Annotated in this window: 104 protein-coding genes, 1 pseudogene and 1 riboswitch; of the genes and pseudogenes, 47 read left to right on the top strand and 58 right to left on the bottom strand. The window is 64.1% G+C overall.

The features are described 5' to 3' along the window. Window positions 1-177: 177 nt before the first annotated feature. On the top strand, window positions 178-840 hold the full coding sequence (locus ACFULT_RS10440; RefSeq protein ID WP_378481417.1) for a DUF998 domain-containing protein: 663 nt from the start codon (window positions 178-180) through the stop codon (window positions 838-840). A gap of 9 nt (window positions 841-849) precedes the next feature. After that, the gene (locus ACFULT_RS10435; RefSeq protein WP_037108082.1) at window positions 850-1335 is read left to right on the top strand and encodes a GAF domain-containing protein; all 486 of its coding nucleotides are present in this window, start codon (window positions 850-852) and stop codon (window positions 1333-1335) included. 94 nt (window positions 1336-1429) lie between these two features. On the opposite strand, the gene ACFULT_RS10430 is transcribed toward ACFULT_RS10435, so the two are convergent. Genes ACFULT_RS10430 through ACFULT_RS10415 form a run of 4 tightly spaced genes read right to left on the bottom strand, consistent with a single transcriptional unit; the run spans window position 1430 to window position 5423 of the window. Further along, window positions 1430-3091 (bottom strand): dihydroxyacetone kinase family protein, encoded by a 1662-nt coding sequence (locus tag ACFULT_RS10430; RefSeq protein ID WP_378481416.1) that lies wholly within the window; start codon window positions 3089-3091, stop codon window positions 1430-1432. A gap of 20 nt (window positions 3092-3111) precedes the next feature. Continuing rightward, window positions 3112-3987, bottom strand: coding sequence for a dioxygenase (locus ACFULT_RS10425; protein WP_094720418.1), 876 nt, complete (start codon window positions 3985-3987; stop codon window positions 3112-3114). Window positions 3988-4035: 48 nt separating this feature from the next. Then, window positions 4036-4665, bottom strand: a complete 630-nt coding sequence (locus tag ACFULT_RS10420) for a 3-oxoacid CoA-transferase subunit B (protein ID WP_037108075.1) — start codon at window positions 4663-4665, stop codon at window positions 4036-4038. After that, window positions 4662-5423, bottom strand: coding sequence for a CoA transferase subunit A (locus ACFULT_RS10415; RefSeq protein ID WP_176459991.1), 762 nt, complete (start codon window positions 5421-5423; stop codon window positions 4662-4664). The genes ACFULT_RS10420 and ACFULT_RS10415 overlap by 4 nt, the downstream gene beginning before the upstream one ends. A gap of 150 nt (window positions 5424-5573) precedes the next feature. On the opposite strand from ACFULT_RS10415, the gene ACFULT_RS10410 reads away from it, so the two are divergent. Next, window positions 5574-6323, top strand: a complete 750-nt coding sequence (locus tag ACFULT_RS10410) for an IclR family transcriptional regulator (RefSeq protein WP_037108072.1) — start codon at window positions 5574-5576, stop codon at window positions 6321-6323. On the opposite strand, the gene ACFULT_RS10405 is transcribed toward ACFULT_RS10410, so the two are convergent. Together ACFULT_RS10405 and ACFULT_RS10400 are read right to left on the bottom strand one after the other, a co-directional pair. After that, window positions 6316-6843, bottom strand: a complete 528-nt coding sequence (locus ACFULT_RS10405; protein WP_037108731.1) for a gamma carbonic anhydrase family protein — start codon at window positions 6841-6843, stop codon at window positions 6316-6318. The genes ACFULT_RS10410 and ACFULT_RS10405 overlap by 8 nt on opposite strands. Before the next feature lie 64 nt (window positions 6844-6907). Next, complete coding sequence (locus tag ACFULT_RS10400) at window positions 6908-8029, bottom strand: GAF domain-containing protein (RefSeq protein WP_378481415.1); 1122 nt, start codon at window positions 8027-8029, stop codon at window positions 6908-6910. A 52-nt stretch (window positions 8030-8081) separates the two neighbouring features. On the opposite strand from ACFULT_RS10400, the gene ACFULT_RS10395 reads away from it, so the two are divergent. Next, window positions 8082-8690, top strand: coding sequence for an N-acetyltransferase (locus tag ACFULT_RS10395; RefSeq protein WP_378481414.1), 609 nt, complete (start codon window positions 8082-8084; stop codon window positions 8688-8690). A 49-nt stretch (window positions 8691-8739) separates the two neighbouring features. Here the strand turns inward: ACFULT_RS10395 and ACFULT_RS10390 are convergent, their stop codons facing one another. Further along, window positions 8740-9204, bottom strand: a complete 465-nt coding sequence (locus tag ACFULT_RS10390) for an Lrp/AsnC family transcriptional regulator (RefSeq protein WP_052059218.1) — start codon at window positions 9202-9204, stop codon at window positions 8740-8742. 248 nt (window positions 9205-9452) lie between these two features. On the opposite strand from ACFULT_RS10390, the gene ACFULT_RS10385 reads away from it, so the two are divergent. The 4 genes from ACFULT_RS10385 to lpdA (ACFULT_RS10370) are packed head-to-tail and all read left to right on the top strand — an operon-like array spanning window position 9453 to window position 14131. Further along, window positions 9453-10523: a thiamine pyrophosphate-dependent dehydrogenase E1 component subunit alpha gene (locus tag ACFULT_RS10385; RefSeq protein ID WP_052059217.1), complete on the top strand. Its 1071-nt coding sequence runs from the start codon at window positions 9453-9455 to the stop codon at window positions 10521-10523. A gap of 1 nt (window position 10524) precedes the next feature. Beyond that, the gene (locus tag ACFULT_RS10380) at window positions 10525-11529 is read left to right on the top strand and encodes an alpha-ketoacid dehydrogenase subunit beta (RefSeq protein WP_378481413.1); all 1005 of its coding nucleotides are present in this window, start codon (window positions 10525-10527) and stop codon (window positions 11527-11529) included. Continuing rightward, on the top strand, window positions 11526-12773 hold the full coding sequence (locus tag ACFULT_RS10375) for a dihydrolipoamide acetyltransferase family protein (RefSeq protein WP_378481412.1): 1248 nt from the start codon (window positions 11526-11528) through the stop codon (window positions 12771-12773). The genes ACFULT_RS10380 and ACFULT_RS10375 overlap by 4 nt, the downstream gene beginning before the upstream one ends. Then, entirely contained in the window at window positions 12770-14131 is a 1362-nt protein-coding gene (gene lpdA, locus ACFULT_RS10370; RefSeq protein WP_378481411.1) for a dihydrolipoyl dehydrogenase, read from the top strand. The genes ACFULT_RS10375 and lpdA (ACFULT_RS10370) overlap by 4 nt, the downstream gene beginning before the upstream one ends. A gap of 77 nt (window positions 14132-14208) precedes the next feature. On the opposite strand, the gene ACFULT_RS10365 is transcribed toward lpdA (ACFULT_RS10370), so the two are convergent. Further along, on the bottom strand, window positions 14209-15510 hold the full coding sequence (locus tag ACFULT_RS10365; RefSeq protein WP_037108057.1) for an MFS transporter: 1302 nt from the start codon (window positions 15508-15510) through the stop codon (window positions 14209-14211). Window positions 15511-15873: 363 nt separating this feature from the next. Between ACFULT_RS10365 and ACFULT_RS10360 the strand changes: the two genes are divergently transcribed. Then, window positions 15874-17265 (top strand): FAD-binding oxidoreductase, encoded by a 1392-nt coding sequence (locus tag ACFULT_RS10360; protein WP_037108054.1) that lies wholly within the window; start codon window positions 15874-15876, stop codon window positions 17263-17265. On the opposite strand, the gene ACFULT_RS10355 is transcribed toward ACFULT_RS10360, so the two are convergent. The 5 genes from ACFULT_RS10355 to ACFULT_RS10335 all read right to left on the bottom strand — a co-directional run bounded on the left by ACFULT_RS10355 (window position 17262) and on the right by ACFULT_RS10335 (window position 21800). After that, entirely contained in the window at window positions 17262-18365 is a 1104-nt protein-coding gene (locus tag ACFULT_RS10355) for a PucR family transcriptional regulator (RefSeq protein ID WP_378481410.1), read from the bottom strand. The two genes, ACFULT_RS10360 and ACFULT_RS10355, sit on opposite strands and share 4 nt — an antisense overlap. Further along, window positions 18362-18757: a hydroxyphenylacetyl-CoA thioesterase PaaI gene (paaI, locus tag ACFULT_RS10350; protein ID WP_037108049.1), complete on the bottom strand. Its 396-nt coding sequence runs from the start codon at window positions 18755-18757 to the stop codon at window positions 18362-18364. The genes ACFULT_RS10355 and paaI overlap by 4 nt, the downstream gene beginning before the upstream one ends. A 2-nt stretch (window positions 18758-18759) precedes the next feature. Next, window positions 18760-19083 carry an EthD family reductase gene (locus ACFULT_RS10345; RefSeq protein WP_037108047.1) on the bottom strand — a complete coding sequence of 108 codons (324 nt, stop codon included), beginning with the start codon at window positions 19081-19083 and terminating at the stop codon, window positions 18760-18762. Next, complete coding sequence (gene paaZ, locus ACFULT_RS10340; RefSeq protein WP_378481409.1) at window positions 19080-21107, bottom strand: phenylacetic acid degradation bifunctional protein PaaZ; 2028 nt, start codon at window positions 21105-21107, stop codon at window positions 19080-19082. Before paaZ ends, ACFULT_RS10345 begins: the two co-directional genes overlap by 4 nt. Window positions 21108-21182: 75 nt before the next feature. Next, window positions 21183-21800, bottom strand: a complete 618-nt coding sequence (locus ACFULT_RS10335) for a TetR/AcrR family transcriptional regulator (RefSeq protein ID WP_037108723.1) — start codon at window positions 21798-21800, stop codon at window positions 21183-21185. 111 nt (window positions 21801-21911) lie between these two features. Between ACFULT_RS10335 and ACFULT_RS10330 the strand changes: the two genes are divergently transcribed. The 11 genes from ACFULT_RS10330 (at window position 21912) to ACFULT_RS10280 (ending at window position 31563) form a co-directional block, all read left to right on the top strand. Further along, the gene (locus ACFULT_RS10330; protein WP_378481408.1) at window positions 21912-23090 is read left to right on the top strand and encodes a thiolase family protein; all 1179 of its coding nucleotides are present in this window, start codon (window positions 21912-21914) and stop codon (window positions 23088-23090) included. Further along, window positions 23087-23806, top strand: a complete 720-nt coding sequence (locus ACFULT_RS10325) for an enoyl-CoA hydratase/isomerase family protein (protein WP_378481407.1) — start codon at window positions 23087-23089, stop codon at window positions 23804-23806. Before ACFULT_RS10330 ends, ACFULT_RS10325 begins: the two co-directional genes overlap by 4 nt. After that, entirely contained in the window at window positions 23803-24654 is an 852-nt protein-coding gene (locus ACFULT_RS10320; RefSeq protein WP_037108037.1) for a 3-hydroxyacyl-CoA dehydrogenase family protein, read from the top strand. Before ACFULT_RS10325 ends, ACFULT_RS10320 begins: the two co-directional genes overlap by 4 nt. Then, entirely contained in the window at window positions 24651-25409 is a 759-nt protein-coding gene (locus ACFULT_RS10315; protein WP_378481406.1) for an enoyl-CoA hydratase-related protein, read from the top strand. Before ACFULT_RS10320 ends, ACFULT_RS10315 begins: the two co-directional genes overlap by 4 nt. 91 nt (window positions 25410-25500) lie before the next feature. Beyond that, window positions 25501-26445, top strand: a complete 945-nt coding sequence (gene paaA, locus ACFULT_RS10310; RefSeq protein WP_037108032.1) for a 1,2-phenylacetyl-CoA epoxidase subunit PaaA — start codon at window positions 25501-25503, stop codon at window positions 26443-26445. Further along, window positions 26442-26804: a 1,2-phenylacetyl-CoA epoxidase subunit PaaB gene (paaB, locus tag ACFULT_RS10305; protein WP_037108029.1), complete on the top strand. Its 363-nt coding sequence runs from the start codon at window positions 26442-26444 to the stop codon at window positions 26802-26804. Before paaA ends, paaB begins: the two co-directional genes overlap by 4 nt. Window positions 26805-26812: 8 nt before the next feature. Then, a complete protein-coding gene (gene paaC / locus ACFULT_RS10300) occupies window positions 26813-27730 on the top strand; it encodes a 1,2-phenylacetyl-CoA epoxidase subunit PaaC (RefSeq protein WP_094653376.1) in 918 nt (305 codons plus the stop codon). Between the two features lie 5 nt (window positions 27731-27735). Further along, a complete protein-coding gene (gene paaD / locus ACFULT_RS10295) occupies window positions 27736-28233 on the top strand; it encodes a 1,2-phenylacetyl-CoA epoxidase subunit PaaD (RefSeq protein ID WP_037110971.1) in 498 nt (165 codons plus the stop codon). Further along, on the top strand, window positions 28233-29327 hold the full coding sequence (gene paaE, locus ACFULT_RS10290) for a 1,2-phenylacetyl-CoA epoxidase subunit PaaE (protein WP_094720408.1): 1095 nt from the start codon (window positions 28233-28235) through the stop codon (window positions 29325-29327). Before paaD ends, paaE begins: the two co-directional genes overlap by 1 nt. 17 nt (window positions 29328-29344) lie before the next feature. Further along, complete coding sequence (gene paaK / locus ACFULT_RS10285; protein ID WP_378481405.1) at window positions 29345-30649, top strand: phenylacetate--CoA ligase PaaK; 1305 nt, start codon at window positions 29345-29347, stop codon at window positions 30647-30649. Between the two features lie 11 nt (window positions 30650-30660). Continuing rightward, window positions 30661-31563 (top strand): helix-turn-helix domain-containing protein, encoded by a 903-nt coding sequence (locus tag ACFULT_RS10280; RefSeq protein WP_378481404.1) that lies wholly within the window; start codon window positions 30661-30663, stop codon window positions 31561-31563. 43 nt (window positions 31564-31606) lie between these two features. Here ACFULT_RS10280 and styD read toward each other — a convergent pair whose 3' ends face one another. Then, window positions 31607-33079, bottom strand: coding sequence for a phenylacetaldehyde dehydrogenase StyD (gene styD / locus ACFULT_RS10275; RefSeq protein ID WP_378481403.1), 1473 nt, complete (start codon window positions 33077-33079; stop codon window positions 31607-31609). 13 nt (window positions 33080-33092) lie between these two features. Further along, on the bottom strand, window positions 33093-34205 hold the full coding sequence (locus ACFULT_RS10270) for an NDMA-dependent alcohol dehydrogenase (RefSeq protein WP_037108000.1): 1113 nt from the start codon (window positions 34203-34205) through the stop codon (window positions 33093-33095). 282 nt (window positions 34206-34487) lie between these two features. Between ACFULT_RS10270 and ACFULT_RS10265 the strand changes: the two genes are divergently transcribed. The 4 genes from ACFULT_RS10265 to ACFULT_RS10250 all read left to right on the top strand — a co-directional run bounded on the left by ACFULT_RS10265 (window position 34488) and on the right by ACFULT_RS10250 (window position 38502). Beyond that, a complete protein-coding gene (locus ACFULT_RS10265) occupies window positions 34488-35546 on the top strand; it encodes a carbon-nitrogen hydrolase family protein (protein WP_378481402.1) in 1059 nt (352 codons plus the stop codon). Then, window positions 35539-36543, top strand: a complete 1005-nt coding sequence (locus tag ACFULT_RS10260) for a phenylacetaldoxime dehydratase family protein (RefSeq protein ID WP_378481401.1) — start codon at window positions 35539-35541, stop codon at window positions 36541-36543. Before ACFULT_RS10265 ends, ACFULT_RS10260 begins: the two co-directional genes overlap by 8 nt. A gap of 17 nt (window positions 36544-36560) precedes the next feature. Beyond that, a complete protein-coding gene (locus ACFULT_RS10255) occupies window positions 36561-37517 on the top strand; it encodes a helix-turn-helix domain-containing protein (RefSeq protein ID WP_037108712.1) in 957 nt (318 codons plus the stop codon). Between the two features lie 172 nt (window positions 37518-37689). Continuing rightward, window positions 37690-38502, top strand: a complete 813-nt coding sequence (locus ACFULT_RS10250; RefSeq protein WP_378481400.1) for an alpha/beta fold hydrolase — start codon at window positions 37690-37692, stop codon at window positions 38500-38502. On the opposite strand, the gene ACFULT_RS10245 is transcribed toward ACFULT_RS10250, so the two are convergent. Then, entirely contained in the window at window positions 38488-40236 is a 1749-nt protein-coding gene (locus tag ACFULT_RS10245) for a helix-turn-helix domain-containing protein (protein ID WP_378481676.1), read from the bottom strand. The two genes, ACFULT_RS10250 and ACFULT_RS10245, sit on opposite strands and share 15 nt — an antisense overlap. A 70-nt stretch (window positions 40237-40306) precedes the next feature. Between ACFULT_RS10245 and ACFULT_RS10240 the strand changes: the two genes are divergently transcribed. Continuing rightward, window positions 40307-41680, top strand: a complete 1374-nt coding sequence (locus tag ACFULT_RS10240) for an FAD-binding oxidoreductase (protein WP_378481399.1) — start codon at window positions 40307-40309, stop codon at window positions 41678-41680. On the opposite strand, the gene ACFULT_RS10235 is transcribed toward ACFULT_RS10240, so the two are convergent. From ACFULT_RS10235 to ACFULT_RS10165, 15 genes are all read right to left on the bottom strand, one after another. Continuing rightward, complete coding sequence (locus tag ACFULT_RS10235; RefSeq protein ID WP_378481398.1) at window positions 41670-43430, bottom strand: ABC transporter substrate-binding protein; 1761 nt, start codon at window positions 43428-43430, stop codon at window positions 41670-41672. The two genes, ACFULT_RS10240 and ACFULT_RS10235, sit on opposite strands and share 11 nt — an antisense overlap. A gap of 46 nt (window positions 43431-43476) precedes the next feature. Beyond that, window positions 43477-44307: an ethanolamine ammonia-lyase subunit EutC gene (eutC, locus tag ACFULT_RS10230; RefSeq protein ID WP_080732915.1), complete on the bottom strand. Its 831-nt coding sequence runs from the start codon at window positions 44305-44307 to the stop codon at window positions 43477-43479. After that, on the bottom strand, window positions 44307-45704 hold the full coding sequence (eutB, locus tag ACFULT_RS10225) for an ethanolamine ammonia-lyase subunit EutB (protein ID WP_037143119.1): 1398 nt from the start codon (window positions 45702-45704) through the stop codon (window positions 44307-44309). The genes eutC and eutB overlap by 1 nt, the downstream gene beginning before the upstream one ends. A gap of 8 nt (window positions 45705-45712) precedes the next feature. After that, window positions 45713-46714, bottom strand: coding sequence for an ABC transporter permease (locus ACFULT_RS10220; protein ID WP_037107980.1), 1002 nt, complete (start codon window positions 46712-46714; stop codon window positions 45713-45715). Continuing rightward, complete coding sequence (locus ACFULT_RS10215) at window positions 46711-48219, bottom strand: sugar ABC transporter ATP-binding protein (RefSeq protein ID WP_094720400.1); 1509 nt, start codon at window positions 48217-48219, stop codon at window positions 46711-46713. The genes ACFULT_RS10220 and ACFULT_RS10215 overlap by 4 nt, the downstream gene beginning before the upstream one ends. 9 nt (window positions 48220-48228) lie before the next feature. Continuing rightward, entirely contained in the window at window positions 48229-49257 is a 1029-nt protein-coding gene (locus ACFULT_RS10210) for a sugar ABC transporter substrate-binding protein (RefSeq protein ID WP_037107975.1), read from the bottom strand. Between the two features lie 28 nt (window positions 49258-49285). Next, window positions 49286-50128 carry a polysaccharide deacetylase gene (locus ACFULT_RS10205; RefSeq protein WP_037107973.1) on the bottom strand — a complete coding sequence of 281 codons (843 nt, stop codon included), beginning with the start codon at window positions 50126-50128 and terminating at the stop codon, window positions 49286-49288. A 16-nt stretch (window positions 50129-50144) separates the two neighbouring features. After that, entirely contained in the window at window positions 50145-51023 is an 879-nt protein-coding gene (locus ACFULT_RS10200; protein WP_094655218.1) for a carbon-nitrogen hydrolase family protein, read from the bottom strand. Between the two features lie 25 nt (window positions 51024-51048). Further along, complete coding sequence (locus ACFULT_RS10195) at window positions 51049-51804, bottom strand: SDR family NAD(P)-dependent oxidoreductase (protein WP_230594342.1); 756 nt, start codon at window positions 51802-51804, stop codon at window positions 51049-51051. Then, window positions 51801-52520, bottom strand: a complete 720-nt coding sequence (locus tag ACFULT_RS10190; RefSeq protein ID WP_230594343.1) for an SDR family NAD(P)-dependent oxidoreductase — start codon at window positions 52518-52520, stop codon at window positions 51801-51803. Before ACFULT_RS10190 ends, ACFULT_RS10195 begins: the two co-directional genes overlap by 4 nt. A gap of 153 nt (window positions 52521-52673) precedes the next feature. Next, window positions 52674-54014 carry a dihydrolipoyl dehydrogenase gene (lpdA, locus tag ACFULT_RS10185; protein ID WP_037107970.1) on the bottom strand — a complete coding sequence of 447 codons (1341 nt, stop codon included), beginning with the start codon at window positions 54012-54014 and terminating at the stop codon, window positions 52674-52676. Further along, window positions 54011-55246, bottom strand: a complete 1236-nt coding sequence (locus tag ACFULT_RS10180; protein ID WP_378481397.1) for a dihydrolipoamide acetyltransferase family protein — start codon at window positions 55244-55246, stop codon at window positions 54011-54013. The genes lpdA (ACFULT_RS10185) and ACFULT_RS10180 overlap by 4 nt, the downstream gene beginning before the upstream one ends. Beyond that, window positions 55243-56244, bottom strand: a complete 1002-nt coding sequence (locus ACFULT_RS10175; RefSeq protein WP_037107967.1) for an alpha-ketoacid dehydrogenase subunit beta — start codon at window positions 56242-56244, stop codon at window positions 55243-55245. The genes ACFULT_RS10180 and ACFULT_RS10175 overlap by 4 nt, the downstream gene beginning before the upstream one ends. Then, window positions 56241-57344, bottom strand: a complete 1104-nt coding sequence (gene pdhA, locus ACFULT_RS10170) for a pyruvate dehydrogenase (acetyl-transferring) E1 component subunit alpha (protein WP_094720544.1) — start codon at window positions 57342-57344, stop codon at window positions 56241-56243. Before pdhA ends, ACFULT_RS10175 begins: the two co-directional genes overlap by 4 nt. A gap of 115 nt (window positions 57345-57459) precedes the next feature. Then, window positions 57460-58815: an MFS transporter gene (locus ACFULT_RS10165; protein ID WP_378481396.1), complete on the bottom strand. Its 1356-nt coding sequence runs from the start codon at window positions 58813-58815 to the stop codon at window positions 57460-57462. Window positions 58816-58983: 168 nt separating this feature from the next. On the opposite strand from ACFULT_RS10165, the gene pnuC reads away from it, so the two are divergent. Genes pnuC through ACFULT_RS10150 form a run of 3 tightly spaced genes read left to right on the top strand, consistent with a single transcriptional unit; the run spans window position 58984 to window position 61407 of the window. Continuing rightward, complete coding sequence (gene pnuC / locus ACFULT_RS10160; protein ID WP_037107964.1) at window positions 58984-59613, top strand: nicotinamide riboside transporter PnuC; 630 nt, start codon at window positions 58984-58986, stop codon at window positions 59611-59613. A gap of 1 nt (window position 59614) precedes the next feature. Then, on the top strand, window positions 59615-60721 hold the full coding sequence (locus ACFULT_RS10155; RefSeq protein ID WP_378481395.1) for an AAA family ATPase: 1107 nt from the start codon (window positions 59615-59617) through the stop codon (window positions 60719-60721). 32 nt (window positions 60722-60753) lie between these two features. Beyond that, a complete protein-coding gene (locus tag ACFULT_RS10150; protein WP_378481394.1) occupies window positions 60754-61407 on the top strand; it encodes an NUDIX domain-containing protein in 654 nt (217 codons plus the stop codon). A 168-nt stretch (window positions 61408-61575) separates the two neighbouring features. Here the strand turns inward: ACFULT_RS10150 and ACFULT_RS10145 are convergent, their stop codons facing one another. From ACFULT_RS10145 to ACFULT_RS10125, 5 genes are all read right to left on the bottom strand, one after another. Continuing rightward, the gene (locus ACFULT_RS10145; RefSeq protein ID WP_378481393.1) at window positions 61576-62550 is read right to left on the bottom strand and encodes an alpha/beta hydrolase; all 975 of its coding nucleotides are present in this window, start codon (window positions 62548-62550) and stop codon (window positions 61576-61578) included. Between the two features lie 177 nt (window positions 62551-62727). Beyond that, entirely contained in the window at window positions 62728-63459 is a 732-nt protein-coding gene (locus tag ACFULT_RS10140; RefSeq protein WP_037107957.1) for an SDR family oxidoreductase, read from the bottom strand. Next, window positions 63456-64478: a phosphotransferase family protein gene (locus tag ACFULT_RS10135; RefSeq protein WP_378481392.1), complete on the bottom strand. Its 1023-nt coding sequence runs from the start codon at window positions 64476-64478 to the stop codon at window positions 63456-63458. Before ACFULT_RS10135 ends, ACFULT_RS10140 begins: the two co-directional genes overlap by 4 nt. Then, window positions 64475-65689, bottom strand: coding sequence for an acyl-CoA dehydrogenase family protein (locus tag ACFULT_RS10130; protein ID WP_378481391.1), 1215 nt, complete (start codon window positions 65687-65689; stop codon window positions 64475-64477). Before ACFULT_RS10130 ends, ACFULT_RS10135 begins: the two co-directional genes overlap by 4 nt. Before the next feature lie 73 nt (window positions 65690-65762). Then, on the bottom strand, window positions 65763-67190 hold the full coding sequence (locus tag ACFULT_RS10125; RefSeq protein ID WP_378481390.1) for a diguanylate cyclase domain-containing protein: 1428 nt from the start codon (window positions 67188-67190) through the stop codon (window positions 65763-65765). A 79-nt stretch (window positions 67191-67269) separates the two neighbouring features. On the opposite strand from ACFULT_RS10125, the gene ACFULT_RS10120 reads away from it, so the two are divergent. The 4 genes from ACFULT_RS10120 to ACFULT_RS10105 all read left to right on the top strand — a co-directional run bounded on the left by ACFULT_RS10120 (window position 67270) and on the right by ACFULT_RS10105 (window position 71542). After that, window positions 67270-67767: a hypothetical protein gene (locus tag ACFULT_RS10120; protein ID WP_037107950.1), complete on the top strand. Its 498-nt coding sequence runs from the start codon at window positions 67270-67272 to the stop codon at window positions 67765-67767. Between the two features lie 10 nt (window positions 67768-67777). Further along, a complete protein-coding gene (locus tag ACFULT_RS10115) occupies window positions 67778-68119 on the top strand; it encodes a DUF1801 domain-containing protein (RefSeq protein ID WP_037107947.1) in 342 nt (113 codons plus the stop codon). Window positions 68120-68273: 154 nt separating this feature from the next. Beyond that, the gene (locus tag ACFULT_RS10110; RefSeq protein WP_020111081.1) at window positions 68274-69515 is read left to right on the top strand and encodes an acetyl-CoA carboxylase biotin carboxylase subunit family protein; all 1242 of its coding nucleotides are present in this window, start codon (window positions 68274-68276) and stop codon (window positions 69513-69515) included. A gap of 41 nt (window positions 69516-69556) precedes the next feature. Beyond that, window positions 69557-71542 carry a hypothetical protein gene (locus ACFULT_RS10105; protein WP_037107944.1) on the top strand — a complete coding sequence of 662 codons (1986 nt, stop codon included), beginning with the start codon at window positions 69557-69559 and terminating at the stop codon, window positions 71540-71542. A gap of 68 nt (window positions 71543-71610) precedes the next feature. Here ACFULT_RS10105 and ACFULT_RS10100 read toward each other — a convergent pair whose 3' ends face one another. From ACFULT_RS10100 to ACFULT_RS10085, 4 genes are all read right to left on the bottom strand, one after another. Further along, the gene (locus ACFULT_RS10100; RefSeq protein ID WP_037107942.1) at window positions 71611-72015 is read right to left on the bottom strand and encodes a MarR family winged helix-turn-helix transcriptional regulator; all 405 of its coding nucleotides are present in this window, start codon (window positions 72013-72015) and stop codon (window positions 71611-71613) included. After that, the gene (locus ACFULT_RS10095; protein WP_378481389.1) at window positions 72012-73436 is read right to left on the bottom strand and encodes an MFS transporter; all 1425 of its coding nucleotides are present in this window, start codon (window positions 73434-73436) and stop codon (window positions 72012-72014) included. The genes ACFULT_RS10100 and ACFULT_RS10095 overlap by 4 nt, the downstream gene beginning before the upstream one ends. A 68-nt stretch (window positions 73437-73504) precedes the next feature. Then, the gene (locus ACFULT_RS10090; RefSeq protein WP_378481388.1) at window positions 73505-74101 is read right to left on the bottom strand and encodes a YoaK family protein; all 597 of its coding nucleotides are present in this window, start codon (window positions 74099-74101) and stop codon (window positions 73505-73507) included. A 53-nt stretch (window positions 74102-74154) separates the two neighbouring features. Then, window positions 74155-75459, bottom strand: coding sequence for a lipase family protein (locus ACFULT_RS10085; protein ID WP_037107936.1), 1305 nt, complete (start codon window positions 75457-75459; stop codon window positions 74155-74157). Between the two features lie 133 nt (window positions 75460-75592). On the opposite strand from ACFULT_RS10085, the gene ACFULT_RS10080 reads away from it, so the two are divergent. Further along, window positions 75593-75787 (top strand): hypothetical protein, encoded by a 195-nt coding sequence (locus ACFULT_RS10080; protein ID WP_141216828.1) that lies wholly within the window; start codon window positions 75593-75595, stop codon window positions 75785-75787. 8 nt (window positions 75788-75795) lie between these two features. On the opposite strand, the gene dapA is transcribed toward ACFULT_RS10080, so the two are convergent. Next, on the bottom strand, window positions 75796-76677 hold the full coding sequence (dapA, locus tag ACFULT_RS10075; protein ID WP_378481387.1) for a 4-hydroxy-tetrahydrodipicolinate synthase: 882 nt from the start codon (window positions 76675-76677) through the stop codon (window positions 75796-75798). A gap of 73 nt (window positions 76678-76750) precedes the next feature. On the opposite strand from dapA, the gene ACFULT_RS10070 reads away from it, so the two are divergent. Further along, entirely contained in the window at window positions 76751-77638 is an 888-nt protein-coding gene (locus ACFULT_RS10070; protein WP_378481386.1) for a LysR family transcriptional regulator, read from the top strand. Between the two features lie 18 nt (window positions 77639-77656). Here ACFULT_RS10070 and ACFULT_RS10065 read toward each other — a convergent pair whose 3' ends face one another. Next, on the bottom strand, window positions 77657-79543 hold the full coding sequence (locus ACFULT_RS10065) for an alpha/beta fold hydrolase (protein ID WP_378481675.1): 1887 nt from the start codon (window positions 79541-79543) through the stop codon (window positions 77657-77659). Window positions 79544-79576: 33 nt separating this feature from the next. Beyond that, a complete protein-coding gene (locus ACFULT_RS10060; protein WP_037107928.1) occupies window positions 79577-79861 on the bottom strand; it encodes a hypothetical protein in 285 nt (94 codons plus the stop codon). A gap of 206 nt (window positions 79862-80067) precedes the next feature. Between ACFULT_RS10060 and ACFULT_RS10055 the strand changes: the two genes are divergently transcribed. Beyond that, window positions 80068-81378 (top strand): aspartate aminotransferase family protein, encoded by a 1311-nt coding sequence (locus tag ACFULT_RS10055; RefSeq protein WP_378481385.1) that lies wholly within the window; start codon window positions 80068-80070, stop codon window positions 81376-81378. 22 nt (window positions 81379-81400) lie between these two features. Here ACFULT_RS10055 and ACFULT_RS10050 read toward each other — a convergent pair whose 3' ends face one another. After that, complete coding sequence (locus tag ACFULT_RS10050) at window positions 81401-82456, bottom strand: aldo/keto reductase (protein ID WP_378481384.1); 1056 nt, start codon at window positions 82454-82456, stop codon at window positions 81401-81403. A gap of 124 nt (window positions 82457-82580) precedes the next feature. Between ACFULT_RS10050 and ACFULT_RS10045 the strand changes: the two genes are divergently transcribed. Beyond that, window positions 82581-83450: a helix-turn-helix transcriptional regulator gene (locus ACFULT_RS10045; RefSeq protein WP_378481383.1), complete on the top strand. Its 870-nt coding sequence runs from the start codon at window positions 82581-82583 to the stop codon at window positions 83448-83450. 117 nt (window positions 83451-83567) lie between these two features. On the opposite strand, the gene ACFULT_RS10040 is transcribed toward ACFULT_RS10045, so the two are convergent. Further along, on the bottom strand, window positions 83568-83726 hold the full coding sequence (locus ACFULT_RS10040; protein WP_378481382.1) for a hypothetical protein: 159 nt from the start codon (window positions 83724-83726) through the stop codon (window positions 83568-83570). Between the two features lie 629 nt (window positions 83727-84355). After that, window positions 84356-84841, bottom strand: coding sequence for a hypothetical protein (locus ACFULT_RS10035; protein ID WP_378481381.1), 486 nt, complete (start codon window positions 84839-84841; stop codon window positions 84356-84358). A 100-nt stretch (window positions 84842-84941) separates the two neighbouring features. On the opposite strand from ACFULT_RS10035, the gene ACFULT_RS10030 reads away from it, so the two are divergent. Then, a complete protein-coding gene (locus ACFULT_RS10030; protein WP_378481380.1) occupies window positions 84942-85526 on the top strand; it encodes a phosphotransferase family protein in 585 nt (194 codons plus the stop codon). A gap of 190 nt (window positions 85527-85716) precedes the next feature. On the opposite strand, the gene ACFULT_RS10025 is transcribed toward ACFULT_RS10030, so the two are convergent. Together ACFULT_RS10025 and ACFULT_RS10020 are read right to left on the bottom strand one after the other, a co-directional pair. Further along, a complete protein-coding gene (locus ACFULT_RS10025) occupies window positions 85717-87075 on the bottom strand; it encodes an FAD-binding oxidoreductase (RefSeq protein WP_378481379.1) in 1359 nt (452 codons plus the stop codon). Between the two features lie 48 nt (window positions 87076-87123). Continuing rightward, a complete protein-coding gene (locus ACFULT_RS10020; RefSeq protein ID WP_378481378.1) occupies window positions 87124-87627 on the bottom strand; it encodes a GNAT family N-acetyltransferase in 504 nt (167 codons plus the stop codon). 41 nt (window positions 87628-87668) lie between these two features. Beyond that, window positions 87669-87749, top strand: a riboswitch (ZMP/ZTP riboswitch). A 24-nt stretch (window positions 87750-87773) separates the two neighbouring features. Here ACFULT_RS10020 and ACFULT_RS10015 point away from each other — a divergent pair. Next, the gene (locus ACFULT_RS10015; RefSeq protein ID WP_378481377.1) at window positions 87774-88280 is read left to right on the top strand and encodes a GNAT family N-acetyltransferase; all 507 of its coding nucleotides are present in this window, start codon (window positions 87774-87776) and stop codon (window positions 88278-88280) included. A gap of 2 nt (window positions 88281-88282) precedes the next feature. Here the strand turns inward: ACFULT_RS10015 and ACFULT_RS10010 are convergent, their stop codons facing one another. Further along, the gene (locus ACFULT_RS10010; RefSeq protein ID WP_378481376.1) at window positions 88283-89224 is read right to left on the bottom strand and encodes a DMT family transporter; all 942 of its coding nucleotides are present in this window, start codon (window positions 89222-89224) and stop codon (window positions 88283-88285) included. Between ACFULT_RS10010 and ACFULT_RS10005 the strand changes: the two genes are divergently transcribed. After that, entirely contained in the window at window positions 89223-90647 is a 1425-nt protein-coding gene (locus ACFULT_RS10005; RefSeq protein WP_378481375.1) for a PLP-dependent aminotransferase family protein, read from the top strand. The genes ACFULT_RS10010 and ACFULT_RS10005 overlap by 2 nt on opposite strands. Window positions 90648-90765: 118 nt before the next feature. On the opposite strand, the gene ACFULT_RS10000 is transcribed toward ACFULT_RS10005, so the two are convergent. Beyond that, a complete protein-coding gene (locus ACFULT_RS10000) occupies window positions 90766-91413 on the bottom strand; it encodes a response regulator transcription factor (protein WP_037107895.1) in 648 nt (215 codons plus the stop codon). After that, window positions 91398-92621 (bottom strand): sensor domain-containing protein, encoded by a 1224-nt coding sequence (locus ACFULT_RS09995; RefSeq protein WP_378481374.1) that lies wholly within the window; start codon window positions 92619-92621, stop codon window positions 91398-91400. The genes ACFULT_RS10000 and ACFULT_RS09995 overlap by 16 nt, the downstream gene beginning before the upstream one ends. Before the next feature lie 108 nt (window positions 92622-92729). On the opposite strand from ACFULT_RS09995, the gene ACFULT_RS09990 reads away from it, so the two are divergent. Continuing rightward, complete coding sequence (locus ACFULT_RS09990) at window positions 92730-93488, top strand: ABC transporter ATP-binding protein (RefSeq protein WP_378481373.1); 759 nt, start codon at window positions 92730-92732, stop codon at window positions 93486-93488. Continuing rightward, complete coding sequence (locus ACFULT_RS09985) at window positions 93488-95893, top strand: FtsX-like permease family protein (RefSeq protein WP_378481372.1); 2406 nt, start codon at window positions 93488-93490, stop codon at window positions 95891-95893. The genes ACFULT_RS09990 and ACFULT_RS09985 overlap by 1 nt, the downstream gene beginning before the upstream one ends. Before the next feature lie 24 nt (window positions 95894-95917). Here the strand turns inward: ACFULT_RS09985 and ACFULT_RS09980 are convergent, their stop codons facing one another. Next, a complete protein-coding gene (locus tag ACFULT_RS09980; protein WP_378481674.1) occupies window positions 95918-96406 on the bottom strand; it encodes a MarR family winged helix-turn-helix transcriptional regulator in 489 nt (162 codons plus the stop codon). 51 nt (window positions 96407-96457) lie between these two features. Between ACFULT_RS09980 and ACFULT_RS09975 the strand changes: the two genes are divergently transcribed. Continuing rightward, window positions 96458-97405, top strand: coding sequence for an NAD(P)/FAD-dependent oxidoreductase (locus ACFULT_RS09975; RefSeq protein WP_378481371.1), 948 nt, complete (start codon window positions 96458-96460; stop codon window positions 97403-97405). A gap of 504 nt (window positions 97406-97909) precedes the next feature. Then, a pseudogene (locus tag ACFULT_RS09970) lies at window positions 97910-98185 on the top strand (MarR family winged helix-turn-helix transcriptional regulator); the annotation flags it as partial. A gap of 1 nt (window position 98186) precedes the next feature. Here ACFULT_RS09970 and ACFULT_RS09965 read toward each other — a convergent pair. The 5 genes from ACFULT_RS09965 to ACFULT_RS09945 all read right to left on the bottom strand — a co-directional run bounded on the left by ACFULT_RS09965 (window position 98187) and on the right by ACFULT_RS09945 (window position 101161). After that, on the bottom strand, window positions 98187-98756 hold the full coding sequence (locus ACFULT_RS09965; protein ID WP_037107888.1) for a hypothetical protein: 570 nt from the start codon (window positions 98754-98756) through the stop codon (window positions 98187-98189). A gap of 111 nt (window positions 98757-98867) precedes the next feature. Next, entirely contained in the window at window positions 98868-99479 is a 612-nt protein-coding gene (locus ACFULT_RS09960) for an FKBP-type peptidyl-prolyl cis-trans isomerase (RefSeq protein ID WP_378481370.1), read from the bottom strand. Between the two features lie 19 nt (window positions 99480-99498). Continuing rightward, on the bottom strand, window positions 99499-99840 hold the full coding sequence (locus ACFULT_RS09955) for a DUF2200 domain-containing protein (RefSeq protein ID WP_037108681.1): 342 nt from the start codon (window positions 99838-99840) through the stop codon (window positions 99499-99501). A gap of 26 nt (window positions 99841-99866) precedes the next feature. Next, the gene (locus ACFULT_RS09950; protein ID WP_037108678.1) at window positions 99867-100760 is read right to left on the bottom strand and encodes an NYN domain-containing protein; all 894 of its coding nucleotides are present in this window, start codon (window positions 100758-100760) and stop codon (window positions 99867-99869) included. Between the two features lie 128 nt (window positions 100761-100888). Then, window positions 100889-101161 carry a hypothetical protein gene (locus ACFULT_RS09945; protein ID WP_255122830.1) on the bottom strand — a complete coding sequence of 91 codons (273 nt, stop codon included), beginning with the start codon at window positions 101159-101161 and terminating at the stop codon, window positions 100889-100891. Between the two features lie 256 nt (window positions 101162-101417). Here ACFULT_RS09945 and ACFULT_RS09940 point away from each other — a divergent pair, with 256 nt between their 5' ends. After that, the gene (locus ACFULT_RS09940) at window positions 101418-103772 is read left to right on the top strand and encodes a pyruvate dehydrogenase (protein ID WP_378481369.1); all 2355 of its coding nucleotides are present in this window, start codon (window positions 101418-101420) and stop codon (window positions 103770-103772) included. A 245-nt stretch (window positions 103773-104017) separates the two neighbouring features. Then, window positions 104018-104899, top strand: a complete 882-nt coding sequence (locus tag ACFULT_RS09935) for an alpha/beta fold hydrolase (RefSeq protein ID WP_037107866.1) — start codon at window positions 104018-104020, stop codon at window positions 104897-104899. Between the two features lie 7 nt (window positions 104900-104906). Here the strand turns inward: ACFULT_RS09935 and ACFULT_RS09930 are convergent, their stop codons facing one another. Next, window positions 104907-105788, bottom strand: a complete 882-nt coding sequence (locus tag ACFULT_RS09930) for an alpha/beta fold hydrolase (RefSeq protein WP_378481368.1) — start codon at window positions 105786-105788, stop codon at window positions 104907-104909. Between the two features lie 119 nt (window positions 105789-105907). On the opposite strand from ACFULT_RS09930, the gene ACFULT_RS09925 reads away from it, so the two are divergent. Both ACFULT_RS09925 and ACFULT_RS09920 read left to right on the top strand, forming a co-directional pair. Further along, complete coding sequence (locus ACFULT_RS09925; RefSeq protein ID WP_378481367.1) at window positions 105908-106504, top strand: TetR/AcrR family transcriptional regulator; 597 nt, start codon at window positions 105908-105910, stop codon at window positions 106502-106504. 96 nt (window positions 106505-106600) lie between these two features. After that, window positions 106601-108276, top strand: a 1676-nt coding sequence (locus ACFULT_RS09920; protein WP_378481366.1) for an HNH endonuclease, incomplete at its 3' end; no start/stop codon positions are given.

Below are 108276 nucleotides of genomic sequence, written 5' to 3'. Positions count from 1 at the left end.
TTTTGGTTGGTGGGGGGGGGGGGGGGGGGGGGGGGCGCGTTTGCCCCGGCCGCCCGGCGGGGCCCCGGGGGGGCGGCCGGGGGGGGCGGGCCCCGTGGGCCCCCCCCCCCCCCCACGTTCGGTCCGGGAAAAGGTGCACCCACCACAACGGGTGAGCCTGGAACTACTGTCGATCGAGTGGAACGACGAAGGATCGCTGCGCTGACGGTGTTACTGGTGCTGGCGGGGGTGTTGTATTCGGCGTGGGTGGCGGAGTTCTTTCTCGATACGGGCTTGGACCCTGCGCATTCGTTTCTCAGTGAACTCGATGCGGCTGATCAGCCGTATCGACATTTCTTCAGCACGGCGGATCTGGTTACCGGGGTTCTGCTGATCGTGGCGGGTGCGGCGGGGTTGACGTTGCCGCGTCGTCGGTTGACGAATGTCGGGTGGAGTGCGCTGGTCGTTTTCGGTGCAGCGACGATTGCCGATTCACAGTTGCCGATCGAGTGTGTTGCGGAGAACGATCCGTCCTGCCCGGTGGAACCGAGTGGATTGTTTCCTCAGTTGCATCACGTCCACGCGTTGACGAGCACCGTTGCAGTGTTCGCGGTGTTCACTGCCATGGTTGCGTTCACTGTTGCAGCGTTCCGGTACCGCACTCTTCCGCTGCTGCGCACGGTTGGACTCGTCTTGCTGATCGTGACGTCGCTCGCGACAGCGTGGTTGATGATCGCCGACAATCTTCCGGGCTCGTACGGCCTCGGTATCGCCCAGCGGCTGCAGGTAACCGGTATGTCGCTCTACCTGGTTGCGCTCGGTTTCGCACTCCGCGCGAAGCTCCGGGGCGTCGAAACCTAGAATCGGGCCATGTCGTTCACCGCAACCGCACTCGAGGGTACGAAATCCGAGCAGTACGCACAGCTGACGCAGCAGGCGCGCGCACTGGTCGACGGCGAGTCGAATCGGATTGCCAACGCCGCCAACATTTCAGCCCTGGTTTTCAACTCCATCCCGGACGTCAACTGGGTCGGGTTCTATCTGTTCGACGGCACAGAGCTGGTCGTCGGACCGTTCCAGGGTCTGCCTGCATGTGTGCGGATCGCGCTCGGCAAGGGAGTGTGCGGTACTGCGGCGTCCTCGCGACAGACCCAGCGTGTCGAGGATGTCCACGCTTTCCCCGGTCACATCGCGTGCGACGGTGCCACCCGATCCGAACTGGTGGTGCCGCTGTACGACGGGGACACACTCGTCGGAGTGTTCGACCTGGACAGTCCCCTGCTCGCCCGCTTCGACGCCGACGACCAGGCCGGTCTCGAACAGATCGCCGCGGTCTTCGTCGGATCCCTCGCCTGACCGGGCGTGGTGTGACAATCGCGCCTCTGACGGGCGGGATCCCGCCTGTGGAATGCGCAACTGCTACGCCACACCCAATCGCTACACCCAATCGCTACGCCCGAACAGCGTCCGCGGCCGCTTCGAAGAACCACGCAATGACCAGCGCACCCGGGTCTACGACGCCTCGGGCGGCGTCACCCACGTAGGACGCTCGCCCCCTGTTGGCGGTGAAGTCCTCGGTCGACTGCGCGCCATCGGCCGCCGCGCGAGCTGCGTCGGTCAGACCGGCGCGCAATTCCGTCGCATTGTCGAGGGCGTCGACTGCGGGGGCGATGGCATCGACCATCGTCTTGTCGCCGACACGGGCGCCCCCGAGTTCGGTGATTCTCTCCAGTCCGCTGCGTGCGGCGGTGGTGATCGCGGCGAGGTCTTCCGCGTGCAGTGCCAGGTAGAACTGACGGAACCAGATACCGAACAGCGCTCCGGAGGTACCGCCCGCGTGGCCGAGGTAAGCAGCGGACACGGCTTCGAAGATTGTCTGCGCAGAATAGGTTTCGCGGATCTGCGCCAGATCCACCTGTTCGAGCGCGGACACCATGTTGGTCCCGAAGTCTCCGTCACCCGCGCGGCGGTCGAGATCGGTCAGTGCGGGTTCTTCGGTGAGCACTCGCTGCACCCAGGACGCCATCCAGTCCGACACCCACTCGCTTCGCGGCGAATCGTTTTCGCTCGGGGTGAAGGTCGGGCCGAATCCCGTTCGCTCCCCCAGCACTGTGTTCTGCACCGGAGTGGGCCATGCCGGGGCGTCGGTCGGGGCGTCGAAAAGTTCGAGAACGGAGTCGTCGACGCGGACGAGCGTGATCGATGCGCCGGCCATGTTCAAGGCGGTGACCAGGCTACCGACGAGTGGACGCGCCACCTTGATTCCTTTGTCGGACAGGTACTCCGCCAGTTCGCCGTAGAGAAGGTGCAGCTCCATCGGGTGGGTTGCCCCGAGCCCGTTGACGAAGGCGATGACGGATTCGCCGCGTTCCAAGCCCAACGAATCGATCACCGGTTGCGTCAAGGCAGCAACGATGTCCTGAGCAGGCATGTCGGGTACGCGTGAGGTGCCCCGTTCGCCGTGGATTCCGATGCCGAGTTCGATTTTGCCGTCGGGCAGGTCGAAGGAGGGTTCGTTCGAGCCGGGCGCTGTGCACGCCCGAAGCGCCACCGCCATGCTTCGTGAATTGGCCGCGACTCGGCGTCCGAGTGCCACGACGTCAGCGAGGGCGTCTCCGCGTTCCGCCGCCGCGCCGCAGATCTTCTCCACGATCACCGTCGCTGCGGTTCCGCGTCTGCCCGGACCGTCGCCATCGGCCCTCTCGGTCGCGACATCGTCGTCGATCAGTACGTAGTCGGATTCGATGTCGTCCTCGCGCAACAGCTCTCGGGCGATCGAGAAGTTCATGACGTCGCCGGTGTAGTTCTTGACGATGTGCACCACGCCGCCTCCGACGCTCACGGCCTTCGATGCCTCGTGCACTTGGAGTGCGTTGGGTGAGGTGAACACCAAGCCGGGGCAGACACCGGTGAGCATGCCGGCTCCGATGAATCCGGCGTGCATCGGTTCGTGGCCGCTACCGCCACCGGACAGGAGGGCGACCTGTCCCGCTGCGAGTGGTTCTTCGCGGGTCAGGAAGCCTGGATCGGGATGCCAGGAGATGTCTGCGGTGGAAGCGACGAGCCCTCGGATGGCGTCGGCGACGAACGTTCGGGCGGAGTTGACGAACATTCCTCCACCCTAACGATCCGTCAGGAGACCGCGAAGGAGCGCTTCGCCAAACCGAATTGGAAACCGGTGATCTCGGTGTGCACAGGCGCTTCCGGGTCCGATGCCGCTCCGAGCGTGACGAAGAGCGGAGTGAAGTGCTCGACGGTGGGGTGCGCGTACGGCATTCCTGGCGCGCGGGTACGGAAGTTCGCCAACGCATCGACGTCACCTCTGCCCAGCGCTTCGGCCGACCACTGATCGAAGTCACGTGACCAGGTCGGAACGGTGTTGGTGAAGAAGTTCTCGCGAGAGAGGAACGGCAACCCGTGGGTCATGAATCCGGAGCCGACCACGAGTACGCCTTCTGCGCGAAGCGCTTTCAGCCGTCGCCCGATGTCCAGCAGGGCGTCGGGTGAATCCGTGGGCAGGCTCAGCTGGAGGACCGGCACGTCGCCGTACGGGTACATGACCTTCAGTGGAACCCACGCACCGTGGTCGAGTCCGCGCGACGAATGCCGATGCAGGTTGGCCGAGGCCGGAATCATCGCGGCCACTCGGTCGGCCAGCGCGGTGGCGTCGGGCGTTGCGTAGGTCATCGAGAAGTACCGCTCCGCGAATCCCCCGAAGTCGTACACCAGCGGTGCGTCGATGGCGGACAGGCTCAGCGGCGCCTCTTCCCAGTGCGCGCTGACGATGAGAATGGCCCTGGGTTTCGGCATGGACTGCGACCAGGTGAAGAGCTGGTCGATCCACAGCGGGTCGTCGAACACCGGCGGTGCACCGTGGCTGATGTACAGGGCGGGCAGCGGTCCGTCGGCGGCTGTCCACAGCTTCTGGCCGCGACTCGCAGGGGCCGCGTCGGCGAAAAACGCATCGAACGCGCCGCCGGCGACCGGCGGATTCATCACAGACGTCATGGGCTTTCCTTCGACTACTTAGGTTGAAGGTTCAACCTTAGCACGACATCATGCGAGCGGCACTCCCGTGGCGTCCTCCACCTGAGTACGCGTGACGTCGGGCGCCAACTCGACGAGAGACAGTGTTCCGTCGCCCACGACGTCGAGGACTGCGAGGTCGGTGATGATGCGGTTCACGACGGCTTGCCCGGTCAGCGGGAGAGTGCAGGTGTCGACAATCTTGGGGTTGCCCTCGCGGTCGGTGTGTTCCATCACGACGATGACCCGGCGCGCACCGTGCACCAGGTCCATGGCGCCGCCCATACCCTTGACCATTTTTCCGGGCACCATCCAGTTGGCGAGATCGCCGGTGCGGGAAACCTGCATGCCCCCGAGAACGGCTGTATCGATGTGACCGCCGCGGATCATGCCGAAGGACAACGACGAATCGAAGTATGCGGCACCAGGGTTGACCGTCACGGTCTCCTTGCCCGCATTGATGAGGTTGGCGTCGATGTTCTCCTCGGTCGGGTAGGGGCCGGTGCCGAGAATGCCGTTCTCCGAGTGCAGGACCACCTTGACTCCGTCGGTCAGGTACGCGGGAATCAAGGTGGGCAGGCCGATTCCGAGGTTGACGTATTCGCCGTCGACCATCTCTGCTGCCGCGCGTTCGGCCATCTGATTCCGTGTCCAGCTCATGCCTGTCCTCCTGCACTGACGGTGCGCTTCTCGATGCGTTTGTTCTGCGGTCCCGTGTGGACGATGCGCTGGACGAACACGCCGGGCAGATGTACTGCGCCCGGGTCGATGTCACCGGGTTCGACGAGTGTCTCCACCTGGGCGATGGTGATCTTTCCCGCCATCGCGGCGAGCGGGTTGAAGTTCATGGCCGTCTTGTCGAACACGAGATTGCCTTCGGTGTCGCCGATCTCGGCGTGCACGAGTGCGTAGTCCGCATCGATGGCCTCTTCGAGAACGTAACGCTTGTTCCCGAACACCCTGGTTTCCTTCGGTGTCGACGCCACGGCAATACCGCCGTCCGCGTCGTAGCGCCACGGCATACCGCCATCGGCGATGGGGGTTCCGACGCCCGCAGGTGTGAAGAATGCCGGGATACCCGTGCCTCCGGCGCGCAGCCGCTCCGCAAGAGTGCCCTGGGGAGTCAGTTCGACTTCGAGCTCACCCGCGAGGTACTGCCGCGCGAACTCCTTGTTCTCGCCGACATACGACGCAGTCACCCGGGCGATGCGCCCCTTCGACAACAGAATTCCCAGGCCGTGATCGTCGACGCCGCAGTTGTTGGAGAAGACCTCGAGCTCCGAGGCGTCCGTCTCGGCGATCGCTTCGATCAGAGCGTCCGGGATGCCGCACAAGCCGAATCCTCCGACCGCGATCCGCGCGCCTGTGCCGATGTCGGCCACGGCAGCCGCGGCCGACCGATACACCTTCCCTGCCATGGACAAACTCCTCACGTGTTCATTCAGTAAACGCACCTCCAGTAGACCCTGACGTGGTGATTCTGCATAGAAGTCGGCAAACACTGCTCGTTCAGCGAAAAACGCTGCTGTTTGCGTTCACTGAGCGAACGCCCGGGTAGAGTTGCCCCTATGCAACCCAACGTCGTCGCTCGCTCGGCTGCGCTTCTCAGAGCCGCCGGCGCTGCGGAACCGACTGGGGCGTCGACCACGGAACTGGCACGCGCGACCGACCTCGCCCGACCGACTGCGCACAGGTTGCTCACCTCGCTCGCCCACGAGGGGTTTCTCGACCGCGACTCCGCCACCGGTTCGTGGACCCTCGGACCAGAGATGTACCTCCTCGGCGCTGCGGCCGCGAGCAGATACGACATCACCGACCCAGCGCGCGGCGTCGTTCATGCTCTGGCTGCGGCCAGCGGTGAGAGTGCATTCCTGTCTGCTCGGCGTGGAGACGAGACGGTCTGCCTTCTGCGCGAGGACGGTAGCTTTCCCCTGCGGTCACACGTGTTGTACGAGGGGATTCGGCTGCCGCTCGGAGTGGCGTCGGCGGGCCTGGTGATCCTGTCGCATCTACCGGATCGAGAGATCGATCAGTACCTGGCCGGCGCCGACCTGGAGCCGACGTGGGGCCCGCAACACGCGACCACCGAAATCCGGCGGCGAATCGTCGCGACACGAACGACGGGTTATGCAGTCAACCCCGCGCTGCTCGTCGAAGGCAGCTGGGGCATCGGTGCCGCGGTGTTCGACCGATCGGGAAAGCCCGCATGGGCCCTGAGTCTCACCGGAGTCGAGACCCGCTTTCGCGCGGATCGGCACCACGAACTGGGCACCCTCCTGCTGGAACATGCCCACGCACTGACCGGGCGCCTCAGGTGAGTGGACGGGCTGCGCGGTGCTGTTTCAGTAATTCGCGGTAGACGGCGGCGTTGAGTCCGTTGTGGTTGACTTCGTCGTCGGAAAGTTCGCGCCGGATTTTCGCCGGGACGCCTGCGACGAGCGAACGCGGCGGAACCTGAGTTCCTTCGAGCACCAGCGCACCGGCTGCCACCAGGCTGCCTTCGCCGATGACGGCGCCGTTCATGACGATCGCACCCATTCCGACGAGGCTGCCGTCGCCGATGGTGCATCCGTGGAGCACCGCGTTGTGTCCGACGCTGACGTTCTCACCGACCGTGAGGGGAAAGCCGGGGTCGACGTGCGCGGCGACGCCGTCCTGCAGGTTGCTGCCCGCGCCGATGGTGATGTCCTCGAATTCGGCGCGCAGTACCGCGCCGTACCAGATTCCCGACGTCGGGCCGACCTTCACGCGGCCTACCACGGTAGCCGTCGGCGCGATCCACGCTTCCTGGTCGATGTCCGGGCTTCCCCCGTCGAGTGCCCACAGCTGTCCTGCCATCGTCACATCCTTCTCTCGTACACCGTTGTGTCGACCACTCTGCACCATGACCATTCCCTCGGGTTCAGTCGAGCAGACTGGGATGCCCGGTGTCGTCGACGGGGACGGGATCGGGGTCGTCGGTGTGCCCGACGACGGTCATCTGCACCAGCATCAATCGCGGCCCACCCTTCTCTCTCGGCAACAGCGCGGCGCGCGCGTCGACGACGGTCCATCCGCCGCCGATGCGCCGGAGGCGGATGCCGTCGACGGAGGTACTGGTTTCCGTGCCCGCGTACATCCCCGACGCGGCGGCGAAGATGCGTGTGACGTCGTCCGGGTGCGGAGTATCCCTGTCGTCGACGATGCCCTTCCACTGAATCTCCGGCACCGGATCGGTCAGCCACCGAATCAGCCGATTGTGCGTGACGTCCATCAGGACCAGCGCCATCTGCGGAGACACCTGACCCAACGCCGCGAACGCCGCCGTCTCGAGCCTCGGCGTCACCACCGACTCGGATTCGACGGCATGGACCACACCTCTCCACGTCGATCCGTCGTCGACGGCAGTGAACACGATGCCGAGGCGGGAAACGCCGGGAAGGTGCGGTGTCGAGGCCAGGCCGGTCCACGTGGCCCCGTCCTCGGGAGAGGGTTGCAGGAGCGCGCCGATGGCGCCGACAGCGTCGTCGACGTCGATCTTTCGGAACACTTCGGGTGAGGTGAATCTGGTTCGGATGTCGGGGGGAAGGTCCGCGGCGATCGCGCGGAGGCAGTCTGCGTCGACGACGAACGCGCGCCGCTCGGAGTCGAAGGTCACGGCGAGCGCGTCGTCGGGTCGCTCGGGGACGGCGGAATCTGCGTCGCCGACCCACAACGCGATGCCGTGGACGGCACCTGACGGACCCACAACCGGATGCAGGACGACGCGGGTGCGTCCGTTACCGGTCGGGATCGTGACGTCGCGGGAGGTTGCGTGTTCGCGGACGACGTCGATCGACCGAGCGACCTCCGCCCAGACCTGTGCGGAGGATCGTCCGCCGACCATGGATCTGACTGCGCGCGGCAGGGACGACATCTCGCGTAGCCGTCCGCCGAGGGAGACCAGAGTCGCCCTGTCCTGATGTAGCGTCTCCACCAGCATCCATGGCTGTGCCCCCGCGTCGACGTTGCGCTGCGGCGCCGCGGCATCCGGTTTCGAATTCACACAGCCACCCTAGTGCGAACCGACTGTTCCGAATGATTTCTCCGGGGGGCTCTTGACTGGCCGAATCGTCGCCGCAACCATCGCCGACGCCACCACCTGCGCCTCGGTTCTGGCCGACGCCTTCCGCGACGATCCGCTGATGGCGTCCATCTGGCCCGGCCGCGCGCGACGGCACGCGGCTCTGACCGGCTACTTCACTGCGTCACTGCGGCACTTTCACATCGCCGGAGGCGGGGTGCGGTTCGTCGAGGAGGACGGGGCAGCCGTTGCCGTCGAGGTGTGGGATCCGCCCGGTCGTCAGCACTCGTCGCTGCTGCGCACCGCGCGGGCGCTGCCGTCGCTGCTTCCGGCACTGCGGACCCGCGTCGGCGCAGCGGTACGAGTCAGGTCGACGCTCGATGCCCACCACCCTTCCGAACCAGCGTGGTATCTGGCGAATCTGGGTAGTACCCAGTCGGCTCGGGGCCGGGGTTTCGTCTCGACGCTCCTGCACGACCGGCTCGCGCGCTGCGACGTGGGCGGCGCCGACGCCTCTCTCGTCTGCACGTCGACCGACAACGTCACTTTCTACGAGAAATTCGGGTTCGAGGTCACGGGGACGTTCGCGTTGGCGTCGGGCGCGGTGATGACCTCGATGTGGCGGCGAGCAGCTGGGAGCTGACGACAGTCGGAGGACTCGTCACGCCCACGCCGGCCGACGCGAGTGTCCGCTAACCGTGCAATCCACCGCGAGCTTCGTCGAAGATCAGCCACGTCCTCGTCGACCGAACCCCGTCGAGACTTTGCAGACCCTCCAGCACCACGTGACGGAGCGTCTCGTTGTCCGGTGTCCGAACGAGGACCAGCACGTCGAAGTCGCCACCCAGAAGACTGAAATGGTCGACGAAGGACATCGTCTTCAGCTCTGCCGCGACGCTCCGCCATGAATCCTGGCGGATCGACAGTGCAATGAACGCCGACGTGGCCAGGCCGGCCGCGGTCGGATCCACGCGAACGGTGAACTGCTCCACGACGCCTGCGCTTACCAGTCGCTCGACCCGTGTGTAGGCGTGCGCGCGTGAGATATGGACACGGTCCGCGAGGACGCGCATCGACATTCTGCTGTCGGCTGTCAGTTCACGCAGGATGCCGCGATCGACATCGTCCAATTCGACCCGTCCGCGAGCGTCTGCCATCCGTCCACCATCCTTCGATCCACCACGACGTCGATTGGACATTATGCCGAGATTTCGCCCGCCTGCCGACCATATGTCTCCGATCTGCGGCAGCCCAGCGAAAGACTGAGCATCGAGGGCCACAATCACCTTACAAGTCGAGCTCGAAAGAGGTGCCCGTGACAACCCCCGTGACGTCAACACAACCGTCAACACAACCGCAGTCGACCCATCCGGCAGATGCTTCGGCTTCGTCCTATCAGCAATTCATGCCTGCCGACCATCCGGTGCAATACCTCGCTCCGGACGGTACGAGCGTCGACAGCGCCGCCAGGTATGCACGGCCGTCGAACGCGCGTCTTCTGGACATGTATCGGTCCATGGTGCACGGACGTCGGTTCGATCAGCAGGCAACCGCATTGACCAAGCAAGGCCGCCTTGCGGTGTACCCGTCCTCGCGAGGCCAGGACGCATGTCAGATCGCGGCCGCCATGTGTCTCGGCGAGCAGGACTGGATGTTCCCCACGTACCGCGACTCCATGTCTCTGGCTGCGCGCGGTGTCGACCAGGTCGAACTGTTGGGGATGCTTGCCGGTTACTGGCATTGTGGCTACGACCCGACGCAGTACCGCGTGGCGCCTCAATGCACGCCGCTGGCAACACAATTGCTGCACGCGACCGGATTCGCGTACGCCGAGGCGAAGCAGGGACGCGACACCGTCGCCCTCGCGTTCTGTGGCGACGGCGCGACCAGTGAAGGCGACTTCCACGAGGCACTCAACTTCGCTGCCGTGTTCCGGGCGCCGGTCATCTTTCTGGTGCAGAACAACGGCTTCGCGATCAGCGTTCCACTGGCACGCCAGAGCGCGGCACCGTCGTTGGCGCACAAAGGTGTCGGCTACGGCGTCGGCAGCGAGCAGGTCGACGGCAACGACCCGGTGGCGATGATGGCCGTCATGGATGCAGCCGTCGAACATGTTCGGTCCGGCAAAGGGCCCGTCGTCGTCGAGGCACACACCTACCGAATGGATGCGCACACCAACGCGGACGACGCCACTCGGTACCGCAAGGCCGACGAAGTCGAAGGATGGCTCGCTCGCGATCCGCTCACGCGATTGGATGCCTACCTCGGCGCGGCCGGGATCCTGACCGACGAGGTGCGCGAGGAGATCACTGTGTCCGCCGACGCGGATGCCGCAGCACTTCGCGCAGGTATGAACACCGATCGGGATGTCGATCCCCATGATCTGTTCGAGTTCGTCTACGCGGTGCCCACCCCGTCCTTGATCGAGCAACGCGACCAGGTGACCGCCGAAACCGCAGCAGCACAGGAGAACTGATATGCCCACGTTGACCATGGCAGGAGCTCTCAACGCAGCACTGCGCGACTCGCTCACCGAGGACGAGAAAGTCGTCGTGTTCGGCGAGGACGTTGGAACCCTCGGTGGCGTCTTCCGTGTCACCGACGGCTTGACAAGAGACTTCGGCGAGGACCGATGCTTCGACACCCCGCTCGCCGAGTCGGGCATCGTCGGCTTCGCGATCGGAATGGCGATGTCCGGCTACAAGCCCGTCGTCGAAATGCAGTTCGACGCCTTCGCCTACCCGGCCTTCGAGCAGATCGTCTCGCACGTCGCAAAACTCCGGAACCGCACTCGTGGTTCCTTGACGGCACCGATGGTGATCCGAATTCCGTTCGCGGGAGGTATCGGTGGCGTCGAACACCACTGCGATTCGTCAGAGGCCTACTACGCGCACACCCCTGGCCTGAAAGTGGTCTCGCCGTCCACCGTCGCCGACGCGTACTCGCTGATGCGCGACGCCATCGCCGATCCGGATCCGGTGATCTTCCTCGAGCCGAAGCGGCTGTACTTCTCCAAGGACGACATCGAATTGACACGGACCGAACCCATCGGCACCGCCGTGGTTCGTCGCCCGGGCACCGATGTCACCTTGCTCGCCTACGGGCCGACGGTGTCGGTGGCCATGGAGGCCGCCGAGTTCTCCGCCGAGGACGGCCGCAGCGTCGAGGTGGTCGACCTGCGTTCGCTCAATCCTTTCGACGACCAGACTGTCGCGGCATCGGTCCGCAAGACCGGCCGCTGCGTCGTCGTGCAGGAAGCACAGGGATTCGCAGGCGTCGGTGCCGAAATCGCATCCCGCGTGTCCGAGCGGTGCTTCCACCACCTGCACGCACCTGTCCTTCGTGTCAGCGGCCTCGATATCCCCTATCCTGCACCGAAATTGGAGCACTTTCACCTTCCCTCCGCCGACCGGGTGCTCGACGCGATCGACCGTCTTCAGTGGAACGACGTCCCGGATCTGAGCAAGGCGGTGTCGGTATGACTGCACAGGTGTTCATGCTCCCGGACCTCGGCGAAGGTCTCACCGACGCAGTCGTGCTCGAGTGGAAAGTGAAGCCGGGTGACACCGTGACCATCGACCAGGTCGTCGTCGAGGTCGAAACCGCGAAGGCCTCGGTCGAGGTCCCGTGCCCGTTCGAAGGCGTCGTCGCCGAACTGCACGGCGCGGAAGGTGATGTGCTTGCGGTGGGAACGCCGTTGATCACCGTCAGCGGCGGCACCGTGGCCGACGTGTCCACCGCCCACGAGCAATACCGCCAGGAGGAACGCGCAGGTTCGGGAAATGTGCTGATCGGCTACGGGACGGGCCACGGTCCGACCGGGCGCAGGCGTCGAGTGCAGCCCGCATCCCGCCCCACGGCGGCACCTCATCGGTCGGCCGGCCCGAAGGTCCTGTCCCCGATAGTCCGACAACTCGCGTTGTCCGCTGGACTGGAACTCGACACCATTCCCGCCGAAGGTAGCCACGGGGTGATCACCCGCGCCGACGTCGAGCGTGCGCTCGACGTCAAGTCCGTGTCACCGGCGAGCGGGGTCACCCGCATCCCGATCACGGGCATGCGCAAGGTCATCGCCGACAAGCTCTCGCGCAGTCGGGCAGAAATTCCCGAGGCAACCGTATGGGTCGACGTCGATGCCACGGCGCTTCTGCAAGCCCGACGGGACCTCGACGCCTCCGTCGACGGAGTCAAGGTGACCCTGCTCGCAGTGCTGGCCAAGCTGACGGTGATCGCGTTGTCGAAGTACCCGGAACTCAACAGCACTGTCGATACGGCCGCGGAAGAAATTCATCGGTACGAGGACGTCCACCTCGGCATTGCCGCTCAGACCGACCGTGGACTCATGGTTCCCGTTCTGTCGCAGGCGAACCGAGCTGATCTACGCGAGCTCTCCGAGCGGCTCGCCGAGACGACGGAGATGGCACGCACGGGGTCCATTCCGCCGGCACGGCTGTCGGGTGGGACGTTCACGCTCAACAACTACGGTGTTTTCGGAGTCGATGGTTCCGCAGCGATCATCAACCATCCCGAAGCTGCAATTCTGGGAATCGGGCGCATCATCGATCGCCCCTGGGTCGTCGATGGGGTGGTCACAGCGCGCAAGGTCGCTCAGCTTTCGCTCGCGTTCGATCACCGCGTGTGCGACGGCGGTGTGGCGGGAGGGTTTCTTCGTACGATCGCCGACTACATCGAGAACCCCGTGGTGGCACTGGCGGGAGTGCGATGACCGACATCGTGATCCTCGGCGGCGGCTCAGGCGGTTACTCGTGTGCCATCCGCGCCGAGCAACTCGGTCTGTCCGTCGTCCTGATCGAGGAAGACAAGCTCGGCGGAACGTGCCTGCACCGCGGATGCATTCCTACCAAAGCCTTACTGCACACGGCCGAGATCGCGGATGCGGTTCGCGGTGCCGGGCACGTCGGTGTGACGGCCTCTCTCGGAGGCGTCGACGCCGGTGCTGCAGTGAAGTATCAGCAGAGTGTGGTCGCAGCGTTGTACACCGGCCTGCAGGGGCTGCTGAAGCGCCCGAACATCGAGATCGTCTTCGGTAGAGGACGTCTCGTCGACAAGAACACCGTGGAGGTCGACGGGCGTCGCATCACGGGGAAGTCGGTTGTGCTCGCCACCGGTTCCTACTCACGCACCATCCCTGGCATCGAGGTCGGTGACCGCGTGATGACGAGCGAGCAGGCACTGACCCTCGATCGGGTGCCCGAATCCGTGGTCGTCCTCGGCGGCGGTGTCATCGGAATCGAATTCGCCAGCATCTGGGCGTCGTTCGGATCGAAGGTGACCGTGGTGGAGGCGCTCGATCGCATCCTTCCCGGCGAGGACGAGTGGTCCTCGAAACAAATGCTGCGCGCTCTGAGGAAGCGCGGCATGGCCATTCGCGTCGGCACCAAGGTCGACGCAGTGCAGGAGACCGAGAAAGACGTGACGGTGACGCTCTCCAGCGGCGACACCATCGACGCCGACGTAGTGCTCGTCGCCGTCGGAAGGGGTCCGCGCACCGATGGGCTCGGTCTCGCCGAGATCGGCATCGCCACCGAACGGGGATTCGTCACTGTCGACGACAATCTGACGACATCGGTACCGGGCGTCTACGCCGTCGGCGACATCGTTCCCGGATACCAATTGGCACACCGTGGGTTTCAGCACGGGATGTTCGTCGCCGAGCACGTCGCCGGCATGGAACCGGTTCGAGTCGACGGCGACATCGTTCCGCGGGTGACGTACTCGCATCCCGAGGTCGCATCGGTCGGAAAGACCGAGAACGCCGCTCGCGACGAGTTCGGTACCGCAACCTCAGCGGTGTACGACCTGGGCGGCAACGGAAAGAGCCGGATCCTGGGCACCGCAGGCGGAGTCAAGGTGATTCGCGCTCGGGAGGATGGACCGGTGGTCGGCGTGCACATCGTCGGGGATCGGGCGGGCGAGCTCATCGGTGAGGCGCAACTCGCCGTGGCGTGGGAGGCGCTGCCGTCGGAGGTGGGGGCGTTCGTTCATGCTCACCCCACTCAGAACGAAGCTCTCGGTGAGGCGATGATGGCATTGTCCGGCCGGCCGTTGCATGCACACAGCTGAGCAACCGACCCCACGACAGACGAACCCCACGACGGAGGCCCCCGAAGCTCCTTGCTTCGGGGGCCTTCTCCGCTGCGTCAGACGTTCAGATCCTGATCGCGGCGGTTCTTGATACGAGAGGTCGCGATGAACGAGATCGCGGCCAACAGCATCAGGTAGATCGAGATCGACATCGATGTTCCTGTTCCCTTGAACAGCGCCTCGGAAATGGTCGGTACGAAAGCGCCGCCCAGAACGGTGCCGATCGCGTAACCGATGGACGCACCGCTGAATCGTACTGCGGCGGGAAACATTTCTGCGTACAGAGCCGGCTGTGGGCCGTACGACAGACCGAGACCGACGGCGAACAGAACCAGCGCCAGATAGACCCACTTCAACTCGCCGGTGTCGACCAGGAGGAAGAACGGAACGGCACACAACATCATGGCCGCGTTTCCGATGTTCATGACCGTGGTCCGCGGCATTCGATCGGAGGCGTAGGCACCGACGAGCGTGAACAGTCCCCACACCATGGCGCTGACGAGACTCGCGACCAGTACGTCGACGCGAGCAAGTCCGTGCTCGCGCGTCGAGTAAGCGACGATGAACCCGCCGACGATGATGTATCCGTTGCCGTTCGTTCCGATGAACGACAGAGCGGCCAGCATGACCTGCTTCTTGTTGGTCTTCCACAGCGACCGCACCGGAGTGTGGTTGCGCTCCTTGCGCTCCGAAAGTTCCTTGAACACCGGAGTTTCCTCGACACGGCGACGAATGTAGAAGCCGACGAGGATCAACACGAAGCTGATGAGGAACGGGATCCGCCAACCCCAGGATTCGAACTGCTCCTCGGTCAGCAGACCGGTGCACAGCGCCAACGTGCCGACGGCGATGAGCATGCCCAGCGGAACACCCATCTGTGTCGCGGCGCCGTAGATTCCGCGCTTCCCCTTGGGGGCGTGTTCGACGGCCATCAACGCCGCACCGCCCCACTCACCACCCGTCGAGAAGCCCTGCAGGATCCGCAGAACGATCAGAATGATCGGCGCCCAGATGCCGATCGTCGCGTAGGTCGGCAACAAACCCATCCCGACGGTCGCGGCCCCCATGAGAGTCAGCGTCAGAATCAGGACCTTCTTACGGCCGATCTTGTCGCCGAAGTAACCGGCCACCACGGCGCCGAGGGGCCGGAAGACGAAACTGATGCCGATGGTCACGTAGGCCACCAACTGTCCCGACGAACCCATGGGCGCAAAGAACAAACTGGCGAAGATCAACGACGCTGCCTGGGCGTAGATGAAGAAGTCGTACCACTCCACCGTCGTACCGACCATGCTCGCCAGTGCAGCGCGACGATGTTCCCGTGTCGCCACGGTGCGCGACGAGGTCTGTGTTGCCATCGACTGTCTCGTTTCGTTTCGGTTCCTCACCGCGACGGGGGTTCGTCGCGGCAGAAGTCTTCTCGGAGGGCGGACTCGGATCCGATGTCCTACCGCAGCGGTCGAGATCGACAGCCGGAGTCCGACGGACCCACACCACCGTCCGTTCGGTCGGTAATACCATGACTGGAGCCGGGGATGTTGTCAAGATCTCATCCACGAAAACTTCTGCATCCAGTCATCGCACTGTAAAGAACTCGGTTGTGGCGGCGACGCAGAACAGCAACACACATCCATGAATCGTTCGAAACTACGGATCGGCCCGGACTTCTTCGTAGTTCTCGACGCAGACATCGCTTGTGAGACCGGCCATACTCGATTCTCATGACATCGCCGAACTCTGTTCTCGATCTGGACGAGTTGATCGCAGTACTCGGCGACGGTGCCGTCGTGACCGACCCCGACATACTCCGTAGCTTCACCCACGACGCTGCCGCTCTCTGCGATTCCACTCCACCTCTCGCAGTGGTTTTTCCGAGCTCCGAAGCGGACGTCCAAGCGATCATGCGATTCTCGGCGAAGCATCTCGTGCCCGTCGTGCCCCAAGGCGCACTGACCGGCCTGTCCGGGGCAGCGAACGGAACTCCGGGGTGCATTGCCCTCAACACCAGGCGCATGAACGCGATAGTCGAACTCGACGTCGCCAATCGGGTGGCCGTCGTCCAGCCGGGGGTGACCAACAAGCAGCTCAAGGTTGCCGCAGCCGAACAAGGTCTGACCTATCTGCCGGATCCGTCGAGCTGGGAGTCGTCGACGATCGGGGGAAACATCGCAACCAACGCGGGCGGCTTGTGCTGCGTGAAGTACGGTGTGACAGCTCGGTTCGTCAGGGGGCTCCGCGTCGTTCTCGCCGACGGGCGTGCGATGTTCGTCGGGAGGCGCACAGTCAAGGGCGTCGCAGGATTGTCACTCGCCGAGCTGTTCGTCGGTTCGGAGGGCACACTCGGCGTCGTCACCGAAGCCACCGTCGGCCTCGACTTTCCCGCCTCCGCTCCGCTGACCATGGCCGCCACGTTCCCCTCGACCGCAGCTGCAGGTGTGGCCGTCGCACGAACCCTCGCGCAGGGGATCACGCCGAGTCTCTTCGAACTCCTGGACCGCACCACGATTCGGGCGATCGACGCCTACGCCAAGATGGGATTCGGCTCCGATGCAGCCGCTGTACTGATCGCTCAATCCGACACCGGCGTCGGCGCGTCGGCTCAGTTGGACGCCATCGCGTCGATCTGTACCGCAGCGGGCGCATCCGAGGTGGTGGTCGCCGAGAACGCCGCCGAATCCGATCAACTCGTGCAGGCACGCAGGCTCGCGTACCCGGCGCTGGAAAGCCTCGGTGCCCCTCTCGTCGACGACGTCTCGGTCCCACTGTCCGCGCTGGCGACCATGATCGACGAGTCCGAGCGCATCGCCGAGCGTATCGGGATCGTCATCGGCGTCGTCGGGCATGCCGGTGACGGCAACCTCCACCCGACGGTCATCGTCGACCCCGAGGATCCGGCTTCTCTCGATGCGGCCAACCGAGCGTTCGACGCAATCGCCGACGTCGCACTGAGACTCGGTGGCACCATCACCGGTGAGCACGGTGTGGGACTGCTCAAGCGCGATCTGCTCGAGAAAGAACTCGATCCTGTCGCGGCCACTCTTCAGCGTGGCATCAAGGAGTTGCTCGACCCGCAGTATCTTCTCAACCCAGGCAAGGTTCTCAGGGCGCGCTAGCCGGTGAATCGCAGCGCCATCCACACCAGAAGTCGGGTGTCGGCGTTGTCGAGATCGAGACCGAACAGCTCCTTGGTCCGTCGAATTCGGTAGCGAAACGTGTTGGCGTGCAAGTACAACGACGCCGACGCCACCGCCACGTTTGACTCGTTCTCCAGCAGTGCGAGCACAGTCGCGCCGTAGGCGGTCCCCTCCCGCGAATCGTGCACGAGCATCTCCTCGACGGCAGGAATGGCAAGAGGTACGTTCACCAGCGCCGATCGTGCATCGGACAGTAAGAGTTTCACCTCGACCTGCTCGAAGGTCGCCGTCCGGCCCTCTCCCGCAACCACGTCCAGAACTCTTCTCGCACGGACGCGTGCGTCGACCGGTCGCGAACGTACGTCGCTTATCCCCATCGCGATCGAGATCCCCACAGTGGCGCACGCGCGCTGACGCACTTCCTCCGCCTCCGCGACCAGGGCTTCGGTGGACGCGTGCAGGCCGTCGACAGTACGCAGCACATAGACGACCCCATCGATCACCGCGCATCCCGAGTGAGGACCGCGAGTCATCGTCAGGTCGAGCAACCCGATCAGCGACTCCACCGTATGGTGTGCGCTCTCCACAGCGACCACGACGAACCCACGGTCCGACGGCGTCAACGTATCGTCCGTCAGAAGTTTCCGTACTTCGTCCGAACCGTCCCGCCGGGGCGACACACGCGCACGAAGCAGGGGTGCCGCCGCGGCGGCGGCACGCGCCATCGCCGCGACAGCCGAGCGATCGGGTGGGTCGATCGACTGCCTGGCCATGATCACCCAGATGGAACCGAGGTGACCGGACGTATCGCCCACAGCCACCGCCAGCCGCGGAAGTGTCCCCTCGAGATCGACGACATGCACCGCAGAACTGGCACGAAACGCGGGATCCTGGTGATGCACCAGGTACTTGTCCGGTACGCGTTTGCCGAGAATGCCGTCACGCCGCACTTCGTCTGTCTGTTGACCCGGTAACGACGAGTATGCGACGACATAACCGTGCGGATCCATCACTGCGACCGCACCGCCTGTGGCGGCCGCGGTCGCATCGGCGAGAGCCGACAGATCGCCCGAGTTCACCGACTCACGATACGACTGTCGCCTCGAAACTCCGCAACTACTCGGTCACCGCTGGTGACGGTGACGTCGTAGATCCCGTTCTTACCGAAGCGTGCACGCTCGACGGCGTCGGCGACGAGAACGTCTCCGGCCTTCGTCGGCCGCAGATAGCGAATATCGCAACGCGCCGCCACTGCGGCATCGTCGTAACTGTTGCACGCCATCGCGAATGTCGTGTCGGCAAGGATGAACACGTATCCTCCGTGCGTGATGGCGTGACCGTTGACCATGTCCTCGGTGACGACCATCGACATCCTGGCGTGGCCGTCCCTCAGCTCGAGCAACTCGATTCCGAGTTTGCGGGATGCGGCGTCGGCGGCGAACATCTCGTGAGCGATCCTGTTCTGTCCCATCACTACCGATCCACCGATGAGACCCGCACGTCCTCCTGCGTGAACATCGTCGCTCCACCGGTGGCGAAGTTGCGGACGTCCTTGCCTGCGGCCTTCATCTCGGCTGATCCCAGACCGACCTTCAGGGACGCCTCGTCCGCGAAGACCAGGTACGCGATCATGTAGTACGGCGGCTCGGATCCGTCCATCGAACTGGCTTTGCCGTAGGTGAATTCGACCAATCCCGGCACCGCGGCAGCAAGCGGGACATGCACCGAGGTGTAGTGCTCGTCGAATGCGGCCGGATCTTCTGGTGTGCCGTAACACACGACTACACGGGCAGTCACTTGTCTCCCTCCGGCTTCGCGACGAGTGTGAGCACGTCGTATGTCGCGACGGGGTCACCTTCCTGATTCACTACCACTGCATCCCAACGCACTTCACCGTAGTCCGCACTCTGACGAGGTGTTATCAGTTTGGCCGTGAGCGTCACGGTGAGCGAGTCCTCGGCTTTCACCGGTGTCAGGAAGCGCAGGTTGTCGACGCCGAAGTTCGCGAGAACGGGGCCGGGCGCGGGGTCGACGAACAGTCCGGCCGCCAGCGAGACGACGAGGTACCCGTGCGCGACGATGCCGCCGAACAGTGGATTGGCTGCTGCCGCTTCGGGATCGGTGTGGGCATAGAACGTGTCGCCGGTGAACTCGGCGAAATGATCGATGTCCGCGCGGGTGACCTGACGAGGACCTCCGACAATGGTGTCGCCGAGCTGCAGCTCACCGAGGTCTTTGCGGAAGGGATGGATGTCACCGGTGATCCGAGCCGAACCAGCCACCCACTTGTTGCCGACGGCTGTCAACACATCCGGTGTGCCCTGAATCGCTGTGCGCTGCATGTGATGCAGCACGCCTCGCATGCCGCCGAGTTCTTCACCGCCACCCGCTCGACCAGGTCCGCCGTGCACCAGAACCGGCAGGGGGGATCCGTGGCCGGTGGACTCTCGGGCGTCTTCACTGTTGAGCACCAGGATGCGACCGTGGTACGGCGCTGATCCCAGCACGATCTCGCGGGCGAGCGCCGAATCCTTGGTGACGAGCGAGGCGACGAGAGAGCCCTTGCCGCGGGCAACGAGGTCCAGGAGATCCGCGGTGTCGTCGTATCCGATCACCGTGGACACGGGGCCGAATGCTTCGATTTCGTGCGGCTCGGGTGCAGACGCGTCTGCGGCCTTCAACAGGACCGGCGCCATGAATGCGCCCGGGCGCGGGTCGACGGCCTCGGGGTCACCGAAGACAACCGAGGCCGATTTGGTCAGGCCACGAATCGATTTGAGGACTTCGTCGCGCTGATCGATGCTGGCGAGCGCACCCATCGTGACGCCGTCGTCGCGGGGATCGCCGACGACGACCTTCCCCAGCTTGGCCGCCAGCGCGTCGATGACCGGGTCGACCTGCGCCTGTGGGACCAGGACGCGCCGAATGGCGGTGCATTTCTGTCCGGCCTTGACCGTCATCTCGGTGAAGACACCCTTGACGAAGAGGTCGAATTCCGGATCCTGCTGCGTCACATCGGTGCCGAGAATCGACGCATTGAGCGAATCGGCTTCGGCGGTGAAGTGCACACCCTCGCCGACAACGTTCGGGTGCGCACGCAGCTGTGCCGCTGTGTCGGCAGAACCGGTGAACGCGACGGAATCCTGCCCGCCCAGGTGATCGATGATCCCCCTGGCGCTGCCGGCCAGCAGTTGTACGGATCCCTCGGGGAGAATTCCGCTCTCGATGATGCGTCGGAAGACGAGTTCTGTCAGATAGGCGCTCTGGCTCGCCGGCTTCACGATGGACGGCACGCCCGCGATGAACGCAGGCGCCAATTTCTCGAGGAACCCCCACACCGGGAAGTTGAACGCGTTGATCTGCACGGCCACGCCGCGACGGGACGTGTAGATGTGCTGGCCGAGGAACGTGCCCTTCTTGCCGAGCTGCTCGACGGCGCCGTCGAGGTAGACGGTGTCGTTGGGAAGTTCACGCCGAGCCTTGCTCGCGTAACTCAGCACGGTCCCGAATCCTCCGTCGATGTCGACGCCGGAATCGCGCTGGGTGGCGCCCGTCAGGGTCGACACCTCGTAGAACTCGTCCTTGCCCGCCATCAACGTCAGACCGAGCTGTTTGAGCAGGCCGGCGCGTTCGTGGAACGTCAGCGCGGCGAGCGCCGGGCCACCTACCGTGCGGGCGTAGTCCACCATGCCGGCGACATCGAGGCCGGTGGACGAAATACGAGCGACCTCGGTTCCGTCGATCGCGCTGAGCAGCGGAGTGCCCTCGTCACTCGCGGCGAACCAACGACCTTGTGCGTAGCTTTCCAACAATCTGCTCACAGCATCTCTCCGTCTCACCGTACGTTCGGTCGGTAATTACCATCGCGCTCCGGTGCGGAGATGTCAAGGAACGTCTCACTCGGGGCGGTGACGCAAACCGTCGAAGGTCAGGGCGACGACGGCGTCGGCCAGGGCGTCGGCGGAACCGCCGGTCCGGGGCTTGTACCACTCGATCAGCGAGTTGACCGTGCCGAAGAGCAAGCGCGACACCAGAGCGGGATCGATGTCGGCACGCAGGTCCCCCTCCTCGGCGGCCGCGACCACGAGGCCACTGACGAAGGCGTCGAACTCGCGGCGCCTGGCCAGGGCACGACGCTCCACCTCGGTATTCCCGCGCACCCGCAGCAACAGCGTGACGTACGGCAACTCGGCGACGAGGATCTCGACGCTACGCCGGACCAGGTATTCGAGCCGATCGATGTATCGACCGGTAGTGGCCCGCTCCTCCGTGGTGACGGCGAACAGGGCGTTGAGCGCACGCGACAGGGCCAGCTCGAGAAGCTCGGACTTGCCGGACACGTGGTGATAGATGGACGACTTCGTGATACCGAGCCGTCCGGCCAAGACCTCCATCGACGTGCCGTCGTACCCCTTGTCGTTGAAGACCTTGACTGCGACGGCCAACAACGAGTCGAGGTCGTAACCCGGGCGTCCCGGCAGACCGGTGCGGCGCGGAGTCCGTGCAGTTGTCATGTCGGACATCTTCCCAGGCGCTGCCCGATTTCACAGCACCGAGGCCTCCCACCCTTGCGTGTCGACCGAATGTTCGGTTATTAATAAGAGGAACCGGAGAAGGAGTGAACAGTGGGCGAAGTATTTCTCGTGGCGGGCGCACGTACACCGCATGGTCGATACGGGGGTGCGCTCGCGACGGTCCGTCCGGACGACCTCGCCGGGATCGTCGTCGCCGAGGCAGTGCGCCGCGCGGGCGTCCCCGCGGACAGCATCGACGAGGTCATCCTCGGCGCAGCCAACCAGGCCGGCGAGGACAACCGCGACGTCGCACGCATGGCGGTGCTTCTCGCGGGCCTGCCGAACACCGTGCCCGGCTACACCGTCAACCGGTTGTGCGCGAGCGGGCTCACCGCGGTCGCGAGTGCCGCGTCCACCATCCGCAGCGGAGAAGCAGACGTCATCGTCGCGGGCGGTGTCGAATCGATGACTCGTGCCCCATGGGTGATGGCCAAGCCCGGCACGCCGTGGGCCAAGCCCGGCCAGATCTTCGACACGGCCCTCGGGTGGCGTTTCACGAATCCTCGCTTCGACGACAAGACGACGTTGTCCATGGGCGAGACCGCGGAGGAGGTGGCCCGCCAGGAGGGCATCACCCGCGAGGAGTCCGACGCTTTCGCCTTCCGCAGCCAAAAGCGCGCTGTCGCCGCGCAGGATGCGGGACGATTCGTCGACGAGATCGTGGCGGTATCCGCGAAGACCGGGGACGTCACCGAGGACGAAACACCACGGCGTCGAACAACTCTGGACAAGCTCGGCGCACTGAAGACAGTGTTTCGGCAGGACGGCATCGTCACCGCCGGAACCTCGTCGCCGTTCACCGACGGCGCCACAGCGCTGGTCGTCGCATCCGAAGAGGCAGTGAACAACTACGGCCTCGAAGTGCGGGGCCGCATCGTCACCAGCGCGAGCGCAGGCGTCGCACCCCACGTCATGGGCCTCGGACCCGTGCCCTCGACACACAAAGCACTCGCACGTGCGGGGTGGTCGATCGACGACCTCGGTGCCGTCGAACTCAACGAGGCCTTCGCCGCGCAATCTCTCGGCGTCATCCGGCAGTTGAAGCTCGACGAGACGATCGTCAACGCCGACGGCGGTGCCATCGCACTCGGACATCCACTCGGGGCATCGGGAGCGCGCATCCTGTTGACTCTCCTGGGCCGAATGGAACGCGAGAAGGCGTCGCGGGGACTGGCGACGCTGTGTGTCGGCGTCGGGCAGGGTGTGTCGATGTTGATCGAGGCGCCGTGAACACCGTCGTCGTCGAAGAACGTGCGGATCGCGTCGTCGTCACGCTGGCACGAGAGAAGCAGCGCAACGCGATCGACTCCGACATGATCTCGGAGCTGCACGACGTGTGCGCGCTGATCGAGCGGGATCCTCGTGTACTGATCCTGACCGGGCGCGGTGAGCACTTCGCCGGCGGCGCTGACATCAACCAGCTCCGTCGACGCACGCGCGACGACGCTCTGCGCGGCATCAACCGAAACCTGTTCGACCGCATCGCTTCCCTTCCGCTGCCGACGATCGCCGCCATCCGCGGTTATGCCTTGGGCGGCGGCGCCGAACTGTCGTATGCCTGCGACATCAGAATCGCCTCCGCTACGGCTGTTTTCGGCAATCCCGAGCCGGGCCTCGGAATCATGGCGGCCGCGGGAGGGAGCTACCGGCTGCCGACGTTGGTGGGGGTGTCCGTCGCCAAACAGGTCCTCCTGGGAGGCCGCTTGCTCGACGCCGACGCAGCGTCGAAATCGGGGTTGGTGATGGAGATCGTGGACGATCCGCTGGCTTCGGCACACACGCTCGCCGATCGCATCGTTAAGCAAGCACCATTGGCCCTGAAACTGACCAAGACGATCCTCGATGCACCCGGTTCGCACCCGTGGGCCGACGACATCGCTCAAGCCGTTCTGTTCGAGACCGAGGACAAACAACGCCGCATGACGGCATTTTTGGAGAAGAAATGACAGTTCCCGTAAGCGTCGGTGTAGTCGGTGGTGGCAGGATGGGCGCGGGAATCGCCCAGGTCTTCGCCGCTCTCGGCGCCGCCGTGACCATTGCCGAAGCGGCAGACCAGGCAGCGGCGCTCGGCCGCGTCGAGACCGGGTTGGCCCGGGCTCACGAGCGCGGAAAGCTGGACGAGGATCCCGCCGCGATCCTTGCGCGTGTCACCACCGTCGCGGGCCCGACCGATCTGCCCGCCGATCTCGAACTCGTCGTCGAGGCCGTACCGGAAATCCCGTCGCTCAAGGTCGAGGTACTTGCGCTGATCGACAAGACGGTGTCGGCGAGCACTGTGATCGCCTCCAACACCAGCTCGATTTCGATCGCCGAGCTCGGTGCTGCGCTGAGCGATCCTTCGCGATTCATCGGCATGCACTTCTTCAATCCGGTTCCGGCGTCGACGTTGGTGGAGATCGTCCGAGCGCCGGCCACGTCGGCGGCCGTCGTGGAGCACGTCCGCGAATGGGTGTCGTTGCTCGGCAAGACCGAGGTCCTCGTCAACGACTCCCCCGGATTCGCGACGTCCCGGCTCGGAGTGTGCCTGGGACTCGAAGCGATCCGCATGCTCGAGGAAGGCGTCGCCGATGCCGAGTCCATCGACCGAGCAATGGAACTCGGATACAAGCACCCGATGGGGCCGCTACGTTCGACGGACCTCGTCGGCCTCGACGTCCGGCTGGCGATCGCCGAACACCTCGCGTCGACTCTGGGCGACCGTTTCACTCCACCTCGGTTGCTGCGGGACAAGGTGGCGCGTGGTGAGCTCGGACGTAAGTCAGGTAAGGGATTCCACGACTGGGAGAAGAAATGACCGTACGACTGGACATATCCGACGGGTTGGCGACAATCACCCTGGAGCGGTCCTCGCTGAACGTCGAGACCAAGGTGGCGTTCCAGCAGGCTGTCGACGGGGTGGCGGGCGCTCGCGCCGTGCTCGTCACCGCCGAGGGAAAGAACTTCTGCGTCGGCCAGGACTTGGCTGAGCACGTCGAAGCCTTGCAGGCAGATCCCAAGACCGCGATGGACACCGTCGGAATTCACTACAACCCTCTGATCAGGTCGCTGAAGAGTCTCGACGTTCCCGTCGTCGTCGCCATCCCCGGAGCATGCGTCGGCGCCGGTCTCGGCATCGCGTTGGCCGGGGACGTTCGAGTTGCCGGCTCAGGATCGTCGTTCGCGACCGCCTTCACGGGAATCGGGTTGGCCAGCGATTCCGGGCTCAGCTATTCCTTGGTGGAGTCGCTCGGCAGCTCACGGGCCGGCGCGTTGATGCTGCTCGGTGACAAGATCACCGCCGAGCAGGCTCTCGACTGGGGCCTGGTGCACCGCGTGGTTCCCGACGAGGAGGTGCGGGACGCGGCCGCGCAGATCGCCGGCAGGCTGGCGACAGGGCCCACCGAGGCATATCGGCACGTGAAATCTCTCGTGCGTGCCTCTGCTTCCGGCCTGTTCGACGCCCTGGATCGCGAGGCTCGGGCGCAGACCGCCCTCGGCCAGACCGTCGACCACAAGGCCGCTGTGGACGCGTTCCTCGCCAAGGCGAAGCCGGTGTTTCAGGGCCGCTGATACGGGTTTCGGACCGAGCGGGCCTTGTAATCCAGGCCACTTCGTTGCATACTAGTTTTCGACCGATCATTCGGTAATGAAAGTAGGACTTATGACCACGTCAGAGACCCTGCAAGCCGACGCGCTTCAGGGCGGTTTCGACGAGACCATCGCCCGCGAGCAGCGCGTAGAGCCCCGCGATTGGATGCCCGACGGCTACCGCAAGTCGCTCATCCGCCAGATCGCCCAGCACGCGCACTCCGAGATCATCGGGATGCAGCCGGAGGGCAACTGGCTCACCCGCGCGCCGTCGCTGCGCCGCAAGGCCATCCTGATGGCCAAGGTGCAGGACGAGGCAGGACACGGCCTGTACCTGTACTCGGCCGCGGAGACGCTCGGAGCCGACCGCGCAGACCTGACGGTCAAGCTCATCGAGGGCAAGCAGAAGTACTCGTCGATCTTCAATTACCCCACCCTGACGTACGCGGACGTCGGCACCATCGGCTGGCTCGTCGACGGCGCCGCGATCTGCAATCAGGTTCCTCTGTGCCGCAGCAGCTTCGGGCCGTATGCGCGCGCGATGATCCGCGTCTGCAAGGAGGAGTCGTTCCATCAGCGCCAGGGGTACGAGCTACTCGCGACGATGATGCGTGGCACCGACGAGCAGCGTGCCATGGTTCAGGAGTCGGTGAACCGCTGGTGGTGGCCTGCTCTGATGATGTTCGGCCCCCCGGACGACGAGAGCCCCAACACCGAGCAGTCGATGAAGTGGGGCATCAAACGCCACACCAACGACGAGCTACGTCAGCGTTTCGTCGACATGTCGATTCCTCAGGCGGAGGCGCTAGGCGTCACGTTCCCGGACCCGGACCTGAAGTGGAACGACGAGCGGCAGTCGCACGATTTCGGCGAACCCGACTGGAGCGAGTTCATGCAGGTCATCAAAGGCAACGGCGCTTCCAACGTCGAGCGCATCGCGAACCGTCGCGCAGCCCACTTCGGCGGTGCCTGGGTTCGCGAGGCAGCGACGGCTTTTGCAGCAAGGAATGCATCATGACTGAATTCACCGCCGAAGGCGGACACGGCGCGGTCCCGACGGAGAATGTGCCAGTAGAGCCGAAAGCATCTCAGGTCAAAGCAGATTGGCCCCTGTACGAAGTGTTTCTCCGTGGCAAGCGGGGGCTCAATCATGTGCACGTCGGATCCCTGCACGCCGCCGACGACCACATGGCGCTGCGTCATGCACGGGACGTCTACACCCGTCGCAACGAAGGCGTCAGCATCTGGGTGGTGCCGTCCAACTCGATCGTCGCATCGTCTCCGTCGGAGAAGGATCCGTTCTTCGCCCCCAGCGGAGACAAGGTGTACCGGCACCCGACGTTCTACGAGATTCCCGACAACGTTCCCCACATGTGAGGCCTGCAATGACAGATCATGACAACGCCTACGAGGGCCTCGTCGACGAGGATTCACACGGGCAGTGGGCATTCGGTACCAGTTTCGACGACCCGCTCGCCGGCGTCGACACCACGGTTCCGGACGACGTCGACCTCGAAGCTCTGGCCGCGTACTGCCTCATGCTCGGGGACGATGCGCTGATCAGCTCACAGCGCCTGGCTCAGTGGAGCACACGCGCACCGGAACTCGAAGAAGAAGTGGCGCTGGCCAACGTCGGACTGGACTTGCTCGGGCAGGCACGTCTCCTGCTCGCTCGCGCCGCGAAGGCCGATTCGGCCGTGGTCCCGTTCGTCTCCGAGAGCTCCCCCGCGCCCGCGGAAGACGCTCTGGCGTTCTTCCGTGACGAAGCAGACTTCCGTAACGTCCGGCTCACCGAGCTCGACAACGGCGACTTCGCGAAGTCCCTCGTTCGTCTGCTCGTGTTCTCGACATGGCGCCTCGCTGTGTTCTCGCGTCTGAAGGACTCACGGGATCCGGTTCTCGCGGCCGTCGCCGAGAAGGGCGTCAAAGAGCTCACCTACCACCGCGACTACGCAGCACGCTGGGTCGTGACCCTCGGGTGCGGGACCGACGAATCCAAGCGTCGAGTCCGTGAGGCCATCACCCGCATCTGGCCGTATGTCTCCGAGCTGTTCGTCCCCACCGACCAAGAGATCGCCCTCGCGTCGGTCGGCGTCGCAGTGGATCCGCGAGATGTGCGCGAGGAATTCGACTCCGTGATCGCGCAGGTCCTGCACGCGGCAGAATTGGAAGCGCCGGAAGGCAAGTCAGTCGGCACCATCGGCGGCCGCGGCGGCCGACGCGGAATCCACACCGAGGCATTCGGCCCGTTGATCGCGGAGATGCAGGTCGTCGCCCGTGCACATCCGGAGGGAGTCTGGTGACGACAATGGAACTTTCTGCTCGCGACATCGCGGCGACCGTCCTGGACCCCGAGATGCCGCTTCTGACCCTCGACGATCTCGGCGTCCTACGCGATGTCGAGGTACGCGACAACGGCAGCGTGCTCGTCACCATCACTCCGACGTACTCGGGATGCCCAGCGATGGCAACGATGCGTGACGACATCACACACAAGCTGGTCGATCACGGCTACACCGACGTCGAGATCGTCACCAGCCTGACCCCGCCCTGGAGCACGGACTGGATTTCCGCCGAGGGCCTGCGAAAGCTCCGCGAGACCGGTTACTCGACGCCGGGGCCTGCGCCCGCGCGGACGTCGGGTCCGGTGCCCCTTACCCTCACCGTCAAACCACGCCAGCTCGCGTGTCCTCGGTGTGGGTCGACGAACACGCGGCTGACCTCCGAGTTCGGCGCAACCCTGTGCAAAGCCCAGTACCGATGCGACGACTGCCTCGAACCCTTCGACCACGTGAAGGAGATCTGATGACTGTGACCGCCGAGCCCGTCGTCACCCCCAATCGCAACAGGCCCTTCCACACGCTGACCGTTGCCGACGTCGAATCACTGTGCGACGACGCCGTTGCCGTGACGTTCGACGTACCAGAAGACCTGCGCGACGAATTCGATTTCCGCCCAGGCCAGTCCCTGATGCTCTCGCGCACGGTGGACGGTGTCGAACATCGGCGTTCCTACTCCATCTGCGCTCCGGCGGGTGCACGCCCCCGCGTCGGCGTTCGTGAGGTGACCGACGGACTGTTCTCGTCGTGGCTCGTGCACGAGGTCAAGGCAGGCGACCGCATCGAGGTCCAGGGACCGACCGGAAACTTCCATGCCGACCCCGCCGCCGGTGGCAGGCACGTACTCATCGCGGCAGGCTCCGGGATCACCCCCATGCTGTCGATTGCCGCATCCGTTCTGGCCAACCCCGACGCCGAAGTGGTTCTGCTGTACGGCAACCGGCGCACCAGATCGGTGATGTTCGCCGAGGAGATCGCCGATCTGAAAGATCAGTACGGCAGTCGGTTCGACGTCATCCATGTTCTGTCCAGGGAACCTCGCGAGGTCGAACTGTTCAGCGGCAGGCTCGACGCCGACAGACTCCGCGCCATCCTAGACTCGGTCGTCGCGACACCCGAGATAGATCATTTCTGGCTGTGCGGTCCGTTCGGGATGGTGACCGACGCGCAAGCCGTTCTCGGTGAACTCGGCGTCGCCAAATCCAACGTGCACGCCGAACTCTTCTACGTCGACGACGTTCCCCCACCACAGGAGAAGCACCGCGAGCCCGGCGTGACCGGACCCAGCAGCGAGGTCACCATCACCCTCGACGGCCGAAGCGTCACGGGCACTCTCCCGCAGGACGAGTCGATCCTCGATTCCGCGGAACTGCTGCGATCGGACCTCCCCTTCGCCTGCAAGGGCGGCGTCTGCGGCACGTGCCGCGCCAAGGTGACCTGCGGTGACGTCGACATGCGCCGCAACTACGCCTTGGAGGAGAACGAGGTCGCCGCCGGCTTCGTACTCACCTGCCAGACATTCCCCCTCAGCGACACCGTGACCGTCGACTTCGACGCCTGATACCTCCGGAGACCGCAATGACCAGCGTATTGTCCACCCCGACCGACACCCCCGACATCGAGTTCGCGTCGCGCGATCGCATCGAGTCCTTGCAGCTCGAGCGGCTTCGGTGGTCATTGCAGCACGCGTACGACAACGTCGCGCACTACAAGAAGGCCTTCGACGATGCGGGAGTTCATCCGACCGATCTGAAGGACCTGTCGGATCTTGCGAAGTTTCCGTTCACCGCGAAGAACGACCTTCGTGAGAACTACCCGTTCGGGATGTTCGCGGTTCCCCAGGACAAGGTCTCGCGGATACACGCGTCATCGGGAACAACCGGCAAAGCCACGGTGGTCGGCTACACCGCGAACGACATCAGCAACTGGGCCGACCTCATCGCTCGCAGCCTACGCGCGGGTGGCGTCAAGCCGTCGGACAAAGTTCACGTAGCCTACGGTTACGGCCTGTTCACCGGCGGTCTCGGCGCCCATTACGGCGCAGAGCGGCTGGGCTGCACCGTCATTCCGATGTCGGGCGGAATGACCGATCGTCAGATCCAGCTCATCGAGGACTTCGAACCCGACGCGATCATGGTCACGCCGTCGTACATGCTCACGATCGTCGACGCAATGATCAAGAAGGGCATCGACCCGGCCAAGACATCCCTGAAGACCGGAGTCTTCGGCGCCGAGCCGTGGACCGAGGAGATGCGCAAGGAGATCGAGAAGACCCTCGACATGGACGCCGTCGACATCTACGGTCTGTCCGAGGTCATGGGACCGGGTGTTGCGATGGAATGTGTCGAAACCAAGGACGGACTCCATATTTGGGAGGATCATTTCTACCCGGAGGTCATCGACCCGGTGACCGGCGAAGTCCTGCCCGACGGCGAGGAGGGTGAGTTGGTGTTCACGTCGCTGTCCAAGGAAGCGATGCCGATCATCCGCTACCGCACCCGCGACCTGACGCGCCTGCTGCCGGGCACCGCCCGCACCATGCGCCGGATGCAGAAGGTCACCGGCCGCACCGACGACATGATCATCCTGCGCGGGGTGAACCTGTTCCCGACTCAGATCGAGGAGCTCATCCTGACGGTTCCCGCGCTGGCGCCGCAGTTCCAGTGCGTGTTGGAGCGTGCGGGTCGCATGGACTCGCTGACCGTTCTCGTCGAGTCACGTCCGGGTGCCACCGCGGAAGATCACGGCACTGCGGGTGCAACCCTCCGTAAGCTCGTCAAGGACCGAATCGGTGTCAGCGTCCAGGTAGACGTGGTTGCGCCGGCGGCTCTGGAGCGTTCGATCGGTAAAGCTCGTCGTCTGATCGACAACCGGCCCAGCTAGAGGTGGAGTGAGTGCAGTTCGACAGGTGGCGTGAGGAGGTGTCGGCGGCGTTCGTGCCGCTCGACGCCTCCTCTTCCGCGTCCGAGGGCTGCTTCGACGGCGGGTTGCACTCCGGTTCGATGGGTGTCCTGCACATCAGCGAGGTGTCCGGGCGGTGCGTCGACGTCCGCAGAACGCCCGCAGTGATCCGACGCAGCGATCCAGGCCTGGTCAAGGTCGGTGTCCAACTGCGCGGCCGAGGGGTCGTGGTCCAACGCGATCGTGAAGCGGTGCTGGAACCGGGCGATTTCGCGGTGTACGACACCAGCGAGCCCTACGCCCTGCACTTCGCGGACGACTTCGCCATGTTCGTGCTGATGTTTCCGCGCGAGTCGCTCAAGATCAGGCCCAACGATCTCGCGCACGTCTCGGCGCTGAGGATCAAGGGCAACGACGGCGTCGGGTCACTCGTCTCACCGTTCCTCGCGGGGCTGCGAAAGGGCCTGTCCGACGGCTTCTCCCCGTCGTCACGGTTGTTCGAGGATGCGGTCCTCGACCTCGTCAGTGCGGCACTGGACGAACGAGCTCCGCACGAGAACACCTCCCCGGGCGCCGCGATTCTCGCCGGCGCACAGTCGTTCGTCGAGAGCAACCTGCACGACCCGGGGTTGAACACTGCGATGGTGGCCTCGTCGCAGCACATTTCTCCGCGCTACCTGCAGAAGCTGTTCGAATCGGACGGCGGAGTCGCAGCATGGATCAGGTCTCGCCGGCTGGAGTGTTGTCGACGAGACCTGGAGGATCCGAGATTGTCCGGCGACAGCATCGGGACCATCTGTGCACGGTACGGTCTGGTGGACTCGGCTCATTTTTCGAGAGTGTTCAAAGAGGCCTACGGAATGTCACCACGGCAGGCGCGCCTCGCCAGTCTGTGAAATGGAAATGCGCCCTGTAGGACGCATTTCCACTCACAGCGGGTCACAACACGATCGTGACGACCTTTTCCTCGGTGTTGGCTTCGATGCCGGCCCAACCCAATTCGCGACCGGTGCCACTGCTCTTCATACCGCCCCACGGGAGCGCGGGATCGATTGCAGCCCAACCGTTCACCCACACTGCGCCGGAGCGAACCTGCGCCGCCAGCGAATGCGCACGCGAGACGTCGCGCGTCCAGATCGACGCGGCCAGACCGTAATCCGTCGCATTGGCGATGCTGATGGCCTCCTCGGGGGTGTCGAACGGAATCACCGTTCCGACGGGACCGAAGATTTCCTCCTGAGCGATCTTCATGTCATTGTTCGCGTCCGCGAAAATCGTCGGCTCGACGAAGAATCCGTCACGCTCCGGACTCCCACCACCGGCGGCAACCCTGGCCCCACCGTCGCGGCCGGCCTGGATGTATCCCATCACCGAGTCGCGTTGCTTGGCGTTGACGAGCGCGCCCATCGTGGTGGCGGGGTCGAACGGATCTCCGAGCACCTGCGCCGACGCTGCCGCGGAGAGGCCGTCGACCACCTGCGAGTACAGCGAACGGTGCACCAACACACGGGTACCCGCGGCACAGACCTGACCTTGATTGAAGAACAGTCCCATCGCGGTGCCGTTGATGGCAGCGTCGAGGTCGGCGTCCTCCAGAATGATCTGCGGCGACTTACCACCGAGCTCGAGTGTGGTTCTCTTGAACGTATCGGCGGCCTTCTTGGCGATGATCCGGCCTACGCGCGGGCTTCCGGTGAAGCTGATCTTGTCGACGCCGGGATGTCCGACGAGCGCGTCGCCGGTCACCTCGCCCAGGCCTGGAACGACATTCACGACGCCCGCAGGCACTCCTGCCTCGTCGATCAGTCGCGCCAGGTGCAGGATCGAGAGCGGTGCGTCCTCCGGTGGCTTCACGACCAGCGTGTTGCCGGCCGCCAACGCAGGAGCCAACTTCCAGGCCGCGATCATCAGTGGGGTGTTCCACGGGACGATCGCACCGATCACTCCGACGGGCTCACGCACGGTGTAAGAATGCGTCGGCTGTCCGAAGTAGCCGGCCGTCGGGATCGTGGTGCCCTGGATCTTGTCGGCCCAGCCCGCGAAGTGACGGAATGTGGCTGCCGCGTTGGGGATGTCCAGCATCGCGGGCTGTCCGACGGGCTTGCCGACGTCGTGGGCTTCGAGCCGGGCGAGCAGGTCACCGTCGCGCTCGATCAAGTCGGCGATCTTGTTCAGCAGCTTTCCGCGAACCACGCCCGGGGTCGAGCCCCATTCTCCGCCGAGCTGCGCGCGGGCAGCTCGTACCGCGGCGTCGACGTCCTGAGCCGTTGCGGAGGCAATGTCGACGAGCAGCTGACCCGTAGTGGGATTCAGGTCCGCGAAGGTTCCACCGTCGGACGCGTCGTGCCAGGTGCCGGCAACGAACAGCTGCGTGGCGGTGTTGTCGGGAAGAGTCGTGAGTACTGCAGTCATGTGTCGAGCCTTCCTAGTACAGGATGAGTCCGCGGACGTTTTCGGCGTTGCGCATGGCCTCGTACCCGTCGTTGACCTGGTCGAGTGTGTAGGTGCGTGTGATCATCTCGTCGAGCTTGAGCTGGCCCTCCATATACAGGCGCAGCAGGTGCGGGATGTCGAAGCGGATGTTCGCGTTGCCGAACCATGCGCCCTTGAGCGTCTTGCGCATGGCCGTCAGGTCGAACAGGCTGAGCGAGGTCTCGGTCTGGGTTACGTCTCCGACCGAGACGTTCACGCAGGTTCCACCCTTGGCCACCAGGCTCATGGCAGGTGCGATGATCGCGCCGCTCGCCACGTCGATGGTGATGAGTACCTTGTCCGCGAGCGCTCCCCAGGTCAGGTCGTTCACGAGAGGCAGCGCCTCGTCGATGCTGGCTGCGGTATGCGTGGCACCGAAGATCTTGGCCTGTTCACGCTTGAACGGCGACGGGTCGACCACGACCACGTGGCGTGCTCCCGCCAAAGCAGCACCCTGAACAGCGCCACAGCCGACGCCACCCATACCCAGGATCACGACGGTCTCGCCCGCGGAGACTCCCGCGGCGTAGACAGCGGAACCCCAGCCGGTGGTGACGCCGCAGCCGACGAGCGCGGCCTTGTCGAGTGGGATGTCGTTGGTGATCTTGACGCACGACGCTTCGTTGACCACGGTCTGCGGCGCGAACGTGCCGAGGAGGCACTGGATGCCTGCGTCCTGGCCGCGCACATGATGACGGGCCGTGCCGTCGCTGACCTGGTAGCCCTCGAGCAGGTGAGCGCCGAGGTCGCAGATGCTGGACTGGCCGTTCGCGCAGGCCCTGCATCGACCACAGGCGGGGATGAAGCCGAGTGCGACGTGGTCTCCTACCTCGACCGAGGTGACGCCCGGTCCGATTTCGGTGACGATCCCTGCGCCCTCGTGTCCGCCGATGAACGGAAGCAGTCCGACGGGCACGCTGCCGTCACGCACGTGTTCGTCCGAGTGGCACAGCCCCGATGCCGCCAACTCGACCTTCACTTCGCCGTATTTCGGAGCATCGAGAACCAGGTCCTCGATCTTCCAGTCCTGACCGGCTTCCCAGAGAACTGCTGCTTGCAATGTCATTGCTGACCTTCTTTCCGAGTGTGTCCTAGGTCATAGCTTCGTCTCGGACACCCCGGAAAGACTTGTCGCTCCGCGCACAGATGTTGTCGTTATGCGCACTCGGTTATGCATCGGGCGGAGCTGTCCACCTCAGCCGAGTTGTTTCCCTGGATCTACCCCGATGATTACCGCCCTGTTTCGGCGCGGACCACTGCAACGCAGAGTCAAATTTCTCGACATTCTCGGGCCATCCGAGACCCTGTCCGCAGGCAAAACTAGGGCACTCCCAATGAAAGGCCCACCATGACGCACCATCAGTTCCGCGCCGCAGCCGTTCAGGCAGCACCTGTTTTCCTCGATCTGGACGCCTCCATCGACAAGGCCATCGGACTCATCGAGGACGCCGCGCGCGCAGGCGCAGAGCTCGTCGCTTTCCCCGAGACCTACCTGCCCGGCTACCCCTGGTACATCTGGCTCGACGCCCCCGCCTGGGGCTTCCAGTTCACGCAGCGCTACTTCGACAATTCGCTCGAGTACGGAACACCGCAGGCAGACCGAATTGCGCAGGCCGCCAAGGACAACCACATCATGGTCGTGATGGGCCTCAGCGAACGCTACAAGGCCAGCCTCTACATCGCGCAATGGATCATCGACGCCGAGGGCAAGACCGTCGCGATGCGTCGCAAGCTCAAGCCGACCCACGTCGAGCGGACCGTCTACGGCGAGGGCGACGGTTCCGACCTCTCGGTGTACGACACCGATCTAGGACGCGTCGGCGCACTGTGCTGCTGGGAGCACCTGCAGCCACTGTCGAAGTACGCGATGTACGCGCAGAACGAGCAAGTCCACGTCGGCGCCTGGCCCAGCTTCTCGTTGTACACCGGCGCCGCGTACGCCCTCGGACCGGAGGTCAACACCGCGGCGAGCCGCATCTACGCCGTCGAAGGTGGTTGTTTCGTCATCAGCCCGTGCGCGACGGTCTCCCCCGAGATGATCGAGATCATGTGCACCGACGACGCCAAACGCGCAATGCTCACCGCAGGCGGAGGACACGCCAGGATCTTCGCGCCCGACGGCCAGCTGATGCACGAACCTCTCGCACACGACGAAGAGGGACTCGTCTTCGCCGACATCGACACCAGCCTCATCTCGATCGCCAAGGCAGCGGCCGATCCGGCCGGACATTACTCCCGGCCGGACGTTACTAGACTGTGGCTCAACAAGACTGCCGGTGATCGAGTCGTCTCCGGCGCTCAGCAGACCACCGCCACCCGCTACGACTTCACCGAGGAAACAGCCGCCGAGGTGCGCCTGGAAATCACCGAGCAACTTGCCCGTGACGAGGCCCCTGCACATGTCTGATCTGGAATCCGCAATACCGGAGCATTTGGCCAGAGAACGCACCTGCCCCCGCCGGACACCCGAGTCCTACCAACCGCCGTTCCCGTCGTACGTCGCTCGATTCCCGGTCTCGACGACGCGAGTGGTCATGGCGTACTTCGGTATACAAGGCATGCCAGATGACAGCCCATGGGGAGTCGACGGGCCGCCGCGCAGCGATCGTGCACGGTACGTCGACGAGGAAGGCATCGACACGACGGTGTTCATCGGCTATTGGGACGACACCCTGGCCTTCGACCGGTGGTATCTGTCGACGGGCATCACGTGGACCGAGACGCCAGGACGGTTCGTCGAGGTCATCCGTCCGACAGTCGACCGCTACGAGACGCTGTTCTCGTCGACCGGCCGCTTGGAAGGTGTTGCTACGCTCACTGATTCCCTCAGCGGGCAGATCGAGGAACATGCATACTGGGGCGGCGTTCGCGATCGAATTCCCCGATCGCAGCACGATGCTCTGAAACCGTCCGGTATGCCGGAAATCGTCCGCGACGGCAACAAGGTTCGGATCGTTCCGCACGACAACATCTGCCTCATCAGGTCCGGACAGGACTGGGCGGACACCGCGGGCACCGAACGTGAAATGTACCTGCGGGACGTCGAACCGGTCCTGCGGGACGGGATGGACTTCCTGCGCGACGACGGCCTGAGCATCGGATGCTTCGCCAACCGGTACATGACCGTCGTCGACGAGCACGGATACGATCTCGACAAGTCGTTCGGCATGAGTTGGTGGCGCTCGTTGGCCGAGTTGGAGGCCTGGGCGGAGTCCCATCCGACGCACGTCGCCATCTTCGGCGCGGCACTGAAGTACTTGTCCACGATGGGGCCGGCCGCGCAGCTACGGCTCTACCACGAGGTCACGGTCGCGTCCGCCGACGAGCAGTTCTTCGAATACGTCGGCTGCCATGATCGCACCGGTCTCCTGCGTACGGCGTCGGCGCGATCTACGCTGGGATGAGACTGGAGGTACCCCACATGGCTGACGCTCTGCGCACGGATTCCGTCGACCAGGCAGACAGCATCGATTTCTGGACGGCGGCGGTGAGCCGCACCTACGTCGACCTGGACTGCACGGTGCCCCGGGATGCGTCGGCGATATCCGGGAAGATCGAGTCGACGGATCTGGCGACGCTCGGTCTGTCCAGAGTGGCGGCGACGGCGCAGAACGTGCTGCGTACCCCAGCCGGTATCTCCCGCACGAGCGCCGACTACTTCCTGGTGAGCGTGCAGACGTCGGGAACGGGGATCATTGCGCAGGACGATCGGACGGCGATTCTCGAACCCGGCGACTTCGCCCTCTACGACAGCACCCGGCCCTACAGCCTGCACTTCGACGACCCGTTCGCGCAGTACGTCCTCATGCTTCCCGGGGCCACGCTGCGCACCCTCGTGCGGGACACCAACGAGCTGACCGCGAGAGCGGTGTCCGGTCGTCACGGTGCCGGCAAACTTCTGGTCAGCATGATCTCCTCGATCATGGACGATGTCGACATGAGCGCGGCCTCCGCCGAGGCCGTCTCGCAGAGTGTCGAGTACATCCTCGTCGCCGGTCTCGTCGGGCTCACCGGTGTCGAGAAGCCCGCGCCGTACGCGGCATCGCAACGTCTCGACGAGATCAAGCGTGCGATGACGGCCGGTCTGCGTGATCCCGACCTGACAGTGGCCAAAGTAGCTGCCGCACTGCATCTGTCGCTCAGCACAGTGCACCGCGCCTTCGCCGGTGAGCCGTGCACCGCAAGCGAATGGATCTGGATGCAGCGACTCGACGGCGTCAAGCGTGCGTTGTGCGAACCTCAGAACGCTCACACGACCATCGGTGCTCTCGCAGCGTCGTGGGGATTCACCGATCCAGCCCACTTCTCCCGTGCGTTCCGCAGCCGATTCGGCTGCACACCAAGAGAATTCCGCGAGCGCTCTATGCCGGAGCGATAGGACGACCGGGCAAGGTGCTCGAGTAGACGACACTGGTGGTGATGCTGCCGAGGGTGGCCAGACGCCCGATCGATGACCTGACCGCGCCGGTGTAATGCGCTCGGTAGAGGAATTCTCCATGTCGTAATCGCGGGATCCGTGGTTGCATCGTGAGCGACCCGAAGGAGTGCCCATGCCCACCGTCGTCACCAACGACAATGTGACCCTGAGCTACATCGACGAGGGCGTCGGGCCCGTGATCGTTCTGATCGCAGGTTTCTGCGCTCCTGCGACGACGTGGGTGATGCAGCAGGACGCACTGGTGAAAGCCGGTTATCGAGTTCTTGCTCTGGACCGCCGAGGGCATGGAGATTCGGAGACTCCCGAGCACGGTGCCACGATGGCCAGGCACGGTCAGGACGTCGAGAATGTCCTCGCGTCGCTGGGCGTCGACGATGCTGTGCTGTGTGGTGGCTCCATGGGCGCCAGCACCATCTGGTCGTACGTCTCGCAGTTCGGGACCGGCCGCGTGAAGGCCGTCGTGTCGGTGGATCAGACCCCGAAGATGATCAACGATGCCGAATGGTCCAACGGTTTCTACGGATTGACCGACTCCAACAAGGACACGTTCTTCGCCGACGGGGTACCGGACACGGGCAAGGGCCTGCCGAAGTGGAAGTCCGCGTTGCCGATCCTGAAGCTCGTCGCGAAGCTCCGCGCGATGCCGAAGATGGTCTCACCCGATACGCCACCGATGAAAGCGCTTCTGCACGATCACGCAGTCGCGGACTGGCGCGAGGTCGTTGCCACAGTCGACGTTCCGGTGCTGATGGTTGCCGGCAGGGAGAGCCAGTTCTGGCCGTGTACGCACGCAGCGGACGCCGTTGCCGACAATCCGCTCGGACGCTCCGTGGTGCTCGAGAACTGCGGTCACGCGTCCAACATGGACCGCCCACAGGACTTCAACGCTGCGCTGCTGGACTTTCTCGGTTCACTTCCCCAATAGATCCGCGCTTCGTCGGAGTCGCATCAGCACTTGCAGGTCCAGTGCCTTGTCCGGGTCACGCCACTCGACGCCGATGAGCCGGTCTATGGCGTCGAGCCGTTGGTAGAGCGTGTTGACGTGCACTCCAAGACTTGCGGCGGTGGCCGAATGGTGACGCCCGTGTGCGAGGTACACGGACAGCGATTCGAGCAACGGAACGCCCCGCTTGCTCTGCTCGGCCATCAGCGGACCCAGTTGCTCCTCGGTGAGCTCGTCGAGATGCTCGCGAGCCATGTGGCTCAGAAGAATTCGATAGATGCCTAGCCCGCGCGCCGACGACACCTCACCGCCCCGCCCGAGAGTGATCAACACATCGACGGTCTGCTGGGCCTCGCGGTAGGCAGCCGCTAGCGCGACCGCTCCGCGTGCCGGCTCCGAGATTCCCACCGTCGCGCCCGTCGTGAACATCGGCCGCACCACCGCCGATTCCTGCGCGGGCACCGCGACCAGCACCCTCGAACCATGTTCTGCCACAACCGTACCCACCGGGAATTCCGATCTGCCGATCTCGGTACGGGACACCGGACCCTGTGCGACGGCGATGCAGTACGAGGCACCCGGGGACAGGCCGGCAAGGCGAAGTTGCCGTCGCTCTTCGTCGGTGGACGCTGCCGGATGAGAGAGCAGATCGACGAGAAACGCATCCTGCGCCCGTCGGGCAGCTTCCGCCGCCGCGCGCTCCTCGGCGAGCGACAACGCGATGGCGGGCACCGCGCGGTCCAGGAGGAGCCGCGTCTGCTGATCGTCCGGACCCACCGAGATCAGGACCCCGAGAAACTCGCCCGCAGCGGCGACACGGTGGGCAACGACGACGTCGTCGGCGACGATGTCGGCGCCGTCGCGGCATTGTCCGAACAGAATCTCGACTGGAACGACCCGTTCTTCCAGAGATTCCGGAACAGATGAGGCGTCGGTGAGAAAGAACGCCGGCCGACCGGAGAGCGTTGCCACCTCCCGAACGAGACGACCCACCCCACCCCCGCGCAGCACCACCTGAGTCAGCATCCTGTCCCACTGCAGAGTCTGTTCGAGTTCGGCGGTCCGTGCCGACAGCTCGGCGTTCACCGCTTCGAGCCGTTCGATGGCACGGACGTTCTCGATGGCAATCGCAGCGTGCGCGGCGAGAGCAGACAGCAACGCGATCTCACTGTCCGCGAAGTCACGCTCCTGACGCTTGCAGGCGAACAGCGCTCCGATCACCCGGTCCCCCACCTTCAGCGGAACCCCGAGCAGCCCTCGCATGTTCTCCGACCGTGCCGCACTGTCCGCACCGGTGATGTGTCGGAAGGCGGGCTCGCTCTGATAGTCGGGTGTCCACGACGGCGCCGCTCCGCGCACGATGACGCCCACCAGCCCTTCGTCCTGAGCCAACCGGATCCCGATCAGATTCGGCGTCAGTGCACCGCTGGTGACTTCGATGACGAATTCGTCGTCGTACACCGAGCCCATGTAGGCGAGATCGACTCCCAACAGGCGGCGTACCTGGTCGACGACCTCTTGAAGCAGGACACGGTCGTCACGTGCCGTGGTCAACCGCACCGCGATGTCGTTCAGAGCAGCCAGTTCGGTGCTGCGCTGACGCCGCTGGTCCAGCAGCGCGCGCAGCCGCAGGGCGGCGTGCGCGTCGGGACCGGGAAAGACGTGGCGATGCGCTTCGAGCTCGTCGATCGATGCGTCGTCGAGCAGCAAATCCATCCATGATCTATCCGACTCCATGGATGGAACCTACATTGGTAGAGATCCAGCTCACAGATAAACTCGGGGCATGACGCTCGTCGAACAACTGTTGGATTCTCTCCCCGCAGACCGCATCGTCGTCGATCCGGACGTCGTCGCGTCCTACCAACACGACGAGGCCGAGTGGGCTCCGTACTCCGTGCCGGTAGCGGTTGTCCGGCCGCGGACTGCAGAGGAAGTCCAGGCCGTCGTACGAGCCTGTCTGACGCACGGCGCCCCCGTCGTCACCCGCGGCGCGGGCACCGGACTGTCCGGCGGCGCCAACGCCACCGAGGGGTGCGTCGTCCTCGCCCTCGACGGAATGGACGCCGTCAAGGAGATAGATCCGCTCGAACGGTATGCCGTCGTCGAGCCTGGCGTCGTCAACGACCACCTGAGGGCAGCCTGCGCAGAACAAGGCCTCTGGTACCCACCGGACCCCGCCAGCTCACCCTGGTCGACCATCGGCGGCAACGTCGCCACCAATGCCGGCGGCTTGTGCTGCGTCAAGTACGGCGTCACCCGGGACTACGTCATGGGCATGCAGGTGGTCACCGGAACCGGTGAGCTGGTCCGGCTCGGTCGGAAGACCGCGAAAGGTGTTGCGGGATACGATCTCGCAGGCCTCATGGTCGGCTCGGAGGGAACCCTCGGGATCATCACCGAGGTCACCGTCAAACTCAGACCGCTGCAGGATCCGCAGCGCACGGTCGCGGGATACTTCGACTCGATCGTCGACGCCGGGCGAGCCGTGGCCGCGGTTGCCGCAGCGGGACTCACTCCGTCCGCGTTGGAACTGATCGACAGACAATGCCTCATCGCCGTCGATGCCTGGAAGAACATGGGGCTCTCGGTCGAAGCGAACGTCGTGTTGCTCGGGCGGATCGACGATCCAGGCCTCGTGGGAGACCAAGAGGCAGAGAAGATGCTGTCCTGCTTCGACGAGGCGGGCGCAACCTGGTCGGCGGTGTCCACCGATCAGGAAGAAGCCGACGCGCTGTTCGCGGCCAGGAGGTTGGCCTACCCCGCGATGGAGCGCCTCGGACCGGTACTCACCGAGGACGTGTGTGTCCCGAAGAGACAGGTGCCGGAGATGCTCTCGCGGATCGAGCAGATCGGCCTGCGGCACGAGACGACGATCGCGAACATCGCCCACGCAGGCGACGGTAACCTGCACCCACTGCTCATCACACCGCACGACGACCTCCCCGCGCGCGAACGCGCACAGGCAGCGTTCGCCGAGATCATCGACGCGGCACTGGAACTCGGCGGCACCGTCACCGGTGAACACGGCGTCGGGTTGCTCAAGATGGACGGGCTGGTTCAGGAACTCGACCCGATCGTCCTCGACATGCACCGCTCGGTGAAGAACGCCCTCGACCCACACGGCATCTTGAATCCGGGCAAGGTTTTCACCGGGTAGGCGACGGCCTGAACCACGGTGGAAGCTGGAACGCACTGTCCGCCTGCGGGTCCGGACTGAGGATTCGGTGCTTGCCGTCCTGGATCTGATACACCAGATGCGCCTGGGCCAACGAGGCATCCGCCGACGCCAACGGGTACGCGACGGCAGCCTGCCCTTTGCCGCCGAGGTAGTACGAGCCGTTGACACCTCGGTGCACGAGACTGCGGATCTCGTGCGAGACCTTTCCGTAGTCCCGCGGAGATGCCGACCGAGACCACGCGTCGGCGAGAATCATCGTGCGGTCGTAGGAAATTCCGGCGTGCGACCGTCCGGGGAACACTCCGTAGGCGCGCTTGTAACGCTCGGCGAAGCCTTTGCTCACCGGATCCGAGTACGTTCCGGTCACCGTCGCCCACAGGATCCCGTTGGCACGCTCGCCCAACTGCTCTCGGAACTCCGGGATCGACGGCGCGTAGAGGCTGTAGATCAACGTATCCGGCATGTTGTCCAGGAGTGCTCGGATGGTCGCGACGGTGCCGTCGACGAAGTAGTGGCCGATCAACAGTGCTGCAGGAGCGAGAGACCGCACACGGCTGGCGGCGTCGACCCAGTCCTGCGTGCTGGGACCGACCCGGACGATGTCGAGCGACCACCCCTGTTCCTGAGCCAGGTCGGCAGCTCGATCGAGTCCCAAGTTGGACACCTTCCATGCTCCGAGCAACACCACCAACCGCTTGGACGACGGGTTCCACTGTCCCCGCCTCTTCAGGCCTGCAAGAAATTCCACGAACCCGGGGCCGTAGTTGGTGTCACTCGGGCAGACCTGGAAGATCCGCCCGTACCGCGACGGGTCGTGCTCGACACGTTGGACCATCGCGTCGAGCGTCGCAGCGTGCAGATAGGGTGCCCCGTAATCGGCTGCGACTTCGTGCGCCACTTCCTGCCACGCGAAATAACCCGAGGTGATGGCGTCGACGCCTTTGCCTGCCAGTTCGAGCATGCCCTTCTCGATGCTCGACTCCGACACGATGTCCACGTCCGCGGTGGCCAGTTCGACACGTCGACCGCAGACACCACCACGGGCGTTGATCTCCGCGAGAGCCAGTTCGGTGCCGCGCACCATTTCCTCGCCGTCGGCACGTGCGATTCCGGTGATCGGAACAGCCGAGCCGATCACGAGTGGCTGCAAACGGATACGTCGCGATGCAGGGACCAGCCTTCTGCCCGGCACCGCGGCGGATGCCCGGACGAGAGCGAGATGCTCGAAACCGTCGGTCCCGCCAGGCACGGGCAACCGCGTCATGCCCTCGTCCAAAGCCTTGGTCGCGGCCGCGGTTCGACTCTTGACCCCGAGCTTCGCGAGAACTCGGTCGACGTGAGTGGTGACCGTCCTCGGACTGAGCCACAGTCGGTCGGCGATGTCCTGGTTCGTCAGGCCACCGGCCAGGAGGGTGACGACGTCGACCTCCCGTGCGGTGAGCCCCCACACGAGTTCTGCGTCCTCGCGTATCGACACCTCGGCGCGTGCCTCCGCACCGGCATCGACGAGGGAGATGCACACGGCGAGCAGCTGCTTCTTCGGCGACATCCACCGAAAGCGCGCCTCGAGGAGGTCGTCACGCATGACTCCGACGGCGATGGCCGCGACGTCACCGGGAATCGTCGACAGCGGTCCCGGCTCGGTCACCCAGGAATGTTCGACGGTGCCGTCGGGACGAACCAGATAGCTCGCCGCGACAGTGGTGTCCGCATGATGATGTAGCTTCACTGGCGAAGAGCCTTTCCGACCTAGAACTCGAGCTTCCCCGCCCTGGTCAGGACACTAATCCGGAAACCGGCGTCAGTTGTGTCGAACGAGTTAAATCCGTTCGACCAGCAGTGTGATCTTCCGCGGCGAGCGCGAGATTTTCCTTGATCGCCACTCCGCTGTAGCGACGGCTGTGCATCTGGGCGGCCAAGTCGAGGATCCGAGCGACCGAATCGACCGGGCCCACCCCACGTGCATGGATGTTCGCGACGAGGTTGCGGTCGGCGTCGGTGTTGCCCGGCCCCGGTCGCCACGCCATGTACGCAGACAGACTGTCCGCCGCACGCAGCCCTGGTCGCTCACCGATGAGGAGAACCACCACGCCCGAGCCGAGCGAAGCGCCGATATCGTTCATGATCCCGACGCGGCAGTTCTCGACGGTGATCACCCTCCCGACCGTCCATCCTCGCGCACTCGCACCGTCCAGCAGACCGGGCAGAACGAGTGGGACCTGGCGGGCGACGGCAGTCCCGGAAAGACCGTCACCCAGAACGATCTGGATGTCGGCGTCTTTCGTTCCTCGATGCCGCAGTTCGGACCGTGACTCGGTGTCGAGTACGCGTCCGAGATCGGGACGCACCAGGTATCGCTCGCGGGATCCGGCCGCACTGACGAGGTGGATGGGATCTCGACCTGCCAGCACCCGCTCGAGTTCCCCGGAGCGGTAGTCGACCGCGGAATGGACCGCGTCGCGGGCACTGGCGTGGTCGGCTCGAAGCTGCAACAACAGCGAGGTCGGGTACGACGTACCGGCCCGTCCCACTCGGATTCGCGCAGGAGTCACGGTTTCCAGGGCTTGCCGAGCCGCCGCCCCACCGTTCTCGACGAGGTCGTCCATCACGCGCCGATCGCTGGAAGGCTGCGCGCACCGACTGCCGCCCACCACTGCTCCGGTAGCTCGAGGATCCCCTGCGCCGGGTCCCAGCCACGTTGCTCGGACAGCCACGACGCGAACTCCGGAGCGGGGCCGCTCCCGAGCAGCTTCCGGACGCTCGCGACGTCGTGGTAACTGGTCGACTGATAATTGAGCATCACGTCGTCCCCTGCCGGGACGCCCATCACGAACGTGCACCCGGCCAGGCCCAGCAGGGCCAGGAGGTTGTCGTTGTCGTTCTGGTCGGAGTCGACGTGGTTGGTGTAGCAGACATCGCACCCCATCGGGAGTCCCATGAGCTTGCCGACGAAGTGATCCTCCAGTCCGGCTCGGGTGATCTGACGCGAGTTGGCCAGATACTCGGGGCCGATGAATCCCACCACGGAGTTCACCAGGAACGGGTCGTAGAGTCGCGCGACGGACTGCGCCCGGGCTTCCAACGTCAGTTGGTCGACGCCGTGGTGTGCGTCGGCGGACAGCGCGCTCCCCTGTCCGGTCTCGAAGTACATGAACTGCTCGCCGACGAACTCATGTGCGCGACGCCGATGGGATTCCGCCACGGCGTCGCGCCCTTCGGCCAACATGTCGAGCGAGATCCCGAAGCTCCGATTCGCTGCCTCGCTGCCCGCTACCGATTGGAACAGCAGATCGACGGGAGCGCCGCGTTCCAGCGCTGCGAGTTGGGTCGTGATGTGCGACAACACACAGGACTGGGTCGGTGCTCCGGTCAGTTCGATCAGGTCGTGAATCGCGTGCAGTACCCGGCCGACGGTATCGGGCGACTCGGTCGCCGGGTTCACACCGATGACGGCGTCGCCGCAGCCGTACATCAGACCGTCCAGCGCCGACAACATGATTCCAGTGACGTCGTCGGTCGGATGATTCGGTTGAATTCGACACCCGAAGACGCCGCGTTCACCCTGCGTGTTGCGGCACTTGGTCACCACCTGCAGCCTCGATGCTGCGACGATCAAATCGAGGTCACTCATCAGTTTTGCTGTTGCTGCGGCGATTTCAGGACCGATCGCCGACGCCAGTCCGCCGTTCCATTCCGTCGGAAAACTCTCGGACAGAACGACCTCACGAAACTCGCCCACGGTCAACGCCGAGATGGAACGGAAGCCCACTTCGTCGTGCGCGGCGTGGACGGCGTCGGTGATCGCGTCCTCGATGACGGGCTCACCATGGATCCTCGCCAGGGTCTCCTCGGACAATGCGATCTTCGCTGCTATCCGTTCGCTGTCGGATCGAGCCGCGATGCCGGCAAGCTCGTCACCGGATTTGATCTCGTTCGCTTTCGCCAACACCTCTTTCAGCGAATCGAATCGAAATCGCTCCCCGCCCACCAGAGCCTTGTACATGGAACTCCCTAGGATCGGCGTCGTGCAGCGGAATCGAGAGCGACAGCGGCGATCACGATCAGACCCTTGGCGATGAGCTGCCAATGCTGACTGACGTTGAGGCTGTAGAACACGTTGGTCAGCGTCGCGAGGATCAGCAGACCGACCGCGGAGCGCCACATCGCGCCCTCTCCGCCGCGCAGCGACGTTCCACCGACGACAACGATCGCAATGGCGTCGAGCGCGATGTTCGCACCGACATCCGCCTGCCCGACGGCTAGGCGCGACGCGTCGATCATCCCCGCGATCGCGGCAAGCGCGCCGGTGAGCACGTACACGCTCGCAGTGATCGACGGAACCCTCAGTCCCGACAACCAGCCGGCTTCGGTGTTACCACCGACGGCCTGCACGTTTCGTCCGATCGTCGTCTTGGCCAACACGATGCCGCCGACGACCATCGTCAGGATCAGGATGAAGATCGGAGTCGGGATGCCGAGCGTGTGCGACTTCGAGAGTGCCTGGAAACCGGGTTGGGAGACGATGAACGGTGCGGAGTTGGAGTAGATGTAGGCCAACCCCGAGATCACCGACGCAGAACCGAGCGTCGCGACGAATGGGTTGATGTGAAGTTTCGCCACCAACAATCCGTTGGCCAATCCGCACAGTAGACCCGCGGCCAACGCTGCCGCGCCGGCCAATGCCACCGAACCGGTGGAGATCGTGACGCCGGCGAACACTGTCGAACCGAGTGCGTACGTTGCGCCCACGGACAGGTCGAATCCACCCGAGATGATCACGAATGTCATACCGACAGCGATGATTCCGACGGCCGCGTTCTGGACCAGGATGTCCCGGATGTTCGCCGGCGCCAGGAACCCGTCGTACAGGAACGTCGCGACGACGACGAGAAGTACCAGCACGACCAGCATGCTGTACTTCACCAGGAAGGTGCTGGGACTGGTCTTCTTCTTCGAAGACTTGTCGGGAGCGGGACTGCTCGCGACCGGGTTGGTGTCGATTGACGTACTCATGCTGCATCCTCTCGAAAGCCGAGCTTGACGATGTCGGCCACCGTGAATGTCGGTGAACCTGCTGGAATGTCGTCGACGATCCGCCCGTGCGCGAACACGAGCAGTCGGTCGGCGACTGCGAGAACTTCCTCGAGTTCGGAGGACGTGACCACGACGGATGCGCCTTCCTCGGCCAAGTTGACGAGCGAGGCGAGCACCTCGGACTTGGCACCGATATCGATACCGCGCGTCGGTTCGTCGACGAACAGGACCTTCGGTGTGTGCCCAGCCCACTTGGCGAGCAACACCTTCTGCTGGTTGCCGCCGGAGAGGTGGACCACCGGTTCGCCGAGACGACCGGGGTCGAATCCGAAGTACCGCACCGGTTCCGACGCACCGTCACGCTCTCGTCCCGGACGGAGCCATCCGAACGTGCGTTTCGAGCGGCCGAGCCAGTAGTTGCTGGCACCGTCCATGTTGAGTACGAGGCCGGCACGTCGACTCTCCGGAACCAGAACCAGCCCTGCGTCGATGGCCGCGCGAGGACTCTTGGGCCAGGCGATCTCGGCACCGTCGAGCGTCATCCGACCTGTGGCTGCCGGTTCCATACCGCAGATGGAGCGCATGAACGTCGTCCGGCCGGACCCGACGAGTCCCCACAACCCGACTATCTCGCCCTGGCGGACGGTGATGTCGAGACCGTGCAGGACGTTCGGCAACGACACGTCCTGTGCTTGCAGCACTGTCTCGCCCAGCGGCCGGCGTTCGGCACGCACAGCGACCTCGACGTCGCGGCCCACCATTTCCTGGATGAGACGCTTTCGATCCCATTCGGCACGGTCCGCGGTGCGTACGATCGTTCCTTCTCGCAGCACGGTGATGCGGTCCGCAAGTGCCAGAACTTCTTCCAAGTTGTGGCTTACGAAGATGATCGTCGTACCCTGTGAACGTAGGCGGTCGAGCACCCGGTACAACGTATCCCGCTCGTGCTCGGCCAGAGCCGCGCTGGGTTCGTCGAGCATCAACACCTTGCTGTCCGCCTGGACACCGCGCATGATCTCGAGAATCTGCTGGGTGGACACCGACAACTCACGCACCGGGACGCCCGCCGGGATGTCGACGTCGAAGTCGACGCACATCTCGGTGAATCGGGCTCGCATCGCCTTCCCGTCGAGAATGCCCCGCCGGGTGAGATTCTGTCCGAGGAATACATTGGCCACCGCGTCGAGCGCGGGCACCATCGTCAGTTCCTGGTAGACGGCCGCAAGACCGAGTTGGCGTACTTCCCGGGGGTTGCCACCGTGCAGTTCGGTGCCGAACACCGTGATGGAACCCGAACTGGCTTCCACACGGCCGCTGATCATGCCGAGGAGAGTGGACTTGCCTGCGCCGTTCTCCCCCACCAGAGCGTGCACACTGCCTGCTTCGATCTGCACCGTCGCCGACTTCACTGCGCGATTGGCGCCGTAGGTCTTGCTCACCTCGATGCAGTCGATCGCGGTCGACCGCGTTTCGTTCACAGTCATCTCGCGCCTCTAGTACTCGGCCGTGAAGTCGGCGACGTTGCTGCGCTCGGCGAACGGTGTACCGGGGAGGGAGTCCGACGTGGACAGATCGACGAACCGCGCGGTGTCGCGCTTCTCGACGGTGTCGGCGAGTCCCTGGATCGCCATGCGGGTCTCGAGACGCGGAAGCATCATCACGCTGCTGGTGATGGCACCGGAAGAGACGTTGTCGAGCGCCCACTGATCGCCACCGAAGTCGTACACCGAGACATCGCGGCCTGCGGTCGCCTGCACGACCCCACGCGTCATGCCGGAGAAGTTCGACATCACGACGTCGAGATCAGGGTTGGCCTGCAGAATCGTCTGTGCGGCTTGGAAACCCTTGGGAGTGGTGTAGTCGGTGGTCTGCTTGGCGACGACCTGGTACCGGCCGTCACCGTCGAACGCCTGTGCTGCATCGAAGAAGCACAGCGTGTTCGCGTTGAGGTCGGGTCCGGAGATCAGCGCGATCTTGGCGCCGTCGGGATGGTCGGCTTTGACCTTCTCCACCCATGCTTCGTAGACGTCGAGGGTCTGCCCGCCTACGTAGTTGACGGTGCCGGGCTCCCAAGTCTCCTCGCCACTGTTGGTGGCGCGGCCGCAGATGGGGAGGTTGAACACCGAGACGATGATGTTCTTTTCGGGTGCCTGCTGAGTCAGCATGTTGCACACGAGGTTTCCGTCGTTCGGCTCGACAGCGAACGCGTTGTACTTTCCGCTCGTGATCGCATTCTGCATCTGATCGAACTGAGTCTGGGCGTTGAACTGTCCGTCGAAGACATCGAGTTCGGCGCCGAGTTCGTCGGCTGTCTTCTTCGCCTCGTCGATGGAGGCCTGCAGGTAGGCGTTGCTCGCTCCGGCGGAGAAGTACGCGATCTTCAGATCGGATGCCGAGTCGACGGTGGGAACTGTCTGCTCGCGCCCTTCGCCGGAGGAGTCGGCGACTGCGTCGACCGAACAGGCGGGCAATACGGTGAGCACTGCTGCCGCGGCTGCGATGCTCATGGTGCGAAGCTTCATGATGGTCCTTTGAGTTTGGAAGGGGCGTTCAGTTCTCGGTCCACGTGTCGTAGATGTCGCTGAGGGACGCGAACCAGACGCCGTCGTGACCGGACATGTAGTCGAGGAGCTTCTCGAACATGATGATGTGGTGCGCGCGAGCAATGGTCTGCGGATGCACCGTCAGGGCCATGACTCCGCCTGGGACGTTGTCGTAGCAGTAGTCGAAGTGGTCCTTCCAGCGCTCGTACATCGACGCTGTCGACTCGAAGCCCTGGTTGACGCCGGGGATGTACTCGGCCGCGGGGAAGTCGTCGAGGAACCAGGACACGGGGAACTCGAGAATCGGTGACGGGGCGCCGAGGACGCTTCCCTCTTCCCAGCGCACCTCCACCGGACGCGGATGGTACGGCTCGAAATCGCGGCCCATGAGCGAGGAGTCCCATTCGAAACCGTGCTCTTCGAGGATCGACATGGTGTGCTCGGTGAAGTCCCAAGCCGGCGAACGGTATCCGCGCGGGCGCTTTCCGACGTACTTCTCGTGCAGCTTCAGGGTCTTGTCCATGAGGTGCCGTTCGGTGTCGAGATCGAGCGACGGCACCGATTCGTGGTAGCACCCGTGAGCAGCGACTTCCTGTCCTGCGTCGACGATGCTCTGGAAGGCGTCGGGAAACGTCTCCATGGAATGTGTGGGGGTGCACCAGGTTCCGGCGATCTTGTAGCGATCGAACAGTGAGAGCATCCGCGGCACACCGACCTCGGCGCAGAACTCACCGCGGGAGAGGTAGCTGGGGCTGGTCTTGCCGAACGTTCCCATCCAGACACTGTGTGCGTCGAAATCGCAGCCGATGTTGACGGCGATCTTCTTACCTTCGGGCAGGTTCAGAGGCATTTGTCGAGGTCTCCTTCTATTCGGGGAGTAGGTCTGCGGAAAATGTGCGATACAGCGGGTTCCGGCGCTGCCGATCGAAGAACGTCGTCGCCGCTCCCGTCTTTCGGTTCTCCGCAAGCAGGTCCAGGTCCAACGTGGCCGTGATGACGTCCTCGACGTTCGTCCGGGCCTCGGCCACCACACCGTCAGCGGGGAAGTCCAGATCACACGGGCTCAGGATCGACGCCCTCGCCCAGCCCGGTGACAGTGGCGCTCCGGCGAAACCTGCGATCGGTGCGTGTACTGCGTAGACCTGGTTCTCGATGCATCTCGCTGCCGCGGTGTGCCGGACGCGATAGAAGCCGGCCTCGGTGAACGTGTACGACGGCATCAGCAGAAGTTCGGCTCCGCGCCGTGACAGAACCGTGCTGACCTCCGGTATCTCGGCCTCGTAGCAGACCGCGATTCCGACGGTGACGTTGCCGAGATCGATCGGATCGAGTCGGTCTCCTTCACCCGTTCCCCAGTCGGCCTCGGCCGGGAAGATATGAGTCTTCTCGTGCCGGTATTCGGTGCCGTCCGGAGTGAACAGAAAGGCCGTGTTCAGCAGCCCCTCCTCGGTGCGCACGAGATGTGTGCCGGCGAGGATGTTCTGACCACGAGTGCGGGCGAGGTCCGCGAACAAGGCGCGGTAGTCGTCGGTGTACTCCGAGATACGTCCGAGTTCGGAGATCGGATCGGACTGCCACCCGGGCTTGACGGTGAACAGCGGCTCGGTGACGAGCTCCGGGAACACGACGATGTCGCTACCGTCCGTCTGCTCTGTCAGCCCTCGGACCTGTGCGGCGAAGGCGTCGAAACCGTCGAGCTCGCGCATTTCGAATTGCACCGCGGAAACGGTGACTGTCCTGCTCATAATGAATCTCTTTCTCGTTCGGGCTCTAGCGAGCGAGCAGGCCGCCGTCGATGACCAGATCGGTTCCGGTGACGTAGGAGGACTCGTCGCTGGCGAGATAGACACAGCCATAGGCAATTTCGCTCGGTTCCGCGCCCCGTCCCATCGGCGTTCCACCGATGACGCGTGCGTTGATCTCCGGATCCTGAGCTTCGGCGAGAGGCGTTCGAATCCACCCGGGCACGATCGAGTTCACTCGAATTCCCTGCTGCGCATAAGTGATTGCCGCATTTCGGGTCATGGACCGTACGGCTCCCTTGGCAGCCTGGTACGCCGCGACGCCGACGCCACCGACAACCCCCCATGCCGAGGACAGGTTGATGATCGAGCCTGCGCCTGCCGCGAGCATGGACGGAACGACCGCGCGCATACCGAGCCACACACCGGTCTGATCGACGCCGATGACTCGGTCCCACTCGTCGACATCGATCTCCTCGATCCCGGAGTATGCGATGACGCCTGCGTTGTTGACCAGTACGTCGATGCTGCCGTGCTCGGCGAGGATGGCCTCGACTGCGCGCTGCCAGGCCGCCTCCTGCGAGACGTCGAGGGCGATGGAGTGTGCACCGTCGATCCGTTCGAAACTGTCGGTCAGGTCGGCCGCGTAGACAGTGGCACCTTCGGCCACGAACGCTTCGGCCGTCGCGCGTCCGATTCCCTGTTGCGCGCCGGTGACCAGCGCGACCTTGCCGTGCAACCTGTTCATGGTGGAGCGTTCGCTTTCTCGGGTAGGGGCGCTCATTGCGCGAGGTATCCGCCGTCGATAGGCAGTTCGACGCCGGTGACGAAGGCTGATTCGCGCGACGCGAGATAGACGGCGCCCCAGGCGACATCCTCGGGATCTGCACCGTGTCCGAGCGGTGTGGCGTCGAGGTAGCGAGCGTTGAGTTCGTCGGTCTGCCCGACGGTCATCGGCGTCTTGATCCAGCCGGGAAGAATCACGTTGGCGCGGATCCCGTCGCGGGCGTAGCTCACGGCCGCGTTCTTGGTCATGGTGATCACCGCGCCCTTGGTGGCGTGGTAGGCCGCGACACCGGGCACAGCTGTCGATCCACAGATCGAGGACACGTTCACGATCGACCCTGCGCCGTTGGCGCGCATCGCCGGAATGACGGACTGCATACCGAACAGCACGCCGGTCTGGTTGATAGCGACGATGCGTTGCCACTCGTCGACGGGTGTCTCCACGATGTCGTGGTAGCCGGCGACGCCCGCATTGTTGACGAGTACGTCGACCTTGCCGTGGGCGGCCAGCACGTCCTCCAACAGTGCCGACCACTGGCCTCTGTCGGTCACGTCGTGCTGACGGATCGCAACCGCACTGTCCCTGGTCAGGCCTTGGACGTCGGTCGCGACGACGGTTGCGCCCTCCAAGGCGAAACGCTCGGCGATACCCAACCCGATACCGCCCGCCGCACCGGTCACGATGGCCACTGATCCGGACAGACGTCCCATCATGCCTCCTTCTGCTTGCCTCACCGAGATCGGTGATGCGCATCCGATTGATGCGATGGCTGAACAGTAGGAACTACTCGGCAGTGGGCACGTCCGTAGATTTACGTATGCGGGACGCTGGGAGGATTAGTTTTCACGGGCGTAACAGAAGACACCTCAGTGGGAATGCAGCGGCTTCCCCGCCAGAGCGAGGTGAGCTTCCCCGAAGGCCTCGGACTGCGTCGGGTGCGCGTGGATCAGGTGCGCGACTTCCTCGGGATATGCACCCCAGTTGACGACCAACTGCGCTTCACCGATCAGTTCGCCGACGCGTGCGCCGACCATGTGAATGCCGACGACTGCGCCCCCGGCTCGCACCAGCTTGACCCCGCCCGACGCGCCGAGGATCTGACTCTTGCCGTTGCCGGCGAGGTCGTAGACGACAGAATCCGCGGAGCCGTGGCGCTCGACCGCCTGCGCTTCCGTCAGTCCGACGGACGCGATTTCGGGGTTCGAGTACGTGACCCGGGGGATGTTCTCGTCGGGGACCGGGACGGGCTTCAGACCCGCGATGTGCTCGGCGACGAAGATTCCGTGCTGAAATCCTCTGTGCGCCAACTGTGGTCCCCGGACGATGTCGCCGACGGCGTAGACACCGTCGTCCGAGGTCATCAAGTTTCCGTCGACGCCGACGAATCCCGAATCCATCGAGACGCCGCCGAGGTCGGACGTAGTGGGCCCACGCCCGACCGCGACCAACAGAACATCGGCATCGAGCGTCTCCCCGGAGTCGAGGGTCACTGTCACACCGTCTGGGGTTTCCTTGACGCCGGTGAACGGCGACGATGTCCGTGCGGCGATGCCTCGTTTCTTGAAGGCCCGGGTGAGCTGTTTGGACGCCCACTCGTCCTCGGCTGCAACCAGTCGGGGCAGTGCTTCGACGATGGTCACCTCGACGCCGAACGATGCCCACGCACTGGCGAATTCGACGCCGATGACTCCCCCGCCCAGCACGATGGCTCGTTTCGGGACGTAGTCGAGGGTCAACGCCTGGTCGCTGGTCAGCACTCGCGGACCGAGTTCGATTCCCGGTAGCACCTTTGCGTACGACCCGGTTGCGAGGACCACCGATGATCCGGTGATCCTGCGGCCGTCCACGTCGACGGTCTTGTTTCCGACGTATTTACCTGTACCGCTGATGAATTCGATCTTGTGAGCCTTGACGAGGCCCTGCAAGCCCTTGTACAGCTTGGAGACGACGCCGTCTTTGTAAGCGTGGACCCCGGCGATGTCGATACCCTCGAAGTTCGCACGAACCCCCACCGACGAGCTCTCCCGGGCGGTGTCCGCCACCTCCGCCGCGTGCAGGAGGGCTTTGGTCGGGATGCACCCGCGGTGCAGGCAGGTTCCTCCGACCTTGTCCTTCTCCACCAGGGTGACCGAAAGTCCCAGTTGCGCAGCACGGAATGCAGCTGCGTACCCGCCCGATCCGCCTCCGAGGACGACGACGTCGCTCATGCCAACGCCACCAGGTTCATCGGATCGGCAAGGATCGACGCGATGTCGGCCAGGAATCTCGAGCCCTGCTCACCGTCGACCAGACGATGATCGAACGACAGGCTCAGTGTCGTGACCGAGCGCAGAGCGATCTCCCCTTCGAACTCCCACGGCTGACGACGGATCGCTCCGAAACAGAGGATCGCTGCCTCCCCTGGGTTGAGAATGGGGGTCCCCGAATCCACCCCGAAAACACCGACATTGGTGATCGTGATGGTGCCGTCGGCGAGATCGGCCTGGCCGGTCTTGCCTTCCTTGGCCGTCACGGTCAGTTCGGTCAAAGCCTGCGCGACGTCCTTGAGGCCCAGCATGTGCGCGTCCTTGATGTTCGGGACCATCAGCCCTCTGGGTGTCGCGGCAGCGATGCCCAGATTGACGTAGTTCTTGGTGACGATTTCCTGATTCTGTTCGTCCCACTCGGAGTTGAGACTCGGATTGGAGCGCAGAGCGACCAGCAGTGCTTTGGCGACGAGCGCCAGCGGGGTGAGTTTGATGTCGCGGAAGTGCTTGGTGCCGCGTAGTTTTTCCAACAGTTCCACCGACGGTGTCACGTCGACGGTGATGAACTCGGTGACGTGCGGCGCGGTGAATGCGCTCGACACCATGGCTGCCGCCGTGTGCTTGCGAACTCCCTTGATGGGAGTGCGGGTTTCGTTCTTCACCGTGCCCGAGACCGGGGCTGTGTCGCGCTCGGTGTACGCAGCCAGATCATCGCGGGTCACCTCGCCGTGTGCACCGGTCGCCGATACGTCCGCAAGGTCGATTCCCTGCTGCTTGGCGACGAATCGGACCGGTGGGGACGCGAGCGGTCTACCGTTCGACGGCGGCGGCGACGCGGGGGCCGCCGCGCGACGGTTGCCGCGTCGGCTCACGCCTTCGCCGGCAACGCCGTATCCGACGAGAACCGGGACACGTTCTTCCTTCTCGGCTGGCTCTTCGGTCACGATCTCGGTCGAGCCGTCGGATATCTCGATGATGACGCTGCCCACCTGGACTGTCGAGCCTTCGTCGGCGTGCAGTGCCGTGACCGTACCGGCGAACGGCGACGGCAGTTCGACCGATGCCTTGGCGGTTTCCACCTCGGCTATCACCTGGTTCAGTGCGATGGTGTCACCGACCTTCACCGACCAGCTGATCAGTTCGGCCTCGGTGAGTCCTTCGCCGAGATCGGGTAGGCGGAAGCTGTTCGTCATGCCGGGAACGTCCTGTCCACTGCGTCGAGAATTCGGTCGGCGTCGGGGAGGAAGAATTCTTCGAGCTTCGCCGCCGGATACGGGGTCGAGAATCCGCCGACGCGCTGGATGGGTGCTTCGAGACTGTAGAAGCACTGATCCTGCACTCGCGCAGCGATTTCGGCGCCGATTCCCATGAACGTCGCTGCCTCGTGGGTGATGACGAGCCTGCCGGTCTTGCGGACCGATTCCGCGATGGTGTCCATGTCCAGTGGAGAGAGCGAACGGAGGTCGATCACCTCCAGCGAACGGCCCTCCCCCGCGGCGACGTCGGCGGCCTGCAACGCGGTGACGACGAGTGGTCCGTAGGCGATGACGGTCGCGTCGGTCCCTTCGCGGACGACCCGCGCCTTGTGGAGCGGATAGGCGTCGTCGATCGGTAGGGTGACGTCGACTTCACCCTTCTGCCAGTACCGACGCTTGGGCTCGAAGAACAGGACCGGGTCGTCCGACGCGATGGCCTGGCGCAGCATGACATTGGCGTCGGCGGCATTGCTGCAGCTGACGACGCGAAGACCGGCGGTCTGGGCGAAATACCCTTCCGGGGATTCCGAGTGATGTTCGACGGCACCGATTCCGCCGCCGTACGGCACGCGGATCGTCAGGGGCATCTTGACGTTGCCACCGGTGCGGTAGTGCAGCTTCGCGACCTGCGAGACGATCTGATCGAACGCGGGGTAGATGAAACCGTCGAACTGGATTTCGACGACCGGCCGGTATCCGCGGAAGGCGAGTCCGACTGCGGTGCCCATGATTCCGGACTCGGCCAGTGGAGTGTCGATGACGCGGTTGGGTCCGAAGTCCTTCTGCAGGCCGTCGGTGATGCGGAAGACCCCGCCGAGTTTGCCGATGTCTTCGCCGAGAAGCACTACCTTGGGGTCGTCTTCCATCGCTCGACGCAGGCCTGCGTTCAGGGCTTTACCGAGCGGAATCCGGGGGGCGGCAAGGGTCGCGGTCATGACTGAGCTCCTTCGAATCCGGCGAGATAGGTGGCGTAGGCGTCTCGCTCCTCGGCGATCAGCGGATGCGGGTCGGCGTAGACGTTGTCGAACACCGACATCGCCTTCGGCTCCACAGTGCCGAGGCATCCGCGGCGGAGTTCCGCTGCGGTCCACTCGGCCCGATCCTCGACGCGTGCGCGGAGTGCGTCGTCCATCGCTCCTTCGGCGTCGAGCAGTCGCTCGATGCGGTCGATGGGGTCCTTCTTCTTCCACTCGTCGTCGACTGCCGCCGACCGGTAGCGGGTGGGATCGTCGGAGGTGGTGTGCGGTCCCATTCGATAGGTGACGGCCTCGATCAGCATGGGTCCGCTGCCTTCGCGTGCGCGAGTCAGAGCCATCCGGGTGGCTGCGAGAACGGCCAGCACGTCGTTGCCGTCGACACGCAGTGCGGGAACGCCGAAGCCGCGGCCACGTTCGGCGATCGTGATGTGTGTTTGCAGAGTCACCGGCTCCGAAATTGCCCACTGGTTGTTCTGGCAGAAGAACACGACAGGGGCGTTGAAACTTGCCGCGAATCCAAATGCTTCGGAGATGTCGCCTTGGCTCGTGGCGCCGTCGCCGAAGTAGGTGATGACGGCCCCCTCGGCTCCGTCGAACTTCATTCCCAGGCCGTATCCCGTGGCATGCAATGCCTGGGATCCGACGATGATGGCCGGCGTCGTCATGTTGTACTCGTACGGGTTCCAGCCGGATTGTGTGGAGCCGCGCCAGAACCGCAGCATTTCCGTCGGGTCGACGCCGCGGCAGTACGCAACGCCGTGTTCGCGGTAGCTGCCGAAGACGAAATCGTCGGCGTGCAGAGCACGTGCGGATCCCACTTGAGCGGCTTCCTGTCCGAGGAGGGGAGCCCAGAGGCCGAGTTCTCCCTGACGCTGGAGTGCGGTGGCTTCTGCGTCGATACGCCGCACGACAACCAGGTCCTCGTAGAGATCACAAAGCTTCTCCGTCGTGATGTCCTCCACGAGGCCGGAGAATTCGGAAGGCGCGGTTCGCGTGCCTTCGGGTGTGACGAGTTGGATGAGGTCGTCATTGCTCGCCCGTGAAATTGCGGTGTCCATCTCGGCCTCCATACAGTTGCACTGTTACCTGGAACACAACCAAGAATCATCAGAAGGATCAATACATCACTTAGAAGTTGAGCACTCTGCATGATTCTGGGTAACGAAAACGTGCTTACCTTGTGCGCACTGACTGCTCGTGCGGCGGGGCGACCGGTCCCGGCCCGGCGCCCACACGGCCTCGAAGAATCAGGACCAACGCGACGGCCAGCAGCATCACCGCGCCCACTACCCACAGCCCTGCGCGCGCGTTCCCGGTGGCGTCGAGCAGCCACCCCGTCACGTAGGGCGCACCGAAACCTGACATGTTGCCCACCGAATTGATGATCGCGATTCCAGCGGCAGCGCCCGCACCCGTCAGGAACGTGCTCGGGAGGTACCAGAACACCGGCAGTGCGCAGAAGACACCGACGGCGTTGACCGTCACCGCAAGCATCGTCGTGAACGGTGTGTCCATGTACAGCGCGAACGGGATGGAGACGGCACCGACGAGGGTCGGAATCGCGACGTGCCAGGTACGTTCACCGGTTCGGTCGGAATGCCGGCTCCACAGCACCATGGCCACAGCACCGACGGCGAACGGAACGGCGACGATGAGTCCGGTTGTGACGAGGGAGAAGTCCGTATCGAACGTCTGCTTGAAACCGGCGACGATGCTGGGCAGGAAGAAACTGAGCGAGTACAGCCCATAGGTGATGCCGAAGTACACGAGGCCGAGCATCCACACGCGGACGTCGCGAAGCGCTCGTGTCACCGAGCCACTGACGTGTCCACCCTTCGCGGAGTCCTCGGACTCCAGTTCAGCGGTCAGCCATGCCTTTTCGTCATCGTCGAGCCATGTGGCCTGGGAGGGCCGGTCGGTCAGGTAGAACCAGGTGACGACGGCGAGTAGAACCGCGGGAAGGCCTTCGACGAGGAACATCACACGCCAACCCGACAGCCCGAACAGTCCGTCCCAGTACTGGATGATCGCGCTGGACAATGGCGCACCCAAAGCCGACGAGACCGGCAACGCCAGGAGGAACAGGCCCATCAGCCGGACGCGGTACGCACGCGGGAACCACATCGTCATGTAGAGCAGCACACCGGGGAAGAAGCCGGCTTCCGCGATACCCAGCAGAATGCGCAAACCGTAGAGCCAGCCCGCGGTGGGCACGAAGGCCATGCCCGCGGCGATCACTCCCCACGTCAGCATGATGCGGGCAATCCAGCGCCTGGCACCGAACTTGTGCAACGCCAGGTTGCTCGGCACCTCGAAGAGCAGGTAACCGATGAAGAACAGTCCGGACGCCAACCCGAACATCGTCTCGGTCAGGCCGAGCTCGTCGCTCATGGTGAGTTTCGCGAGCCCGATGTTCGTTCGGTCGAGGTAGTTGACGAAGTAGGCCAAACCCAGGAACGGAATGATCCGTCGGGCGACCTTCTTGACCACCCGCGTTTCGATCTCGGGTTTCGATGCGTCTGCAGGCATGTGTCTCGGCTTTCTCGGTGGTGAGAGTGACCTGGGACACGTTATGGGCTGGAGCGCGCTCAGCCTATGGAGGAATCGACCACTCCCGCGGCGTCGGCACGTGCAGTTTGCCCTTTCCGATCTCCGTGTTATCTTTAGTAGTCACATCGACTACTAAAGGAACAGCACATGACCGCGTTCACTGAATGGCTCGCTTCGACCGCGTTCGTGTCGTTCGGCGCCCCGACATCCTGGGTCGAAGTCATCGGATTCGCGACGGGAGCACTGTGTGTCCTGCTCGTCGCGCGACAGTCGGTGTGGAACTGGCCGATCGGAATCGCGAACAACGTCGCGTTCGTTCTCCTGTTCGTCGGTGCCGGGTTGTACGCGGACTCGGCCCTTCAGATCGTCTACATCGCGCTTGCCGTCTGGGGCTGGATCACGTGGACGTCCGGCGGACACCGAAAGACGACGATCGTCACCGCAACCTCGGTTCGGGAATGGACATGGCTGGCCATCGCGGGCGTCGCAGGCGTCGCGGGCATCACCATGCTGCTCTCCACGGCAACGGAATCCGTTGTGCCGTTCTGGGACGCACTGACCACCACGCTGTCACTGCTGGCGACGTGGGGGCAGATCAACAAGCGTCGGGAATCGTGGTTCCTGTGGATCGCCGCCGACGTGATCTACGTGCCGCTGTACCTGTACAAGGATCTGGTCCTGACGGCCGTGCTCTACCTGGGCTTCATCGCCCTGTGCGTGGGCGGCCTGCTGGCGTGGACTGCATCGATGCGCGACGCGGAACTGGTGGAGGCCTGAGATGTGGAACCACGCGCTGGTCATCGGGAAGTTCTATCCGCCCCACGCCGGCCACCACGCCCTTGTTCGCTTCGCCGCAGCCCGTGCCCGACGAGTGACCGTCGTGGTCATGTCCTCGGCGTTCGAATCGGTCCCCCTGGAACACCGAGTCGCCTGGATGTCCGAATCACACAGCGTGTCCGAATCACAGGCGGGCGACGCCGGGGTGACCGTCACCGGGATCGTGTGCGATGCGCCGATCGACCACACCTCCCGTGCCGTGTGGGCTGCGCAGGTGGCCTGTATGAGGGCCGCGGTGCGCACCGTGACCGACACCGAGGTCGACGCCGTCGTCAGCAGTGAAGCCTACGGCGACGAACTCGCGCAGTGGTTCGATGCGACGCACGTGCCGTTCGACCTGCCTCGATCGGCGGTTCCCATATCCGGCACCGCTTGTCGATCCGACTTGGCATCGTCGTGGGACATGCTCGATGCCCCCGCGCAGGCCGGTCTTGCCACCCGCATCGTCGTCGTCGGCGCGGAATCGACGGGCACCACCACGATCAGCGTCGCTCTGGCAGAGCACTTTCGACGACGCGGGGGCGTGTGGGCGCGTACGGGGCTCGTGGACGAGTTCGGCCGACAGGACACCTTCGACAAGCTCGCGGCGGCGCGGAAGGTCGCCCCGGATGCGGAGATGGACGACATCGTCTGGACGGGTGAGGACTTCGCGCGGATCGCACGCACGCAGCACGCGATGGAAGACGACGCCGCCCGCGCTGGTTCGCCGATTCTGATCTGCGACACCGACGCCTTCGCGACGACAGTCTGGGAGCGCCGCTACCTCGGCCCGGAATCTCGCCGAGCCGAGAACGAGGTCGACGGCCGCCGAGCGCTGTACCTGCTGACCGATCACGTGGACGTACCATTCGTGCAGGACGGCATTCGGGACGGTGAGTCGATCCGAGCCGACATGACAGGATGGTTCGTCGACGCGCTCACGCGTAGTGGGCGGTCCTGGGTCATGCTGACGGGAAGCCTAACCGAGAGAACTGCTCTGGCCGTTCGAGTTGCAGAACAGGAGCTGGGTAGGCGCATGACCTTCACCGATCCGCTGGGAGTGGTATGAATTACGACGCCACCCAGTATCCAAGGTTTGCCGTGACCGTCGACCTCGTTGCTCTGACGATCCGTGACGCCGATTTGTGCGCCCTTCTCGTCGAACGTGGCGAGGACCCCTTCGCCGGAAAGCTCGCACTGCCGGGCGGTTTCGTGCGACCGGAGGAATCCGCCACCGCCGCGGCGTCGCGTGAACTGAGCGAGGAGACAGGCCTGACCATCTTTCCGGGCTACGTCGAGCAACTCGGGACCTACAGTGCGCCCGATCGGGACCCTCGTATGCGCGTCGTCTCGGTCGCCTATGTCGCGTTCGCACCGGATCTGCCCGAGCCCGTGGCGGGAACGGACGCCGCTTCTGCCGCATGGTTGCCTGTCGGGGATGCACGGTCTCTCGCTTTCGACCACGACGAGATCCTCGCCGATGCCGTCGAACGCGTGCGTTCGAAGCTCGAATACACCACTTTGGCCACGAACTTCGTCTCCGACCCCTTCACCGTAAGGGATTTGCAGTCGGTGTACGAGACGGTGTGGGGGACGGAGTTGGACCGGGCGAACTTTCGCCGCAAAGTCCTGGGCACGGCCGGATTCGTGGAACCCGTCGACGGGGTCGTCGCCTCGACCGGCCGGCGTGGGCGCAACGCGCAGGTCTATCGCCCCGGACCCGCCTCGTCGCTCCACCCGCCGATTCTGCGCTGAACCGCCACTCGCCCTCAGGCGGAGCTGCCCGGATTGGTCACACCCGGCACCAGGTGGGTGGACACACCGATGCGGTTCCAGGCGTTGATCGTGAAGATCTGAGCCAGCAGCTGACCGGCGCGAGCAACGCCGGCCTCGCCGTCGAGACGTTGGTCTCGGTTCTCGAACTCACAACCCGAGGCCGGCGGCGAGGGTAGGCCAGCTCTTGGGCAGTTGATCGACCCAGTACGCCCACGAGTGGGTGCCGACATTCTCGAAATCGAAGGTGGCGGGGATGGAGAGCTCACGCAACCGATCGTCCAGTCTGTGGGTGCAGTAGTTCGATCCCACCTCGATGAGGCCACCCACCACGACGACGTCCCAGTCCTTGGCGGTCTCGAACTTCTCGTGCGGCCCCGGCAGCCCGCTTCCGACGGAGACGTAGATCGATTTGCCGCGCAACGCTTCGGCGTTGACCAGTACGTCGTGAGCCGCCCAGGCCGGGTCGAGCGGACTACCGAACATGTTGTCCGCGTTGCCGCCGAAGGCCGTGACGATCCCGCGCATACTGCCCTGACCCAACAGTTCCGCCGAGGCGAAGCAGCCACTGTACGCACCGACGGCCGAGTAGAGACTCGGATTACGCGACGCCAGCATCATCGCCGACTGCGCACCCATCGACAAGCCGGCGATCCCGTTGCGCCCGTTGCCGTCGAACTCGGCATCGATCAGCGGCGGAAGCTCCTGCGTCAGGAAAGTCTCCCACTTGTAGCGCCCGAGCTTCGGGTCGTCGCGCTGCCAATCCGCGTAGAAGCTTCCCGGCCCGGCGAGTGGGAGTACGACGTTGACGTTCTTGTCGCGGAAGAACTCGGCTGCCCCACCTTTGCGCAGCCACATGCTGTTGGTCGGATCCTCCTCACCGATCCCGCTGAGCATGTACAGCGACGGACGAGGTCCGCTCTCGGTCTCCGGGGTCAGCACCTGGACGTCGATGATCCGATCCATGCTCGGCGAGTACACCGCGAGCTGGGTGAGGGTGGTGCTGACGTCGACTCGGCTGTCGATCCTCGGGGCCGACGGTTCCGCAGTGGCGAGGGCGGGGATACCGACCCAGCCGACCAGAAGGACCGCGCAGAACACAACGAAACGCCATGCGTGAACCATGAAACCCCCGTGCTCGAGACGGCCCAGACGACCGTGTCCACCGGCAGTTTTGCATACGAAAACAATTGTGGGGCAACTTCGTACACAGACCGAGCGACAAACCGGCGAGTCTTCAATCGAAAGCGGGCGTACCAATCCATTCGATTGTTATCGGGTGCCCGCTCGGTCGGGGCTCGGCTACGCTCCCAACCCGGCCCCGGCGCGGGTGACCACCAGGCGAGGTACGACTGCGCGGGAAGAGAGCGACAGGACGCTCGTTGCGAGTTCGACGATGTCGTCGACTCGGATCATGGAGTCGCCGGGGATCTTGTCCTTGGTCCAGTCGCTCATGTCGGTGTCCACGTATCCGGGTGCAATGGAGGTTCCGCTGATGCCGTTGGCGCTTTCCTCGGCGTTCAGGGTTTCGACGAGTGACAGCATGGCGGCCTTGGTGGCTCCGTAGACGGCCAGACCTGCTTCGGAGTACACGCCCGCCATGGACGCGAGCGCGATCACCTTGGCTCCGCTGTCCGGGTTTGCTTGGACTGCGACGCGCATCAGTGGGATGGAGTTCTGCAGTAGATGGAACGGTGACCTCAGATTGACGTCGAGGGTCTTGTCGAAGCGGCGCATGGGGTAGTCCTCGATACGTCCTGCCGTCCCGACGCCTGCATTGAGGACCAATGCGTTCATGGATCCGTACGCCTCGGCGTGCGCGTCGGCGATTCGGTCGGCGGCCTCGCGATCGGCGAGGTCGGCGGCCACGGTCACCACGCGGGGAGCACCTGCCTGGACGAGGTCCTCGGCGACCTTCTCGAGCACCGCGCCGTCGCGCGCCGTGATCGTGAGCGAGTAGCCCGAACGCGCCAGACGTGTGGCGATTCCGAGTCCGATTCCACGCGAGCCACCCGTCACCAGAGCAGTTTTCATTTCTTCCCCTCGATCGCGCGGAGTCCCGACGCCATGAATTCCTGTGTAGCTTCTGCTGCGGATGAAGCCCCGGGTCCGGAGTCGGAGCCGGACAACGCTCGGTGCGTGATGCCTTCGCCGATGACCCCCAGCTTGAAGTTCGCGAGGGCCAGATAGAAGTTCCACTCGGGCAGCTCGGAACCTGTTTCCCGGCTGTACATCTGGGCGAGCTCGTCCGCGGACGGGTATCGATCACTGGTCCAGGCCGCGGACGTACCGAGTACCGCGTCGAACACGGGTTGCCGGTACACACACATCAGGGCGATGTCGGTGAGTGGGTCACCGAGGGTGGACAACTCCCAGTCCACCACTGCAGCAATGGAACCTGGATTCTCTCGCTGGAGGATGACATTGTCGATGCGGTAGTCGCCGTGCACGATGGACGCCTCGGACGACGGCGGCACCGCCGCTTCCAGTTTGTCCCGCAGTTTCTCCACATCCGGGAGTTCACGCGTTTTGACGGTTTCCCACTGGCGTGCCCACGTCTTGACCTGACGCCCGACGAATCCTGCCGGCTTGCCGAACGATCCGAGACCCACTGCGTCGTAGTTCACCTGGTGCAGGCGGGCGAGTACTCGAATCAGCTCGGACGTATTGGCCGCGACGTCCTCGTCGGAGAGACTGTCCAGATCCTCGCGGGTTCGGATGACCGTACCTGGATCGAACTCGACAACGGTTGCCGGAGCCCCCAATACGTCGCCGTCCCGGTCGAATGCCACCGTCCTCGCGACGGGTACATCGGTGGATTGCAGCGCGCTGGTCACAGCCCACTCGCGGGCCATGTCGTGTGCCGACGGGGTGAGACCGCTCGTCGGGGGCCGGCGCACGACCCAGGCGCTCGTGTCGTCGAATGCCTTGTACGTCAGGTTCGATCTGCCCCCGCTGATCAGTTCGACGCGCAGTTCACCGTCGAGGGCCACCCCGTTCTCACCGAGGAAGGCGGCGAGGGCCGGGGTGTTCATGCCTGGCAGTTCGGTCATTTCTCGGCGGCCTGACGTGCTGCCTTCTTGGCCGCGCCGACAACTCGCTTGGCAATTGCCCACCGGTGCACCTCGGACGGACCGTCGTAGACGCGGAAGGGCCGGACTTCCCTGGACAAGCGGGCCAACGGCAGGTCGTCGGACACTCCGAGCCCACCACACATCTGAATGCTGCGGTCCACGATTCGGAAGATGGCCTCGGCCGCATAGGTTTTGGCGATCGATGTCTCGTTCCCGGCGTGCGATCCCTGGTCGAGGGCGAAGCATGCCCGAACAAGAAGGGCACGCGTCGCGGCGATATCGATTTCGTTGTCCGCGACCATCTTCTGCACCATGCCGAGATCGCCGAGCGCGGAGCCGAATCCTTCGCGACGCGCCACGTGATCGACGGCGATGTCGTGTCCGCGACGGGCAGCGCCGAGCCATCGCATCACGTGGGTCATGCGCGCCGGTCCCAGGCGGACCTGCGCGTAGGAGAAGCCTTCGTCGACGGCACCGAGCACGTTCTCGTCGGGTACGAAGACGCTGTCGAAGAACACCTCGCAGTGTCCGCCGATCATCGCTTTGTCCAGGGTCCCGATGTGCCTGCCGACCTTGATGCCGGGAGTGTCGGCCGGCGCGAGGAACATCGTCGCACCGCCGCGGTCCCCCGGCTTGCCTGCAGTCCTGGCCATGATGATGAAGAACCCGGCGCCGTCCGCGCCCGTGATGAAGTACTTCTGCCCGTCGACCTTCCATCCGCCGTCGACCTTGACTGCGGCCGTGGTCAGTGCGGACGGGTCGGAGCCTGCACCAGGAGCCGGCTCGGTCATCGCGAACGCGGATCGAACATCACCGGATGCCAGCGGCGCGAGAAACTGCTCCTTCTGCGCCTGCGATGCGATGTGGGCAAGCATGTGCACGTTGCCTTCGTCGGGGGCTCCGATGTTCAGTGCGATGGGACCGAACAGCGAGTATCCCCCCTCTTCGAACACGGGCGCACGATCGCTCATGTTCAGCCCGAGGCCGCCGTACTCGACGGGGGCGTGCGGGGCGAAGACGCCTGCCTCCTTGGCTGCCTGCTGCAGGGAATTCCGCAGCTCGTCTCCGCCTGCATCGGCGATGTTTCCGAGGAACTTGTCCTCGATCGGCAACACGGTCTCCCGTACGAACGTCCGCGTCTTGTCGATGACGGCCTGGACCTGGGGTGAATACGTCAGATCGATCGACACCGGCGCGCTCCTCGAATTCGGGCCGACCGAGCGATCGCTCGGTCAGGTTTCAGGTTGACACAACCCCGCGAGGCTAGTCAAGAACACGCCGTCGACTCATCCCATCGGCAACGGGACGAAGAACTGTGCTTCGCCAGTTGCCGCCCCCGTCGCTCTTGGTGCGGTAGAGCATCGCATCCGCGGACTCGACCACTGCCTCGGCCGTGCTACCGCTTCCCGCGTGCGCGATGCACACTCCGACGGACATCCGTCCGTGGACGGAACTCTGCTTTCCGACGCAGCGGGCCGCGAGATCTTCGATGTCGTCCACCGTTTTCCTGGTCGCGACGATGCCGAATTCGTCGCCGCCGAGCCTGCACACGAGGTCACCGTCCTCCACGCATTCGCGGAGGCACTCCGCGATCTCCACCAGAACCCGGTCGCCGACGAGATGGCCGTGCCCGTCGTTGACGGCTTTGAAGCCGTCGAGATCGCAGAACAGAAAGGCCACGAGGTCGTCGTCGACCTGATGGCCGAGCCGCTCGGCGAGTTCGGTCATCGCGAGGCTTCTGACCCCGAGGCCGGTGAGGTCGTCGCGCTCCGCGCGCAGACGCAGGTGATCGAGAGCGAGATGCGAGGTACTACGATCCTCGGCCGTGCAGACGAACCTTGTGCCGTAGGCGCTTTCGATGCGTTGCAGCCGAACGTGCGCCCATCTCTCCTCGCCGTCGATGCGCACGACTCGTCGGTCTTCGACGCCGGCATGTCGGGTCTCGACACCGAAAACCGCAGTCAGATCGAGGCCGCGCAGCTCGTCGTCGTTCCGGCCGGTGAGCTCCTCGAAAGCCCTGTTGACCTCGACCACGGCGGAGTCGAGACCGAGCATCGCCGTCGGAATCGGCGAATCGAGGAACACGGCTCGGTACTGCAGTTGCTGATCTTCGGCATCGCCGATCCTGGCGGCTTCGGCGATGGCTGCACCTGCCTGGCCTGCGAACAGTTCGAGCATCGCGCACTGTTGAGCGTCCGGCACGAGACCGGAGATCGGGAGATCGACGCTCAGAACACCCAGCAGCGTGTTCTCCCCGGCCCACATCGGCGCCAGAAGCGCGTACTCCGGCCGCCAGATCCTCCGCTCACCATCCGGTGATGCGGCGAGGTAGTGCGTCCGATGCGGGTCACGATAGGACACGCCTCCGAGGGCATCGACGTCCGCCAAGTTCTCGTGGAACCGCAGTTCACCCCACCGCTCGCAGGCCTCCAGCAGCCCCAACCACACCTCGTGCGTCATCGTCTCGCCGACCATGTCGCGGACTTCCGGAGGGCCGGTTGCCGACGAGACGACGAGGCCCCCACCCGGAACCTTGACGTTGACGACAACAGCCCCGAAACCCAATACGTCGACGACAGCGGCGGCTATGCGATCGAGGGTGACGTCGAGCCCCTCTCCGACGCCGAGCCCGCGCACGACCTCGAGGATTCGCACGAGCGAATCCCGTCGTAGCGCCACGTCGTCGACCATTGTTCGATTCTTGCAGATTATGCGCCTGGCCTGCGATGAACCGTTTCGATCACACCCGCCCGTATGGCACTGTAGGTCCGTGCACGAAGCGGACAAATACCCCCAACCGACAGTCATCGGGCATCGCGCTCGCGGCCCTCGGGACATCGAGTGGGTACTGACCGTCGGAGTTGCGCCGCTACTCGTTCTGGTTCTGACGATGCCGATCATGGCACTGATAGACCATCAGGACCTTCTTCCCGGCGCACTCGGCGACTGGAATCTGTATGCGGTGTTCGGCCTTACCGTGTTCGCTCCCATCATGATCGTCGCCTGCGTCGCGGCGCTCGTGATGATCGCCGACTTCCGGGCAGGCCGGGCCGTGTCGACGTTCGGCAACGTGCTGGCGATCCTTTGCATGACCGTTCTCGTCACCGCCGAGATCACCGACTTGTTCCGTCCCGTCGTCGACGGCGACCCGGCCGGCTGGGTCTCGGCGCTGACGCCGTCGGGCACGCCGTTGTTCGTGGCGCCGTACATCGCGGTTCTCGTTGCGAATGCGTTCGTGGCCCTGCGATTATGGCGCCAGCGCCAGTAGTCTTTCGCCTATGAGCGCAGACTGGCGGAACGACACCGTGGACACCATCCGTGGACTGATTCTCACTGCTGCTCCAGGTGCCACCGAGGAAGTGAAGTGGCGCAAGCCGTCCAATCCCGACGGCGTGCCTACGTTCAGTCTCGACGGTCTTCTGTGCACGGTCGAGACCTACAAGGACAAGGTCAAGGTGACCTTCGCGAAGGGCGCGTCGGTGACCGACCCGTCCGGAATCTTCAACGCCAGCCTCGATGCCGGAACGCGCCGCGCGATCGACATCCACTCCAGAGACGTCGTCGACGAGAAAGGCTTCTCGGACCTGATCCGCAGCGCCGTGGACGTCAACCAGCACTAGGCCCACGGTGACCACCGCACGTCACGGACCACCGCACGTCGCGGACCACCGCACGTCGCGACGGTGACGTACGTGCGCGATTTGCCCTGCGCACTGCCCTATGTACGGTGGACGGGACGACCTGACGACACGTTTCCGACGGAAAGGACCATGTATGCCGCAGCCCACACGACTGGAGAAGAATCCGGAGAAGGGCTACGTCGCACTACTGGGCTGGAGTCTCGCCGCGGTGGAGGCCCTCGATGCATTCGACCGTCGGTACGTGGTCGTGGCGCCCGAATGGGCCGAGCAGTACTGCACCGAACACGACATTCCGTACATCTCCTGGAACTTCGAACGCATCAACGACCGTTCGCTCGAGATCGCCGAGGCATTGCAGGATCGTGGTGTCGACGTCGCGATCCCGCTGTACGAGGAAACTGTCGAGTGGGCGGGTGCCATCAACTCCGTTCTGCTCGGTAACCCACGGTTGTTCGGTCAGGCGATGTTGCTGCGAGACAAGGCGCTGATGAAGCGTCGCGCGCAGCTCGGCGGCATCCGCGTCGGCATCTTCGAGGAAGCGCACGACCGGGAAGACGTTGTTCGATTCCTCCGCCGCGTCAACCAGACACTCCTCAAGCTCGACGGCGACCCCAACGATCCCATTCACCTCAAGGCCTTCGACAAGGCCGGATGCCTGGGGCACCGCGTCATCCGCACTCCCGACGAGGTCGACTCCATCCCCGACGACGAGTTCCCGGTGCTGATGGAGTCGCATTTGGACGGTTGGGAATTCGCTGTCGAAGCGTGGATCCACAACGGAAAGATCAAGTTCCTCAACATCTCCGAGTACGTGACGCTCGGATACTCGGTGTTCGTGCCCGCAACTCCGGAGCTCGAGAAGTACCGGCCGCAGATCACCGCGCAGATCGAGAAGCTCATCAAGACCTTCGACATCGAGTTCGGATTCGTGCACCCGGAATACTTCGTCACCAGCGACGGAGAGATGTACTTCGGTGAAGTGGCATACCGGCCACCAGGTTTCAAGGTGTTCGAGCTCCTCGAGCGCGCCTACGGCTTCAACGCCTACCAAGGGCTTGCGCTGGCGTTCGACCCCAAGACCACAGAGGAAGAGATCGACGCGTTCTTCCCGACCGAGGTCGAGGACGCCACCGGCATCGCCGGCTGCTTCGGCGTGTACCCACGCCGACGCGTCGTCAGCCACCTCGAGATTCCGGCCGAGACCGCCGAGCACGACTATTACGAAACCAACGACCTCTCGGCACCAGTCGAGGAAACCGTCACCAAGCGAACAGCTTTCGGAACGCACTGGGGTCTGCTGTACTTCTTCGGCGACGACCCGTACCGCATGCGTGACCTGCTGAAGCATCAGGAAGAACTGGACTTCTACGTGTGAGGCAAGACTTCGGGGACTTCTCGACCGGTCCGTCACAGACATTGGACCCACCTGTCGACCAGGCGCTGGTCAGTCGAGTCGCGCAACTCGACCACGCCACCGAAGCATTGGCGGCGGCACCTGAATTCTCCAAGAACACCAAGGTCAAACGTGTCCTCGACGCGCTGCATCGAGTTCTGTTGCAACGCGGTGGATGCGCAGCAGTCCGTGAACGTGCCGCAGCGCTGGACGAGGCGGGGCTGTTCGCGGGCACCGACTGGGCGCATCCGGACATCCTGGTGCCCGGTTTCGTCGGACCGTCGCTGCGCAGCGGTGTGATCGATACCGTCGTCCTCGAGGCAACGAGCGAGCTTCGGCTGGTCGCAATTGCAGCAGGCGAGTACACACACCCGGCGGTCAGTGCCGAGGACGCGAAACACTATCTGTCGCAAGTGTTGGCGATGAACCTCGAAGTGCTGTTTTCCGCACCGTCGGAGGCCGAGCGCGTGAAACTCGGCCGCATCGCGCACCTCATCCGTGATCTGTTCGGCTACGTCGCCGATCAGATCGGCTACGACAGCGTCCTCGACAAATTGGGCGACGAGATCTGGCGGGTACTGCGGCAGCGACCCATTCAGGTCGACCACATCAAAGCCATGGTCACACGCATCGCGGTGTACCGGGAGGACCCCGAGGTGGATCTCGGTGCGTCGGGCCAGGGTCTCGATCGACTGATCTCGGCGTTGTTCGGTCCGACTGAAGCGTGCCGAGAGGATCCGGGCGTCGACGTGTATCGCGCCCGCCTCGACGCCATGGACGCCGAAGGTCTCGAGTTCGAGGCTCGTGGGTTCGCCCGCGCCATGCACGACACCGGTCTGGTCTCGCCGTACCACGCGACGCTGGTTCGATTCCTGATCGAGCACAACACATATCTGCTCGGCGAGGCACTCGGAGTCTCCGAAACCGGACGTACCTGCCTTCAGCGATACCCGGAACTGGTGCACTGCTTGATCAACGAAGCCGTGCACCCCGAGTCGGCGCAATGCCTCTACGGAATCGCGCTGTTGCTCGACCGCGGCATCCTGCACCAACCCCCGATCGTGCCGTCACTGTGGCGGCAGTTGGCGCTTCGACTGGAACCAGGCGTACGTCAGCGGCTCGTCGACGTGTTCGGCCCCACACCGGATCCGGAGTCGAGACTGCTCGGCGGGCTGCTCTCGATGCTCGGGCAGCCTCTGGGCGTCGGGCAGGGCGACAATCCCACGTGCCAATCGGCGCGCGCACTGTCGATGTGGGCGTACAACGATCCCGACTACCTGCTGCAGATGGTCGTGTGGGCGGCCCGCGACGACGAGATCGTCATGCACTTCGAGGGCCAATCGCTCTCGTCGAAGGACAGCTCGGGAGGTGTTGCCACGGCATCACCCGTCGACCTCGATCCAGTGTCGCAGCTCCTGGTTCCGCATCTGGATCGCATCTACGCAGAGATGATTCGTCGGTGCGCCGACCGCCCCGGGGATCCGCACAAGTGGGTCAACCCGGAGTTCCACGGATGGTGGTCGGCGCGCGGATTCAACATCGACGTCGACGTCGCAACGGGCAACCTGATCGATCTGGACGACTTCGTTCGGCAGTTCTACGCGTCGTACCACCTGGAATACAACGGCGGCCAACCGCTGGTGCACCCCCAGCCGGCGGGTGTCGCCGTCACCGACAGCGCCGCGCGGTACATCGGATGGCACGCCATCACGATCCTGCGCGTCGCCCCCGACCCGGATGCTGTCATGCGGGTCTACTTCTTCAACCCGAACAACGACAGCGGTCAGGACTGGGGCGACGGCGTCGTCGTCGGCACGGCCGGTAACGGGGAGAGAGCGGGCGAAGGCTCACTTCCGTTCGAGCAGTTCGCATCTCGGCTGTACATCTTCCACACCGATCCGCTGGAGAACGGTGAGCCGGACAAGGTGCCTGCATCGGCAGTGCAGGACACCATCGGCTACATCGAACGCAGCTGGGGTGCGGATCGGATGCCGGAGTCGGAGAGTTAGCACCGGTTCTGCCGGGTTGCCACCGCAGTTCGCGTCATAGTGCGTGTGGCAGCTCGGCAAAAAAGGTGTCAGCTTCGGAGCAGCCTGCCCATCAGTGTCCCGAGTTGCCCCAGTTCGTCCGCAGAAAGGTTCGCGAACCCCGCGGGCGGTGCGTTCAGTGCGGCGTTCGCTCGGTCGGCTACCTCACGTCCGGCGGGGGTGAGGTCCACGACCCGACGCCGACGGTCGGCAGGGTCTTCGGTCCGTATCACGTATCCGCGGGATTCCAACTCTTTCAACGTGACCGAGAGGTACGGCGGATCGGTGTTCAATCGCTCCGCGAGCGCTCCCGCAGACAGCGGGCCGGCCACCAGTCGCCGAAGCACCTTGCATCGGTAGAAGCTCTCCCCTGTCGCCGCGACCACAGCGCGGTGCGGATCGGCATGATCGAAGACGAGCGTACGGATGTCACCCCACACGTCCTCCGCACTCATGACACGAGCTCCGGCGACCGATCGGCAACCCGCTGCGCGGTGCCGCGGGCCCACGACCCGGTCGTGACGAAGGCGAGTACGAAGACGACGATTCCGGCACCTGCCATGACGAACCACGCCGAACGCGCAGCGTCGACGAACCCGTCGGCGAAGGTACCGACGAGACCGGAGGTGATGATCGACCCCACCACCGCGACACCGAGAGATTGGCCGACCTGTCTCGACGTCGACGCCACTGCCGACGCGACTCCTGCTTGACTGCGGGGCATTCCGGACACGGCAGTGTTGGTGATGGGCGCGTTGACCATTCCGAATCCGATTCCGAACACGATGTAGGGCAAGGCAAGCCACGCGAACGACGTCGTCGCCGTCAGCTGGGTCAGCATCAGGGACGAGACGACGAAGCCGACTCCGGCCACCACCAGTGAGGTCCGAGGTCCGCGAGAACCCGTGAGGCGTCCCGATATCGGTGCGAGTATCAGTGTCATCAACGCCATCGGAAGCGTGTAGAGGCCGGCGTGAAGCGCCGAGTAGCCACGAACGTCCTGCAGATACAGCGTGTTCAGGAACAGGAATCCGCCGAGCGATCCGAACGCACACACGGCGATGACCGTCGCCCCGGAGAACGGAACGCTGCGGAAGAAGCTCAGTTCGACGAGAGGTTCGGTCCGGTGCGTTTCCACGTACAGAAATGCGACGAGTGACGCCACAGCAACGGTGGCTGTGACGAGAATCGTCGGCGAGGACCATCCCTTCGCCGGTGTCTCGATGATGGTGAACACAACGCTGGCAAGCAGCACGATCATCAGCACCTGCCCGGCCGGGTCGAAGCGTCGTGCATGCGCGGCTCTGGATTGGGGAACGAACTTCCACGTCAAGAACAAGGCGATCACACCGATCGGGACGTTCACCCAGAAGATCGACTCCCAGCCCGCCGACGTGACGAGTGCACCCCCGATGAGCGGTCCTCCTGCCATGGAGATTCCGACCACGCCACCCCACACTCCGATAGCCCCCGCGCGTTCTTTCGGATCGGTGAACGTGTTGGTGATGATCGACATGGCCACCGGGTTCATCATCGATCCTCCGACGGCCTGCACCATGCGGAACGCAACGAGCCAGCCCAGCGACGGCGCGACGCTGCACAGCAGTGATCCGACGATGAACAGTGCCGTGCCGATCATGAAGAACTTCTTGCGGCCGAATCGATCAGCGCTCGAGCCTCCCAGCATCAGCAACGACGCCAGGACCAGCGTGTAGGCGTCGATGATCCACTGCAGGCCCGACACCGATGCCTGCAGGTCGGACCCGATCGACGGCAGCGCGACATTGACGATCGTGTTGTCGATGCTGACGAGGAACAAGCTCATGCAGCAGATTGCGAGCACAAGGTAGCGGTGCCGCTTGGTCAGTTCACTCATCGAAATCCAATACTTGTAGATACACAACTATTAGTTCGAGTATTGATCTCGGGGCGCCGCAGCGCAAGTCAGCGACGAGCGCCGAAGGTGGCCAGTGCCAGGCCGATGCAGGCGACTACTGCGGCCACGAGGGGACCGAGTCGGGGTGCGGCGTAGATCGACAGGGCACCGGCAAACGATCCCGCGATCAAGGCTGCGATCGCCCCGAGCCGGAGCGCGAGATGCTCGGTTCTGCCCCGGGCGAGGTCGTCGGCGATGTTGACCAGCGTTCCCGTGACGAACGTCGACGACAATCCACCTTCGGGGAGCGACGAGCGCGCGACCACCGTCTGCAATGCCATCGCCGAGGCCGACATGGCCACCAGAGCGACGACGGCGCCCACATCGAGCCACCATCCCACGAGAGTGAGCACCTGGACGGCTGCGGCCGTCGCCAGCAACGGCAACGTAGGTGCGCGCACGGAGCGGTGCGCGTACCAGAACCCAGCGAGCAGCACCACGAAGAACACTGCGATGGCGATTGCGGCGCCGACCAGGCTGGCGAGGTAGTCGTCCCGGCCGACCAGTCCGACGAGCACCAGATTGCCCGTCATGTTCGCGGTGAAGATGCCGCCGAGTGCGAGGAAGGCGAACGCATCCGTCGCACCCGCACCGAACGAGAGCATCAGAAGCAAGACCCCAGGTGAGTGGAAATGCGTCCCCCAGGACACATTTCCACTCACAGCCGACGGCCCAGGACCGCCATCGTCGTCGACCATGCCAGCGCGAGAAGGTCACGTACGGCACCGAAGGACGACGCCGTCGACCAGACCGTGGTGACGCCCGACGGCGGCACGGGGCGTCCGTCGAACCGGTCCTGTAGCCAGTCGAGGGTGAGCGGAGCGGACAGGGGGTGCAAGGACAGGTGTTCGCTGAGTCGGTCTCGCAGGTACGTGACGTGGACACCGTTGTCGAGGTAGCGGTCGACCTGTCCGTCCACGTCGTCGACGGCGATGATCTGATCGTGGACGGCCTGCACCACGAGCATCGGGACGGTGGGAGCGGTTCGACCGGGCTGAATGGCCTCGAACACCTCGAGAATCTCCGGTGTGGCGAGCAGATCGGCGAGAGGGATGTCGATGTACCGGTCGAGATCGTGCTTCGCGAGTTTGCGCACGGCAGCGACGGTGGTCAGATCGTCCACCGACTCGAGCAGAGCGAGCCCGTCGGCGTTGACGTGGGCCCTGACCACCCTGTCGAGATCCGGGTATGTTCTGCGCAGCCCCTCGACCACCAGCGTGGGCAGACCCGCGTGCAGGGTCGCGTTCAGCCGGGTGAAGGCCGATGCAGGATCGCCGACGGGTGAGCCGAGGGCCGCCCCGACCAGCGCGATCTCCGGTGCGTACTCGGGGGCCATCTCCGCGGCCCAGGACGTCGCGAGCCCTCCACCCGAGTAGCCCCACAGACCGACCTTGGTGTCATCGGTGAGACCGGCGGGTGCGAACCGCAGCGAGGCTCTGACCCCGTCCAAGGTGAAGAAGCCAGGCTCCCGGGGCGAGCCCCAGTGCCCGTCCGGGCCCTCGTGGTCCGGGATCGAGATGACCCAGCCGCGGCGCAGCGCATGCAGCACCAGGACGAACTCGAACTGCGGCACCGCGCCCCACGCTCGTGCGCCCCGCTGCAGCGCGTACGACGGAAAGCACGTGGCCGACACCGCGTCGATCGCGCACTGATACGACAGTAGGCGCGGAGTTTCGGCAACCGCTCCGCGCTGCATCAACACGGTGGTGACGCTGACCTGCGGCGATCCGTGGAGATCGGACGTCCGATACAGCAGTTGCCACGCGTCGACCTGCTGCGGAATCTTCCCGTACAGCGCCACCTGGACCTCACGGAACCGCAGGACATCACCCGGCGCAGCCTCCTCGAAGCCGTCGGGCGCAACGTAGAACGGGTCCGCATCCGGCCGTGCTGCTCGGTTCGGCCGCGGCATCTCCTGCGGTTCCCACGGAGATCTACCGGCTTTTTCGTCGACGACGCTCATCCCACACCCTTTGTCCGAGTCTCACGGTCACACTAACCCGGACCTGACGCCATGCGCCGTCGGCGTACCGCACCGGCACGCTCATCTGGACAATTCGGGAGTCGAACCCGCCTTCCAGTCGTACATTCCTTCCATGACCACCACGTCGACGGCAACGCGCATGCGGCTCAACTGGATCACTCTCGTCATCGGTATCGCACTGACCGTACTGGCGATCTACGACATCACCCACGGCGAACGGTCCACCAGCGAATGGATCGCCATCGTGTGTTGGCCCATCGTGGCAATCGGCAGCGCTGTCCAGTTGACAAGGCTCAGAAAGCAATAGAACGCTTCTCAGCGATTGCTTGTCGCGACTGCGAGGCGAAGAGGGTCCTCCGGAGGCGATTCGAGCAGCGGAAGCCGCACTGCCGCAGTGTCTATGACGCCGATTTCCGCCAGCGCGGCCTTCGCCATGATCGCGCCCTGGGAGGTACGCATGACGGCGTCGGTAAGCGGGAGCAGTTCGACCTGGATTCGACGAGCGGAGACGAGGTCACCTCGCCGCACCGCATCCGCGAGGGCCGCGTTCCGATCGGCGACGAGATTGCCCACAACACTGACGAGTCCGGTTGCGCCGACTGCCAAGTACGCCAGGTTGAGCTCGTCGATTCCGCAGTAGTAGGCGAGCGATGTACGAGACATCACCGTCGAGGCCTCGTACAGGTCCCCTTTGGCGTCCTTGACGGCTCTGATTCGCGGATGCTCGGCCAGCAAGGTCAGCGATTCGGGCGTGAACGCCGTGCCGGACCGCGCAGGCACGTCGTACAGCATCACCGGCAGATCGGTCGCGTCGGCGACGGCAGCACAGTGCGCGAGGATGCCCGCCTGCGTCGGCCGCGAGTAGTAGGGACAGACGACGAGCAACCCGTCGGCACCCGCCGCTTCCGCGCGACGAGCCCTTTCGATGCTCGTCGCGGTGTCATAAGTTCCGACACCAGCCGTCACCGTGGCTCGACCGTCGACTCGCGACACCACCGCGGCGACGAGTTTCTCCATCTCGGCGTCGGTCAGAGTGGGCGCCTCCCCCGCCGTGCCTGCGACGACGATTCCGTCGCACCCCGTAGCGACGAGATGGTCGACGAGCCTGCCGAGGGATTTATCGTCGAGCTGTCCATCGCTGGTCATCGGCGTCACCATGGCGACGCAGTTGGTGCCGAAGAGTTGTTCGGTGGTCATGCACAGAAGTGTGCGACGCAGTAAGCCTTCGGTCCAGCGATGGTTTTTCGCGGATAATGAGTAGCATCGCTTCATGGTCGACGTCGCATCGCTGCATGCCCTGAAGTCGGTGGCCACCCTCGGCACCCTGGCAAAGGCCGCCGACGAACTCGGCTTCACGGCCTCTGCCGTCTCACAGCAGATCAAACGACTCGAACGCCAATTGGGTCTTCGCGTTCTCGCCCAGGCAGGGCGCGGTGTCGTGCTGACGCCGGCAGGCCAAGCACTCGTCGACTCCTCTCCCGACGTCTTCGATGCACTCGAACGATGCGCCGAAGCCGCTCGTTCCGTGGCCGACGGTGCACCGCGCGGCACTCTGCGGGTCGCAGCCTTCTCCACCGCCATTCGCGGTGTGCTTGCTCCGGCGATGCGCGCACTCGGCGCGGCATGCCCACAGCTGACCCTGCAGATCAGCGAACAAGATCCCGACCGCGCGATTCACAGCGTCGATTCGGGTATCGCCGACGTCGCCCTCGTCCACGACGCAGACGGACTCATCGCCCCCATACCGCCGTCGCTGAACCGGCAGTCGTTGCACACCGACATCGGCGACATCGTCGTACATCGAGATCACCTGCTCGCCCGCGAAGTTCACCCGTTGCCCGCCTCCGCACTGACCGGTCTCACCTGGGTGACGAGTCCACCCGGAACCGTGTGCCACCAATGGTTTCGACGCGTCGTCGCCGACCTGCCGGACAGTCCCGACGTCCGGCACCTGGTCGACGACTTCTCCAGCCAACTCGCCTTGGTGGCGTCGACGAACGCCGTCGCACTCATCCCTCGACTCGCGCGCCCACCTTTGGGTGAACACCTGGTAGCACTCGAACTGCGTCGCCCACCAACGCGTGAACTGCACGCCGTCTGGCGCCGCAGCGCAGATTCCAGCCCGGCCGTTCGAGCCCTCGTCGACGCCGTGCGGTGAGCGAATTGCTCAGTCGCACTAGCCTGATCGCCCGCCAAGGTGTTCGGCCAGGAAGGCGTCCGCGGCCTTGAACATGGTGATCAGGTTCTCGGGGTTGGCGAAGATGTGCCCCTCGTCCTCGAAGACGATGTAGTCGACGTCCACTCCTCGGGCCCGGAGAGCGTCCACCATGTTGTCCGATTCCGCCTTGACCACGCGAACATCGTTGGCCCCCTGCACGACCATCAATGGCGTTCGGATCTTGTCGACGTGCGTGATCGGGGATCGAGCGAGAGCATCGGCTGCCTGATCCGGGTCGTTGGGGTCACCGACGTAGGAGTACCAATTGTTGACCAGGCTTGGTTTGGCGTGCTCGGGCAGCGACTGCATGAAGTTCGTCAGGTCGGAAATACCCACGTACTCGACGGCTGCGGCGAACGTGTCCGGGGTGAACGTGACACCGACCAATGTCGCGTATCCGCCGTAGGAGCCACCGAAGATCGCAACTCGACCCGCATCTGCGTAACCTCGATCGACGGCCCAGTCGACCGCGTCGATCAGATCGTCGTGCATCTTGCCTGCGAACTCACCGATCGCGGCACGCATATGAGCCTTGCCGAAGCCTGCCGATCCACGAAAGTTCACCTGCAACACTGCATATCCACGATTGGCGAGCACCTGAACGGTCGGATCGAATCCCCATGCGTCGCGGGTCCACGGCCCTCCGTGGACGACCAACACCAGGGGTAGCCCGGTCGGCTCGATACCGATGGGCAACGTCAGGTAGGAGGGTAGTTCCAATCCGTCGCGCGCGGTGATCGTGACGGGCAGCATCGGTGCCATGTCGTCGGGATCGATGTCGGTCGAGCGTCGAAACAGCATCTCGGCCGAACCGGTCGAGTGGTCGTACAACCATGTGACTCCTGGATCGCGGTCATGGGTGAACGTCACCACCCAGCGTCTGCCCTCACAGTCCGAGGACAGGCCGGCGACCGTTCCGTCGGACAGTTCTTCCAGGTTGGTCAACACGTCGGCGAACTGATCGTCCACGGTCTGGATGACCTGCTTGTGGCCGAGATAGCGCACGCCGAGCAGCTGTGTGGTTCCACGCGCTCTGATCAGAGCAGGCGGGCACGTCGAGAATGCCGCGTGTCGGGTGTCGACGTCCAAGGTCGGGTGGTCGTCGACTTCGCTCTGTTCACCTGTCTCCAGATCGATGCGGACGATTCTGGTCCGGTCGGTCCCGTCGTTGGACCCGATCCACACACCGGATGCATCGGGAGTGAGCTCGAACGGATAGATGTCGATCGGGTAGCCCTCTCCGCCGAACGTTCTGATCGTATGCAGCTCCCCGGTCTCGTTGTCGAGGCGCGACAGAACAAGTTCTCCCCTGTCGGTGACGGAACGCGCGAAGAGTCGACCGTCGCCTGCGTACAGCCAACCCGAGACGTTGCCCGGGTTCTGCACCAGCATCGTGAGTTCACCTGTGACGATGTCGAGTTCATGGAGATCGAACTCACTGGGCGTCCTCGCGTTGAGCTGTAACGTGAACTTCCCCGGCCGAGCATTTACCTTCTCGAATCCCATTACCATCGCTCCGGGATACGGGGTCAGGTTCACCGCGTCGGCCGACGGATCATCGAGATCGATGCGGAAGACATGCCAGTTCTCGTCGCCACCGTCGTCCTGCTGGTACACCAAATATCTTGGATCGTCGGTCCAGGAATACCGTTGCACCGTTCGCGTGTCGTCGGCTGTGACGCAGCGCGGTTCGTCATCGGAGTCGATGTTCTGGATCCACACGTTGGACCGGTTCCTCCATGGCGCCAAGTAGGCGATACGTGTGCCGTCCGGTGAAATCGACGCGCCGGTCCGCTCGGCCGGACTGACGAACTGTTCGATCGAAATGAGTTCGGGCAGAGCCATCTTGATCCTTTCGTCCATGCATTTTCCGCGCGATCAGCCGTCTCGTAGGAGCTCTTCGCGGCGTTCTTCCTTACGCTCTTCTCGACGCTCGTCCTGGCGGGCCTTCTCGTCGATGTCGGCCTGCACTTCGTCACAGCGGAAGCTGCTGTACAGCAACTGCTCGGTCCCGTCTTCCTGGACGACCAGACAGTGAGCGCCGCCGTTCATGGCCGGGACGAGGTCGGTCACAGTATCGGCCGTGGCGACTGCTGAGCCCGCGGCCCCGAGCCCTCCGATCAAAGCGGCGACGGTTGCGGTGCGGATGGCGAGCTTCTTCATGACGTCTCCTTCTATCCCGTTCTGCAGCTTGGTTTTCGGTCACTTTCCATCTTGTCGTCGACAATTGCCCGGCAACAGTGCGCAGAATCATGAGCTCGACTGACATCGTCAGGTAATCGAGATGACGTTTGTCATGGGCGGACGGATCGGCACCGCGTGGCTTAGTCTGTGCGTGACCGGAGGTCCGCCGAATCGAGGAGACGCCCATGAGCACCGACAGCTTCTGGAGCGACGCCGATCGCCACCTGATTCGTTACGGCGTGAAGTTCACTCCCCGCATCATCGAACGGGCCGAAGGCACGTACGTGTACGACGGCGACGGCCGGGCGATCCTCGACTTCACTTCGGGCCAGATGAGCGCAGTCCTCGGTCATTCCCACCCGGACATCGTTCGAGCGGTGTCGCAGTCCGTCGCATCGCTGGACCACCTCTTCAGCGGGATGTTGAGCAGACCCGTGGTCGACCTCGCCACGAAGCTCGCCGCCACGCTCCCGTCGAAACTCAGCAGGACCCTTCTGCTCACCACCGGCGCGGAGGCCAACGAAGCGGCTCTGAAAATGGCCAAGTTGTACACCGGCGGATACGAGGTCGTCTCGTTCGATCGGTCCTGGCACGGTATGACGTCCGGCGCGGCGGCCGCGACCTTCTCCGCCGGACGCCGAGGGTACGGCCCGGTGATCCCCGGCAATCTGACGTTGCCGACGCCTGATTCCTACCGGCCTCGGTTTCGGCGTGCCGACGGCTCCTACGACTGGGAGACCGAGCTCGATTACGGCTTCTCGCTCATCGACAGACAGTCCACCGGCGCACTTGCGGCCTGTCTGGTCGAGCCCATCCTGTCGTCCGGTGGCATCATCGATCCGCCCGTCGGCTACCTGGCACGGCTCAAAGAACTCTGTGTCGAACGCGGAATGCTGCTCATTCTCGACGAAGCGCAAACCGGTCTCGGCCGCACCGGCCAGATGTATGCATTCGAACGCGATGGGGTCACCCCGGACATCCTCACTCTGTGCAAGACACTCGGCGCAGGGCTTCCCGTCGCCGCGGTGATCACCGGCGACGAGATCGAAAGCGTCTGCAACGACAAAGGTTTCCTGTTCCTGACCACCCACGCATCGGATCCGTTGGCTGCCACCGTCGCAAACACCGTGCTCGACGTCATCGAACGCGACGGACTCGTCGAGCAAGCCGCAAAACTCGGCGAACAGCTCTCCGACCGCCTCGACGCACTGCGCGACACCTACGAAGTCGTCGGCGACGTCCGGGGCCGCGGACTGCTACGCGGACTCGAATTCGTCACCGACAAGGAGTCGAAGACCCCCGCCGACGACCTGGGCAAGAATGTGACCACCGCCTGCCTGGAGCGCGGACTGCACCTCAACATCGTCCAGCTGCCAGGAATGGGCGGCATCTTCCGCATCGCTCCCCCACTGACCACAACCGAAACCGAACTACACGACGGCATCGACATCCTCGACGCCTCCATCTCAGCCGTCCTGGCCGGTAGCTCGTCCTGACGCGCATTACACCGTAAGTCCCTCAGCGCCGGCGGGTTCGCGTGTGCCCATGAATGACGCCCTGCACCATGGGACGCGCCAGGAACTCGTGGGGAAAGCCCAGATCGGGCGCGCTGACGTCGTCGAGCTGGGTCAGATGCTCGTCGGAAAGTTCCACGTCCAGCGCAGCAAGGTTGCTCTGTAACTGCTCTGCGGTTCGCGCACCCACGAGAGTGCTCGTCACCTCTGGGTTGTGGAGAGTCCATGCAATGGCGACCTGAGCCGCGGTGACTCCCAATTTGTGCGCAACGTCGACCACGGCGGCGGCGACCTCGAGTCCGCGAGTGGTCAAGCTGTTACCGGCCGCGGCGTGATCACTTCGACTGCGCGGCATAGCCATCACATCTTCAGGAAGGTCAGCGGGTGTGTACTTGCCCGTCAGCACTCCCCCACCCAGCGGTGACCAGGGAACAACTCCGAGTCCTGATCCGCTCGCCATCGGTAGGAGGTCACGCTCGGTGGTTCGCTCGATGAGGCTGTACTCGACCTGAAGTGCGGAGAGGGTCGGCCATCCCCGGAGCTCGGCGATCGTCTGCATGCGTGAAATCTCCCAAGCCGGCGCGTCGGAGATGCCGAGATAGAGCACCTTGCCGCTGCGTACCAGCTCGCCCAACGCAGCGATGACCTCTTCGCCGGGCGTCAGCCCGTCCCACGCATGGAGGTACAACAGATCGATGTAGTCCGTATTCAGGTTGCGCAGACTTGCCTCGACCGAGGTTACGAGGCTCTTACGGTTACCACCTCCCGCATTGGGGTCTGATGGGTTCCGCGTACCAGCGTACTTCGTGGCAATCACCACGGAATCTCTTCGATCCCTGACAAATTCACCCAGAAAGCTCTCGGACTGGCCGTCGGTGTAGATGTTGGCCGTGTCCACCATGTTTCCGCCTCGATCGAGGTAGGTGTCGAAGATCCGTCGAGCCTCGCCTTTGCTCGCACCCCAACCCCACGCGTCGCCGAAAGTCATGGCGCCCAGTGACAACGGCGAGACCCTCAGTCCCGATCGTCCCAGCAGTCGATAATCGGTCAATTCCGCCACGGTTACTCCTCAGTTCGATGTGTGGTCGACCATGCCGGCGCTCGCCTGGTCCGTGAAGGCTCAGGACATCCTGGGAAGATCAGTACCAGGCTGCCTAGTGTCGGTGTGGCATATCCTCGAGGACATGAGCTCGACGCCGCAGCCCATCGCCCGCCACGAGTTGGCGGCCTTTCTGCGCGCGCGGCGCGAAGCGCTTCAACCGTCGATGGTGGGGCTGCCGCCACGGCTCGGATCCTCCCGGACGCCTGGGCTGCGACGGGAGGAAGTCGCAGCACTCGCCGGTGTGAGCGTGGATTATCTGATTCGTCTGGAGCAGGCGCGTGATGTTCGGCCGTCGGCCCAGGTAGTGCAATCCTTGTCGAGGGCACTGAGGCTGTCCGATGACCAGATCGACTACCTCCTGACGTTGGCCGGACATCGTCAACTCGAACGCAGTACCAAACCGATTGTCCCCGAGGGTCTTGCACGTCTTCTCGACGATGTCTTTCCATTGCCCGCCATGATCCTGAACTACCGCCTGGACATCCTGGCATGGAACGACACGATGTCGACCCTCCTTCTCGACCTCGACGGCACAACGGCTCGAGAACGCAATGTACTGAGAATGTGCTTCCTGGACGATCGGTTCTTTGACTTTTACGGCGACCGCGACAGCGTAATTCGCGGAGCTGTTGCCGATCTGAGGGCAGCGTGGGTCGACCACGCGCATGATCCTGACCTGGTAGTCCTGATACAGGAACTCGAAGCCGGTAGTGCCGAATTCTCCGCCTACTGGCAATCGCGGGACGTCGCCGTACGAGCGGAGGGCAACAAGCCGATGAACCATCCGAACGTCGGGCCGATCACCGTGAGTTTCGACGTCCTCAATCCCCTCGGCGACGCGAATCTGCGACTTATCGTCTACCGCGCCGTCGACGCGGCCTCCCAGTCTGCGCTCGACCAGCTCGCCACAACCCGCCCCTCCCGCACTCGTAGGCATCTGCGAACACTCTGAAGCGAGTTATGGCCGTGGGCAATCGAACAGGAGATGTCATCGTGATGACGCTTCGCTGATAGAAGGTCATCAGCCATCGCGTTTACCTGTGGAGCATCTGCGGACAGCGGGAACGTCCTACGACTGCGTCTCGTGCTTGCTACGAACACCCGCAATCACACCGACCACGAGGGCGAGCGCGGCAGCAACGGCGAGCACGATCAGTACGCGCGTGTAATCGGCCAGGTCCGGCACCAAGTGCTCGTTCCCTGCGAGAACAATGGTCGCAATGGACACTCCGAGCGCTGCGCCGAATTGAAAGCCGGTATAGACGATGCCGCCTGCGACACCGTGATGGCGGGTGCCTCGACACCTTCCACCGCAGAAGCTGTCAGCGGACCGTAAATGAAAGCAAAGGCAACACCAAGCAAAAGCAACGAAGGCAGCAGATCGAGAAAACCCGCGTTCGAGTCCAATCGCAGTGTCAGCGCGAACCCAATTGTGACCGCGATCAGTCCGATTGTCATCACGACGACATTTCCGAACCACGTCGTAAGCCAGGGCGTCAACGTTGGAGCGATTAGGAGCTCCACTCCCATTGCGAGAATCAGAGTCGGATGGGCACTTCCCGTCATTGGAACGCCCCGAATATTTCGTCGCAGACCTAAGCGGCTGTACTTCTGGCCACCGAGCAGGGGAATAGCTGACGCCTCAGTGAGAGATTCGACAGGCCAGATCCTCGCCCATCGTGTTCCTCGTGGTTCTGGTGTAACACTTGCGTCGTGTGCAGGCGGAATCCCGCCCGCAGAATGCGCAAGTGTTACATCCCGCCCAGCAAGCCGCCTATCGGCCGGGCGCGTTGATTCTGAGTCCAGGCGCCGAGGCGATGTCGGTCAGCTGGTCGATCGTCAACATCCCGACGGATGTCACTTCGACTCGCGTTTCATCCGGTGTAATGGCGACGACCCGTCGGGTATCCCCGCGATCCTGGATATCGAAGACGGCGCCGTCCTGGGAGGTGACGCGCTTATCGACAATCCCAACGAAGCACGGGCCCGGTGGCTGGTCGGCGCTTCGATAGTCGAACCAGCGACACTGTAGGTCTCTCGGCCACCGGAGAATTCCAATCGTGAAGTGCTGGAATCCGGTTCGACATCCGCCTCGGCCGGAAGTGCACCGACGAGCGCCTCGGTCATCCGATTCAATTTGCTGTCGGTGATCCAAGGGTCGTCTGTACGAGCTACGTCACTGCCCGTGGTGAACGCATAGTTGATTCGCACCAAATCCTCTTCTGAAACAACTTCCTCGCAACCAGCAATCGCCAGATCGATGGACGAAGAAGTGTTGGTAAACCCCGCAAACACTACGCCCGCTCCCACGATGGCCGCCACCACGGCGACATCGACCCACACGCCCCCGCGTCTTTTGTTGCTTCGCATGAACGGACTTCATCTGCGACGGTCAGAGGAAAATAAACTGACTCGGTCGGCGTTCGCCGACATAATGGCCGACGTGATCGGACTCGAAGTCGTCGTCGCGCACAGAGATCGCGCAACAGTACGTGTCGGCGACGTCTTCTTGAAAATCGACACCGATCCGTCGAACATTCGAATCGAGGTCGATGCCATGGGTCGGGCGCCCGTCCCGACGCCGCACATCCTGTGGCAACGCGCCCCTGTACTCGCGCTCGGCACTGTCCCGGGGACTCCACTCGGCAGTCTCGGCACACCGGCAACGACAACGCCGCGTTCCTGGGCTGCCGCCGGTGCGGCAATCCGCACTCTGCACCGCGCACCACTCCCATCACGGACCGGGCTCGCCCCGGCCGCAATTTCGACCGAGCTCGACCGGGAATGCGCATGGTTGAGGACCAGCGGGCTCGTGTCGAGTGAGATTGTCGAGATCAACCGTCGAATGGCCGAGAAAGCACTACGCCCATGGGCCCCTGTCTTCGTGCACGGGGACCTACAGCCCTCCCACGTGTTCGTGTTGGACGACCGCGTGACCGGAGTGATCGACTGGTCCGAGGCCGCCCAGGGCGACGCTCTGTACGACCTGGCCACACTGACGATGGGACACCCGGAACGCCCTCCCTGACGTCCTCGAGGGGTACGGGTCCGCCGTCGACATGGAGGTCATTCGTGCATGGTGGTCGGTGCGGAGTCTCAGAGGAATTCGTTGGCTGCACGAACACGGGTTCGATCCAGCCGCTCCGGGATGTGAGGTCGATGTCCTGATGCGCCTTGCGGACCCGTGAGGAGGATTCGGATGGTCTGCCTTCGAAGATTCAATCCAGCAGCACACCAGGATTGAGGATGCGGTGCGGGTCCCATGCGTTCTTGAGCAGCGCCATTGCTGCCAACTGTGTTTCACCACGTTGGCGGACCAGCCATCTACGTTTGGCTCGGCCGATGCCGTGTTCGGCGCTGATGGTGCCCTCATGACTCAAGACCAGTTCCAGGACAGCATCTTCCAACGCTCCGGCAACGTCGTCTGCGAATGTCCCGGCGCCGGGCAGGATGTTGACGTGGATGTTGCTCTCGGCGAAGTGACCGAACAGAACGGGCACAGCATCTGCGTCGACGGAGTGTACTGCGTCTGTGATCGAGTCGACGAACTCGCCGAACCGCTCGGCTGGTACACCGACGTCGAGCTTGACGGGAACTCCAGCCGCGGAGATCGATTCGGTGATTCGCTCACGGAACGACCACAACGACCGACGTTCCAGAGCAGATTCCGCGATCGCAATTCTGCTGCTGTCCAGCCCGCCGGACATCAACGCATTCAGCACCGACTCCGCGCCGGTGAGAGAAGCACCCATCTCTGCGAACACCCAGAAACCCTCGGCGGGTAGTGGTGTCGGTGTACCGGATTGTTCTGCAACGCGGCTCACTGCGGCACCTTCGGCCCATTCGACGGCGTCGATCTGCGGCAGCTGCAGGATCGTCGGGAGGGCAGCGACAGCGGCTCGGACGTCGGGGAACGATATCGCTATCACCAGGTGGTCGGTCAGCGGACGGACCAACTTCCAAGTGACGTCGGTGATGACGGCCAGAGTTCCTTCGGATCCGATCAGCAGATTCGTCAGATCGTAGCCCGTGTTGTCCTTCACCAGCGATGTCCGACGGTCGACGATATCGCCACTGGGCATGACTGCTCTCAGCCCCGAGATACGTTGGCGAGCCGAGCCGTAGCGCAACACGCGTGCCCCACCTGCGTTGGTCGATGCGGCGCCGCCGACAGTCGCCGACTCTCCCGACGCCAGTGACAATCCTGCGGTGTAGCCCGCTTCGGCGGCAAGCAATTCGAGCTCGACGAGAGTGACACCGGCCCCGACCGTGACGAAACCGTCCGCCGAAACCGGTCCGTGCGAGCGCAACGCACGCGTCGACAGCACCACACTTTCATCGGACGGAACAGCACCTCCGACGAGCCCGGTGTTGCCACCTTGCACCGTCACCGCAACCCCGTGCTGGGTGCAGGCTCTCAACACATCCGCGACTTGCTCGGCAGACTCGGGGCGTACCACTGCACGCGGTCGTCCACTCCAACGCCGAGTCCAATCGACCGAATACGAGGCCATGACGTCGGCGTCTCGCGAGACCCGTCCTGGGGCGGCAGCGTCGAGCGCGTCGTCGAACTCCATACTTCGAAGGGTAGTGCGTCGACCGCTACACGGTCCGAACGCGGGGATTCACCCTGCGCACACGACCTGCTTCGCCATGACGATCTCGAGCTCGTCCGGCGCCAAGGGATAGGGAACGGTCTCACCCGTGGTTGCGAACCCCATGCGTCGGTAGAAGGCCTGCGCCCGCCCGTTCGCCTCGTGGACTTCCAGGGTCAAGGTACGGTGCCCTTGCCGGTACACCCACTGCTCGATTTCGCGCAACAGTGCGTCGGCGACGCCCCCTCCACGTGCGGCCGGCGATACATAGACACCCAGCAGGAAGACCCTGCCGTCCTCGATGCGGGCACGCATGATTCCGAGCCACGCGTCCGTGTCGTCCACCGCAGCGAACCCGCAGGACACCGTCGAGTTCGTGCCCTCGGCGCGCTGCTGCCACTGACTGTCGGTCTGGGCCGTCGCGGAGTCGAGCGTCTCGACGAAGGCCTTCGGTGAATCCGCCAGCATCTCCAACCGTTGATCGCGGAAGGACTGCCAGTATCGTCCGTCGACCGAAACTATGCGGAAAGACACAGCGGCCAGACTAACCGAGCGTCGCCCTCGGCACTGCTACATTTTCTGCAGGCGACTGGCGAAGGATGGGTCACCATCAGGGAGCCTGTGAATGCGAAGCATCGTCCGCCTGGGTGTTTCACCGATACCGGTGAAAGAGAGGACCCATGCTCGACGTACGGGCCGCCCGAACAGACGATGCACCAGCTATTTCGGCTCTTCGACATGCTGCCGAGGACTGGCTGGCGTCTCGCTCGATCGACCAGTGGACTCCGGGTGAAGTTCCGCTGTCCGCCGTTCGACTGCAGGTCTCGCGCGGTGAGTTCGTCGTCGCTCGGTTTCCCGGGTCGTCGACAATCGTGGCCGCAATGCGCACGATGCGTTCGGACCCCGAGATCTGGCCCGACGACGGTGACGCGTTGTACGTGCACGGACTCGTCATCGATCGCCGTCATGCGGGAATCGGTCTGGGTGCAGCCATGCTCGACCACGCAGCCCGCTCGGCAGCCGACGCAGGCATCTCGTGTGTGCGATTGGATTGCGCCGAAACCAATCTCGCGCTTCGCCGGTACTACCTCGGTCAAGGTTTCACCGAAGTCGGTCGTCGCGAGTTCCAGGACGGAAAATGGTTCAGCGTGACACTGTTCGAGAAAAACCTGAAGATGTTGGCATAGTCCTACTTTCGCGCACGCGGCCCTTCGGGGACTGATCGCGTTCGCACGGTCATCGCTGCGCATACAACGACGACTGCACCACCCAGTGCCGACGACAACGTCAAGTACTCGTGAAGAATGGCAGCAGCCCAACCAACACTCAGAACGGGCTGAACAAGTTGAACCTGGCTGACGTTGGCGATCGGGCCGATGGCGAGGCCTCTGTACCATGCGAAGAAACCCAGATACATGCTGATCGAAGCCAAGTAGCCGAACGCAGCCCAAGCCTTCGGCTCGATCTCGGACAATCCATCGAGCGATAAGAGTGTCAACGGGACCGTTACCGGCAAAGCCAATATCAACGCCCACGACACCGTCTGCCACGATCCCAATTCCCTTGACAGTAGCCCGCCTTCGGCATACCCGATGGCCGCACTGACGACAGCGGCCAGCAACAGTAGGTCCGACCATTGCGGCACAGACCATCCTCCGCTCCGAACGAAGGAGAACGCCGACGCCGCCGACGCCCCGACAACAGCCATGAGCCAGAATGCTCTACGCACCTTCTCCTTCCCTCGCACAACTGCGACAACTGCGGTGGTGGCGGGCAGAAGTGCGATGACGATTGCGCTGTGACTGGCCGAGGCGGTCGTCAGGGCATACGAGGTCAGCAGTGGAAATCCGACCACCACGCCAGAGGCGATGACAGCCAAACGAGCCCACTGCATCCCGTTCGGTAGCCGCTGCCGAGTAGCTCCCAGCGCCAGGGCGGCGAGCGCGGAAGCGACTACGGCGCGGCCCACCCCCGCGAACAAGGCCGGCATGCCGCCCAGGACGGCCACGCGAGTGAGAGGAACTGTCAGGGAGAACGCCACGACACCGAGGAACCCCCACAGAATTCCCGGGCTGGGTACGAACGATATCGCCGATGCGCGGTTTCGAGTAGCGCTACTATGTGGACTCATGTATGACGATAGCAGTTCGCGGATCGTTGCATCGCTACGTCGATGGATCGCCTCCGCCCCACCGGGCGCGCAACTGCCGTCCACGCGCTCTCTCGTCGTCGAACACAGTGCAAGTCCGGTGACCGTACAGAAAGCGCTTCGCGTCCTGGTATCGCAGGGGGTGGTCGAGAGCAGGCCCGGCGTGGGCACGTTCGTGCGTGAGAACACATCGGTGCGAGCCAACGATTATCGTTGGCAAACCGCCGCACTCGGCACCCCCGTGACACGGCTCAAACTACCGGCGGCGCTTCAGTCGCCGTCGAACGACGTGGTCTCACTTCACTCGGGTTACCCAGACCGAACGTTGCTGCCGGAGAAGCTCGTACGTAGTGCTTTCGCCCGGGCTGCACGAAGTGACGCCATTATCGATCGACCACCGACCGCAGGTCTACCCGAGCTGCAATCATGGTTCGCTCGAGAACTTGCTTCGATCACGTCCCCTGGAATCAATCCGCCGTCCTCGAGCGACGTGACGGTTATACCCGGCAGTCAGACAGGCCTGAGCACTGCGTTCAGAGCACTGGTCGGAGCGGGCCGGCCTCTGCTGATGGAGTCGCCGACGTATTGGGGCGCAATCCTGGCGGCAGCCCAGGCCGGCGTCGATGTCGTTCCTGTCCCTTCCGGATTCACCGGGCCCGACCCCGAGGAACTTCGACGAGCGTTCGAGAGCACCGGAGCTCGTGCGTTCTATGCCCAACCCAACTTCGCGAGCCCTACCGGCGCGTTGTGGAAACCGGAACTCGCGGAGAAGGTTCTGAAGATCGCCGAACAACAAGGAGCGTTCGTCATAGAAGACGACTCTGCTCATGACTTCGGAATTTCGGCGTACCCGAGCCCCCTGGCAGCGCGAGACGACACAGGACGTGTCGTATATTCGAGAGCATTGACCAAGAGCGTGTCACCCGCGGTACGGGTCGCAGCGATCATCGCGCGCGGACCCGCTCGGGAACGGATCATCGCGGACACGAGCGCGGAATCCATGTACGTGAGTTCGATTCTTCAGACCGTCGCATTGGACGTCGTCACTCAGCCGGCATGGCGGACGCATCTCACTCGCCTCCGCAGTCAATTGGCCGCCCGCCGCGATCTTCTCGTTTCGAGCATCGAAGAGCACGTTCCAACAGGGAAACTCGAAGGCATACCGGCAGGTGGACTGAACCTGTGGCTGAGGCTCCCCGACGAGACGAATCTCGACGTCGTGATCGCCGAGTGCAAATCGGCCGGCGTCATCGTCGGCGCGGGAGACGACTACTTCCCGGCCGAACCAACAGGAAAGTATCTCCGCCTCAACTTCGCAGGTCGGAACCCCGGCGACTATCCGATTGCCGCACGTGAAATCGGATCGGCTGTCGAGCGCTCTCGGTCTCCGAGCTCCCTACTGTGAACGGGCTCAGTACTCTTCGATCGAACTGCACTGGACGAAGCCCGTGACAGCAACGGAATTGGATTTCTCCATCCGGCAGACCAACCGGAGAAATTCGCTGCGACACTTCGGGGGTTCGTCAGCCTCGAAGGTACGTGAGGACGGCGAGTACGCGTCGGTGCCCGTCGATGTCGCTGGGAAGGTCGAGTTTGAGGAAGACGTTTCTGATGTGCTTGTTCACAGCGGGGACGCTGAGTTCCAAGGACCTTTCGATTTCGGAGTTCGATCTGCCCTCGGCCATGAGGGCGAGGACCTCTCTTTCCCGTTTGCTGAGACGGTCGAGCGGGCGCGTCCGTCGGTGAAGTAGTTGACGGACCACCTCGGGATCGACGATGGTCCCGCCCGATGCGATTCGTTCCACCGCGTCGTTGAACTCCGTGACGGCACCGATGCGGTCCTTGAGCAGGTAACCCACTGCGCCGGCGTTTTCTGCGCCCAATAGTTGTGACGCGTAGGACTGCTCGACGTACTGGCTGAGAACCAGTACCGGAAAGCCAGGAACGTGCTCGCGCAGGGCGACGGCTGCCCGCAAACCGTCGTCCGCGTGACCGGGTGGCATCCGAACGTCGGTGATGAGAAGGTCCGGCTCGTGGTCGTCGACCGCGCGAGCTATTTCGTCCGCGCTGCCGACGGCGGCGACGACGGTGTGTCCGAAGCGTTGCAGGAGCCCGACGAGGCCTTCCCGCATGAGCGTGGAATCCTCGGCCAGGATCACGCGATACGGCATGGGATCTCCACTCTCAGCGTGGTCGGCCCGCCGGCAGGGCTGGACAGTTTCAGTTGTCCGGCAACAACATCGAGACGGTCGGCAAGCCCGGTCAGACCGGTTCCGACTCGTGGATCCGCACCGCCCACTCCGTCGTCGGAAATTTCCAGCACGAGTATGTCTGCGTAAATGCGACCGTGAACTCGGGCTCTGGTCGCACGACTGTGCCTCGACACGTTGGTGAGTGCTTCTGTGACAACGAAGTACGCGGTCGTCTCGACGCGGTGGGGAACGCGCTCGGGCAGACGGATGTCGATCTCGGTCTCGATGGAGGACCGGCTGGCGACGTCGGCGACGGCCGCCGCAAGGCCGTTGTCGGCTAGCACCTGCGGGTTCAGTCCACGGACCAGATCTCGAAGCTCGGCAAGCGCGACAGTGAGCTGGCCTTGAGCGTCGGACAACCGTGCCTCGAGCGCTGGATCGTCCGCATCCAGTCTCGCCAGCCCGAGATTCATCCCGAGTGTCACCAGACGCTGCTGAGCACCGTCGTGCAGGTCGCGCTCGATTCGGACGCGTTCGGACTCGAAGGCGTCGATCAAACGCGCGCGCGACTTGGAGACGTCGGTGAGGTCGACCCCGATCTCGTCGTCACGGGGCGCCAGGAAGATGCGTGCGAGTGCCGCATGCGCACCCGCCCAGGCCGTCACCAGGTACGGCCCTGCCGCGAGCGTGACCACACCAATGAACCACCAAGGCCAGGCCGACGGGTCGTCAATGGGGGCGCGGAAACTGAGGACCGGCAGGACGAAAGCGAAGGCAAGCACGGTGATGTCCAGCCAACAGAGCGCGGTCACGGAGAACGCCGCAAAACCGAATTCACGCCAGGTCGCCGGCTCCGAGAATCGGGTACGCACCCAGCTACGCGCGTCGGGGGCAAGGGGCCGACGGTGTGGATCGGCGATTCCGTCGAGATCGACCAGCCGTATCCGTAACCGCTCCACCCGGGCGACGACGATGCCCGACAGCGCTACGAGCAGCAGCACGACTATGCCGACGACAGCAACGAAGAAAATCACACCCAGGACGGTTGCGGCTGCGAGCACTGCGAACACGATCAGGTTGAGGATGCCGCCAGAAAGCAAATACAGGAGGCTACGCCAGGGCCATGGTGTCAGCAGAAAACGTAAAGGATGGTGCGCTAGTGCCTGCCAGGCCGTCGTGACGCGCATGTATCGATCGTAGATTCTCGACGCGATCCACGCGGTAGTGCTGGCATACCCCCGTCGCATAGGGCGCGCGTGACTGTGCGAGCCAGGATCAGCCGATTCACTGAAGGAATGCACAAGCACCACGAGGCAGAAGCAGCAATTCAACTCGACGACGTCCGCAAGGTGCATGGTCGAGGCAACCGCACGGTGACAGCCCTTTCCGGAGTGTCGATAGACTTCGCACGGGGCAGTTTCACGGCGATCATGGGCCCGTCGGGCTCGGGTAAATCGACGTTGCTGCACTGTGCGGCCGGCCTCGACACACCGACTGGTGGCGCCGTGAGGATTGCAGGTTCCGACATCACCGAGATGGATGAGCAAGCGCGGACCGAACTACGGCGACGACACGTTGGATTCGTTTTTCAGGCGTTCAACCTGGTGGGCTCGCTGACGGCGGCGCAGAACGTCGAACTCCCGGCACGATTCGCCGGTCGGCGAGTACTTGGTAAGGACGTGGCGGCAGCCCTCGCCGAGGTGGGACTCGCGGACCGCGCCTCTCATCGTCCAGCTCAACTGTCCGGTGGCCAGCAGCAGCGCGTCGCCCTCGCGCGTGCCCTCATCACCCGCCCGGATGTTCTCTTCGCGGACGAACCGACAGGTGCAGTGGACACCCGGACCTCGAAACACGTTCTGTCGCTGATGCGTGAGCTCGTGGACCGGCAACAGCAGACCACCGTGATGGTCACCCACGATCCACTCGCCGCCTCCTATGCAGACACAACGATCTTCCTGGCGGACGGTCGAATAGTGGACTCACTGAGCATCCAGCGCGGTCGGACCGACAGTGTTGCCGCGATCGCCACTCGAATGGCCGGATTGGAGTCCTGATGCTTGCGTCGGCCAACCTCCGCAGTCACTGGGCGAGCTATGTGGCCGCGCTCCTGGCTACCACCTTCGGTGTTGCGCTGATCAGTGCGACACTCGTCGTCTACGACTCGTCACGCCCCGTGGTTCAACCACGCTTGGCCGGGGCGACTGCGCTCGCGCTGCCCCCTCAGGCCGACAACGAGTTCGGCAACACATCGGATTTCGTTCCGTGGAGTGCGACCGAAGCCCAACAGATCGCCGACGATCTCAGCGCCCTGCCAGGAGTGCGCGTCGCCGCCGACCGCTCTTTCTATGCACAACCCTTCGTCGACGGCACTCCGATCGAGGACGAAGGAGCCGAGGAGGCCGGACACGGCTGGGCGAGTGTCGATCTGAGCCCGTATCGATTGACATCCGGAACACCACCGACCAATGGCAACCAGGTCGTCGTACCGGATGCACTGGGCTTCGAACCCGGTGATTCTGTGTCGGTCAATCTCGCGGCGGGGTTGGAGACCTTCACCGTGACGGGAACGCTCAGCAGTGCTGGCCTGTATTTCGCCGACGAGCGTGCTGCGCAACTCGATCCGGGTGTCCGGGCGATAGGACTCGTGATTTCGACGGATACGCAGATCGACGCCGTCTCTTCTGCAGCTCAACTGCAGTTGGGCGACCGCGGCCGGATCGTCACCGGCGAGGATCGAGCAGCGCTCGAGCCCGAATTCGTCGGCCACCGGAGAAATCTCGGTAATCAATTGATCATCGCGATGTCGTCCATCGGGCTGTTCACGACCGTCTTCGTCGTCGCCTCGACATTCGCACTCGCTACGACCGAACGCCGTCGGGAACTCGGTTTGCTTCGAACCGTCGGCGCCTCACCGGGACAGGTTCGACGCATGGTTCTCGGCGAAGCTGCTTCCATCGGTTGTATCGGTGGAATCATAGGCGCTACAGTCGGTCTCGCTCTTGCTCCGATACTGCGAATAGTACTGCTGAGTCTTGACGTTCAGCCGCCTGACTTCCACCTGCGTATCTCTGCTTGGCCGGTGATCGTGGCAGTGGTCGTCGGAGTAGTCGTCGCAGTGATCGGCGCCTGGGCAACTGCCGAGTCCGCGACCAGGGTGGCTCCGATCGAAGCACTGCTCACCGCCGCCGTCGAGCGACATCCGATGACGAAGGTGCGCTGGGTATCGGGAATAGCCGCACTCCTCGGCGGTGTCGGGGCGACTGCGTTGACCGCGGGCGCGGGACCGGACAGCAGAATCACCAACGCAATCGGAGCAGCCATGCTGTTGACTGTCTCGGCCGCGCTGCTCGCGCCCATCGTCATCGGCCCGATCGCACAACTGGTGACGTGGCCGTTCGCGCGATCATCCCGCTCGGCGGGACCGATGCTCCTGAAAGCGGAACTCACCACGAGTACGCGACGTGCCGCCGGCACGGCTGCTCCTGTCATCGCAGCCGTCGGATTCGCGGTGCTGTTGAGCGGGATGGTCGAGACGATGGCAGTGGCATATCCCGCCGAGCAGACCGAGCAACTGCAAGGAATGGTGCTCGTGACGTCCGACGGCACCCCGGGCCTCAGCGACCAGGTGGTGGCGGAGTCAGGAGCGGGCCCGCTCGGGACTAGAGCAGGCCTACCGACCCGGTTGTTCGTGCCTGGAATACAGGGCAACACCACTGTCGTCGACGCCATCGGCAGCCTCGACGAACGTTATGCCAGAGCAGGACACGCTGTCGTGGACGAAGCGACTGCGACACTGCTCGATGTGCAGGTCGGTCGGACGATCACGGTGCGCTTTGCGGACGGGATGTCCGAAAACGTGACCATCTCGCAGGTACTTCCACTCGATCCCGCGCGTGGGGCCTTTGTCTTGCCGCGGGACCTGGTGCGCAAGCACGATCCATCAGCCCTGACCGATGTCGTCTTCCTGCCGCAGGAAAAGACGCCTTCACAACTTCCTCCGGGCGCCACGGTGAAGGATGCGTACAGTTTTGCGCTGCAGGACTACGAAGTCGACGCTCGGCTCACCAATTGGCTTGCAGCGACGCTCATTGCAATGTCCGTTGGTTACTGCGGGCTTGCCGTCGCGAACGTCATGGCTGTGTCAGCGTACCGTCGTGGGCCGGACATCTCGGCTCTGCAAGCCTCCGGCGGCTCGTCACGACAATTGCTGTCGACGGCAGTCTTCGAGACGGTAATCATCGTCCTCATCGGTTCTGCACTCGGTTCGATCGTGACCATCCCACCCTTGCTGGGCATGGCCGCCGGGTTGGGCCAACTGACCGGCACCGAGGTTGGACTGCATCTCCCCTGGCGGACCATTGCCTGGGTCGTGACCGGTTGCCTGGTGCTGGCATCGGGCTCCACTGCAATCGTCACGCGGCGCACCCTGAGGCCTCGGCCAGAGGGTAAGTTCCGATAGTTGCCCAGTACGCACGAACCGCGATCATCGCGCTGTGTCGGCATCCACCGCGTCAGCAAGCAGGTTCAAGGAGGACAGGATTCGGCGGCGCTCACCACCCAACGCCTCCAGCAGAACCGCGTGCGCACGTATTTCCTTGGGGAACACTTCGTCGATGACAGCCCTGCCTGAATCAGTCAATCGGACGAACGCACTTCGACGATCGGACGGGTTCGATATCCGTTCCACGAATCCCCTGCGCTCGAGACTACTCAGCGCTTTGGAGACGCCCGCTCGTGTCATACCCAGTTGCTCCGCGATCCGAATTGCCGTCTGTTCTGTGGAATACCGGAGAGGTACGAGCAGCTGTACCTCGGTAGCTGACACGCCTGCGTCTGCATAGATCGGCTCCACTGCCAACTCGAGCGCCGCGGCAATCCTGTTTATTTGTCCGACTACCTCCATCGGACTCAGATCCAAGTCCGGGCGAGCGTTGATCCACGCTTGCTCGGTGCGCTTACGAAGAGAAGCCATAGACACCTACCAAGTTTGTTAACTAGTTGACAAGTGTCTTGTCTGCCAGACATGCCGAACTCCCCGACAAATGCCTCCCCGACATATGACGCGATCATCGTCGGCGGTGGCCCCGCAGGTGCAAGCGCAGCGATACTCCTGGCGCGCGCGATGAGACGCGTCTTGGTCGTCGATGCTGGAAAAACCCGGAACGGATCCGCTGAACATGTGCACAACTACCTCGGACTAGACGGAATTTCACCCGATGAGTTGCATCGCCGAGGTCGTCATGAGGCGGAGCATTACGGGTGCACCTGGAAAGCCGGAGCCATCGATTCAGTCCGGCGGCACAGTGGCGGCACTTTCGAACTCGTAGAGCACAGTGGCAGCGTGCACCGAGCACGTGCCGTTGTCGTCGCAACGGGACTGCGAGACGAATTACCCGAAGTGGAGGGCATAGAGGATTCGTGGGGTGGAAATATTGCGCACTGCCCTTATTGTCACGGATACGAAGTTCGTGGTGGCCACATCGGTGTCCTCGCCGGCCCCAACCGCTCGTTCTCCCTACATCAGGCAGAGTTGCTCCGGCTCTGGTCGGACGACGTGATTTTCTTTCCCGACGCAATCGATCTCGCAGCATCCGAACGGGCCAGCCTGTCTCAGTGGGGGGTTCGGATCGTCGACGGTCGTGTTCGACGCGTTCGCTCGGTCGACAGCAAGCTCACCGTCCAACTCGTGAACGGCGAGGATGTGGATCGAACGGCAGTGTTCGTCGGACCACGATTCTCACCCAACCACGCACTGTTGTTCGATCTAGGATGCACGCACAACGACGACGGGTGGATTACCGTCGACCAGAACGGTGCAACATCGGTGGCGGGTGTTTGGGCAGCAGGAAACGTCGTGGATTCACCCGCTCAGCTGGTTCACGCTGCGGCGCAGGGAACACGGACAGGAATTGCAGTGAATCGCTCGTTGCTCGAGCAAGACATGCCAGTTCTCGACCGGCAATCTCCATGAAACCCTGCACCTGCGGCCGGCCTCGCCCTGACCATCATGGCAACCGAGCGAGACCGAACACTTCGAGGAAGATGCGGTGAGAACAATATTCGTGGTGACCCATCCCGAGGCGACTCATCACGTGGAGCGAAAAGTCGGAGGATGGTTCGATCTGCGCAGTTCTGGGAGGCACGCTTGCTCTCGATTCGCGCTTTCGGGAGAAGTCGTACGGTCGTGCAGAGGGAAAGCCTCGGAGCTGGCTCGATGAACGCTTCATACCGCCCCCGGAATTCGGGGCTCGATCAGCTCACGACGAAGGGATCGATGGCGCCGGGACCATGGAGGCCCTTGCCCGCCCTGTCTACTCGGCTGTCGATGATGTTCTGCGCCAGAACATTGCACGAAGACGTTTACTTTCACAATCGCCAGATAGTTCGTCTCAGTGATACAAGGCATCTGACCAACTGAGCACGAATTCTCGAACCGCACCACATTGGCCAACTCGGCCCTCGGTAATCTGCCGGTATGTCCGCGCCCGTTCCGTTCAGTCCCACGATCACGTTGCTCACGGCGGCGAGGGTGTGGGATGCGGCGTTCGCGGAGGCGCTGAAGCCGCTTGGGCTGACGACGCGGAAGTACGGGCTGCTGGGCCATATTCGCGGTACGCCTGGACTTTCGTTCAGCGAACTTGCGCGTCGCTCTCGCATCACTGTGCAGAGCGCGCACAGTGCGGTAGCCGGGTTTGTCAGTTCCGGCCTGGTCGACGACGGCACGGCGCAGGCCGGGGCCGCGTCGACGCTGCTCATGTGCGCGAGGTGAGTGCCCCCAGCGACGTAGCCGTGTATCGAGAAGCGAAGAGCGTCAAGCACACTGGGACGATCCAGGTGAGGGCGAAGTACTTGGAGAACGGGTCGGTTACCACTGCCGCACCTGTCGTACTCAGGGCGGCCGCGAAGGTGCACACTGCCCACGTGGCCGAGATCCGCACGTTCAGCGAGCGAAGCCGCGGGGCGCCCCAGTACTCCTTCGGCAGACTTTCACGCGCGTACTGCTCGGTGAAGGTGACGCCGAGGGTCGACGTCGCCATCACGACTGCGAGCACGAACAGCGCGATTCCCGACGCGTACTCCGGCAGCCACGTCGTCGACGGGACCGACAGCAGCGACGCTGCTGCGAAGCCCACGAAGGTGAGCACCGCAGCGGCGCCGAGCCACTTGATTCCCGCCCGCCCACGAGTCCAGTGAGTGAGCACCAGCGCAACGAGCGCGGTGAGGATGCTCGAGAAGAGCAGCGCGTGGTCGCCTCCGCGATGCGGCATCACGAGGAACAGCGCCCACGGCACGAATCCGAGTGCAAGACCAGGCAAGCGCATCCCGGGCCGCCCTTCGCCGAAGTCCTCGATCTGACATCATCGATTCTGCCGCGGTAGGTGGCGCTGAACATCGGTCACAGCACGCAACTATTCGTGCCACGCACCGGGAAGTTATCCGGTGACGCCCAGAATCTTGATCGCGAACACCAGGCTGTCGCCTGCCTCGATTCCGGCGCGGGGCTGACCGTCCGGGTAGCCGTCGGCAGAGTTCATCGCCACAGCCACGGTCGACCCCGTCGTCTGGCCTGCGATTGCCTTCTGGAATCCGGGGACGACGCCGGTCAGCGGGAACTCCACGGGCGCGCCGCGCTCGTAGCTGCTGTCGAACACCGATCCGTCGCGTCCGTTGACGCCCATGTAGCAGACTGAGACCTCGGCGTCGTCCGCCACGACGGGTCCGTCACCGGCCTGCAATGTCTGCACCTGTGTCTGCGCCACGCTGAACGGCGCCTCGATGTCCACCACGGGGGCCGAAGAATCCGTGGAACCGATGACCGACACACTGCCGGTATCTCCCGCCAGAGTCCATTCGGGGTCGCCCGCGTCTTCGGGTTCCGCGGTGGGGCACGTCGCTGCCTCCGCTACCGACGATGCAGCCGAGGACGTCGTCGAGGTCGTCGGAGCATCCGAGTCGGATCCACATGCAGCCAAGGTCAATACGAGTGCCGCGCTGGACACGAGGACACCGGACACCGAAACACGAGTTGATTTCACCGCTGCCACGGTACATACACCCGTCCGGTCAGGTCCGCAGCACCTTCTCCATCTTCTTTCCCTTGGCCAGCTCGTCAACCAGCTTGTCCAGATAACGAATCTTCTGCATCAGGGGATCCTCGACGTTCTCGACGCGCACCCCGCACACCACACCGGTGATGAGCGACGTGCCCGGATTGAGCCGGGCTTCGGCGAAGAAATCCTCGAACGTGGTTTCAGCGGAGAGGTGGTGTTGCAGTGCGACACTGTCGAATCCGGTCAGCCATTCGACGACCTCACGCAACTCTTCTTCCGTGCGTCCCTTGCGTTCCAGCTTGGTGACGTAATGCGGATACACCGAAGCGACGCTGGTGGTGAAGATGCGATGCATGCGACGAGTGTAGGGCCCGTCGGCCGTCACTGTTCGTCGTACTTCTCCCAGAATCGCGCGCGCAGGCGGTATCGGATTCCCTCGTCGAGGTCGTGGTGTCCCATGGCGTCGGAGGCGTCGAGCAGGAGCGCCCGGTCGATGTCCGGTGGGATGTTCGGCCTGGTGCGTTGCAGGCTCAGCTTGTCCTCGGGTGTGCTGCTCGCTTCCAACGATGCCAGGACGCGAGAGACCACCTCGTCGATCAGTTCGGTTTCCTCACCCGCCATGACGTACTCGGGTTGGACGGTGCTACCTGATCCGGTGGTTCCGCTGTAGACGAGAACGTTCGCGGGTCGAACGGGAGCGGGTGCCTGCGCGGTCGACGCGACGTCGAGCGGGGTGGGCACGCGTGGGCCGGGCTTGGGTCCCGGCCGGGGTGCAGGCTTGGGGACGCTCACCGGGTCGGTGACGACCACGGGAGCGGGCTGCCGATCGATCTTCATGACGGCCGCATCCACGGCGGCGCCGTCGAAGAAGTCGAGCCCGTCGGACGCTCGGATCAAGTGGCGACTGACGCCGTGGGGTTTGCCGTCGTTCGTCGGGACGGTCAGAAGCAGCACCTGCACACCGTGTGCCTGTGCCTCCTCGACGGCCTCGGTCAGATCGTCGTCTCCGGACACCAGGAAGAACACGTCCGACGCATTGCTTCTCGCATGTGCGACGAGGTCGAGTCCGATGCGCAGGTCGACGCCCTTCTGTTCCCCGTTGACACCGAACCGGCCGAGCCGGAGCTTGACCTTGGACAGTTCACCGATCCGCTCCTGTTGGGCATCCGGAACTCCGTTCCGCGCGGAGTCGTACCAGTACACACGGAGTATCGGTAACCCCGATCGAGTCTCTGCGGCGTCGACCAGAGCGGCGATCAACGTTGCGTAATCCACGAAGATTCCGCTCCGCAGAGACGTGCCTGTCCTCCGAGTCGCGGCAGATGCCAAGAGATAACCGGTGTCGACGTACACAGAACAGGTCGGCCGCATGGGCCACTATCTCACGGTGAACGGCTCACGCCTCACTCCGCGGACGCGCGCTCCTCGCGTCGTTCTTCGCGGCGCTCCTCGCGATCGATATCCGACTGAGCGCTGGAGCAGTCGAACGGGCTGTACAGAAAATCCTGCTCACGACCGTGGTCGTCCACCACCACGCAATGCGCGCCGTCGTTCGCTCGCGGCGTCAGGTTCTCGATGGTGTCCGCCGATGCTGCAGTAGTCCCGACGGCACCCGCGGTCCCGAAGAGTGCTGCAGCGGCCAGGGTGGTCAACGCGAACTTGGTCGAATTCCTCATCTTCGTCTCCTTCGTGGATGCTGTGAGCCAGATGCTCTTTCCATCTACGACTCTGTCGTTCATCGGAAACGAAAAACAGTGCGCCTCATCATCTTGTGCAGTGACTTCTCCATGAAAACGTGATGACAGATGTCATAGCCGCTACTGACCACTTCGACCAATCCGACGCCGCCTGATACGCCTGCAACCGTGCATCGTGCTCAGTCTCCCGTTCATGCATTGTGCAGTACACCGATGTCTGATCGACTGAGCAGTCATGACCAGCATCACTCCCGCTGAACATCATTCGCCCCGGGGCGCTCGTGACGATCTGCACGAGATCGCCGAGAAGGTGCTGTGGCTGTCGACGTCGATCATCCATCACGCCAATCGAGTTCGGCCCAACCCGTCGGGACTCAAAGTCGGTGGTCACCAAGCCTCCTGTGCGTCGATGGTCTCGATCATGACCTCGCTGTGGTTCGAGCAGCTGGAAGCCGGGGATCGCGTGTCGGTCAAGCCGCACGCATCCCCGGTCCTCCACGCGATCAACTACCTGCTGGGTGAGCTCGACGAGAAGTACCTCACCACCTTGCGATCGTTCGGTGGACTGCAGTCCTATCCGTCGCGAGCCAAGGACCCCGACCCGGTGGACTACAGCACCGGCTCGGTCGGAATCGGTGCCACTGCGCCCATCTGGGGTGCGATGTCGCGTCGATACGTCGAGACGAGCTTCGGTGACTCCGACGGCACTTCACGACCGTCGGGTTTCTCCGGGCGCCAGTACTCACTCGTCGGAGACGCCGAGCTCGACGAGGGTGCCGTCTGGGAGGCGATCATCGATCCGGGCATCGCCGAGCTCGGCGAAATCGTGTGGATCGTCGATCTGAACCGGCAATCCCTCGACCGAGTGGTGCCCAACATCGCCGCACGGCGCCTCGAGAAGATGTTCGACGCCGCCGGCTGGCAGGTGATCACCGTCAAATTCGGTCGACTCCTCGAAGATCTCTTCGCCCGTCCCGGCGGGGAAACGCTGCGCAGCCGAATACTCGACATGCCCAACCCCGAGTACCAACGGCTGCTCCGCTGCACCGCGGACGAACTCCGAACCCGGCTTCCCGGCACCGGCCAGGACGCGTCGGCGATCGCAGAACTGATCTCCGATCTCGACGACGCACTGCTCACCGAGTCCATCCGCAATCTCGGCGGCCACGACATGGCGGCGTTGCGCGACGCGTACTCCCGGATCGACGACACCAGGCCGACCGTCGTCATCGCCTACACCGTCAAGGGATTCGGCCTGCCGACCCAGGGTCACCCGCAGAATCATTCGTCGCTTCTGACCGTCGACGAGTACGAGGCGCTGGGCAGATCCCTCGGCGTCGATCCGGCCGATCCGTGGGCGACGTTCGCTCCGAGCAGCCCGTCGGGCCTGGTGTGTGACGCGGCAGCTGCTCGCCTTCGTCGCGATCCCGTCCCAGTATCCGAGCCTCCCGCCGTGCCGGTCGAGATCGGCCGGACACCGAAGGGCACAGCCACCACTCAGGCTGCACTGGGGCGCGTGCTCATCGATCTGACGCGGGAGGCACCAGACGCCGCGAGCCGGGTCGTCACCGTCAGCCCCGATGTCAGTTCCACCACCAACCTCGGTGGCTGGGTGAACAAAGTCGGGGTCTGGTCCTCGGCCGAGCGTCGCGACTGGTTCGAGGACGACGCGGAGACGATCATGCACTGGCGCGAGAAGCCCACCGGTCAGCACATGGAACTGGGCATTGCCGAGACCAACCTCGTCGGACTCATGGGCGAACTCGGCGCCACGTGGAGTCGGTGGGGACAACCCTTGTTCCCGATCGGGGTCATGTACGACCCGTTCGTCGAACGCGCGCTCGAACCCTGGTCCTACGGCATCTATGCAGGTGGCCAGTCGATTCTCGTCGGCACTCCGTCCGGTGTCACTCTTGCTGCGGAGGGCGGCGCGCACCAGTCGATCAAGACACCGTCGATCGGCCTGGAACAACCGGGGTGCATCACCTACGAGCCTGCGTTCGCCATCGATGTCGAGTGGACGCTGCTCGCCAGCATCGGCCGCCTCGGCAGGCCTGACGGCAGCTCCGCGTACCTGCGGTTGTCCACCCGCCCCGTCGATCAGACACTGGCCGACGTGCCCGCCGACCCCGCTGCTCGGGAACGGCGCCGACGCCAGGTCGTCGCCGGCGGATACCCCCTCGTCAGGCGCGACGGTGCCACGGTCACGATCGCCGCGATGGGGGCGCTGATGACCGAGGCACTCCAGGCTGCCGCACGACTCGACGGCATCGGCGTCGTCGCCGACGTCCTGTGCATCACCAGCCCCGGCGAGCTCTACCGCGCGCTCCAGGCACGCCAGGGACACCGTTCGGGCGACACCTGGATCCTCGACCAGCTGCTACCAGCAGATCGAGCAACCCCGCTGGTGACCGTGCTCGACGGCCATCCGCACACCCTCGCGTTTCTGGCCACCGTCAACAAAGTCGCTTCGACGTCGTTGGGCGTCAGTACTTTCGGTCAGGTCGGCTCACTGGACGAGGTGTACAAGTACCACCACATCGACACGGACTCCATCATCGGAGCAGCCTTGGACGTCATCGGTCACTGATTCATCGGGGGGATCGAATACCCGCAGCGGCGGGCCCGGAGGCACGAGTTTTTGAACCTCCGGGCCCTGGCTCGACCGCGGTGCCCGGGCGATCACGTCCGAACTCGGTCTTGTCTTCCACCGATCGTGCGGATCGAAACATCGGGCTGTCGGAATCCTCGCGGTGTTTCACACGATTCGGGCGAAGCGGCGCCGCTGCCGGGCGAGCACGATGTTCCCTAGTCGCCGAGCGCTGATGAGGAGCCATGGAACCACTGGTCGATGTGAAGGTGATCTCCACTGCGCGTGGCCCGATCGAGTACGCGGTCAGAGGTACCGGCAAACCGGTGTTGGTGCTGCATGGTTCGCCGGGTGGAATCGACGCCGCCGACGCGATGGCGGGTTTCCTCCCCGTCGACGAGTTCCAGGCGATCATGGTGTCGAGGCCGGGCTACCTCGGAACCGAGCTGGGCGATCGCGTGACGCCGCGCGAGCAGGCTGATCTGTATGCCGCGCTCCTCGACGAGTTGGGCATCGCCAAGGTGGGCGTGCTGGCATGGTCAGGAGGCGGGCCGTCGGCCTACCAGTTCGCGGCCACCCATCCGGACCGAACCGGTGCGCTCGTGGCCATTGCGTGCTTGAGCGAACACTGGGTCAACCCGACTCCGGACATCGCGTCGCGCATCTTTCAGACCACCAGGATCGGCGATTGGTTGATGCGCAAACTCGTTGCGCATCAACCACTTCAGGTGATCCAGGGCGCCGTGTCGGACGAAAGCTCCCTCAGTGGTGACGAATTCGACGAACACGTGAAGTACATCGATTCCGATCCGGTGAAGAAGCAGTTCGTCCTCGACATGGCCCTCACCGCCTCACAGGTGGGCAGGCGGAAGGCCGGCTGGGACAACGATCTGGTGCAATTCGCCAAGTCCGCCGACCCGGGATGGGGAGCGATCGAAGCACCCACGTTGCTGGTGCAAGGCAGCGCGGACTCGGATGTACTACCGGAGAACAGCGAGCACGCACACGCGGGTATCGCCGAGTCCGAATTGCTGACCCTTGACCGCGGCACCCACTTCGCGTTCTACACCCACCCCGAATCCGACGCCGCCCAAGCACGAGCACTCGAGTACCTACGGAACTGGTGACGCTCGGTCAGGCACGAACCGGATCATGGCTGTCGGTGAAGGCCAAGAACCGCGGAATCACTTCGTCGGGGTTGGCCCACATCAGATCGTGACCAACTCCTTCGTAGAACCCGACGTCCACGGACCTGATGTGTCGACGTGCCCGTGCCGCAGCGAAGTTCGGATCGGCGACGACAGTCTCGGCACCGAAGAGTACGAGGCTCGGTGCAGTGATCGCGCCGAGCTCCGCGTCCGTGAACGTGCGGTCCCACGGCATTGCCATACGAAACTTCACCGCGGCCAGTGCAAGAGCGTATTCCTCGTCACTGAGCACGGTCCGAGGTTGAAGCCATTCGTTGAGCTTCCGCATCCGCTTCTCCGTGGGCGCAATTCCCGCCGAGAGGAACTTCAGCAGCAGACCGATCCGCGGTCTGGCGAAGATTGCAGCGCTCGGCTCCAACATGGCCAAGCTGGCAAGACGCTCCGGCTGGTGGACCGCAACGCATGCAGCCAACCAGGCGCCCGCTGAATTCCCCGCCAGATGGAATCGACTCTCCCCCAGGCCGTCCATGACATCCACGAGCCAGCGGGCAACGTCCTCCGAGTTGCGTACCGGGGCGGTTTGTTTGCACCGCCCTACCCATCCGATGACGTCCGGCGTGTAGACGACGTGGTCAAGTGCCAGAGCCTCGATGAATCGGCCCCACACCAGACCATTCCCTCCGATCCCGGGCAACACGACGATCGGCAGACCTTCGCCTGTGCCGGATCGTCGGACATACGTCGATCCGAACGAGGTGTCGACATCGACCGACGTCGACGGCACCGGCCACCGATCAGCGATGGCGTCGTAAGCGTCGGTGAACCTTCGGCTGTCCTTCTCGCTGCTGAAACACCCGATCTTCGGCATTGTTCGGCCTCCCGATCTAATTGATATGGATATATCACTATTGATGGTACATACATATCAAACTTCTTGGTACGGGCTTATCATTGTTGAACCAGCATCCAGGAAGGCGGCAGACGTTCGTGCCCCGATTGGTCGACCACGAAGTAAGACGGCGTCAAGTCACCGACGCAGTGCGACGCGTCATCTGCGCCGGCGGACTCGAGTCCGTCACGTTCCAGACGGTCGCTGCCGAGGCGGGATTCTCGGTACGCCTCGTGCAGTACTACTTCGGCACCAAGAAGGAGTTCCTGCTCGCTACTCATCGCTCGGTCATGGACGACGCAGGCGCGCGCTTCATGAAACGTTGGTCAGAACTCGGCACCGATCCGACGCCACGCGAAGCCCTCCGCGCCGTGCTGACTGAACTACTGCCACTGGACGAACCTCGCCGCGAGGAAGTGTTGATACTCGGCGCCTTCGGGTGGGCCGCGATCACTGGGCAAGGCATCACAGCAGAGGAGACCTTCGCCGCACCGCGAGCACTCGCAACACTCGTCGCCGACCAGCTCATACGTGCGCGCCGTGACGCCGAATCTCGTTCAGTCGCTGTCGAACTCGATGCCGACCTCGTGCTCATGGCCGTCGGCGGACTCGCACAAGGCATGCTGCAGGGTTACAGCACAAGGCATTCCGCTGAGCAACTCATCGAACACCTCCTCGACCGGGTGCTTCAGTGAGCCTGACCAGCTGTTTGCGTGAACCTGTCGGACCCTCTCGGTATATTCGAAAGTATGTTCGATACGGGGGTTTCGGCGGGGTCGAGTACTAAGTGTGTGGCCGGGTTGGCAGGTTATGCCGCGGTGTGCCGGGTGCGGGAGAACATCGCCCGCGCCAGGACGGTGGAGGCGGTGTGCGAGATCGCCGACATCCGCCTCGCCGACGCCGACGGCACCGGTGGGGATCCGGCGACTGTTCTGGCGCAGGTGGTCACGGAGGTGGCGGTGTCGCTGGGTCTGTCGCAGAGCGCCGCGCGGCCGTTGTTGAGCGTCGGGCAGGAGTTGTCGCGGATGCCGCTCACGGCGCTGCGGTTCGTGTTCGGCGGCGTCGACTGGCCGCGGGTGCAGGTGTTGACCGCCGTGTTGGGGAAGGCATCCGATGCCACCATCGCGGCCCTGGAATTCGAGGCTGTCGCTGCGGCGGAACGGTTGACGCCGCGGTCACTGCGACTGTGGTTGTGGCGACTGTGGTTCGCCCACGACCGCGACGAAGCAGCGGCCGCGCAGGAGAGCACGGTGCGCAGTAACCGGGGGATGCGGGTGCGCCGCGACTGCGGCGGGGCATCGGTACTCGAAGCGATCGTCACCGACCTCGAAGGCGCCGAAGTCGAAGCATTGGTGACCGAGATCGCCGCGACGGTCTGCCGAGAGGACCCGCGGTCGGCGACAGCGTTGCGGGTCGATGGGTTGATGGCGTTGATCCACGGCGAACACGCCCTCGAATGCCAGTGCAGGCGCGGGGAACGATGCCCGCAGGACGGTGCAGCGGACCGGCCCGATCCTCGGCGGGGACCGTTGGTGCAGATCCTCCTCGACGCCGAAACACTGCTCGGATTGCGTCAGAACCCCGCCGTACTGGCCGACGGAACCCCACTCGATCCGGAACTGGCTCGGCTCATCGCCACCGACGCCCACTGGCAAGGCCTGCTCACCGAACTCCACGACGTCCTCACCGCCCGAGCACCACACCCCCAACAACCCAGCCACACCCAAACAGAGACAGAGGCAGAGGACGCGGAGAACACCGAGGCGGCAAAAGACATTGAGACTCCCGGCGACGCAGGGGCCCACGTCGATGCCGATACCGGCACACCTGGCGACACGGGCCTGGGTGACACCGAGACCGAAGACCACGAGAGCACAGACAACGAGAGCACTGACGACGAGGCAGCTGGCGACGAGGCAGCTGATCGGCCCGGCACCGAGGGTCACGGCACTGAGGGTCCCGACGATTCCGGGAACGCAGGAACCGGCGCTGCCGCGACGAATCGACGACAAGCACCGAGGACAGTGCTCTCGTCCCTACGGATTCGGGTACCGCGGCTGATCCACCGCGGCCGGATCCGCCGAGCAGGAACCGTACCCACACCCACCAGCGCCACCGGCCTGCCCCGTGGCACCGGTCTGCCCCGTGGCACCGGTTTACTCAGTGGTACCGGTCTGCTCAGTGACACCCTTCGCGCGCAGATCACCGCGGCACTACTGGCAGCGATCACCGCCGACCCCACCCTCGCTGCAGGACCCCATCCCGACGGCCACGGCGGTGTCACCGAGCCACCACCCGGCGCCCTGACCTACCGACCCAACACCGACCTCGCCGCCCGCGTACGCATGACCTACCGCACCTGCACCCACCCCGGATGCACCGTCCCCTCCACCGACTGCGAACTCGACCACATCGTCCCCTACGACCACCACACCCCCCACCGCGGCGGATGGACCATCGAGACCAA

This window comes from Rhodococcus sp. NPDC057297, assembly GCF_042667435.1.
Taxonomy (GTDB): domain Bacteria; phylum Actinomycetota; class Actinomycetes; order Mycobacteriales; family Mycobacteriaceae; genus Rhodococcoides.
This window is presented reverse-complemented; position numbering and strand designations above follow the sequence as displayed.

Bases quoted from the DNA above. Each gene is read 5' to 3' on its own strand.
- ACFULT_RS10435 (WP_037108082.1), top strand. From the start codon at position 850: ATGTCGTTCACCGCAACCGCACTCGAGGGTACGAAATCCGAGCAGTAC.
- ACFULT_RS10430 (WP_378481416.1), bottom strand. From the start codon at position 3,091: ATGTTCGTCAACTCCGCCCGAACGTTCGTCGCCGACGCCATCCGAGGG.
- ACFULT_RS10425 (WP_094720418.1), bottom strand. From the start codon at position 3,987: ATGACGTCTGTGATGAATCCGCCGGTCGCCGGCGGCGCGTTCGATGCG.
- ACFULT_RS10420 (WP_037108075.1), bottom strand. From the start codon at position 4,665: ATGAGCTGGACACGGAATCAGATGGCCGAACGCGCGGCAGCAGAGATG.
- ACFULT_RS10415 (WP_176459991.1), bottom strand. From the start codon at position 5,423: ATGGCAGGGAAGGTGTATCGGTCGGCCGCGGCTGCCGTGGCCGACATC.
- ACFULT_RS10410 (WP_037108072.1), top strand. From the start codon at position 5,574: ATGCAACCCAACGTCGTCGCTCGCTCGGCTGCGCTTCTCAGAGCCGCC.
- ACFULT_RS10405 (WP_037108731.1), bottom strand. From the start codon at position 6,843: ATGGCAGGACAGCTGTGGGCACTCGACGGGGGAAGCCCGGACATCGAC.
- ACFULT_RS10390 (WP_052059218.1), bottom strand. From the start codon at position 9,204: ATGGCAGACGCTCGCGGACGGGTCGAATTGGACGATGTCGATCGCGGC.
- ACFULT_RS10385 (WP_052059217.1), top strand. From the start codon at position 9,453: ATGCCTGCCGACCATCCGGTGCAATACCTCGCTCCGGACGGTACGAGC.
- ACFULT_RS10380 (WP_378481413.1), top strand. From the start codon at position 10,525: ATGCCCACGTTGACCATGGCAGGAGCTCTCAACGCAGCACTGCGCGAC.
- ACFULT_RS10375 (WP_378481412.1), top strand. From the start codon at position 11,526: ATGACTGCACAGGTGTTCATGCTCCCGGACCTCGGCGAAGGTCTCACC.
- lpdA (WP_378481411.1), top strand. From the start codon at position 12,770: ATGACCGACATCGTGATCCTCGGCGGCGGCTCAGGCGGTTACTCGTGT.
- ACFULT_RS10365 (WP_037108057.1), bottom strand. From the start codon at position 15,510: ATGGCAACACAGACCTCGTCGCGCACCGTGGCGACACGGGAACATCGT.
- ACFULT_RS10360 (WP_037108054.1), top strand. From the start codon at position 15,874: ATGACATCGCCGAACTCTGTTCTCGATCTGGACGAGTTGATCGCAGTA.
- paaI (WP_037108049.1), bottom strand. From the start codon at position 18,757: ATGGGACAGAACAGGATCGCTCACGAGATGTTCGCCGCCGACGCCGCA.
- ACFULT_RS10335 (WP_037108723.1), bottom strand. From the start codon at position 21,800: ATGACAACTGCACGGACTCCGCGCCGCACCGGTCTGCCGGGACGCCCG.
- ACFULT_RS10320 (WP_037108037.1), top strand. From the start codon at position 23,803: ATGACAGTTCCCGTAAGCGTCGGTGTAGTCGGTGGTGGCAGGATGGGC.
- ACFULT_RS10315 (WP_378481406.1), top strand. From the start codon at position 24,651: ATGACCGTACGACTGGACATATCCGACGGGTTGGCGACAATCACCCTG.
- paaA (WP_037108032.1), top strand. From the start codon at position 25,501: ATGACCACGTCAGAGACCCTGCAAGCCGACGCGCTTCAGGGCGGTTTC.
- paaB (WP_037108029.1), top strand. From the start codon at position 26,442: ATGACTGAATTCACCGCCGAAGGCGGACACGGCGCGGTCCCGACGGAG.
- paaC (WP_094653376.1), top strand. From the start codon at position 26,813: ATGACAGATCATGACAACGCCTACGAGGGCCTCGTCGACGAGGATTCA.
- paaD (WP_037110971.1), top strand. From the start codon at position 27,736: ATGGAACTTTCTGCTCGCGACATCGCGGCGACCGTCCTGGACCCCGAG.
- paaE (WP_094720408.1), top strand. From the start codon at position 28,233: ATGACTGTGACCGCCGAGCCCGTCGTCACCCCCAATCGCAACAGGCCC.
- paaK (WP_378481405.1), top strand. From the start codon at position 29,345: ATGACCAGCGTATTGTCCACCCCGACCGACACCCCCGACATCGAGTTC.
- styD (WP_378481403.1), bottom strand. From the start codon at position 33,079: ATGACTGCAGTACTCACGACTCTTCCCGACAACACCGCCACGCAGCTG.
- ACFULT_RS10270 (WP_037108000.1), bottom strand. From the start codon at position 34,205: ATGACATTGCAAGCAGCAGTTCTCTGGGAAGCCGGTCAGGACTGGAAG.
- ACFULT_RS10265 (WP_378481402.1), top strand. From the start codon at position 34,488: ATGACGCACCATCAGTTCCGCGCCGCAGCCGTTCAGGCAGCACCTGTT.
- ACFULT_RS10260 (WP_378481401.1), top strand. From the start codon at position 35,539: ATGTCTGATCTGGAATCCGCAATACCGGAGCATTTGGCCAGAGAACGC.
- ACFULT_RS10255 (WP_037108712.1), top strand. From the start codon at position 36,561: ATGGCTGACGCTCTGCGCACGGATTCCGTCGACCAGGCAGACAGCATC.
- ACFULT_RS10250 (WP_378481400.1), top strand. From the start codon at position 37,690: ATGCCCACCGTCGTCACCAACGACAATGTGACCCTGAGCTACATCGAC.
- ACFULT_RS10245 (WP_378481676.1), bottom strand. From the start codon at position 40,236: ATGGATTTGCTGCTCGACGACGCATCGATCGACGAGCTCGAAGCGCAT.
- ACFULT_RS10240 (WP_378481399.1), top strand. From the start codon at position 40,307: ATGACGCTCGTCGAACAACTGTTGGATTCTCTCCCCGCAGACCGCATC.
- eutC (WP_080732915.1), bottom strand. From the start codon at position 44,307: ATGGACGACCTCGTCGAGAACGGTGGGGCGGCGGCTCGGCAAGCCCTG.
- eutB (WP_037143119.1), bottom strand. From the start codon at position 45,704: ATGTACAAGGCTCTGGTGGGCGGGGAGCGATTTCGATTCGATTCGCTG.
- ACFULT_RS10220 (WP_037107980.1), bottom strand. From the start codon at position 46,714: ATGAGTACGTCAATCGACACCAACCCGGTCGCGAGCAGTCCCGCTCCC.
- ACFULT_RS10215 (WP_094720400.1), bottom strand. From the start codon at position 48,219: ATGACTGTGAACGAAACGCGGTCGACCGCGATCGACTGCATCGAGGTG.
- ACFULT_RS10210 (WP_037107975.1), bottom strand. From the start codon at position 49,257: ATGAAGCTTCGCACCATGAGCATCGCAGCCGCGGCAGCAGTGCTCACC.
- ACFULT_RS10205 (WP_037107973.1), bottom strand. From the start codon at position 50,128: ATGCCTCTGAACCTGCCCGAAGGTAAGAAGATCGCCGTCAACATCGGC.
- ACFULT_RS10200 (WP_094655218.1), bottom strand. From the start codon at position 51,023: ATGAGCAGGACAGTCACCGTTTCCGCGGTGCAATTCGAAATGCGCGAG.
- ACFULT_RS10195 (WP_230594342.1), bottom strand. From the start codon at position 51,804: ATGAGCGCCCCTACCCGAGAAAGCGAACGCTCCACCATGAACAGGTTG.
- ACFULT_RS10190 (WP_230594343.1), bottom strand. From the start codon at position 52,520: ATGATGGGACGTCTGTCCGGATCAGTGGCCATCGTGACCGGTGCGGCG.
- lpdA (WP_037107970.1), bottom strand. From the start codon at position 54,014: ATGAGCGACGTCGTCGTCCTCGGAGGCGGATCGGGCGGGTACGCAGCT.
- ACFULT_RS10180 (WP_378481397.1), bottom strand. From the start codon at position 55,246: ATGACGAACAGCTTCCGCCTACCCGATCTCGGCGAAGGACTCACCGAG.
- ACFULT_RS10175 (WP_037107967.1), bottom strand. From the start codon at position 56,244: ATGACCGCGACCCTTGCCGCCCCCCGGATTCCGCTCGGTAAAGCCCTG.
- pdhA (WP_094720544.1), bottom strand. From the start codon at position 57,344: ATGGACACCGCAATTTCACGGGCGAGCAATGACGACCTCATCCAACTC.
- ACFULT_RS10165 (WP_378481396.1), bottom strand. From the start codon at position 58,815: ATGCCTGCAGACGCATCGAAACCCGAGATCGAAACGCGGGTGGTCAAG.
- pnuC (WP_037107964.1), top strand. From the start codon at position 58,984: ATGACCGCGTTCACTGAATGGCTCGCTTCGACCGCGTTCGTGTCGTTC.
- ACFULT_RS10155 (WP_378481395.1), top strand. From the start codon at position 59,615: ATGTGGAACCACGCGCTGGTCATCGGGAAGTTCTATCCGCCCCACGCC.
- ACFULT_RS10145 (WP_378481393.1), bottom strand. From the start codon at position 62,550: ATGGTTCACGCATGGCGTTTCGTTGTGTTCTGCGCGGTCCTTCTGGTC.
- ACFULT_RS10140 (WP_037107957.1), bottom strand. From the start codon at position 63,459: ATGAAAACTGCTCTGGTGACGGGTGGCTCGCGTGGAATCGGACTCGGA.
- ACFULT_RS10135 (WP_378481392.1), bottom strand. From the start codon at position 64,478: ATGACCGAACTGCCAGGCATGAACACCCCGGCCCTCGCCGCCTTCCTC.
- ACFULT_RS10125 (WP_378481390.1), bottom strand. From the start codon at position 67,190: ATGGTCGACGACGTGGCGCTACGACGGGATTCGCTCGTGCGAATCCTC.
- ACFULT_RS10115 (WP_037107947.1), top strand. From the start codon at position 67,778: ATGAGCGCAGACTGGCGGAACGACACCGTGGACACCATCCGTGGACTG.
- ACFULT_RS10110 (WP_020111081.1), top strand. From the start codon at position 68,274: ATGCCGCAGCCCACACGACTGGAGAAGAATCCGGAGAAGGGCTACGTC.
- ACFULT_RS10100 (WP_037107942.1), bottom strand. From the start codon at position 72,015: ATGAGTGCGGAGGACGTGTGGGGTGACATCCGTACGCTCGTCTTCGAT.
- ACFULT_RS10095 (WP_378481389.1), bottom strand. From the start codon at position 73,436: ATGAGTGAACTGACCAAGCGGCACCGCTACCTTGTGCTCGCAATCTGC.
- ACFULT_RS10090 (WP_378481388.1), bottom strand. From the start codon at position 74,101: ATGCTCTCGTTCGGTGCGGGTGCGACGGATGCGTTCGCCTTCCTCGCA.
- ACFULT_RS10085 (WP_037107936.1), bottom strand. From the start codon at position 75,459: ATGAGCGTCGTCGACGAAAAAGCCGGTAGATCTCCGTGGGAACCGCAG.
- ACFULT_RS10080 (WP_141216828.1), top strand. From the start codon at position 75,593: ATGACCACCACGTCGACGGCAACGCGCATGCGGCTCAACTGGATCACT.
- dapA (WP_378481387.1), bottom strand. From the start codon at position 76,677: ATGACCACCGAACAACTCTTCGGCACCAACTGCGTCGCCATGGTGACG.
- ACFULT_RS10070 (WP_378481386.1), top strand. From the start codon at position 76,751: ATGGTCGACGTCGCATCGCTGCATGCCCTGAAGTCGGTGGCCACCCTC.
- ACFULT_RS10065 (WP_378481675.1), bottom strand. From the start codon at position 79,543: ATGGCTCTGCCCGAACTCATTTCGATCGAACAGTTCGTCAGTCCGGCC.
- ACFULT_RS10060 (WP_037107928.1), bottom strand. From the start codon at position 79,861: ATGAAGAAGCTCGCCATCCGCACCGCAACCGTCGCCGCTTTGATCGGA.
- ACFULT_RS10055 (WP_378481385.1), top strand. From the start codon at position 80,068: ATGAGCACCGACAGCTTCTGGAGCGACGCCGATCGCCACCTGATTCGT.
- ACFULT_RS10045 (WP_378481383.1), top strand. From the start codon at position 82,581: ATGAGCTCGACGCCGCAGCCCATCGCCCGCCACGAGTTGGCGGCCTTT.
- ACFULT_RS10025 (WP_378481379.1), bottom strand. From the start codon at position 87,075: ATGGAGTTCGACGACGCGCTCGACGCTGCCGCCCCAGGACGGGTCTCG.
- ACFULT_RS10015 (WP_378481377.1), top strand. From the start codon at position 87,774: ATGCTCGACGTACGGGCCGCCCGAACAGACGATGCACCAGCTATTTCG.
- ACFULT_RS10005 (WP_378481375.1), top strand. From the start codon at position 89,223: ATGTATGACGATAGCAGTTCGCGGATCGTTGCATCGCTACGTCGATGG.
- ACFULT_RS10010 (WP_378481376.1), bottom strand. From the start codon at position 89,224: ATGAGTCCACATAGTAGCGCTACTCGAAACCGCGCATCGGCGATATCG.
- ACFULT_RS10000 (WP_037107895.1), bottom strand. From the start codon at position 91,413: ATGCCGTATCGCGTGATCCTGGCCGAGGATTCCACGCTCATGCGGGAA.
- ACFULT_RS09995 (WP_378481374.1), bottom strand. From the start codon at position 92,621: ATGCGCGTCACGACGGCCTGGCAGGCACTAGCGCACCATCCTTTACGT.
- ACFULT_RS09990 (WP_378481373.1), top strand. From the start codon at position 92,730: ATGCACAAGCACCACGAGGCAGAAGCAGCAATTCAACTCGACGACGTC.
- ACFULT_RS09985 (WP_378481372.1), top strand. From the start codon at position 93,488: ATGCTTGCGTCGGCCAACCTCCGCAGTCACTGGGCGAGCTATGTGGCC.
- ACFULT_RS09980 (WP_378481674.1), bottom strand. From the start codon at position 96,406: ATGGCTTCTCTTCGTAAGCGCACCGAGCAAGCGTGGATCAACGCTCGC.
- ACFULT_RS09975 (WP_378481371.1), top strand. From the start codon at position 96,458: ATGCCGAACTCCCCGACAAATGCCTCCCCGACATATGACGCGATCATC.
- ACFULT_RS09965 (WP_037107888.1), bottom strand. From the start codon at position 98,756: ATGCGCTTGCCTGGTCTTGCACTCGGATTCGTGCCGTGGGCGCTGTTC.
- ACFULT_RS09955 (WP_037108681.1), bottom strand. From the start codon at position 99,840: ATGCATCGCATCTTCACCACCAGCGTCGCTTCGGTGTATCCGCATTAC.
- ACFULT_RS09945 (WP_255122830.1), bottom strand. From the start codon at position 101,161: ATGAGGAATTCGACCAAGTTCGCGTTGACCACCCTGGCCGCTGCAGCA.
- ACFULT_RS09940 (WP_378481369.1), top strand. From the start codon at position 101,418: ATGACCAGCATCACTCCCGCTGAACATCATTCGCCCCGGGGCGCTCGT.
- ACFULT_RS09935 (WP_037107866.1), top strand. From the start codon at position 104,018: ATGGAACCACTGGTCGATGTGAAGGTGATCTCCACTGCGCGTGGCCCG.
- ACFULT_RS09930 (WP_378481368.1), bottom strand. From the start codon at position 105,788: ATGCCGAAGATCGGGTGTTTCAGCAGCGAGAAGGACAGCCGAAGGTTC.